The following is a 115,343-nucleotide window of genomic DNA, read 5'->3' as shown; positions in this document are numbered from 1 at the left end:
CAATATTCGGAACATTTTTTCCTGGAGCAGTTAATAATACTTTATCAGCACCTTTAGAAACTAAATGGCGAGACAATGCAACGTCATCTTTAAAAACACCTGTATTATCTATTACTAAAGCATTGTTTATACCATAAGCTGTATAATCTACATCTTCTGGTTGAGCTGCATAAATCATGTAAACAGTAACACCGTTTATAATTAAAGCATTATTCTCATGATCTGTAATTACATTACCATTAAAATCCCCGTGAACAGAATCGTGACGTAATAAAGAAGCGCGTTTCTCTAATAAAACAGCATCATTTTTATCTCTTGTAACAACTGCACGAAGTCTTAATTGTTGACCTTTACCAGTTTTAGAAGCTAATTCACGCGCTAATAAACGTCCAATTCTACCAAAACCATATAATACAACATCTTTTGGTTCAACATTTTTAGTTTCTTTACCAGTAGATAATTTGTCTTCTACGAAACTTTGTAAAGAACTATAGTTTCCTCTTTTGTATTCTGTTGCCAATTTTCCTATATCTAAACGAGAAGCTGGTAAATTAAGCTCCGAAATAATTTTCGCTATAGATAAAGTATCCGCTACAGTAATGCTTTCTCCTACAAATTCCTCTGCATATTGATGTAAATTAATAACATCGCTAACATTTTTGTCAATTAACTGGTTACGAAAAATCACTAATTCTATTGATTGTTCATACCATAAATCAGAAACGATTTTTATAAGTTCCGCAACTTTTTTATTTACCTCATTAAATGAGTTAAGTTGCTGGTCATAAGAAAGGTTGTTCATTTTAAGGAATTGTTTTTTGTTGTTGTGTTTATAATTATTAATTGCAAAAGTAATCAATTATAACGATTTCGTAACTTTTTTTTGTTAAAACTAATTATTATCATGTATTTTAGAAAATGGGCACACGAAAACAACATAAAAACTAAGTTTATAGAATAATCTTAAAATATTTTTCAACAAAAAATAGTTGATTTAAATAGTTGTATAATTGGTTTTTATGAGTTTTTGTGTTATAAGAAAGGTTTAACTATAACGTTTTCGTTAATAGAGTTGATTTTAAATTTTATTTGATAAAACAAAAAAAGCTACTATATTTGCACTCTCAATATCGAAATAGTCGGTGTTGCAGGAGAGTTGGCAGAGTGGTCGAATGCGGCAGTCTTGAAAACTGTTGAGGGTCACACCTCCGGGGGTTCGAATCCCTCACTCTCCGCTAAGAAAACCCAATAGAGTAATCTGTTGGGTTTTTTGTTTTTTTGAAACTCTTGAAATTATATTTCAAAGAGTGAAAGAAAAACAAAAAAATAGATGCGGAGCATATAGGGTTTTCTTAGAATCACTTTCCTTTAATTGGGAATATGAAATAATTCCTCACTCTCCGCTAAGAAAACCCAAGAGAGCAATCTGTTGGGTTTTTTTTGTTTTTCCTGAGGTTTTTGAAAATTCTATTTTTCAAAATAAATTTACTATGATTAGTACGCTTGTGCTTCTAGATATTTAGAAATGAATGGAAATAAAGACATTGGATTTGTAATACTAATTAAAGAGATTTTGAAGTAGTAATTAATAATATGAAACTGTTGTGTACTTTCTAAAATGGTAAGGCTGATGTTTGCTTTATATAACGCATTACAAAAGAGCTTTGTATTTTACTGATGTGTGGTATCGCTGAAAGTTTATTGGCAACAAAGTCGTTATATGCTTCAGGGTCTTTTACAACAACTTTTAAAACTACATCAAATATACCGCCTGTTACATAGGCTTCCATAACTTCATTCAAATTAGAAATTCTTTCTAAAAATTCATCTACATATTCAATACGTTGGCTGTTCAGAGAAACATTAACGATCACAGTAAATTTAAGTCCTAACTTTTTTTGGTCAATAATAGCAACATACTCTTTAATATAACCCTCGTTTTCCAATTTTTTTATTTTATCATAAACAGAAGTACGAGACATATTTAGGCGTTCTGTTAAGTCTGAAATATCAAAGCGTGAGTTTTTTTGTAATGATCTCAACAACTCAATTTCCTGTTTGTTTAGTTCTTCCATCGGATTTTTTCCGTTAAAGATAAAAAAGTAAATATAAATTTTGTATAAAAAACGATTTTTAATTCAATTAATAGGAATTTTTACATATTTATATTGTTTAATAAATACTAAATATGATAATTTATAATTTTGTATGGATAAAATAAGATTATGACTAAATATATAATTATAGTTGCATTAGGTGCTATTAGTTATGGCACATTAACATCATTTGCAAAAATTGCTTATGGACAAGGTTATACTGCTGGGGAAATTACTTTTGTACAAGCAGCTATTGGGGCAATTATTTTATGGTCAGTTGTATTGTTTAAAAGTGTGAAAAATCGTTCGTTAAAATTAGTAGGAAATTGGAAACTTATTTTAGCAGGAACTTCAATGGGTTTTTCAGCTTTCAGTTTTTATCTTTCGGTAAAATATATTCCAGTTTCATTGGCGATTGTTTTGCTAATGCAAGTTTCGTGGATTAGCAATTTAGCTGAATGGTTGGTTTTCAAAAAACGACTTTCTAAATTGCAAATTATTGCTTCTGTTATCATTGTTTTCGGAACTGTTTTAGCAGGAAATTTACTGAATGTAAACAATCTTAATTTTTCAGTCACAGGAATTTTATTAGCATTATCGTCAGCCTTTCTTTATACTATTTATGTACTCTTCATGAGTAAATTAGGTAATGAAACACCTATGTTTGAAAAAAGTGCATTGATGACAACAGGTTCAGCAATGATGATACTTTTAATCAATTTTCAATCCATTACAACGAGTGCACACCTTGATATTGGCTTGTTGAAATGGGGGATATTTTTAGCCTTTTTTGGAACCGTAATTCCGCCTATATGTTTTACAATTGGAATGCCTAAAATCGGTGCAGGTTTGAGTTCTATATTATTGACATTGGAACTGCCAGCAGTTGTTTTTTGTGCTCATATTATACTTGGGGAACATATTACTTTTTTACAAATCATCGGAATAGCAATAATGATTGGATCTATTATCTGGCTAAACCTTGTAAAAGCGAAAAAAGAAAATAAAACTGTAGAACTAATCCCTTAAAAGTAAATCTACCAAATATATTATGCAACAGAAAAACATCCATTCATTGATAGACGTAAACGGTAAACAGCTTTATGTTGAATTACAATACAATTACCCAAATAAACCAACTATTGTTTTTTTACATGATAGTTTAGGTTGTGTACAACTATGGCGTGATTTTCCACAAAAATTAGCTGAAGCCACACAAAATAATGTATTAGTTTATGATCGTTTAGGTTATGGTAAGTCAGAACCGATGCTGACACATGAAAGACCAGTTGATTATTTAGAACTAGAAGCAGATGTTTTGAATGAATTATTAACCATATTGGAAATAAACAATGTTATTTTATTTGGACACAGTGATGGTGGTTCTATTGCTTTAATTTCAGCAAGTAAATATCCCGAAAAAATGAAAGCCCTGATTTGTGAAGCAGGACACATTTTTGTAGAAGATGTTACTTTAAAAGGTATTTATAAAGCAATGGAAGCTTATAAAACATCCAATCTTCCTGAACGTTTAGCAAAGTATCACAACGATAAAGTAGAGGCTATATTCAGATCGTGGACGGAAACGTGGACACGCAGCGATTACAGAGATTGGAATATTGAATATTTTTTACCACAAATTACCTGTCCTCTTTTATTTGTGCAAGGAGAATTAGATGAATATGGAACACTAGAACAAGTTGAAAAAACCATTAGTCAAATAAATGGAAAAGCCGAAAAATACATTATCAAGAATGTAGGACACACGCCACATAAAGAAGCACCAGAATTAACTTTTAATGCGGTTAAAGAGTTTATTAAGAATATATAGTTTTTTAATGAAAATTATACTAAAAATATTTGCGTAACTATTTGTTATATTGTTTTTAGGTCGATTTTTTTGATGAGGATATTAATAATTATCTGACAGAAATACCTTTTAGTCCGCTAAGAAAACCCAATAGAGTAATCTGTTGGTTTTTTTGCTTTTTCTGAAGCTTTGGAAATCTAAATAACATAGTTTGTATCTTTGTTTAAAAGAATACTAAGATTTGGAAACATTAAAATTCAATAAAACAGAATGTGGAGTCGACTTTTTGCTAAATGTTATACATAGTATAGATTTTAGAGAAAATTATTTTACTTCAGAGTATTCCAATACAGATTTTTTTGAAGTTTTCTTCTTTAAAAAAGGAAATGGACATTTAATATTAAATCATAAGAAAAGTGAGATTTCCGATAATTCGATAGTGTTTATTTCTCCTTATCAAAAAAAGAGTTGGAATGTTAATGTTGAGAATTTAGAATTTACATTATTAGTTTTTCAAGAGGATTTTTTGAATGATTTCTTTTCAGATAAACTTTTTACTTACAGATTGCACTATTTTTATCAAACAGAATTTCCTTTAATTCTTAATGTTGATAATGAAATAATAAAGCGATATTGTGTATTCTTATCAGAAATGAAAGAGGAATTACAAAAAACGAAAGAAGATAGTGTACATATTATTCGTTCTCTTATCTATTATATTCTGCAAAAACTTAATAGAGAATATGCTGAGAAGTATAACTTATCTTATAAAAAGGATGATACCAATTATGCTTTTCTATTTAAACAATTAATGGAAACTCATATTAAAGAGAAACAAAGAATTAATGATTATATAGAGCTTTTAAATATTAGTCGTATTTCATTAAATAAAGCAGTAAAAGAGCAATTTAATATTACTGCAACAGAACTTTTAAAACAACGATTGCTTTTTGAAATAAAAGATTATCTTATTCATACAGAGTTAACTGTTGCGCAAATAGCTAACAAACTTCATTTTTCAGAACCTAATCATTTAATGAGGTTTTTTAAACGTCAAACAGGAATCACAACAAGTGAGTTTTTAGAGGATTATCAAAATGGTATCTCTTATTAATCTTTTGGTAGTATTAATGTTTTTAGCTAAAGGTATTTTTGTCTCATAAAATAGAATAGTTATGAGTAAACAAGCATTAATCGTTATTGATATTCAAAATGATTATTTTGAAAATGGCGCTTTTCCATTAGTTAATCCTGTAGAAGCAAGTATTAACGCAAGTAAAGTTCTCGAATATTTTAGAGCAAATAATCTACCAATTGCTCATATTCAACATGTAAATCCAAGTGATGCTCCATTTATGAGTGTAGGAACTAATGGTGTTGAAATTCATGAAAACGTAAAACCTCTTAAAGATGAAAAAGTTTTTCAGAAAAGTTATCCGAATAGTTTTAGAGAAACAGATTTGTTAGATTATTTAAAAGAAAATGAAGTAACAGAAGTTGTAATTACAGGAATGATGACACATATGTGTGTAGATGCAACAACTAGAGCTGCATTTGATTTTGAATATAAATGTACTGTAATTGGAGATGCTTGCGCTTCGAGAGATTTAGAAATTAATGGAAAAATAGTTAAAGCAGAAGATGTTCATCATGCATTTCTATCGGCTTTATCATTTATATATGCTGATGTAAAATGTACTGAAGAGTTCTTGAAGAACTAATGATTTAAAAATCTAAAAAGGTTTAATGGTTTATAATCATTAAACCTTTTTTTAGATTAATTCTTAGTTATTATCAATTTCATTTAGGGAACTAATATTCTAAATGAAATTGATAAGTCATCCATCAGATATCCATTTTGCAGACATTGTTTTGTTATTTTAATTTAAATATTCATCAATTTTCACATTTCTATTTTTGTTATTAGCATCTTCTATACCTTTGAAAATTGTTTTGATTTGAGCTTTGTCAATTATATATTTATTAAAAAATACATATTCAATAGTTTTTGTGTTTTTTATATCCTCTAATGGATTTTTTGAGAGCAATACTAAATCTGAATAATATCCTGTTTTTATTTTTCCAACTTTAGTTTTCATCCAATTAGCTGGAGCAACAGTAGCAGAATAAATGATCTCTGAGTTTGTCATTCCTGACTTTGATAAAGACTCTAACTCATTGTGAAGAGAAAATCCAGGAACTACAGTTGCTACATTAGCATCTGTTCCTGCCATAATTGTTACTTTATGATCTAATAATGCTTTTGTCATTATATGAACAGCTTCTGTGTAAGTCTTCCAGAATATGAGTGATAATTTTTTAGCATCAGGGTTATCTTTTCCATCGTATTCATATCCATTTGTGCCAGGTAACCATCCCATTTTATAGAGCATAGTTCCTTCTATTATTTTTGGATTAACAAATTTTAATTCAATTTTTTGAAGCTTAGATTTTAAATCGAATCTCTGATCTTCAAAACTTTCACATAACCAAACTGTTGAGGTTACACTCATGTTATTTTCTTTAATTTTTTTTGCGATTTGGGACGAGCGTATCTTCAAAAAGTCTAAGTATTCTTTTTGGTTTTTAGAAATTGGTTTTCCAAACTCATCGATGCTTTTTACCACTAATTCTTCAACATGCGCCACTTCTTTCTGTCCCGATTTATAAAAAGTTTCAAGATCAACCAAAGGAATATGTCCAATAACTGGAATATGTTTTTTATTTGCAATTTCTATGGTGGTTTTAAAAATTTCTGGATTTACAAAACCATACATTTTAATGGCATCATAACCTTGTTCGCTTATCTTTTCGATTGCTTTTTCAGCATCTTCTCTGTTTGAATAATTGATAGATTGCCTAGTCCAACTGTAATAATAACCGCCCAATCCGTTTTCACTAAATATAGGAGGAGAGGCAACAAACATTCGTGGTCCAAGACCGTTTTTTTTGATTGATTTTCTCCATTCCAAGATATGAGGTTGGCCTGCCATCTCTCTAATATAGGTTACACCATTTGCGAGATATAAAAATAAATCATTTTTACTTTCTTTTAAATGTACATGACTGTCTATGAGTCCAGGAATCAAAAATTTATCTGTTCCGTCAATAATAGTGACTGTTTCATCAAAACTTTGTCTTTGAGATATTTTGATAATTGTACCATTTTTTATTATTACATCTTGATTTTTGATGAAATGGGTACAATCTTCTGAAAGTATATTGACATTTCGTATTACACTTATTTTATTCGCTTTATGAATGGAAGAAAAATCAATAACTTCAGTAGATTTTCCATTAACTTTATTTAACTCATAGTCTGCCCATACGAAGACACAAATAAGAATACTCAATAGTATAACAAACGAATATAGAACTTTTCGGATTCCATTTTTTTTCATAAATAATTTACTTTTAATCAAAAACAAAGTAAATCTAAAAATGCTCTTAAACAGTAGCTATTCAGGGATTAGGGATGAAGTGTATCGTTTTAGGGATGGAGTTGTAAGGATAATAAATAAGGTTTGTAATTTTTGGAAACAGGAAGTTCTATTTGAGTAAGAAAAATAGTATACTGATTTTTCCAAGATTTGAAATGAGTAGGATTTATTAAGTGTGAACGATGAACCTGAACTAAAAAATCAAAATCACTCTGTACTTTTTTAAGTGTGCTTCTAAGAAGTTTTGTTTTTAATTTGTTTCCTTCTAAAAAGAAGACCTCAATATAGTTTTGTGAATTAGAAATACAGACTAAATCTTCTTTATTTATTTTTAAAATATCTAGTTTGTTATCTCCTCTAATAGTAATGATGTCATTTTTAACTGGAATTAATTTAACGATGTATATTCTCGCTAAAATTATTATTGGAGTCGAAATTAAAATCAACCTAAAAATGATTACCCAAAGAAATTCCAAAAAATTATAACCTCCGTTTAGTATGGTACTTTTATAAAAAGAATAGGTACTTACTAAAAAAAGTAATTGAAAAAAAAGTAAACTTATTATTTCAAATGTTATATTCCATTTTGAGAGTTTATTATAAACTCTTTTTTGAATTAGGGCAAGAACAATGTAGCACAAAAATGCTATTACACTAAATCCAACACTAATAATAATCCAGTTATAAAAGCTAATCGTTCCATCGTCAAATGGTCTAATTAAAAAAGCAAAAATAAAAAACCATATGCTGATAAAAGCTCCTAATATTATATGATGCTTTATCGAAGGATTTAATTTTTTCATCAATCTATCATACGTTAAATGAAAAATACAATAATATTAACTTTATTTTTTTAATTGTTCTTTTAGTTGGAAAATATCTGCTTCAAGATCATTCATTCTATCATAAATTGTTGAAGGATCAGGGATGTTGAACGATAGATATAATTTTACTTCCCAAACTTCTTTTATATCAGACGGAATGAAATTTTTTGTGCTGTAAACTCTGTTATCAGATTTTAAAAGTATATTACCATATTTATCTATACGATTTAAAGCTCTTTTAACTAATATACCTTCATAGTCATCTGTTTGTATTACAAATATATATACTCTTCCGTCTTTTATATCTTCACTCCAGTTTTCTTTCCATTCTCCAACAACATAAGACTGGTTTTGTATTGTTGGTTCCATAGAATCTCCTGCAACCTGAAACATTCTAAATGTACCATTATTTATATTGGGTAGATTATATGTTGGTAAAGACTGTATAAAAGCAGTATCACCATATCCGGAAAGATATCCTGCTGCAGCTTTGTTAGGAACTAAAACAACATTATCTCGACCTTGTTTATCAACTGTAACTACTCTTGGTGTATGAGAATAATTTTCCTGACTTTCTCTTAGAACTGTAAGGGAATTTGTATTTCTTGTATCATCAGAAATACTTACACTTTTTCTTACAGTTTCATATTGTAAGGTATTTTGTTGATTTCGTTTTAACTTCTTTTTATCTCCAGTTAATAGAAATTCTGCAGATACTTCTTCGCATTTTGCGTAAAGGAGTTCTGTGTCGAAAGTATTTCTTGAATGCCATGAAGAAAGCGTTTGCGGCTTTATTCCTAAAAATTTAGCAAAATCTGTATCTGAGTTAAAATCATATAACTCCTTTATCGTGTTTAAAATGAATTTCTTATCTAAATTTTTACTCATTTTGCGTAAATTTATTATGCGTTTTGTTGTTTTTGTACTCAGTTTGCGTATATTTGTCCCGTTGCACTCTCACAAAAATAAGATAAAATATTGATATATGAGTAGTATAGTTAAGAATGCAAGAAGTAATAATATTTGGTATCAGCTACATAAAGCAACAGGTTTTAGTTCTTCTTATTGTAAAAAGGTTGTTATGGGAGATCGTAAAAAAAGATCTAAAGGAGCTAAACAGATAATGGAAAAATTTGATGAGTTATCAAAAATATTAGAACCATGCAAGAAACAAACTTAGAAATAGTGTTAGATGCTTTTTTTAAAGTTCTGGTAAATGAGATTAATAATGAGAAATAATATTATTTAAAATAAAATCTTTAGTAAAACAAAAATGAGAATTCTGAATAATGATATAATTCTACGTAAATATAAGGAGGAAGAGAGTCTTTGGATTTCTCAACGACTTTTAATGGAAGTATGTCAGATTTCAGAAGAATATACTTGGCGTATCAGAAACATGTTCAAAAAATCAATATCAGAACAAGTATGTAAGCAAACAGATTATCTACCATATACAGGAAAGTCTTGGAGATGGGCAAAGGTAAAAGGTCAGTTTTACTATGACTATGATTGTATCCCTGATAGAAAACCTAAATTTTATAAATCTAAATTAGGAACAAAACATGAACTTCTACAGCAATATCAAATTTTAACGAGTATTAATGATATTGGTAATGAGGATTTTATTAAAAATAATATTACTAATCAAGTAATGTCTACTGTAAAAAATAATGATGTAAAGTACTATATGTACGAAGCTCATGTAACATTTACAAGAAAACAGGCAGAAGAAATGGCTACTGCGAAAGCATGGTGTGTTTGGATTTTGAAACAATTGAGTGATAATAATTTTAAACAACTTGGAATACTTAGAAAACAAGATTTTTATTCAATCTGTTCAGAGATTTTAGCACCTCTAAACCTTGAAGGGTTTAAAATTAGTTCTGCAGAATATTTAAGAAATATAGTAATATATAAATTCCCTAAAAGTGATAATAAAGCGCAGCTTGATTTTTTTATTTCAAATAAATATGGGAATCAAAATGCTCAGATAGTTGGTAAATATCCAATATTTAATGAGGATACAGGAGAAATTTTTCAATTTGATATTCATCAAGCAATGATGTTTAATTTATATATGAATCCTGGTTCTGCTACAAAGGAATTTTTACACGCGCTTTGGGAAGATAAGTATTGTAATGATATAGTAGAATTTGGAATGAAACCTATATCATACAGAACATTTTGCCATCATTTGTCGCGATTTAATAATGAAATTAAAACCGCTAGAGAAAGACATGGGATCGAACATTATAAAAAGAATATACAGACTTATGTAACAGCGGAAAGATTAAAATATTCGCATTCTTTATTCTGTGCAGATGGGTCAGGAACAATAAATTATTCCTACACAGATAAAAATGGAAAAAGAAATACAATGAAGCTGTATGTAATATTAATTACAGATGTTGCAAGTAAAAAAATTGTAGGTTGGGCACCTTCTTCTAAAGGATCTCATAAAGAAACGACGCAAATGGTTATAAATGCTATGAAAATGGCAATTGAAGAAACGGGAAATAGAACAATGTTCGAGTTTATTTCAGATAATCATGGTGCTTTTACATCTGTAGAAAGTAAATCCTTTCTTAATATGATATTCGATAAAGTGAGAACAATAGAAGTAGGTAACTCTCAGGCAAATCCGGCAGAAACTCAGTTTAGGTTGTTTAAACGTAGTTTAAAAGATATAGAATCTTTTATTTCTACAAGTTGGAATGCAGGAATAGATGGGCAGTCGAATCCAGATTACATCAATATTAACGATTTACCTACTTATGAAGAATCTTGTATTATAATGCATCATCTAATTAAACGCTGGAATGAAACAAAACAAAGAGATCAGGTTTCTCCAAACGAAAGATATGAATATAATATACATCCTAATTGTCAATCAATAGATCCTATTATTTTAAGGTATTTGTTTGCGGAGCATACAAAAGTTGATTTAAGTTATATGCGTGGTTTTGTAAATGTTAGTAAGACAAAAGGATATAATGAATCTACACAATATCAGTTTGAAATTCCTAATTATGGGGGCGAAGGTACAGAGCAAATAGCGAAAGCTGTTGGTTATTCAGCTCATGCAAAAGTAAAAGTTATTTGGGATGAAAATGCTGCTGATTTATACACATTAGAAGGGAAATATATTTTAACCTGTTTACCAGCAATAAAATCAATCCAGTCGCATGCAGAGTTGAATGATGATTTTGTAAATGGATTAAATCACCAAATGAATCGTAAGAAAATGCAGACTAAGGCTGTAGATGATTTTGAGAAAGCTTTAGTAGATGCTTTTCAAGAAATTGGTTACAGCCAATCTATGGCACTAGGAAGTAATAAAGAAATGTATAATGCTTCTAAGGGGAAAAGTGAAAGAGTAAAAATTAGTAATAAACAAACTAAAACCAAACTACGTATAGATCGAGATTTTAATAATAGTGAATGGTCTTAGCAAAATTTTATAATATGACAAATTTAACACAGAATCAACGAATTTATGATATTCCACAAGCTATGAAAGTTTTCTTAGATGATAGAGGAATAAAACAACCAGAAATAGCAAGATTATCTGGTGTAAATAAAGGAACTGTTAGTTTAATTTTTAGAGGAATTGAATATAATGGACAAACTAAAATAGCAGATAAATATTATCAAAAAATTGCTAACGCAATAGGTTATGAGTTAGAGAAAACATATTGGCAGCATTTTAATACATTCAATTTTAAGCAAGCTATTCTAACTTTTGAAAATGCTAGAAAAAATAAGGAACGTAGAGGTATTGATGGAGATACAGGTTTAGGAAAAACGTATGTAGCAACAGCTTTTAAAAAGAGATATCCAAAAATTGTAACACTTGTGAAATGCGATGAAATAGCTAATACAAAGGAGTTTGTTATTTCATTAGCAGAACAATTAGATCTTCCTACAATAGGTACAAAAAATAGAATTCTAAAAAATATTATTGATAAACTAAAATCTAAAGAGGAAGCTTTTTTAATAATTGATGAATTTGAAAATTCTAAAAAGGGTATTATACCAGTTATTAAATATTTGGCAGATGAATTAGAAAATGTAGTTCCATTGGTTGTACTTGGAATAGATGTAGAGAAAATGCTTTCCTTATCTGCAGAACGCCGTAAACAAGGGTTTATTCAGGTTAATCGTCGTTGGTCTTTTGGTTGGATATTTTTTTCATCGGATATCTCTGAAGATATTGAAAAAATATGTGAAACGGTAGGTATTGATAGAAAGACTGTAATCAATTGGTTGATTTCTAGAGTAAAAGATTTTGACTCTTTAAAGAATATTATCACAACAGTATTAATTGAAAGTGAAAAAAGTAAAGAGCCCGTAACAGTAGAAATGTTAAATGAATTATTCACAAACCATTAATAACAAATTTTAATAAACAAACATAAAAAATTATGGAAACAGCAACGAATAAGTTAATAAATGAAATGTCTGTAGAAGAATTATTTGCATTTGCAAATAAGAAAAAAGCAGAACAATTAAAAAAGAATACTGAGCGTAAACAGGCGTATTACAGTGATAAAAATAATTTTTTAGATGCAGTTGTATCAAAATATCAAGAGGTGCAAAGTGTTCTAAAAGAATTGAAAACAACAACAATTCATGAAGCAGAGAACTTTAATAAGTTGATGTACGAAATTGAAGGTAAACCAGTAAAAGAAACAAAATCTTTTAAACTAGAAAATGAAACTGTGAGGTTAATGGTAGAAGAAAAAGAGCTTTTCTCTTTTGCAGATGAAGCTATTGTTCATATTAACTCTATCAGAGATATTTTTCGTAAAAAATTCGAAGGAAGAAATAAAGCCTTTTATAATTTATTAGATGGTATTCTTATGAAAAACTCTAAAGGAGAATATGATCCAAAATTATTAACAAAAGCGCGTAGACAAGTAAGAGAGATAGGAGATGAAGAATTAATAAATGAGTTTGATAAGCTAATAGATTGTCAGAAAGTTGTAGGATCTGCAAAATATATTAGGGTATATACTAAGGATAATGATACAAAAAAATGGAATGATATAACGCTTAATTTCTCTAGCTTATGATAGTTAATATTGTTTTCGGTCTACTTGTCCTTGTTATACTTTGTATGCTTCTAATAATACTTCATTTATCGAATAATCGAGATAAATAAACTTAAAAATATCCTGATAGGCAAACACCAAGGTTCGAGTCCTTGGCAGGAACAAATTAAAATAAATATGGTTATGAATAATAATTACGAACAGCAGATAATGTTACGTAACAAGCGGAGCATTGCCTTAACAATTGCAACTAGAACAGGGATAAAAGAGGTAGATTCTTGGGAGAAATTTAATAATTGGATGTTAAAGAGGAGTGTATTAAAAAAGGAATTGTATAGGTATAATTTAGATGAATTAGACTTGTTAATAAAGCAATTTAGAGCATTAGAAAAAAATCATAATAACACAATTATACAATTAGGAATTAAAGCTTGGTTGCAAAAAAATAAGCACCTCTCCTTTAATCAAAATTAAAAGGGAATTTCAGCAGAATTACAAAAAAGAATAGGAGAAGAAATAATTTGAAAGATGGCATACAATCGTAGGAATTACTTGAATAAAGTATTAAAAGTTCAGCAAATAACACTAGAGCATCGTGCAAAAGGATTATATTTTAAAGAGATTTTTTATTTATACATAGAAAATGAATTTAATATATGTCAACGAACTTATGAGAATTATTTAGGTGTTAATGTAAAAAAGCAATTAAAAGATTTACAGGAAAAGGATAATGTAAATCAGGTAAAATTGTTTTAAGTTTTTTAAATCTTAGAATAAAAAAAGAGCAACTTGCAAATGCAAATTACTCTTAAAACAATAGTTCCCAAAATTGTTTTTAATCTATAATAGGATTATAAAATTTAGTAGAAGACAAGTATAGTTCTTCATAAGTACCCAATTCATCTTCTTGTTTCTTAATGCCTATATAACTACATTCAAATTTTAAAACATACGTGTCAACAACTGTTTTCTTTCTACTAAACTTTTCTTCAATAAATTCTAGTTTTCCAGTTGTGTCAGTTTCAAATTCATTTAATATCTCTCTTACTTTATTCACATACTTTAGGAAATTAACTTCAAAATCTCTATTTACAGGATTAGAAATATCTCGTAATTGTTTATATGGTAACCTAAAACTAATAGTAGCAATAGGATAGTCTATAGAATGATCTACTTTCCAATCTATAAATAAGAAATTGTCTTCAAATAAATCTAAATTATTAGGATCCAAATCCTGTCTCATATACATACCAATTTGTTTTGGTGGTGATATGTTATCTTCCTCAAAACTATTGAGTACTTCTTCGGACTCAAACTTTGCAATTATTTTATTATAAAAATTTATCATTTTGTTCTTTTTTTAATTCAGTTTTTCTACAAATTATGTTACAGCATTATCTGCATCAATAATAATTCTATTCAACATCTCTTTCATCCATCTTTCAACTTCATCTACAGACATTCCTGCGCCTCCAGCGTTTGTAACATTTATACCACCTTTATTAAACGCATCTATACGAATGTCAATCTTTTTAACTTGATTTGCTTGTCCTGTAACTTTATTAATATCACCTGTCGTTTTATTGTTTCCTAAACCACTAGAAACTCCTAATCCCTTACCTTTTTTGTTATCATTAACTCCATATAATGAAGTTGAACCTGTTGTGTTAAAAACTGCACCTTCCGGAGCGACTCCTGTTTTAGGTTTTTTATCCTCTGTTTTTACCTTAAGTTCTTCATTTGTTATTAATCCATTATTTTTTCTAAAATCTTTTACAGAATTCAACATTTTAGTAGAAAAATCAGTTGGATCATATTCATTAATCATTTCTAAAATTTGCTGTAAAGGTTTTATTAAAGCATCAAATAAGACTAATCGAATTCTTTTCAATCCACCAATAATACCTTCTGTTTTAAATGCTTCTATAATGCTTTCCCAATTGTTTTTTATCGACATAAAAGCATTTATAATCCATCCTATAGGACCCATAAATTGTAATAAAGCTGCTCCCCATTCATCCCATTTATATATAGCTACTGCTATAAGACCAATAAGTACACCTACAGCTAAAACTATAAGCCCTACAGGGTTTGCAAAAAGAGCAATATTTAGATAACCTTGTGCTGCAGTCCATAAAGGAATAAGTGAGGTTATGGTTTCTATCATTCCAGAAAGCGGTTCAATTGCTTCCATATATGGAACAAAAGGTCCAGTAATATCAGCTACAGCAGATTCAACACCAGAAGTAATATCTTTTAAAGCTGTTCCTGGAGCATCAACTTCTTTCATAGCATCAAAATTAGGAACACCTTTAGCTAGTCCATCTAATAGAGTTTTTCCTCTATCTTCTCCAGCACCTTTAAATAGATTATTTAATCCTTTCTGTTTTTCATCAATACTTAGTCCAGCTTTTTCCATTGCATTCAAGACTGTTTGTAAATTATCCCAAGTAGATTTTCCTTCTAAATCTTTTTGGTTCATTCCAATTTTACTTAGAACACCTTCTTGAATCTTTCCAAATTCTTGGAATTTTAATCCACCATTTTCTAAGGAACTAAAAATGGTTTCTGGTAAAATTCCGTCTTTTCCTACTTGTGCCATAATAGCCAAGTAATCTTTTACAGGCATTCCCATTTCATTCAAACTAGCAGGGGCTTCTTGTAACTTTGCAAGCATGTCGCTATTTAGGTTTGCACCTTTACTAACAGCTTGTTCAAATAAAGCAATATTCTCGTCCATACTACCACCCATTTGTTTGGTAATAGTATTTGCTACGTGAGCAATTTTATTAGGATCTTCTCCCATTCTTTTACTAAGACGATTAACGCTTGCAGCTGTTTTGTCAACATCCACAACACCCATCTGTTCAAGAGCAACTTTTGTTTTATTAATGTCATTAACGAAATCAAGTTTTTTCCCAATTTCTGAAACTGTATTTAATCCATCCTTTAATTTACTTAATGATCCTCCAGTACTATTTCCAGCTGTAGAAGCTTGATTTAATGTGTTTCGAAGATTATTACCCAGATTAGCAACAGATTTTTGAGCATTCATAATCACAACATTCACTTGCGTTAGTGAAACTTTCAAAGGATTGAAATTTGCTGTTCTACTAAAAGAGTTAAAAGATTGACTAATACCTCCAAACTTGTTACCAAGCGTAATAAGTTTACCCGTAATTTCTGTTATTTTTTTTCCAAAATGTGTGAAAACCCTAATAGTAAGACTACCTAAGCTTTCCAAAGCTTTCTTTAAAGAACCAATTCCTCTATTTATAAGCTGATTAACATTATTTAATGTATTGTTAAATAATTTTTTCGATAAGTCTAACAATACGTTCAAATTATTTGCCATATTATATTTTATTTCATTATTGTTTACGTTTATATTTTACCAATGAATCTTGTTTATTGAGATTAATAGTATATCTCAAAACTTATTATCCATTACCTCAAAACTTAGATTAAGTTCCTTTAAAATTCATTTTAAACCTGTTTTAAACAAGGTTTACTTTTATCGTAATATGTGCTTATTTACTATTAAATAAAAAGCGATAAACTTCTTACGATTCATTAAAATTTTACCACAAAAATCACATAAAAACAACTTGTAATCTAATAAAGACGAAAGCCTTGCTGATGATTTAGGATTGGAAAAATAATCAACCAATCTTTGCTTCATCAAACAACAATGGTGCGATAAAATCAAGCTTATTTGTTGTATTGAAGTTTTAAAGTCTTGATGGAGCAATCATCAATTAATTGACAAAAGAGATAGAAATAGTAAAGAGGAATTTACGATGAATTTTGATCCATCAGACTTGTTTTAAAAAAGCAAAATAGTATAACAAATAAAATGGCAGAAAGCCAATAAATATTAAACAGTATAATAATTTATAATTATATGAATAATCTTAACGGAGTTACAATTAAAAGAGGAAAAATCGGAGCAAATCGTTCTGATAACCAAAGAACTGTATCGGCATTAGTTGTCAGTTCAGTTGTTTTAGCAGGTTTAGCATTCAATACACCTGTAACAATTTACAGTACAAATGATCTTGAGCAGTATGGTTTAGATGCAGCTTTTGATAAAGAAAATAATGTAAATGTTTACAGACATGTTTCAGAGTTTTATAGAATGGCTGGTGAAGGAACAGAATTACATTTAATGCTTGTTGCGCAAACAGAAACACTTAAAACGTTAGTTCAGACTGAAGCTACAAAAACTTTATTAGCAACAGCTGATTATGAAGTTCGTCAAATTGCATTTGCATTAAATCCTACAACAGCAGCAGAGAGTACAGATGGTATTCCTACAGATGTTACGGAAGCAATTCCATTTGCGCAAGGTTTAGCAAATTGGGCATCTGAACAAAACATGCCTTGTCAAATCTTTTTAGAAGGATATCAATTAGATGGAGAATCAAGTGTTTTACCAGATTTAAGAGATATTGAAAACGTTGCAGCGACTAAAGTATCAGTTGTTATAGGGCAAGACTGGAAATATGCATCGACAAAAACTGGATTAGCACAAAAATATGCAGACGTTGGAACTGTATTAGGAGTTTGTTCTTCTGCTAGTATTGCACAAAACATTGGAGATAATGAAGCTTTTGATTTAAATGATTCTACGAAAGATGCATGGATGGTTGCAGGACTTTCTAGTCATAAAAAGAATACTGAAGTTCATTCTCAATTGCAAACATTAGAAAACAAAGGATACATCTTTGGTTTAAGCTATGCCGGATTATCAGGTATCCGTATTAATAATGATCACGTTTGTGCACCAATTGTAGTAGATCAAGAAGGGAATATTAACGAACATACGATTGCTTATGGTCGTGTAATGGATGATGTTATTAGACAATTAAGAGCTGTTTATTTACCAAAAATCAAGAAAACTTATCCTTTAGATGAGCAAGGTAAATTATTAGCAGGACCGCTTGTAGCATTAGAACAAATTGGTGATGATGTCTTTACAGATATGCAAAATGCAAGTGAAATTAGCTCAGGAAAAACAACTATTGATCCTAGTTCAGATTTATTAGTAAAGAAAGAACTTATTGTAAGTTTTGTTGTTATTCCAATGGGATCAGTGGGAGAAATTACAGGAACTATTAATATTAAAAACAATTTATAATGGCAAAAATAACACGTAACGGTAAAACATACGACAGTGTAGATGTAAAGTGTACAATCAACGGAGCACCTATAGAAGTTACTTCTTTAACTTATGGTAATGAGCAAGAAAATCAGTTAAACTGGACGCTTGGTTCTAGCGAAGCAACAAGTTGGAGTACAGGAAAAAGAACGCCTAGTGCAACAATGGGAATTATGATGCACGATGTTACTCCTTTAGAATTAGCTGCAAGTGGAAGTATTTTAGATATTAAACCATTTAACGTACAAGTTACTTTTACAAACGAAAATAATGTTCAAGTGATTGATACACTTTTGGTGAAATTTCAAAAAGAAGGAAGAGAAGTAACAGGAGAAATGGGGTTAAAGATGGAATATCCATTATTTGCTCTATCAGTAAAATTAAACACTAAATAAGACTAAAATGGCTAAAAATAAAAAAACAGTAACAGCAGAAATCGTAGAAAAAGCTGGAGGAGAAAAGAATTTACGTCGTCTAATTTTAAAAGATGAACAAGAACAGGAATTAGAGGTTATTGCACGTGTTCCTGATAGAACAACAATTGGAGAATATTTAAAGTACGCCAATGTAAACCCTAATAAAGCACAGGAGATTCTTGTTAATGGATGTTTATTAACAGATAAAGATTTAGTAAAAGCAAACGATACATTATTCTTATCTGCAGTTTCTGGAATTGCAGAGATTATTCCAATTGCAGTAGCAAAAGTGGAAAAGTATTAACCGATTGCACAGGATTAGTAGATGATGACAATTATGATCAAGTTTTTAAAATAAACGCGTTCATAAGTCATTTTCTACACGTCCCATGCCCAGAGCAATTGGATGATGATACATGGGCAATGAAGTGGGCTCAAGTAAAATGGTTAATGGATAAAGGAATTATAACACCAAAAAAGAACGAAAATGGATAATCAATACACTAAAGTATTTAATGACTCCTTTAAATTTCCTGAAAATGTGACAATAGACTTAGCTGCTAGATATGCAAGTGCTTTTGGCGTTGGATTAGTAAATAAATTAGTTAAGAAAATTCATGATAAAAAGGATTTAAAAGAGAATCTTTATAAGGATAAGATTCAAACTTATACGAATAAAAATAATGACTTCGAGACAAGTATATTTGAGTTTGTCAATAATGCTAAAATAGATACAAGTTATGATTCTAAAAGTTCTATAAAAGAGGTGTTTGATGAGTTTAAGTTTGTATTTTCTCCTATGCTTTATGTAGGGAATAAAGATGGAATAAAAGAGTTTGAAGACAAGGAAAAAAATATAAAAAAAAATATAAAACATATTTATTCACCTCCTTTAATAATGGATTTTTCTCAAGAAAAATCTTTAGTAGAAACAGAAGTAAACGATGATAATCCAATAATTGTTGAGCGCTGGGGAACAAAACCATGGAGTATAAGTATAAAAGGCTTATTAATCGATATGGAAGAGCATAATTATCCAGAAGATAAAATAAATAGTTTAAATAAGTTATGGAAGAATAATACGATTATAAAAGTAACTGGAGCTCAATTTTTAGATAAAGATATAGCAAGTATTTATTTCAAATCGATTGATTTTTCACCTCTTGTAGGGTTTCAAGACACCATTCAATTTAGTATAAATGCAACAAGTATTAAACCTGTTTCATTCACTTTAGATAAGCCAGATATGAACAGTTCAAGTTCAAATGGAAACATGAATACCTAATAGAATAAATGAAAAATGAATTACTTATACCATAATATTAATTTAAAAATAAAGATAGGAGATCGTATTAGTTTTTATCGTTGTCAATCTATACAAATTGAGAAAAGTGTTGAAACATTAATTAATACAGCAAAAATTACATTACCAAGAGAATATCGTAATGCTGTAAACGAAGAAAACACTAATAAATCGGTAAACATAGAGCAGAAATCTATTCTAGATTTTATTAAACGTAAAGATAAAGTTGAAATTTCATTTGGTTACGATGGTCATTTTTCTAAAGAATTTGTAGGATATGTAACCAAGATAAATTCAGATATTCCTTTAGTGATAGAGTGTGAAGATGAGATGTTTAACTTGAAGCATGAAAAGCGTTATTCGGGTTATTTTAAAACAGGAAATGTAAAGGAGATTCTAAAAGCTGTTATTCCATCAAAATATGAAGTTGTTTATGATGCTGATTATTTTATTGGAAAATGGAAAATAGAAGACGCAACGCCTTATGAAGTTCTACAAGAATTAAAAGAAAAAGCTTTTATGCGTGCCTGGTTTGATAATGAAGGAAAGTTAAATGTCGGAATGACAGTTGATTTTAAACCACGTATTGCACATCAACTAAATTTCTCTCAGAACATTAGAAAAGGTTCAAGTATTAAGTTTGAACAAAAAGAAAGTAAGAAATTACTTTTAACAATTGAATCTCAACAAAAAGATGGTTCCATTATTAAAAAAACTGTAGGAGAAAAAGGAGAGACAGAACAAACAATTAAAAGACCTGGGCTAAGTAAATCCGAGCTTGAAAGTTTTACAGAAAATATGTATAAATCTAAAACTTCTGATGGTTTTGAAGGTTCTATAGATACTTGGTGTTATCCGCTGGTAAAAGAAGGAGACGCAGTAGATTTATTTCGACCATATTACGAAGATGGACATCAGAATGGGCGATATTTTGTAGAAAGTGTATCAATTAATGTAAGTGGTTCAAACGGAATTAAAAGGAGTTTAAAAATTAGTTATAAACTATAAAAATGGAAATAAAAGAATTATTTGAAGCAGCGGTAAAAAGAGCGAATAAAAAAGGTATTAGAAGATTTCCATTAATGTTGGAAACAGTTACAGAAGTTAGTGAAACAACTTGTACAACATCTGATGGGATTGATGATATTCGATTAAATTCCATTGATACTGATCTAGAATCAAATATAACTGTTTATCCAAAAGTAGGTTCAAAAATAATCTATGGACGTTTGAATGATAGTGACGATTTGTTTGTCTTAAAATATTCAGAAATAGATCGAGTAATTATTAAAATGAAAGATCAAGTATTTGAAATGAAAGATGACAAATTTAGAGTAGTAAATAAAGAGACTAACCTTAAACAAATTTTTAATGATCTGTTTACAACTCTAGAAACTGCTATTATTCAAACTCCCTCTGGACCTGGAAAATTTATCGAAGCTAATACAGAGAAGTTTAAATCTTTAAATCAACAAATCAATAAATTATTATTCTAATGCCTTTAAACGACGAACTATTTATACAGGAAGTAATCAGTTTACAAGATGAAATGATTAAATCCGAAAACTATAATGAGAGTAAAAGACTATATGCTGAAAAGCTAGTAGCCTGTATTAAAAAATATTTGACATCTGCTACTGTACAAATCACTGGATCATCTAGCCAAGGACCTTTTACAGGAGTAGGAAAAATAGAATAAGAATGAAAGATTTTAAACGAACAGATGATTTAGACCTAGAGATAAAAAACGGCGATTTTGTAATTGCTGAAAGTGATCAACAACATGTAGAAGATATTTTTATAGCGCAGAAAGGAGAATTTAAAGAATATCCTCAAGTGGGATTTGGAGCAATTAATTACATCAAAACCAATACAACTTCTTATCAATTTGAGAGAGACTTAAAAATACAACTTGATTATGATAATTATTCAAATGTTGAAATTGATATATCCGATGGTATAGAGAATACAAAAATTACAATTTAATGAACGATATATTAGAAATCATTATCAACAGTTTGGCTGCAGGTGGTTTAGGAGGTTTTTTTGGATGGTTTTTTACCCGTAAAAAATTAAATGCAGAAGCCGAAGGAGAAGAAGAAAATACGAAATCTAAAATGATTGATAATGAAATTAAACTTTCTGATTATTATCAAAAAATGTTGGATGATTTAGGGACACGATACGAAGAGAAATTTCAAAATGTTGAAAAACTATACACAAATAAAGAACGTGTACTTAAAAATGAAATCAACATGTTGAAACAAAAAGTAAAGATGCTTCGAATAGAGAATGCAGAATTAAAAAGAAGAAACTTAGAACTCGAGAAAAATGCAGATAAAAGCTTTAGATAATCAAACTCTTTTAGATCTCTCTATTTACTTATTTGGGACAGCTGTAGGTGCATTAGAACTTGCAATAGAAAATAATATTGCATTAACAGATGATATAGAGGCTGGACAAGAATTAGAAATTCCCAAAAATTACGCTTTACGAGATAGTTTAGTTGCTGAATATTTTCAGAACGAACAATTGAAACCAGCAACAGGAATGAATGGATTAGAGATTATAGTACCAGAAGATTTCGGAATAGGATTAATGGTAATAGAGGAATCATTTATAATAAGATAACATGGCAAGATCAATAGAAAATATACAAACTTCAATTTTTGAAGAAAAAAATAAAAAAGTAGAGTTACAAGATTTAACATCTACAAAAAAGACCTCTATTTGGCAATTATGGGTTTATATTATGTCTTTTGCCATTTATACATTCGAGCTTATTCTGGATAAGCATTTAAAGGATGTTTCAACTAAGTTAACGGAACAAAAAGTACATACAGCTCGTTGGTATAGATCTAAGGCATTAGCATTTCAGTTTGGATTTGATTTGCTAGCAGATAGCGATAATTTTAATAATACCGATAAAACAACAGAACAAATTGATGCTTCTAAAATAATAAAATACGCTGCCGTAAGTGAAAATGATGATAATGGCAGACTGATTATTAAAGTAGCAGGTGAAAAAAATAAAGAATTAAGTAAGTTAAATGAAGAAGAAGTATTCTGTTTTAGAGAATACATGGAAGAAATTCGTGACGCCGGAGTTAAATTAACAGTTATTAATTACGATGCAGATAAACTATTTCTTGATTTAAAAATTAATTACGATCCTTTAGTTCTATCAAAAACAGGAATGCATTTGATTAATACGAATTATCCTGTTGTAGATGCTATAAAAGAATATATGAGAGAATTACCTTTTAACGGAGAGTTAGTTTTAGCACATTTAGTAGATAAATTACAAACTGTAGAAGGTGTAAGTATTCCTACAATAATTTCTGCTTCAACATCTTGGATTGATGCTAGTACAAATTCTTATGCAGAACCAATAGGTATTGATGTAAAAGCTATTCCCATATCTGGATATTTTAAAGTTGAATCTTTTGATAATATTAGTTATGTGGTATAATCTCAATTTTAACAAGTTAATTGTTCAACTTTTACCAACTTTTCTTAGGAAACAGAGAATGATAGCTTTTTTATCTCTTTTTTCTGAAGAATTATTAAAACTGCATAATCAATGGTTACAGGAAAAAAAAAATCATGAAGAGTGGTTGTTTCATAATTCTCAAGTTTGTTATTTACGCAAAGCTTTAAATGATGAATTTGATGATTTAGAAAGGGGTATTAGAATTACAGATGGTCAACTTTATGATCGTCAGTATTTATTCACTCTAGGAGAGAATAAACCAAGAAAAATAGGAAAAATATTTCTGCGACCAGCATCCGATTATGCTGATACAGGTATAGATTTTTTTGTTGTTTTTCCTAAAACAATTGATATAAATAACAATAACTATAAGCAAGAAGCTTTGGTTAATCGATATAAACTAGCAAGCAAGCGCTACAAAATAATACACAATGAATAAGGTAGAATATAATCAAACAGAAGGTTTTCCATTAGATGTTAACATTTTAGATTTTGGACAAAAAGCCAATCAAATTTCACAAGAACTAGGACATATAATAGCTCCTTTAGCTATTGTAAGTGGCTGTACGGAAAATAGTAATAATATTTCTGATGGAGTAGTTTTTATTGAGGGCGAGTTGTTACCATTTAAAGGAGGTTTAAAACAAGATAATATTAGAGTTGTTGAGGAGATAGAAAAACGAGAATTCGAAAATGGAGTTCAGAAAGATGTGTTAATTACACGTTTTGCTACTTTCGGTATTGGAGCCGTTAAGACCTATAAATGGTCAGATTTTTATCGTTCAATTACCATAAAAGAAATTGAAAAACGATTGGTTCATCCTGGTTTTATTCAAGATTATTATGGAGATATTAATAAAATTCCTGTAGGGTGGTATTTATGTGATGGACAAAACGGAACACCAGATTTAAGAGGTTTATTTACAGTCGGTTATGATGATCGTAATGCAGAATATAACCAAGTTGGAAAAACGGGAGGTGAAAAAGAAGTTTTATTAACGAGTAGACAGTCAGGGTTAAGAGAGCATAATCATACAGTTTATGATCCAGGTCATACTCACAGAGTTACATTTAAACTAGGAGATGATAGACATTCCAATGGTAGTCATCCTAATGCCCGAAATGATAGAGATACAACAGCAATCAGTGAGAGGTCATATACAGGTATTACTATTAATTCATCAATGAGTTTGAATGCTTTAGATTATCACGAAAATAGACCACCATTTTATGTTTTAGCAAAAATTATGTACAAAGGATAAACTTATGGCAAAAACAGAATTGAATATTATTAAAAACTGGTTTAAAACCGGTTTAAAACCAACCCAAGCTCAATTTTGGTCTACATGGGATAGTTTTTGGCATAAAGATGAGAAATTACCTATTTCAAATGTAGAAAACTTAGAAAATATTTTAAATAATAAGGCAGAAAATAACCATAATCATGTAGAATATGCAACGAATGATGCTAGTTCTTTAAATGAAGAAAATATCAATAATTGGCAAGCTAAACTTGGTATTGAGGATTTGGAAATGACAGATGAATCTGTAAAGATTACAGAAGATTATCCAGAATTTGGATTAGAAAATGGGAACTCTATCAAAAGTTTTAATAGTACAGTTTACAGTATGTTATCTTCAGATAACTTAGGAAGTAATTTTGCAAATACAGATTTAGAAGTAGATGAAGATAGAAAACATACTGGAGAAGCAACAGTAGATTTTGGAATGCCTCTTGTTTTTTCTAATCCTTCTCAGAAATTTAGCGGGTTGCAGGATAAGAGTGGTGATGAAAATTTTAATGCTTTTCAAGTAACAGATGAGCAAGGGAATCTTGCTAGAGCAACACAAATAGCAAACCTGTTTGAAAAAACATTACAAGGAACAACATCTGAACAAGCTTTAAGAATTGGTCAACTATTAGGAGGAGGAGCTGGAGATGCAGGTCAAATGAGTGTACATACAATATCACCTCCTGTAATTCAGAATAGATATGATGCCGTAGAATGGGTGTTATTATATGGAGCTAATTTAAAATTATCAAATGATAGGAAAATCGAAATAATAAATAAACAGACTGGTTTAGTTGTTATAGAAATTCCAAATAATCAAATAATTTCTGAAAGTTCAAATGAATTAAGCTTTTACTACAATTTTAATTCCTTTCCTGAAGGAGTTTATTTTCCAAGAATAACAAGTGGTTCTAAAGTTTATTCTGTAGATCAAGAATTAACTGTAGTTAAAGATATTGAGGATATTGATTTCTCTAAAACCACTTGGGAATGGTTTTATACAGATGACATATCACCATCAGTAAATAATTCTGCTACAGGGAATAGATTTACTATTGAAATTCCTCAGGGAGTGGGAGCTATTCCTAAAGTTAATCTAAAATCGAGTGAATTATTTGTTGAGGGTGATGATTTCTATATAGAAATGAATATCAATTTTAGTGCATTCTCTACAGGAATAGATGACAGTAACTTATCATATATAGGTATAGGTTACAGTTCTACAGCGAACTCAATTAATATTGGTAGTGAAGTATATATGAATTATATGAATTTACATGGTTTTAGCCAAGCTGTAAGATATTATAATAATGGACAATATGGTACACTGTTATATGGTTCAGGTATTCTACCTGTTAAAATAACAAAAACTGGTAATTTATTTAAAACAACTATAGGTTCTAATACTATTACTAAAACTCTTAGTAACAATAGTGGATATTCTGTATTTGCTCAGTTTGTAGGTCAAGCTGTTGGGGGCCAAATTATACAAGGTCAAATTGTTAAAGCATTTAAGTTTAATTAAAAATTAGTAACTCAATGTCAACAGATAAAAATATAATAAAAAATTGGTTTAAAACTGGTTTAAAACCAACCCAAGGACAATTCTGGTCTACCTGGGATAGTTTTTGGCATAAGGATGAAAAACTACCCATTTCTAATGTAGAAAACTTAGAAAATATTTTAAATAATAAAGCTGAAAATAACCATAATCATGCTGAATATGCAACGAATGATGCTAGTTCCTTAAGTGAAGAAAATATCATTAATTGGCAAGCTAAACTTGGTATTGAGGATTTAGAAATGACAGATGAGTCTGTAAAGATTACAGAAGATTATCCAGAATTTGGATTAGATAATGGGAACTCTATCAAAAGCTTTAATAGTACAGTTTACAGTATGTTATCTTCAGATAACTTAGGAAGTAATTTTGCAAATACAGATCTTGAGGTAAATGAAGATAGAAAACATACTGGAGAAGCAACAGTAGATTTTGGAATGCCTCTTATTTTTTCTAATCCTTCTCAGAGATTTAGTGGATTGCAAGATAAGAGCGATGATGAAAATTATAATGCTTTTCAAGTAACAGATGAGCAAGGGAATCTTGCTAGAGCAACACAAATAGCAAATTTGTTTGAAAAAACATTACAAGGAACAACATCTGAACAAGGTTTAAGAATTGGACAATTACTAGGTGGTGGTACTGGAGATGCAGGCGCAATTTCGGTGAATACAATTTCACCGTACGTTATTCAGAATAGATTTGATTCTGTTGAATATGTTCTTTTAAGAGGGGCAAATTTAAAATTATCGACAATTAGAAAAATTGAAATTTTAGATAAAATATCAACTGAAGTTGTTGCAACAATTCCTAATGATCAAGTAATTTCTGAAAGTTCTACAGAATTAATTTTTTATTTTAATTTTTATCAATTTAGTGAAGGAACTTATGTATTAAGATTGACAAGTGGAGGAAAGGTTTATACAACATCCCAAGAATTTAAAATTTTAAACCAAATAGAAAATATAAATATTAACGCTATTCAATGGGAGTGGGTTTATGCAGATGGAGTTACACCATCTATTAATGATATAGCTTCTGGTGGAGATTTCACGATCGAAACGCCACAAGGAGCTAGTCCAATTCCAAAAGTAAATTTAAAATCTTCAGAATTATTTGCTGAAGGAGAAGATTTTTATATAGAAATTCAATTAGATTTTAGTAGAAAAGCCTCTGATGCTGATTGGAATACATCTAGAATAGGACTAGGTTATTCAGATACGGAACTTTCTACTAATCAAGATTCATTAGTGTATTTCACGTATAGTTTTTTTCAGGATTCTAGAATTGTGACAAATGGTACGTTTCAGACACCATATTCAGTTAATGTAATAATTACAAAAACAGGAAATCTATTCAAAATAACTTATAATGATTATATAGAGATTAAAACTCTATCTAATAATAGTGGATATTCCATATTTACTCAAATTTTAGGAAGAGGATTTCATTTTAATGATAATCAAATAATTCAAGGTAAAATTTTAAAGGCATTTAAGTTTAATTAAAAATTAGTAAATCAATGTCAACAGATAAAAATATAATAAAAAATTGGTTTAAAACTGGTTTAAAACCAACACAAGGACAATTTTGGTCTACCTGGGATAGTTTTTGGCATAAGGATGAAAAATTACCTATTTCTAATGTAGAAAACTTAGAAAATATCTTAAATAATAAGGCCGAAAATAACCATAATCATGCTCAATATGCAACAAATGATGCGAGTTCTTTAAATGAAGAAAATATCATTAATTGGCAATCTAAACTTGGTATTGAGGATTTAGAAATGACAGATGAATCTGTAAAGATTACAGAAGATTATCCAGAATTTGGATTAGAAAATGGGAACTCTATCAAAAGTTTTAATAGTACAGTTTACAGTATATTATCTTCAGATAACTTAGGAAGTAATTTTGCAAATACAGATTTGGAAGTAGATGAAGATAGAAAGCATACAGGAGAAGCTACAGTAGATTTTGGAATGCCTCTTGTTTTTTCTAATCCTTCTCAGAGATTTAGCGGTTTAGAGGATAAGAGTGGTGATGCAACATATGATAAGATCTTGGTGTCAGACAATGAAGGGAATATAAATACATCACAACTTAATATTCCTATTAATGAGTTTGTTAAGAATGGAAATGGTTGGTCTTTAAAATATAGATTAAATAATCCGACTTTCTATGGTACATTAGGAAATAATGCTGTAGATTTTTCAAGAAATACTTCTGCTTCTGCAGAAATTAGCTTTCCATATGGAGCTAATGGAACTAGTTCATTTGTGATAGGATTGCAAAATTCTGTATTAGGTTCAGGAACATTTGTAGCAGGTTTAGGTAATAGAAGTAGTGGTCAATTAAATCATATTGTAGGAGCATATTCTACAATATTAGAAGAAAGAGGAACATCTAATACGGCTAAATATTATAATGGTATTTTTGGCGGTAGACAGCATTACATAACAAATTCGATTGAAAGTGTAATTTTAGGAGGTTACGGAAATAAAATAACTGGTGAACAAAATCCAAGACTTGGTGTACATAATTCTAGAAATGCAATAATTGGTGGATGGAATAATGAGATATTTAATAATGTAAATACAAATAGACCAGCTTATTCATCATTTATCTTAGGAGGAGAGCAAAATAAAGCTCAAGGCTATTATAATCTTGTTAGCGGATATGACAATTATGCTGTTACATCTGGAGAAACAATATTTGGTAGTCAAGCAACAATTCAAGACACAAGTCTTTCAGGGTATGATTATATAGATGAGGCTAGAATTTTTGGAATAGGGGTAGGTTATAATAATGGTAGTGGCAATACTATAAGACGAGATGGTTTAAATGTATACAGAAATGGTTTAGTAACGGCTCCTACAATAACAAATTCTTTAATAGAGAGTAACTCAAAATCTTTAATTACTAAAGAATATTTAGATCATTATAAAACAAAGGTTTTTTATCCAAGTACTTACAATCATACTTTGAATGTATCAGATATATCTAGAAATAAAACATTTATAGCTTATACTTTAGATTCTTCAGGGAATATTACTCTAGATTCATCAGGGTTTATTGAAGGTCAAGAAATAATTATAATGAATTTGACAAACGATGTTGATGTAACTGTAAGTCCTGTAAATGATGGAGGTGATTCTATATTATTACAACCTACTGTTTCTATTCATTTAGTTTATATTTCAGGAGGATGGAATTATATAAAAGAATTTGATTATTAATAAAAAATCAGCTATGAAAACGCAAAAAAAAGGCTTAGACCTTATAAAAAAATACGAAGGCTTCTATTCGAAGCCTTATCGTGACCCAATTGGTATTCCAACAATTGGTTATGGAGCAACTTACTATCCAAATAAGAAAAAAGTAACAATGCAAGATAAACCAATTACAGAAAAAGAAGCTTTTAGTTTACTTGTAGATATGCTAAGGGTTTATGAAGATCAAGTAAATAGATTAGTAAAAAAAGTTATTAATCAAAATCAGTTTGATGCTTTGGTATCATTTACATATAATTTAGGAGCTACAAATCTATCAAAATCTACATTGTTGAAAAAAATCAATCTAAATCCAAATGATCCTACTATTCAACAAGAATTTGAGAAATGGATAAATGCTGGTGGAAAAAGATTAAATGGACTTGTAAAACGTAGAAAAGATGAAGCTTTTTTATACTTTTCTTAGTTTTCTTCTTTTATTTAATTGTGCAACAAAACATAAAATAAAAGAGATTGAAAAAATAAATGCTAATACTGAATACATAATAAATAAGGATAGCATTTCTACTAACTATTCATTTAGTACAAAAATTGAAGAAATTAAAAATTTTGATGAGTTCTCAAGCCTTCTAAAGAGTTTAAATATTTCATATAATGGAGAGTTAAATGATAGTTTAAAAGTTTCTTTTAGTAATAAAAAAGAGGGGATTGATTTAAAAATAGGAGGAAAAGGGAAAATAAACTATAATGAACAATCGAATAGTAGTTCTTTAGTTAACAATAAGAATATTGTAAAAACCTTAGATTCTATTAAAGTAGATCAATCCAGTCAATCTAATCAAGGATCATTAAAAGTAGCAACAAATACTTTTCGTAAGAATACAGAAAAGTACAAGGTAGACTTTTCAATTTGGATTTATATTTTTGCTTTTTTTATTGTGTGTGTATTAATTATTCTTAATCATTTTAAGAGAAAATATCTTAAATAAACTCTTGTCAATTTTGCATTTTTCGTTTTGCGGATTATAAAGAGAAATTTACTGTATATAGATATTCGATTTGAATAAAGAGATAATTTTTAAAAAAATAGTTGAGTAAAATTTTATAAGCAATCAATTTGTGAAGTCAATACAATCAAAAAGAGGCTTTCTATTTTTAGAAAGCCTCTTTTTGAGTTTATAAATGAAATAGTATTTTAATCTTCTACTTTACTATTTTTCTTACCATAGAAAAAGTAAATAAAAATACCAATAGCAAGCCAAATTAAAAGTCTGTACCAACTTTCTAATGTAAGTGAGCTCATTAAATATAAACAAACAGCAACACCTAAAATAGGAATTAATGGAACGAAAGGAACTTTGAATTTACGTTCTATATTTGGCATTTTTTTACGCATAATTATAATTCCGATACACACTAATGTAAACGCGAATAATGTACCAATGCTTACCATGTGTCCTAAATCTTTAATAGGAACAAAACCAGCGAAAATACTTACAAATACTAAAAAGAATAAGTTTGTTTTCCATGGCGTACTGAATTTTTTATGAACATCAGAAAAGAATGAAGGTAATAAACCATCGTTACTCATACTGTAAAAAACACGACTTTGTCCTAATAACATAACTAAAATAACAGAAGTATATCCAGCTATAATAGCTAAAATTAAAACAGTTTGTAAGAATGTATATCCTGTTACAGCAAATGCAGTTGCAGCAGGTGAAGCATCTCCTTTAAATGTTGTATAAGGAACTAAACCTGTCATAACCCAAGAGAATAATACATATAATATTGTACAAATAACCAATGAACCTAATATTCCAATAGGCATACCTTTTTGTGGATTTTTCGCTTCTTGTGCAGCTGTAGAAACAGCATCAAATCCAACAAAAGCAAAGAATACAACAGCAGCACCAGCGGCAATACCAGGCATTCCTCCGAATTGTGTTCCAGGAATATTTTTAGGAATAAATGGAATATGATTTTCTGGAGTTATATGGTTCCATCCTAAAACGATAAAAACAATAACTACAGTAACTTTTAATATAACTAAAATATTGTTGATAAAAGCAGACTCTTTTGTTCCTCTAATTAATACAAGAGATAAAAGACAAACAATAAATATGGCAGGTAAATTAATAATACCTCCATCTGCTGGAGCATGTAAAAACTCCTCCGGTATAAATATGTTTAACTGTTGTAAAAACTTATCCAAATAAGCAGACCAACTCACACTAACGGTGGCAGCAGCCAATGCATATTCTAACACTAAGTCCCATCCAATAATCCAAGCAATAAATTCACCCATTGTAGCATAAGAATAAGTGTATGCACTACCAGCAACAGGTATCATAGATGCAAATTCTGCATAGCAAAGTCCTGCGAAAGCACAACCAAATGCAGCTAAAACAAAAGATAATGTAACTGCTGGTCCAGCATGGTCTGCTGCAGCAATTCCTGTTAAACTAAATAATCCAGCACCTATAATTGCTCCAATTCCCAGTGCAACTAATGCGGATGATGATAGAGACCTTTTTAATCCTCCTTCTTTTTCTTCAGAATCCTCAATTAATTTAGAAAGAGGCTTTGTTTTCCATATTGACATAAAACAAATGTGTTAATTTTTTTAATTATAAGAAGTGAAAATATATATAAATAAAGTAAATAATTAAAAAGCAATTAAAATAAATGTAGGTTTTTGAAGATATTTTTATGAAATAGCACTTTTGGTATTTAATTTTTAAATTTCAACTAAAAATGAGTTGTTTTTTTATTTATATCGTAATTTATGGTATTTATTTTTGAGAAGTATTAAAAAATAAAAAGTGTTACTATTTTTAAAAATGTATATTGTTTAAATGTTGTTTAATTAATATATTCGTTTTTTAACAATTTCCTATCGAGTAAATATTCTCCATGAAAGTAATTAAGTTTGATAAAAATGTTTTTGATGATTTTTTAGAAAGTCAATTGAATAATTTTTTAACTAAAAATGAAAATTGTTTAGTAATAGGAATTGAAGAAGGAGGTGTGCCTTTAGCAGAAATTGTGAAAGATTATTTTCTTAAAAAGAATATGAAAGTGGAGCTTATAGGAGTAAAGTGCCAACGACCTTCTACAAAAGCTAAAAAAAATAATCAAGTAATAAAAAACTTACTTCAAAAGATTTTAAAAGCCTCTCCAATATTTTTACTTAATTTCTTACGAAATATTGAACATTCCGTATTAATGAGGAAAGAGGTGAATTCTATTAGAGAAGTTACTTTACCACATAAGATAGATTTAACGAGATATAATAAAATTTTAATTGTAGATGATGCTGTAGATTCTGGTCATTCTTTGAAAAATGTGATTAATACAATAAAAGAAAAAACATCTGTAAATATTTATTCAATGTGTGTTGTGGTAACAAATAAGAATACTTGTATTTGGCCAGATTTTTATTTACATTCGGAAGTATTAATTAGATTTCCTTGGTCGTTAGATGGATAGAAAAGTAGTATTTGATTTTGACGAAACATTAATTAAAGTCAACTCTTTTAAGAGTTGGGTGGTTTTTCTTTGGCTTCATTCTATAAAGAAATTAAATATTAAGTTATTTATAAAAGTTTCTAAGCTCATAATTTCTCGTAAAATTTTAAAAATGGATTCTCATCAAGAGTTTAAAATAAAATTGATGGAATTAAAACTTCATAAGAGCTATGATATTGCTTTTGGAAAAAAATTATCTAAATATATTCATCCAATAGTTTTTAATTACTTGAAAGAATTAGAGGAAAGGAAATATAAAATTGCTATATCGTCTGCTGCTCCAAATCGTTATTTAGAAAGATTTGTTAAGGATTATATTTCAGATAAAGTCCTAGTTATAGGGGCATTTTTAGAAAATGGTAATTTAATAGAGAATTTTGAACAGAATAAAATTACAAATCTCATTCAACAAGGATTTATAAAAGAAAATGAGAAGATAGAACTCTTTTTTACAGATTCTTACCATGATTTAGAGTTAATTAAATTAGCAAAGAAAACGTATTTAATATCTCCAAGTAAAAAAAGTAAAGCTATTATTTTAAAAGATTTATCGGATAGAGTAGAGGTAATAGAATAAAAAAAAGCTGAGTCTTAATGACCAGCTTTTTCTGTATGTCCTTTTTCTTCTTTAGAAGCTTCTGTTGCAACTTTAGTAGAATCTTTTACTTCTTCATGTTTTGTTTCAGCATGTTCTTCTGTGTACTCTTCGTGCTTTGCATGTTCTTCATGTGCAGCATGTGTTTTTTCGTGCATTTCTTCTGCAGTTGCTGGTTCGTGTTCTTGTTTTAAAACACCATGATTTACACCTGCTTTAGAATTACAAGCTGTAGCGAAAGCAGCTACTGCTACTAAAAGAATTAATTTTTTCATGTTGTACAAATATTTATGTAAGGATATATTATTAAGTTTTATTTTACAAAAATAATTAAAAAATTGTTTTTCTAAAACTGATTTATTTCAATACAGCTATTTTCTGAATTCCACCTTTTGTTTTATCTCCAACTTTTACATTAATTTCTGTATTAAGAGGTAAGAAGATATCAACGCGAGAACCAAATTTTATAAAACCATATTCTTTTCCTGCAACAGCAGTATCATTCTCTTTACTGTAACAAACAATTCTACGAGCAACAGCTCCAGCAATTTGTCTAAAAAGAACTTTAGTATGATTTTCATTTTCTACAACAACTGTAGTTCTTTCATTTAATTCTGATGATTTTGGATGAAATGCAACCAAAAATTTTCCTGGATGATATTTAGAATAAACAACTTTTCCATTAATAGGATAACGCGTTACGTGAACGTTTAATGGCGTCATAAATATAGAAAGTTGAATACATTTTTGATTTAAATATTCATTTTCATAAACTTCTTCTAAAACAACCACCTTTCCATCTACTGGAGCTATGATACAATTGTCTGAAGAATCAGATTCGCGAATAGGATTACGGAAAAACCAAACGATAAATCCATATAATATCCATAAAGGTAATGCAAAGTATAATCCATATAAAGGGAAAAAATTATGCAATACACCAGTTAAGATTGCAAATATAATTAAGCAACCTATTAAAATAGCTGTTCCTTCTCTGTGAAGTTTCATAAAGTATAAATGAATAAATAATATAAATAAACAAACGGAATGACAAATATAAAACTATCTAACCGATCTAAAAAACCTCCGTGACCTGGAATTAAGTTTCCACTGTCTTTTACGTTAAAAAATCTTTTTAGTTTAGATTCTGTCAAATCTCCTATTGGTCCTAATAAAGCGACAATGATACTGATAATAATCCAGTTTCCGTGTAATGTTCCTCCATTAAATTTCTGAATTAATATTCCTGCAATAATTGTAAAAACAACCCCTCCAAAGAAACCTTCCCAAGTTTTTGCCCCAGAAATTTTAGGAGCGAATTTATGTTTACCAATTAAATTTCCTGTTAAATAAGCAAAAGAATCACTACACCAAATTAATAAGAAAATAAAAAAGACTTCGAAGTGCATTATTTTCTCACCCAAGTTGTAATCAAAACTTGGTAATGTTAAAGCCAATGCAAATGGAGCAATTATATAAGTTATACCTAATGTAGCTTTTCCAAAATTATTTAATAATTCGTTTGTTGATTTAAAAATTGTATAAATACTAATAACAAATAAAACAGGAATAATGAAATAAGAACTTTTTAAATAGAAAAAGTAATGATTAGATATTTCGAAAGCATTCAAAAATTCTTTACCATAATATCCAAAAACAACTAATGAGGCTAGTAATGTTATTAATTGATAAAGCTTATTTTGAAGATTTGTTAATTTAAAAAATTCATAAAGACAAAAAAGTCCAAAGATTATCATTAAGACAATCAAACCTTTTGGATGTATTGTTGTTCCGAAAAAAACAATAAGAGCGTAAATAAAACCAGATAAAGTTCTAGTTGCTAAATTCTTCATAGCTAATCTTCAACCAACAACAAATAAATATTCTTCGCATTCTGTAGGTTAGGAAATTTGTGCATATTCTTACCTCGAATAGAAGTTATTTTAGATGGAAGGTTTTCTTTTTTTAATATTCTTAATTTTTGCAATGCCGATCCAATATTTTCTACTAATTGCGATGGGCGTGCATAGATAATAAAATTTGACGGAAAATCATTAATATTTCTTCCATAAGTTTGATGAGCAGATAACATTATACTTCCATCAAATGCGATAAGAAACTCACAATTAAGAAAACTTAGTGTATAACGAGAATCTTGAGGGTTTTCTACATAAGGAATATTTACATTATCTAGAATAGTTTGCAAATTTGAGTCTAAACATATTAATTCTGAAACATTTTCGTATTTAACAATTTCTTTTAAATTATGTAAAGTTTCTTCTTTATTATCACAAAACAGGAAATGCCCTCCACCAGCGTTAAAGTTTGTTGCAAAAACTTCATCTATGGATAAATCTTCATCAGAATAATTAGGATGAAAAAGATCTATATTATTTTTTTCTTGTTCATCTTCTGCTGCTCTATTTGTCTTTTTAAATAGGTTTTTTATTGCTTTCCACATGAAAACTCATTGGTTTTTTTATGACATAAATTTAATCAATAGCCTAAAGGTAATAAATTTTAACAATATAAATTGAAAGTAATAAAAAAATCGTCCTTTTGGGACGATTTTCTTTTATTATTTAGTTGATTATTAAATATCATTACCTGATTGTGGTTGAATAACCTGATCTGGATCTGGAACAATAATCTCTTTTCCTTTTTCTTCGATTTGATCTAGTTCATTTACAAAAGGTCTTGGACCAAAAATTTCTTCTAAATCTTCTCTAAAAATAACTTCTTTTTCAATCAATTTCTGAGCAAGAATATCTAATTTATCTCGGTTTTGACCTAAAATAATTTTTGCTCTTTCATATTGATTTTCAATCATTTTCTTAACCTCTTTATCAATAGTTTGAGCTGTTTGCTCAGAATATGGTTTACTAAATCCGTATTCGTTTTGTCCAGAAGAATCGTAATAAGATATATTACCAACTTCTTTGTTTAAACCATATATACTAACCATTGCAGAGGCTTGTTTAGTCACTTTTTCTAAGTCACTTAATGCTCCTGTAGAAATATTGTTAAAAACAACTTCTTCTGCAGCACGTCCTCCCATTGTCATACACATCTCGTCTAACAATTGCTCTGTAGTAGTTATTTGTCTTTCTTCTGGTAAGTACCAAGCAGCACCTAAAGAACGTCCACGAGGAACAATAGTTACTTTTACTAATGGAGCAGCATGTTCAGTTAACCAACCAATTGTTGCGTGACCAGCTTCATGATAAGCAATACGCTTTTTCTCTGAAGGTTTAATAACTTTACTTTTCTTTTCTAAACCACCAATAATACGGTCAACAGCATCTAAGAAATCTTGCTTTTCAACAACATCTTTGTTTTTACGAGCAGCAACTAATGCAGCTTCATTACAAACATTAAAAATATCTGCACCAGAGAAACCTGGAGTTTGTTTAGCTAAAAATTCTACTTCAACATCTTCACCTAATTTTAATGGACGTAAGTGAACTTGGAAAATTTCTTTACGTTCGTTTAATTCTGGTAAATCAACATGTATAATTCTATCAAAACGACCTGGACGCATTAAAGCTTTATCTAATACATCGGCGCGGTTTGTTGCAGCAATTACAATTACATTAGATTCTGTTCCGAAACCATCCATCTCAGTTAATAACTGATTTAAAGTGTTTTCTCTTTCGTCATTAGAACCTGTGAAGTTTGATTTTCCACGTGCACGACCAATTGCATCAACCTCGTCAATAAATATAATAGAAGGAGATTTTTCTTTTGCATTCTTAAATAAATCACGAACACGAGAAGCACCTACACCAACAAACATTTCTACGAAATCTGAACCAGATAAAGAAAAGAAAGGTACTTTTGCTTCACCAGCAACAGCTTTTGCTAATAATGTTTTACCTGTACCTGGAGGTCCTACTAATAACGCTCCTTTAGGGATTCGTCCACCAAGTTTAGTAAATTTTTCTGGGTGTTTTAAGAATTCTACAATTTCTTCAATTTCTTCTTTTGCACCTTCTAATCCTGCAACATCTTTAAAAGTTGTTTTGATGTGATCATCACCTTCAAATAATTTTGCTTTAGATTTTCCAACAGAGAAAATTCCTCCGCCACCACCTGCAGATCCTCCAGCACCCATCCTTCTAAATAAGAAGAAATAGATTAATCCGAAGAAGATTAAAGAAATAAATAAATTAACAAATAAACCTCCAAAACCACTTGGAACTTGTGTATTTAATTTTGCAGTTTTATTTGCACTTTTTTCAACATTATCGTAGAAATCTTTTTCAAAATTTCCTGCATCAGCTACATTAAATGTAAAATTTGGATTTGGACCAACAAATGGATTTAAATTCTCGTTAGATTTTTTAAACTTTTTAAATTCCTCTGTATTTAAAGCTGCATCAGTTAAATAAACGGTAACTCTACCAGATTCTTTTTCTAAATTAGCTTCCTTAACATATCCTTTTTGTACGTATGTTAAAAATGTTGTACGGTCAATATTTTTCGTAGTACCAGACATCCCGCCAATATTATCCGAAAATAATAATACGGCAATCAGTAGTAATCCTATGATGGCATAAATCCATGTCGGATTAAAACCTGATGGTTTTAAGTTATTTTTTTTCAATTTATTTGGTTTCGTTAAATTAATATTCCATTTCGATACGTGTCTCTATGGCATCACCCCAAAGACTTTCTATATCGTAATATTCTCTAAATTCTTTTTGGAAAACATGAACAATAACATTAGTATAGTCCAACAAAATCCACTGATTATTTTGTGTTCCTTCTATATGAAAAGGTCTTTCGGACATTTCTGTTTTTACAGTTCTTTCTATAGAAGCAGCTATACCGCTAACTTGAGTATTTGAATTTCCTGTGCAGATTACAAAGTACTGGCAAAAAGCATTTTCTATTTCTCTTAAATCTAATATAGTGATTTCTTCACCTTTAACGTTTGTAATTCCTTCAACAATGCTATCTAGCAAGTCCTTTGTATATTGAGTATCTATCATCTTCTATTTTGTAATTCGCAAATTTAGTGAATCCTTATTAAAGATTAATTTTTTTTAAAATAACTTTAACCTCTTATAAAAGTAATAAAAAAAAATGAACTTAATAAGTTTTGATTCCTTATCTAATACCAACGAATATTTAATAGATTTATCCAAAAAAGGTGCCAATAGTTGGACTGTCATACATGCAAAAACCCAATTAAAAGGAAAAGGATTTGCTGGTAACGAGTGGAAAGTAACTGCTGGTGAAAATTTAACCTTTAGTTTTTTGTTAAAAACAAGTTATACATTTCAGAATTTAATTTATTTTAATGAATGGATTTCGAATGTTATTTGCTCCTATTTAATGCAATTTAGTTCAAAATCAAATGTAAAATGGCCAAATGATATTATCTTGAACGATAAAAAGGTTTGTGGAATATTGATTGAAAATTACAGATCAAATCAGGAAATGCATTCAATTGTAGGAATTGGATTAAATATTAATCAGACTGATTTTAATCACTTACCAAAAGCAAGTTCTATTCGAAATGTTACTGACAAGGAATATGACATTCAGGAAATTTTGTCAGAATTAATGCAGGAATTTCAAAATCAATATTCGATTTTAGAAGAAAAGAATTTTGATTTAATTCATGAAACGTATCTTAAACATCTTTTTAGAAAAGGTGAGGTTTCTAAATTTAAATTGAACGGAGAAATTACAAAAGGAATAATTAGAGATGTTAATAATGCAGGTAATTTGATGATAGAAATTGATAATAAATTACAAGAATTTAGACATAAAGAAATTGAACTTCTTTTTTAATCGTAGATAAAAAACTATTTTTGTTTTATGGAAGAATTTGTAGTTTTAGTTGATCAAGATGATCAAAAATTAGGATTAATGGAAAAACAACAAGCGCATGTTGCAGGTTTATTGCATCGTGCATTTTCTGTTTTTGTGTTTAATTCTGAAGGAAAGTTGATGATTCAACAACGAGCTGCAGATAAGTATCATTCGCCAACTTTATGGACAAATACTTGTTGTAGTCATCCGCGTGATAATGAATCTTACGAAGAAGCGGCACATAGACGCTTAATAGAAGAGATGGGTTTTGACTGTGATTTAGATTATAAATTTAATTTTACTTATAAAGCACACTTAGATAATAATTTAACAGAACACGAGTTAGATTATGTTTTTATAGGTCTGTTTGATGGCGAGCCAAAATTAAATCCGAAAGAGGTAATGGCTTATCGTTGGATTGATTTAGAAGATTTAAAAAGTGATATAGAAGCTAATCCACAAGATTACACAGCGTGGTTTAAAATAATTTTCGAACATTATGTTTCGTATATTGAAACTAAAATATAACGCAAATGAAAGTAACTGTAAATAGAAAAGCTCACTTTAATGCGGCACATAGATTATTTAACAAAGACTGGAGTGATGAAAAAAACTTCGAAGTTTTTGGTAAATGTTCTTATCCAAATTATCATGGACATAATTACGAGATTATTGTTGCTGTAAAAGGCGATGTAGATCCAACAACTGGTTTTGTGATGAATTTGGATTTATTGAGAAGTATAATAGAAGAAGAGGTTGAAGAATATTTAGATCATAAAAATTTAAATATCGATATTAAAGAATTTCAGTCTGTAAATCCTTCGGCAGAAAATATTGTCATTTTAATTTGGAATAAAATTAGAGCAAAATTAGCCGCAGAATTAGAATTGAAAGTTACTTTGTACGAGACACCACGAAATTTTGTAGAATACACCGGAGAATGAAAATAGGAGATCATATACCAACTTTTTCGTTGGAAGATAATAAAGGAAATTGGTTTAATTCGGATGAGTTTTTATATAAAAAACACTTTGTCTTATTCTTTTATCCGATGGATTTTACACCAACTTGTACAAAAGAAGTTTGTGAATTTAGAGATGTAAATGCAGATTTTAAAGCATTAGACGCTGTTGTAGTTGGTATTAACGGACAATCAACTTCTTCTCATGAAAGATTCTATACGAAACATCAACTTAATTTTCCATTACTTTCGGACAAAGGAGCAAAATTGTCTAAACTATTGGGTATTAAAAAGAAATTTGGCTTGCTAACACCAAGAGAAACATTTGTCTTTAACAAACAAGGAAAATTAATAGAACACATAGTTTCTAATCTTGCTAATATTCATATTGAAAAAGCGATAGAAGCAATAAAAAATGACCAAAAAGATTAATCTTCTTGGTCATTTTTTTTATGTAAATATTTTCGAATAATTATACGGTAGATAAAAAAGATGATAGCTCCAATTATCGATGTAAATAACATGGATTGTATATCACTTTTATCAAATAAATACTTTAATCCAAATAATACAAAAAAGAATAGAACAGAATATAAAATGTTTTGTTTCATGCTGTAAAAATATGTATTATTTAATAGCTTTTATGAGATTTTGTTGATTCTTCTGTTGATTGTTATCTAATATATCTTTTTGTAATTTAGTATTGCTAAGTAATAAAATTTGAAAAACAGTTATTAAAAATGGAAAAATAATTCTAAAAATTACAAATCTAAATTTTTTGAAATTTTCAGAGCCTTCAATTTTACCATTTATAGGAGCATATTTTTCAAATAGTTTCGTGAGAATAATTCCTAGAGAAAACAATAAAACAATATATATAAGAGAAAGATTTTCGAATGTTTTAAAGGTTAGATTTAAAGTTATAAATCCAATAACTAATAAAACAATAAGAATTATTTTATTCTTTGCTTTAGTTTCAATTCCTATTAATAAATTAATGGATAATATTATTAAGATGTTAATTAAAAGCATGTTTTATAAATTAAATATCATTGTATTGTTTATCACTTAATAAATCAATAACTATACTATTCATTTCAAATTCTTTTTTTATTTCTACACAACATTCACGCATTTTTTGTCTTAAACTATTAGCAGTTTTTGGAAGATTGTTTCCTGATTGATTAAAAACATCTTTATTAGGCCATTGAGCATAAGCTATAAATAAGTTATCATTCACTTTATGGAGTTTTGAACCATAACTACCTTCAAATTTGTAAATCAATTCTGTTAGCTCTTTCCAACATTGAATAAATTCGATATCTTTATTATCGAAAATTTTGAACGAATATATGATTGTAAATTTATTTTGATTGTCCATTATTAAGTAATTTTATTTATAGGTTTTTAAAATGTGTTGGTTCAACGTTTCGACAGGCTCAACGAGACAGGTGGCTTTTTATTATTGAATTCCTTGTCATTCTGAGCCTGTCGAAGAATCTTGATTGTTTTTAGATAATTCGGAAAGTTTATCCCATTGATTATTTATAATAGCTTCTTTTTTCTTTCTACTCCATCCTTTTAATTGTTTTTCAAATTGAATAGCTTGATCTACATTAATAAATTCTTTTTTAAACATTAATTCTATTGGTCTTCTTTTAAATGTATAACTATAAGGATCAATACCTTCTTGATGTTCGAAAATTCTTCTTTCAATATTATTTGTTATTCCTACATAGTAAGATTTATCTGAGCATTTTATGATATATACATAATAGTTTTTCATAATAATTCAATTAATTAGGTTTAACGTTTCGACAGGCTCAACGTGACAGTGTTCTTTTTATTATTAAATTCCTTGTCATTTTGAGCCTGTCGAAGAATTTTGCATGTTTTTCAAATTGAATAGCCTTATCTATATTAATAAATGCTTTTGTTTTCTAAAGGACATACAAATTACCTTTCTAACTCTAAAACTCCAATTTTTTCTAATTTCTCAGAAGTCGCTAACTGATTTGGATTTGTACCTGGCTCATCTTGTGGAACATCTTTACCTTTCTTTTTATAGAAATCAATCCAAAAATTATCAATAATTCCAGTTTCTTTATTTTTAAAATTCATCGGAATTAATTCAAATATTTTGTCATCTCGGAAAGCTCGTTCAATAAAGTCAGAACAATACAATTCATCATCATTCAATATATATAACCAATTATATGGTTTTCCTAACATTGTTTTAGCTTTTATAATCGCATTTGGAATACTAGGTTGAAACTCCTTTTTTAACCTGTAAATAACAATTAAATTTTTCTTTTCTGTTTGAGAAGTATAGAAATGATGAATTTCTTCGCGTTGAGATCCTCCCATTGGAGCAGCATGTAAAACAAAAATAGAATCAGCAGTTTTTTCAATTAAACCAACATGATCAAAATTTGTTTCATTTGATATTTTTGTTACTCTGCTTATTGCACCTGAAAGTTCTTCTGTTTGTGCACCAACAAAAATTAAATCTCCGTCTTGTATTTCTTTTAATTGAATTAATTTTTCTGGAATTATAAATTTTTGAAAAACTGTAGAACGATCTTTTATATTGTTAGAACAACTATTCATAATCAACGCAAATAGAATTGAAAAGATAGGAAATAAAATGAATATTTTTTTCATTCGGAATGAATTGTTACATTTAGACTACGAATTAACCAAAAAGATGGATTATAAAAAAATTTTGACCATATCAATTGTTACAATCTTAATTATAATTGGTGTTGCTATTGTTATTGGAAGTAATAAAAATAGAAGAGTTTTTTTTGTTGATGATTTTAATAAATCTATTGAAAGTACAATATCATCAAAACCAGATAAAAAATACAGTTATGAAATTGTAAAACTAAAAGGAGAAGTAAATGATACTATTCTTATTAGACCTTGTGAAGACTGTAAAACTGTAAAACTTACAGGAAAAATCAATCAGAAATTTATGAACTTTTTCGAAGGAGGAAAATCAATTATACGATTTGATCCTTATAAAGCTACAGACGGAGATTTAAAATTAACACACAAAATAAGATAAAATTTTATCTAATCATTTTTCTACAGATTAATTCCTTATTTTTGGAACAATTATAAAATTATCAAAGCAAACAAACAATGAAAATAACTGCATTAAACCAAAAGCACAAAGATTTAGGTGCGAAAATGGTTCCTTTTGCTGGATACGAAATGCCAGTACAATACGCGGGTGTTAACCAAGAACACTTTGCAGTACGTGAAAAAGTAGGAGTTTTTGATGTTTCTCACATGGGACAGTTTTTCTTAAAAGGAGAAAAAGCAACAGATTTATTACAATATTTATTAACAAATGATGTAACAAAAGTTGCCATAGAACAAGCACAATATAATGCAATGCCAAACGAAAAAGGTGGAATTGTAGATGATTTAATTATCTATAAAATTGCTGACAATGAATGGATGGCTGTTGTGAATGCTTCTAATATTGAGAAAGATTGGGAATGGATGAACAAGCACAATTCTTTTGGAGTAGAATTAATAAACAAATCAGACGAAATGTCTTTGTTAGCAATTCAAGGTCCTAAAGCAATAGAAGCGATGCAATCTTTAACAGATATTAATTTAGCAGAAATTCCTTTCTATCATTTCGAGATTGGGACTTTTGCTGGAATTGATAATGTAATTATTTCTGCAACTGGATACACAGGATCTGGTGGTTTTGAAATCTATTTTTCGAATGGAGTAGCAAACGAAATTTGGGATAAAGTAATGGAAGCTGGAAAAGATTTTGAAATTGAGCCTTGTGGTTTAGCTTCTCGTGATACTTTACGTCTAGAGAAAGGTTATTGTTTATATGGAAATGATATTAACGATGATACAACTCCATTAGAAGCTGGTTTAGGTTGGGTAACAAAATTAGATACAGGTTTTATTTCTTCTGATATTTTAAAAGCTCAAAAAGAGGCTGGAGTAGAGAAGAAGTTAGTTGGATTTAAAATGATTGAAAGAGGAATTCCTCGTCATGATTATAAAGTGGTAGATGATTACGAAAATACTTTAGGTATTGTAACATCTGGTACACAATCGCCAATTTTAAAACAAGGAATTGGTTTAGCTTATGTTCATATTGACTTTGCTAAAGTTGGAACAAAGATTAGAATTCAGATTCGTGATAAAAATATTTTAGCAGAAGTTGTTAAAATTCCTTTTGTTTAAACAAGAATTAAAATATATAGCTATATAAAAAAAGCAACTCTATTTAGAGTTGCTTTTTTTATGAGATATGAAAATGAATTATTTTTATTTTTCATCTAAATTATTTGAAAAATCTCTTTTTTTTTGAATTTTTAGTGTCAATCTAATAAAAACGTTAAGAATTATTTAAAAAATACTTAAAAATTTTTGCTTCGGAAAATATAATATTCTATTTTTGATTCATTAAATATTACAGCCTAGTAATATTGCAATTAACACTAATTATGATTTATATAAAGACTTCTGCAAAGAAGTCTTTTATATTTTATAGAAATTGAAAATATAAAATTTAGTTTCTAAATTCTAAATATCATCTGTATACAGATCAATTATTGGACGAGGTTTTCTACGTTTTATCTTCGTTAGCCAATAAGCAAAAATACCTAATACATTACCAAAAATAATTGTGATAATCCATATCAAACGCTCATCAGTTTTTATTAATTGAGGATTTTTTAAGGCATGTACTATAAAATATACAAATGAGATAATACCTGTAAAGAAACTCGTTAAAACCAATAAGATAAAGATGAATAAATTTCCTAGAAATGCAGTAATTAATGATTTTGAACTCCCAACATGTCCTAATTGAGAATCTATTGTGCTAAACATAGAATAAAAAATTCCGAAATAGCTTAACATACCAAGTACAAATAATGTAATTGGTACAATTGCTAAGATAGCTTGTAACTTTGGATTGTTTAAAAGAGAAGTTAAATCTCTATCAATTAGTAGATTTTTTATCATTTGAAAAATAATCTTTTATTTTTTTTGCTTTAGACTTTCCTATAACGTCAGTTAACTCTAACAAAGATGCGTTTTTTATTCGTTCTACTGACTTAAAATTTGTTAATAATTCTTTAATTGTTTGTGGACCAATACCATCTATTTCTTCTAAAACCGAATTATAGGCATTTTTACTTCTACGGTTACGATGTCGAGTAATCCCAAATCTATGAGATTCATCTCGAACATGTTGTAAAACTTTTAATGTTTCAGAATTTTTATCTAAATATAATGGATAAGGATCTTCAGGATAATAAATTTCTTCCAAACGCTTTGCAATTCCAATTACAGATACTTTTCCTCTTAATCCTAATTTATCAATAGATTTTAGTGCAGAGCTTAACTGTCCTTTTCCACCATCAATTAATATTAATTGTGGCAAAGATTCTCCTTCTGCTAAAACACGAGTATACCTTCTTTCTATAACCTCTTCCATTGTCGCAAAATCATTTGGACCTTCGACAGTTTTTACATTAAAAATTCGATAATCTTTTTTACTTGGTTTTCCATTTTTAAAAACTACACAAGCAGAAACTGGATTTGTACCTTGAATATTAGAGTTATCAAAACCTTCTATATGTCTTGGTTCTTCTGGTAAACGTAAATCAATCTTCATCTGATTCATGATACGATTTGTATGACGATCAGGATCAACAATTTTTGTTTGTTTAAGTTGTTCTAAACGGTATATTTTAGTGTTTTTTATAGATAAATCTACAATCTGCTTTTTATCTCCAATTTTAGGAACAACAATTTTTCTGAACGGAATCTCTAAACTTAATTCAAATGGAACATAAATTTCTTTAGAAGTTAAATTAAATCGTTCCGAAAAATCAATAATCGCACGTTCTAATAAATCCTCATCTGTTTCATCTAATTTCTTTTTCCATTCTTCTGTATAAGACTGTATAATTGCACCATGATAAATCTTCATGAAATTAACATATGCATATTCTTCGTCCGACGTAATAGAGAAAACATCAACATTTGTAATCGTTGGTGAAACAATTGTAGAACGAGCCTGATAATTTTGTAAAGCCTCAATCTTTTCCTTAACCATTTGTGCCTTTTCAAATTTTAAATCTGAGGCATATGTTGTCATTTGGTCAACTAGATATTGCTTTGCTTCGTTAAATTCTCCTTTTATGATACTGCGAATTGCAGCAATTTGTTTGTTATATTCTTCTTCGGTTTGATAACCTTCACAAGGACCTTGACAGTTCCCAATATGATATTCTAAACAAACTTTATATTTATTATTCTCTATATTTTTTTCATTTAAATCGTAAGAACACGTTCTAATTTGGTACAATTCCTTAATTAATCCCAATAAAACTTTCATTGTTTTTACATTGGAATAAGGACCAAAATATTCAGAACCATCTTTTATAATATTTCGAGTATAAAAAATACGAGGAAAATGCTCTTTTTTAATACAAATCCAAGGATAAGTTTTATCGTCTTTTAGAAGAATATTGTAACGAGGCTGATGCTCTTTTATTAAATTGTTTTCCAATAATAAGGCATCGTATTCAGAGTTTACGTTAATGGTTTCAATATTATCTATATTGCTTACCAAAACTCGCAAACGTTTAGAATCGTGCTGTTTATTGAAATATGAATTTACTCGACGTTTCAAGTTTTTTGCTTTACCAATGTATAACAAATCTCCTTTTTTGTTATAATACTGATAAACACCTGGTGTTTCGGGTAAACTAGCTAATTTTAATTTAATATTATCATCCATCAATTAATCTCTACAACATTTATTTTTTGCTTTTGATCGTCAATATAAATTAACATTTTTGATTGAATATGATAGCCTAATTTTTCGAAAAATTCGGCATATCTATTTACCTGAAAATGTTGCTCTAAATCTGGTTGTCCAGTTTTATAATCAATAATAGAACAATTATTATCTGAATCGATTACAACACGATCGGCTCTAAAAATCTGACCATGCTCATCTATAAAATCACGTTCATTTAAAACCGTTAATCCATCAGCAAAATATGGAACTAATTTAGGGTCTTGTAATAGATTTTGCAAAGTTTTTTGCAAATGATCGGTATTCTCATAAGAAAGTGTTCCCCGTTGTTTTTCACTTTCAATGATTTTGGGTAAATTATCTGCTGTAATAATTTGTTGTAAAATATTGTGAACAGTATTCCCAAATTCGGTAAATTTTAGTTTTTCTTGTGCTTTCTCAGAATTGGTATTAATTACCAAACGCGTATTCCAGTCAGAAGAATAAATTTTAAGTTCTGCAGATGCATTTTCTTTTATTTTTGGTTGAGAAACTCTGTTCTGTGAACCTTTTAAAATAACTTCATCATCAGAAAAACCTTGTTGCCAAACAAACTCTTGTAAATAATTAGCAATAGAACTAGAAGTTGATTTCTCTTTTGGTTTTAAAGCCATCATGTACAATTGTTCTTTAGCGCGAGTTGTGGCTACATAAAGTGTATTAATTTCATCTAATTGTACAAGACTTTCTTCCTCGTTAATTTTGGTTTTAATTTCTTCGTTTTTAATTGATTTCAATTCACTATTAATTCCAACATAAAATGTCTCGAATGGATTTTCTTCATTTTTTTGTAATGGAATCCAGATTTTAGAATTTTTCTTTTGCCAATCTAAAAATGGTAAAATAACAACAGGAAATTCTAATCCTTTCGATTTATGAATGGTCATAATCTGAATAGCATCAACTCCTTTTGGTGTTTTTATACTTGCTTTATCTTTTTTAGTTTCCCAGAATTCTAGAAACGAATTTAAATCAGATTCGTTTTTAGATGAATATTCTAAAATAACATCTAAGAAATTTAAAATATAAGCAGGAGAACGATCTTGTAAATTAAGCGAACGAATAGTTTTCTCAGTAAAATCATACAACGATAAATTCTGATCTAGAATAAAACTTAATTCAATTCCGATAGATTTTGCAAGCTCTATAAATTTAGTTAAACCACCTTTTAAAGCATTTTCTACTGTAATAGTTAAATCATCTGTTGTAAAAAGATTCAATTCATAAGCAACCATTAAGAAACGAATTTTTGCTTGTTCGTCCATTGGATTAGACGTTATTTTGAATAGATATTCTATTAACTGAATTTCGAACGAATTCTTTAGTAATAATGCTTCGTTAGAAATAACGACTAAATTATTTTCTGTTAAATGTTTCGCTAACAAAATACCTTGTGCATTACTACGAACTAGAATAGCAATATCGCTTAAAGCAAATCCGTTTTCTAAACATTCATGTATCGTTTTAAGAACCAACTCTAGGTTTTGTTCTTTGTATAAATCTTTAGATCGACCTTCTTGCTCAATAAAATTAATTTTTACAAAACCATCTTTTTGGTGATTGGTCAATTGTTTATTTCCAATTTCATATAAATACTGAAAACTTGGTAAATTAAGCTGAGGTGCTATAAATGAATATAATTCGTTATTGAATTGAATAATTTTTTCGTGACTACGCCAATTTTTTTCAAGTTCTTCAACCTTTATATTTTCTTCTCCTTTTCTATCAATCAAATCAATCATTTGCGCAGGATTTCCTCCACGCCAACGATATATAGATTGTTTTGCATCACCAACCAACATAATCGTATCCGATTGTGCGCGTGCATTTTCTACCAAAGGATCTAAATTATTCCATTGTAGCGTAGAAGTATCTTGAAACTCATCAATAAAATAATGATTGTAACGAGAACCAATTCTCTCGTAAATAAAATTAGCAGGTTGCTCTTGTAAATTTTTACTAATAATGGTATTAAACTCATTAATTAATAAAACATTCGATTCTTTTTTTATAGCATCTAATGATTTCTCAACTTCGTTAATTAAAGAAATAGATGAAATATTTTTTTGGATTGATGATAATAAAAGTAAATGATCGTTAATGCTAGCTGCTTTATCAAATAAATCTTTTAATTGAGGAAAAATGGTTTCTGCAGTTGCATCTTTTACTTTTGATAAGTAGCCACCATCTAACATATCTTTAGAATTAGCATCTGTTGGTAAAATTAAACCTGACCCATCATAATTTTTTAATTTAATAAAAAATGCAGCTATTCCACGAGATTTTCCTGGTAATTCGTTGACAGAAATACCATTATTTGAAAGCAAATCATGAAATTCATTTCCGATTAATATTAAACCCTCTTTTAAAATTTTTACATCACGATAAATGACATTACGATAGCGAACAAACTCATCTAAAGAAATATTTTTTAGTTTTTCTAAATCTTGTAAATGACGATCGTTAGAAATATCATTTGTATCGGCAGATAAAGACTTTCTGATATCCCATGATTTGTTATCGTCCATGTTATCTAGCGCAATTTTTATCATGGTTTGCGTTAGTTTTTCATCTTCACCAATTTTAGAATACAATAAATCTACAGATTCAGATATAATCTCGTTGGTGTTCATTTCTACATCAAAATTCATGGATAAACCTAAATCTTGAGCAAAAGATTTCATTAAACGTAAATTGAATTTATCGATTGTTGAAATAGAGAATTTAGAATAATTATGTAGAATGGCAATTAAAATATGATGCGCCTTCGTTTTTATAATTTCAGGTTTCATGTTTAGCTCTGTAGCTAATTCCATTATATAACGATCTTCTTTCGGATTTGTACTTTTAGCAATTTCTTCTAAAGTTTCGATAATTCGTTCTTTCATTTCACCAGCCGCTTTGTTGGTAAACGTTATAGCTAAAATATGCTCAAAATGATAATCGCTTTCATGTGTTAACAACAACGAAAGAAATTCTTTTACCAATGTGTACGTTTTACCTGCACCGGCAGATGCATTGTAAATCTTGAAATCGCCTGCTTGTAACAAATCAATAATTTTTAGGAAAGTTAAACAATCTTCTTAAAAGTAGAAAATGTATAAACCAAAACCTAGGGCAATAAAAAACTCTCTTCGTTTATTGAAGAGAGTTTTTTATATTTATTTTGATAGTTTTCTATTATTTGAAAGAGTAACCTAAACCAATAGAGAAAACAGAGTTTTTAATTTTTCCACCAACATCAGAAATATTAGCTAATCCAAAATTATATCTTGCTCCAAAATTAATTCCATTTCTTAATTCATAACCTAAACCTAAATTTAGTCCGAAATCAACTGATTTAAATAATTCGTCTATATCTCCTGTATCATTAACCTTTTGACCATCTACGTTTGCTTTAGCATGTCCTTTAGCACTAACTAGAAAACCAACTTGTGGACCAGCTTCTATGTTTAAACCTTCTGTTGCATAATATTTAAACATTAATGGAATATTAACATAATCTAAGTTAAATTTTAAATCAGATGTTACAGGACCATACTCAGGTACAACAGCTTGAATTGAATTAAATTTTGTTCCTTGAGCTGAATATAAAACCTCAGGTTGGAAAGCGAATTTATCATCGATTTTGATTGTCGCATATCCACCAGCGTAAAATCCAATTTTAGATTTATTATTTTGAAGATCTCCCGTAAGATTAGAAACGTTCATACCTCCTTTTACACCGAATTTTGTCTGTGCATTTGTGTTAATAGCTAATACTAATAACGGTAACAATAATAAAATTTTTTTCATATAATATTAATTTGAGCCGCAAACATAGATAAAACTATTTTATTAGCCTAATATGTATTATTGAAAAAAAAGTTATTTTTTGTCTTTTTGCTCTTTTTTCAGTTTCTCTAAAGATTTAATTTGTTTTTTGGTATTAAGTTCTTTTTGTTTAAGATCTTTTATTTGTTCATCGATAGATTTATTATCATTAGAAGTATAAGTGTAGGTATAAGTATTAGATGTTCCAACATTTTTACCATTTACAACGACATTATCATTACCAGATTTATTAGAGATGTAAATTTTGTTAATCTTAGTATTATTCACTTTATGTTCTACACCTTTATCATCAATATAAATTGAAAATCCATCTTTTACAATAACATTTTTAGGGTCAATTGATATATTAAAATTCTTCTTAAGATTATCTTTTTCATTTTTTAGAAATGAAATATCACCTTTCTTTAAAGCTGTCAATTTTTTATCGTCAAGATTATAATTATACGTAATAGAATCATTCATTGTAATAATCATTTTCTTGTCATTTTTAATCACATTTATAGCTTTGATATCTTTTACATTTAAGTCCTCTAAACTTTTTTTAACATCACTAGTAATCACATCATTTATTTTGAGATCTTTTATAATGATAGGTTTATTGCTATTTTGTGAAAATGTTGAAACAGACTTGTATATGGTATCATTGTTATTTTTTACAATAATTACTTGGTTGTTTTTTTTGTTAACATCAATCGATTTTATATCACTTGCTTTTGAAGAATCACTGTTTGCAATTGTATTAAAACTTCCGCTTTTTTTAATTGTATCTTTTATAGCTAAATTATTTTTAGAACCAAAAATATCATCTGCTTGGGATTTTACTGTTTTGTCTAATGTCTCTTCTACTTTTTGTGCATTCTTTTCTACTTCTTGCGCAAAAGATTTTTGACTAAACAATACAAAAGCACTTAAAATAAATGGGAGAGAAGCGAACGATAAAAATTTTATTTTTCGCTGAGATGTATTTTTTGTCATCATAATTAATCGTTTTTTAGTTAAAATAAAATTGAAATTACTTGCCATTATAGATGGAGATTGTGTTGCAATACAATCTAAAATTTGATGTTGATAGGTTTTTATATCAGTTTCTTTTTGCAAAACATATTCATCAGCTAAAAACTCGTGATTAAGCTTAATGGATTTTTTGTAGAAGTAAACAAATGGGTTAAACCAAAAGATAATCTGAAAAATTTCAATAAATAAAATATCAAAGCTATGTTTTTGTATACAATGTGCTTTTTCGTGATCTATCAGATTTTGATGCAATTGATTAAGCTGTTTTTCTGGAATAAAAATATACTTCCAAAAACTGTAAGGTTGCTCAGATTCTAAATCAAGAACGTAGGTGATTTCCTTATCTTTAATTTTTTCATCTGTGTTTATTTTAAATAAAAGCTCAAATAAGTTATAAATAAATTTTACAAGAAGAATTACACAAATAATTCCAACTATAAAACCTAAAATAGAACCTAAACTAATACCTTCTTCTTGCTGAAATAATTCAGGATTTTGCATAATGAAAGCTAATAATTCCGGAGAAATATTGGTTTCACTTGTAGAAATAGGTAAATCTATTTTATACAAAGGTGCTGTAAGAGAAAATAATAAAGCAAAAATTAAATAAAATCTATTGATTTTATACATGCTTTCTCGCTCCAATAAAAGCTTATAAAATGAATATAAAAAACCAGAGCAGAGAATAAATTTTATTAGATAAGCAATCATAAACTATTTCTTTTTTCGATCTATTTCATTGTCAATTAAATCACGTAAATTTTCTAATTCTTCTACAGACATGTTGTTTGATTTTGCAAAGAATGATGCAAATTGAGTTGCCGAATTATTAAAGAAATTAGAAATTATACCTTTCACTTCTTTAGAGAAATAATCTTCTTTTTTAACCAATGCATAATATCTGCGAGAATTTCCCATTTGTTCAAAATCAATGTACCCTTTATCGTACATACGCTTAAGTAAAGTAGAAATTGTTGTATTGGCTGGTTTCGGATCATCATAAGAATCGATAATATCTTTTGCGTAAACATTTTTTCCGCTCCAAATAACTTCCATTACTTCTTCTTCTCTTCTTGATAATTTTACTTTCATATCTACGTTTGTAATTTTATTACTACAAATATAGAACTAAAATTAAATGAATTATTTTTTTATAAATTATTTAACACATGTAAAATAGTTAATACTTAAATGAAATAGACTTGTAATTTTGAATTAAATATTTCAAATTAGCTAAACAATAAGTAGAATATTATACAATGAAATTATTTGATGCACATTTCCATATCATAGATGATAGATTTCCTTTAGTAGAAAACAACGGTTATTTACCTCCAGTTTTTGATACTAAATCTTACACAAAAAGTGTAGAAAATTATGGACTAATTGGCGGAGCAATCGTATCGGGATCTTTTCAGAAATTTGATCAAACTTATCTTATAGATGCTTTAGAAACATTGGGAGATGACTTTGTTGGAGTCGCAAATATTTCCAAAGATATGGATGTAGATTTATTAAATAAGCTGAATGATGTTGGCGTTGTAGCTGTCCGCTTTAATGTGAAACGCGGAGGTTCTGAAAAAATTGAAGAATTAGAAAAATTATCTAATCAACTTTTTGAACAATTTGGATGGCATACAGAATTGTATATAGACAGTAAAGATTTAAAGGATTTAGATAACGTTTTAAAATTAATTCCAACATTTTCTATCGATCATTTAGGTCTTTCAGCTGAAGGCTTAAAAGATTTATATTATTATGTAGAAAAAGGAATAAAAGTAAAAGCAACAGGATTTGGACGAATTGATTTCGACCCAATTCCAGTTATGAAAACCATTCATAGTATTAATCCAGAAGCATTATTATTTGGTACAGATTTACCATCTACAAGAGCAAATGTACCTTTTTCTGTGAAAGATATAGAGCTTGTTCAACAACATTTTTCTGAAAAAGACCAAGAGGCAATATTCTATAAAAATGCCTTAAAATGGTATGGAAGAGAGAAGTAATGTTACAGTTAAAAACTCAGAATAATACCACATTTTCCAATCAAAAATATTTCAATAAAAAGACCAGCTTTGTTGGTCTTTTTGTTTTTAAAATATATAAAGTGTAAAAGTTAATTTATTTATATTTTATACAATTGGCTCAAAGCTTGCATGATAATCGATTATAATTAACTAATTATTACTAACTATAAAAAAATATTATTATGGCTAAATTAACAAGAAATGATTACAAACTAAACTATGTAGATTATGGAGATAAACATGCTCAACCAGTAATTTTAATACATGGTTGGCCATTAAGTTTACAATCTTGGGAATATCAAATTCCAAAAATAGTAGAAGCAGGTTTTAGATGTATTGCTTATGATAGAAAAGGTTTTGGGAAATCTTGTGCAACATGGGAAAAATACGATTACAATGCTTTAGCAGAGGATTTACATGCTTTAATTGATGAATTACAATTAAATAATGTTATTCTAGTTGGATTTTCGATGGGTGGAGGAGAAGTTGTTCGTTACATATCGAATTATGGAAACCAAAATATTTCGAAAATAGCCTTAATTAGTTCGATTATTCCATTAGTTAAAAAAACGGATGATAATGAGCATGGCGTACCACAAGAAGATTTAGATGGAATTGTTCATCAACTTGAAACAAATAGATTAGAGTTTTTAGAAGATTTCCACAAAGGATTCTATAGTTATAGTACGCTTAAGAAAACAGTTAGTAAACAGCAATTAGAGTTTGATTTTTCTGTTGCCTCACATGCTTCACCGATTGCAACTTTAAAAGCCGCTCTTTCTTGGATGGACGCAGATTTTAGAACGGAATGTAGAATGATAGAAGTACCAACTTTAATTATTCATGGTAAGGACGATCAAACAGTTCCAATCGAAACAGCAGGAGACCAGGCAGCAAAGTTAATTTCTAATGCGAAATATATTATTTATGATGATGCACCACATGGACTAAATATTACGCACAAAGATCAATTGAACATGGATTTACTTGAGTTCCTTTTAGATGTAAAAAGCTAAAGAAATTAGAACATGAAAAGTTTAAACAAAAAAATAATTTCAGGTTTAGCAATAGCAGGTATTGGAGGACTTTATTATGCTTGGCTAAGTAATCGAAAATTGCAAATACCATCTTATGTAGATGTGGTAAGTAATTTTGATACACAACAGTACATGGGAAAGTGGTATGAAATTGCTCGATTAGATTTTAAATATGAAAAGAATTTAAGCGATGTTTCTGCAACTTATTTTTTAAATAAAAATGGAACAATAGAAGTTTATAACAGAGGATTTGATCTGATAGAGGAGAAGTGGACAGAAGTTAAAGGGAAAGCGACTTTTAATGGAGAAGAAGGAATGGGCGCATTAAAAGTTTCTTTTTTTGGACCTTTTTACTCTGGTTACAATGTTGTAATGATGGAACCTGATTACGAAACCGCTTTAGTTTTTGGTGAAAGCCACGATTATATGTGGATTTTATCGAGAGAGAACACAATCTCCGAAGAAGTAAAACAAAAATATCTTCTTTATGCACAAGAAAAAGGATATGATGTAAATAAACTAACTTGGACAAAACAAGATTAATTTATAATCTGAATAAGTAAAGGTTGGCAATTGCCAACCTTTACTTATTCAGATTTTTTAATGTATAATTTATCTTAAAAAGAAAACAACTGCAAGGACAATTGTATGTAAGCTTTATTATCTACAGGGTTCCACATTGCCCAAAATCCTAACGGAATAGTAAAATTACCAATAGCATATTTTTTAGAGATAATAAGACTTACTTCGTTTATTCCATTATTACTAGAAAAGAAATTAGCTTTTTCGTTATAAGAATTTATGGCATCTGCATAACCAACACGTCCTCTTACTTCTAAATCGTCTTTTCTTATTAATGGATATTCTAAACTTGTAAAATAAGAATATTTATTGCCCGAATTTTCTATATTTCGGTCACGACCAAACATCACAAAATTCCAACTTACTTGTAATGGAAATTTTTCACTTATTGTATAATATGTTCTGAAATCCCAAAAACGTCCAGTAGTTGCTGCCGAATAATTAAAATATTCTTTATTGTTATAAGTCGCATCAGGAGAAAAATTGTAGATATCCCATAACTCAATTTTAATTCGATCATTTTTAGTTTTGTATCCTATGTAGTGATCAAACTCTTTATAAGAACCAGAAGTATTTCCTCCAACCCAAAAACCACCATAAAAGTTTTCACCTTCAAGTTGTAAATGACCAGTATAAACTAATCCAGACGTTACTTCCATTCCTCTCCATAAATGATTGTTACTTAAATTAAATTTCGAATGAAACTCTTGTCCGTTAACAAAATGAAAAATCATTAAAAAGAAAGATATAAGACATAATTTATCATACGCTTTTTTACAAAAGCGCATGATATAAAAATTGGTAGTATTCATTTGTATTAAGGTAAGATGTCTTTTTTTCGTTGAGTAGAACCAAATAAAGCGTAAGAAAGTATTAACAACTCACATATAACTGATAATATCCAAGTCCATCTCCATGAACCCATATAATCTGCTAAACCTCCTTGTACTAAAGTGAAAACTGCACCACCAAATACAGCAGAAACAAAAACACCAGATGCTTTAGATGTATATTGTTTAAGCCCATTAATAGATAATGAATAGATACAGCTCCACATAGAAGAATGTAATAATCCTATGGCAACAAGAAACCAAATATTTTCTGTTGTCATTGCAATTATTACCAATATCGCTGCAAGAGATGAGGTTGTTATAAGTTGTTGACGAGCAGATACATTTTTAAGAAAACTAGATATAACACGACCAACTAAGAAACCTCCCCAGTAAAGAGTAGATAAAAATGCGTGTATTCCTAAATCTTTTCCTCCAATAATAAGATCGGTGTGTCCAAAGTATTTAATTGTACGACCAGTTTGCATAAGCTCAAAAGCATACAAATTAATATTTGCACCAATGGCAACTTCTGTTCCTACATAAAAGAAAATAGCAAGTACACCCAAAACAAAATGTCTAAAAGACCAAATGCTTCTTTCGAGAGGTTCTTCTTCAGAAGCTCTTGTGTTTGCTATATCTGGAATAGATAATTTAGAAGTTAAAAAAGTAACAATTAAAATAATAAGAATTAATACAGCAAGTGGAATTAGCAATTGTTGTATTTGCACATTTTCTATAGAAGTACCACTAAACATAATAAGTGTAACAAAAAAAGGAGCAGCTGTTGTACCGATAGAATTAATACCAGTTGTAATATTTAAACGTTGTACAGATGTAGTTCCTTTTAAGTTATATGAAGCAACATACGGATTAACTACAACTTGTATAATGGCTGCAGAAGTACCCATTAAAAATGAACCAAAAATAAAGAATAGAAAACCATAAGGAATAGTTGCGCTAGAAAAATGTAAAGCACTATCTGGAAAAGTATAACCTACCCAAGTAGATGTTAAATACATAGAAAGACCAGCAATAATGAATAATAATCCTCGAATAATCGTTTTTTGATAACCGTAGATGTTAACCCATTTACTTCCTAAAGTACTGTTTAATAAGTAACCAAGAAAAAAGAAAAAGGTAATAGAGGTTGTAAGTGTATTTTTATAATTTCCTGCTTCTGATAGAAAAGTAACTTTTAATGGCGCTTGTAATTGTTCATTTACAGTAGTTAAGAAACCTACAATAAAGTAAATGAAAGTTACAATAGCAAAGGGCCATATATAATGTTTGTTTGTTTTCATGAGGTTTTGATTTTATATTTATACAATTGTTTTTAAGACAGATAATGTATCTTGATCATTAATTTCCTTAACAAAATTTAAATACAATTGCATAAAATTCTGAGACGAAGCTAAAGGACATCCTTTAAAAGGTTTAAAATTTAAAAACTCTTCTGGATTTTCATTTTCTACAAATGCGTATTCTTCATTAGTTAACCAAGGTTCACCAATTTCATAAGCCGCTCCATTGTCGTCAATTTTATTTTTTAAATACGCTCTATAACTTGCTACAAGAAATGCTACTCGTGTTAAGTCTTTATTGTCAGCAATCATTTTTGTAAGATTAGGAACGATATAAACAGGGAATTTTGAAATTCCATCAAAACAAAGTCTACTTACTTGATCGCTTACAGCAGGATTTGCAAATCTTTCTAATAAAGTCGCTTTATATATTTCTAAGTCTGTATTTTTAGGAGCAGGAACATATGGCGTAATGTCAATATCCATAAAATCTTTTAGAAGCTTTAGGATTAATTCATTCTTCATAGCCTCATCAACTTTTCTAAAACCAGCTAAAAAAGAAGGATATGAAAGAAGTGTATGCGAGGCGTTAAGTAAACTAAGTTTCATGTTTTCATAAGTAGAAACATCGTCTGTAAACTCTACACCAACATCTTCCCATTGTGGTCGACCAGCAATAAAATTATCTTCTATAACCCATTGTATAAAATCTTCACAATAAACAGGAATTTCATCGTTGGTATTGTTTTGTTTATTTAGCCAAATAACATCTTCTGGTTTTGTAGCAGGAGTAATTCTATCTACCATACTATTAGGAAATGAAACATTATTTGAAGCCCATTCTTTTAATTGACTGTCTTGTTTTTCTAGGAAAGCTGTAAAAGCATATTTTGCTGTATCTCCATTATGTTGTAAATTATCACAAGAAAGTATAGTAATTCCCTCTTGTCCAGCATTCATTCTTTTTCTTAATCCAGCAGCGATAAATCCGAAAACTGTTTTTGGGTTTTCTGGATTTTGGATATCATGTAGAATAGAAGGTTCTTCTAACATGAATTTTTTACTTGTATTATCAATATTATATCCACCTTCTGTAATTGTTAGTGTTATAATTTTAGTAGTATGGCTTGCGATTTTATCTATTACAGCATTCGGATTTTCAACACCCCAAATTAATTCGATAAGCGATCCAATTGTGTATATTTTATTCTCAGAGTTACCTCCACAAACTGTAAGTGTATATTCACCATTTTGTTTTTCAAGCGACTTTATTAATTTTTCGTCACTAGGTAATAATGCTACACCACAAATACCCCAATTATGTTGAGTAGGGTTTTCTAATAATTGATTTGTATAAAATTGTTGGTGTGCTCTATGAAAATTACCTATTCCGATATGTACAATTCCAGATGTACAATTTGCTCTATCATATTTATAATTTATGATGCTATTTTTTTCGGATTCTATATTAATTTTAGTCATATAGTATAATTAGTTAATGTATATATTTTAGCTAAAGTAGCTATTATAACGTTGTAGTTAAGTGACATATAACCTGCAAACGTTCCCAAAATCTGCAAACGTTTGCAGGTTGTTTACCTAAATAGTTTATATTTGAGTTAAAGAACTTTCTACATGAAATCAGTAACACTTAAAGATTTATCAAAATATCTTCTATTGTCTACTTCAACAGTATCTAGAGCTTTATCTGGAGATAAAAATATTCGCAAAGAGACAAGGGATGTTGTATTAGATGCTGCTCAAAAATTAGGATATAAACCAAATCTTATTGCTAAAAACCTAAAACTAGGGCGTTCATTTAGTATTGGTGTTATTGTTCCAGAAATGGTAACTCCTTTTGCAGCAAAAGTAATAGAAGGTATACAGCAAACAGCTGTTCTTAAAGGTTATCGTGTTATGGTAGCACAGTCTAGTGAAGATCCAGAAATTGAAAGGAAAAGTTTACTGATGATGAAAGAATTTCACGTAGATGGTATCATTATGAGTATGTGTCACAAAACTCATAATATAGATTTGTGTGTAGAATTTCAGGAAAGTGGAATACCAATAGTTTTGTATGACCGTATTGCTCCATCATTAAAAGTACCAAAAGTAATTGTAAATGATTACGAAGGAGCAAAAGCAATTGTAGAACATCTTATAAAAAGTGGTAGAAAGAATATTGTTTATTTACAAGCTCCAGATTACATTTATAACGCTACTGAACGATTAAGAGGCTATCAAGATGCATTGTATCAGTTCGATTTAAAATTTGATTCAAAATTATTAGTAAAAACTAAACTAACTTTCGATGGAGGAATGAAAGCTGCAAAAAAGCTTTTAAAAAGAAACATTGAATTTGATGCTATTTTTGCTTTTACAGATACGATGGCAATTGGTGCTATGAATTATTTAAGAGAGCAGGATATAAGTGTTCCAAAAGACGTTGCAATCGCTGGCTTTTCTGGGACAGAATTATCTACAATTGTTTATCCTAAATTAACGACGGTAGAGCAACCTTTACACGATATGGGGGTAGAAGCTGCTAATTTGATTATTCAACAATTAGAAAAGAATCTAAAAACAGAAAAAATAGTTGTCTTTGATACGAAACTGAAAATTCGTGATTCGACTTGTTAGTTAGAAATCTGATAAGTATATAATAAAAAAAGGTTGGCACATTGCCAACCTTTATATTTTGATCGTTAAACAACGATTAATTTACTTTACTTAAAGTACGTACTCTAATTTCTTGTAAAATATCTTCAACAGTTTTTCCAATATATGCTCCTTCTTCAACGATAGGATATAATTGATCGTAAGACATAATACGTGTATTATCTATACGTAAATTTACGTGTGATCTGTTAAAATCACGATGAGATTTTACACCAGTCGCAGAAATTAATTCTGATAAAATATGCATTGTTTTCTTGTGGAAGTTATACATACGAACAGATTTATCTTGGATATCTAAACCTTTCATTAACTCACGGTCTTGTGTTGCTACTCCAACAGGACATGTATTTGTATTACATTGTAAAGCTTGAATACAACCTACAGCCATCATCATAGCACGAGCAGAGTAAACTAAATCCGCTCCAATTGCCATTGCACGAGCAATATGGAAAGATGAAATAATTTTACCTGATGCCACAATACGGATATCTTTTTTAAGATTGTAACCACGTAAAGTATCAACTGCAAAAGCTAAACCGTCTAATAAAGGCATTCCTAAAGAGTTTGAAAACTCTACAGGCGCAGCTCCAGTTCCACCTTCACCACCATCAATAGCAATATAATCTGGTTTAATACCAGTTTTGATCATTGCTTCACAAATTTCAATAAACTCACGTTTGATACCAATACATAATTTAAAACCAACTGGTTTTCCTCCAGATAAATCTCTTAATTGCTTAATGAAATGTAACATTCCTTCTGCATCCGAAAAAGCAGAGTGAGAAGGAGGTGAATCTACAGTTGTATATGGTTCTACTGCACGAATGGCAGCAATTTCTGGTGTATTCTTATTTGATGGTAAAATTCCTCCGTGACCAGGTTTTGCTCCCTGAGAAATTTTTAATTCGATCATTTTTACATTTGGTAAAGTTGCTCTCTCAATATATTTATTAGGATCGAAACCACCATCAGCAGCACGACAACCAAAATATCCAGTACCAATTTGCCAAATTAAATCTCCACCTGGCTCTAAATGATATGGAGAAATACCTCCTTCACCAGTATTGTGAGCAAAATTTCCCATTTTAGCACCTTTATTCATTGCTAAAACAGCATTCTCACTTAAAGATCCAAAAGACATTGCAGAGATATTTAACAAACTTGCTAAATATGGTTGTTTACATTCGCTACCACCAACTTTTACACGAGGATCATCAGCATGTTTAATTTTACCTGCATACATAGAATGGTTTAACCATTCGTATCCTGGTTGATAAACATCTAATTGAGTTCCAAATGGAACGGTATCAATTACATTTTTTGCACGACGATAAACCATGCTACGCATTAAACGATCAATTGGTTTACCTTCTGTATCTGTTTCTACAAAATATTGCATAATTTCTGGACGAATGCTTTCTAATAAATAACGTCCATGTCCAACTACAGGGAAATTCCTTCTAATTGCATGCTTTGTTTGCATAATATCAGAGATTCCTAATCCAATAAGAGGAATAACGATAATTAATGACCATAGAATTCCTGGCCAAAGTAGAGATGCAGCGACAATTGCAACTAAAATAACGATAGATCCTACTACGAAAAGTTGTCTTACTTTCATAAGTAAAAAATTAAATGATTTTGATTATAAATTTAGCGTCAAATATATCTAAAAAAACTCGGTTTAGAGCGTTTATTTACAAATAAATTTTGTGTCAAAATATATACCAAAAAAGTAATTTTTAATTAATTAATATTTTTCCTGAGTGATAAAATAATATTGAATTTTAGGACATTTTTTTTAGAAAATACTCAAACTTTATCCCTAAATCTTAACGAACCATTCTTTTAATAATTCTTTTGAAACCTGCTATTTTTAAAGATTCTAGATAAAAAAAATGCTACTTTTTATTCAGAAATAATATTTATTCATTATTTGTTCGATAAAAAAAAACGGTAAACTGATTGGAGTTTACCGTTTTGTGAAACTTGAAAAACTATATGTGATGATTTGATTACTTTTTAGGCTCTATTTTATAATCTCTTTTAGAAGTATAAGTTCTACCAAACATATCCGTTACTTTTACTTCTATTGTATGATTTCCAACTCCAAGATTATTTGGTGCTTTTGTTTGCCAAAGATGATTACTTATTTCTGGGTTAGAAGGTCTTCTTCCTGTCAATAACTCTTTAGATAAATCCCATTTCTGTACCATAGCATTATAAGTGGGATCATGTGCTTCTATTTTTTTCATCTGTTTCCAAGAAGCATTATCTATTCTATATTCTACTTTGTCTTTTTCAGTACCCATAAAAACATTTGCAACAATCATAGAAGAATTCCATCCTTTATCAGCAATAACATTTGGAGCATAAATTTCTACTTTATATTCTTCTGGTTTTCCAGCAACTTTATAATCTAATTGATATTGATTTCCTTTAATTTTTAAGAATGCATAACCTCTAGGCGTCCCATCACGCATTGTAGAAACAGGTACACCATCTTCGTTTAATTCGCCAGAATACCAATCACCAGAAGTTGTTCCTACATTATATTCATGTAAAGGTTTACTTCCTTTCCAACCATGTTTTTCACCATAGAATTGGTTACTTTGAGTATGCATATGTGCCGATAAAATTAGCAGATTAGGAAAATCTTTAATAATATCCATAAATGCTTGACGACTTTTTGGTTCGAAATGACTTTCATCGCCAACAAATAAAGGAATATGAAATGATATAACTACCAATTTATTTTTATCAACAAATTGTAATTCATTTTTTAGAAAATCTATTTGATCTTGACGAAAACCTCCCCAATATCCTTTTCCATCTCTTGGATCAGGATATAAAATATTATCTAAAACAACGAAGTGAGTATTTCCATAATTGAAAGCATAATTAGCTGGTCCAAAATTTCTCTCAAATGTTTCGTCTGAATATAAATCGTCTTTTGCATCTAAATTCATATCATGGTTACCAATTACATTGTACCAAGGTAACCCCATGTCTTTCATTACCTCTTTATAAGGTGTATGTAGGGAAAGATCATCACCAACTAAATCTCCTAAACTTATTCCGAAAACTTTTCCTTTATTTTTTGTTTTTGCTTCATCAACAATTGCTTTTCTAAAGTAATTCACCTCTTCCATTGTGTAAGTTTGTGGATCTCCAAAAATGAATGAAGTAAAGTCTTCCGATTCTTGACTAGGAATTAATGCAAAGTTTAATTCTTTAGGTAATTTTTCTGTAGGAGAAACACCTTCGTATTTTAAATTCGCAGGAGAACCTTTTGGTTTATGTGTTACATAATATTTAGGAAGATTGTATTGGTCTAATGCAATAGCGTAATTTGAAGGTTTAATAACAAATATCTGATTATCATCTGAAAGATTCAAATCATATTTTCCATTTTTGTCAGTAATAACAACATCGCTACCATTTGAGACAGCAACATTAGGAACTCCTTTTTCTGATCTATCTTTTTTCCCGTTTTTATTACTATCAGCGAATACGTATCCTTGTATTGATTGTTGTGCAAAAGCCTGAAATGATACAAAACAGCTTATGCTTAAAATTAATTTCTTCATTTTATTTATGTGTTTATTTTTCCCACCAAACTTTTGTGTTAATATCGTCTGGTCCCATGATTTCTAATGCTTTTAGATAATTGTTATAGTTATGTGTTTGTACAGAAGTTGGATACAATAATCTAGAAGGCATGATGTTATTATTTCTTCCAGCTTGTATTTGTGGTAACTTAGGGAATCCAGTCCTTCTATACTCGTACCATTGTTGGTAATCTACAAAATATAAAGACAGATATTTTTGAGTGATAATTTGTTCTAGAGTCGAATTGTATTTATTATTTACATTATCAAAATAATTACTAGGAATTGGCTGTTGTGTTAAGTATTCAATAGCAGCAGTAACTCCATTCACATAATGAGTTTCGGCATTGTTATATAATCCTTTTTGAGCCATTTCAGCTTTTATAAATTCAACTTCCGAGTAAGTCATGATTACAATTTTCATAGGTGCTTCTGCTTGTAATCTTACTAATCCAGAAGGCGCATAATCAAAAATTTCAGAGCCATTGTACCCAGCAGGAATTCCCTTAAAACCAATTTCCTGATTATTAAAATCTCTTGCCTTAGTAGCAATAAAGTTTATTCTTGGATCTTCTCTTTCTACCAATTTGTCTACAAAGAAACTTCCCATAGCTCTACCATTATTGTAATCTTGTGGTCTTGGCCAAGGAGAAAGATTTGGTGAAATACCTGTTACTTGTAATACTGCATTGTCTGCATTACTAGCAAAAATTGGGTATTTCTGAACATCAGAAAGAATAGTAATAATTTTTTGACTCGAATTAAAATCACTCTTATTAGAAGTTCTTAATAATAATCTTAAATGAAGCGAATTTGTAAATTTTTGCCATGCAGTAAGATTATTATTGTATAATAAATCTGCTGTATATGGTAAAGGAATTGCTTTATTGTATAAACTATTTGCTCTTTCTAAATCGGCTAAAAGAATTTCATAGATATCTTTTTGTGTGTCAAATTTTGGCTGACTTATTCCTTCTTCTGCTCTTAGAGCTTCAGACATCGGAATGTCTCCAAACATATCTGTAAGGTTAGAAAATCCCCATGCTCGTAAAGTAAGTGCAATAGCTTCGTAATTAGGAAGATTTAGTTCTTTACTTCTCTTCAACATTTCGTTTACGTTTGCTAACCAATTGTATCCAGAAGACCATGTAGAACTTCCTGTTCCTTGCGTAATATCAAATCGATGAACTCCACCAGCAGTTACATCTGGATAAGGAACATGTACTTGCATAAGCGCACTTGTTATGTCATAGTTTTTTAAAGCATTGTTACTAGATAAACCATAAATAACAGGATTTATTAAAGAACCAGGAGTTACAGAAGTTGTAAGATTAGGATCGATATTCGTTTCATCAAATTCGCTTGTACACGCTGTAAAACTTGAAAAGACAAACAAAGTAAATACTATTTTTAATATATTTTTTTTCATTTTATTAGAATTAAAGTGATGCTTTTAGAGTAAAACCAACAGATGCAGTAGAAGGCATTTGTCCCATTTCTACACCTGGAATAAGAGAAGAGCCTTCTATAGAAGCTGTTTCTGGGTCATATAAAGGGAAATCTGACCACACAGCTAAATCTCGACCATAAATAGAGAAGCTTAAATTTTCTAAACCTGTCTTATTTATAAATTTTTTAGGCAAATTATAGGTTAAGCTAATTTCTCTTAGTTTGATATAAGAAGCATCAAAAGAGTTAGATTCTACATTGGCTCTTCTGTAATATTTTGCGTAATAATCTGTCACTAAAACTTGTTCTGTATTTGGAGAATAACTACCATCTGTATTTTTCACAACTCCTTGCCCTACAATATATCCTGTTTCTCTACCAGGTAATGTATCTTTTAATTTACCTTGTTCCATCATTTTATGATAAGATTGAGAGTAAACGATACCTCCATATTGACCATCAAACGTTACAGATAAGCTTAGGTTTTTATATCTAAAATTATTTGTTAAACCAGCTCTCCATTTTGGTGTAGCATCACCAATATATTCTATTTCGCTTGGGTAAGCAGGAATACCATTTTCGTAGATAATATTTCCTTGCGGATCGCGTAAAAAACCATAACCATAAATAGCTGTAGTAGAACCTCCAATTTTACCAATTACACTTACTGTACCAGATGTTGCCAATACTTTTTCGTCTACACCATCTGTAAGAGATAAAATTTCATTTTCATTTTTATACCAATTCGCAATCATTTCCCACTGGAAATCTTCTGTTTTAATTGGTTTTACATTCATCATAATCTCAATACCTCTATTACGAACTTCACCACCGTTTACAACAGCTCTCGTATAACCACTTGTAGGATCTGTAGGCACAACAATAATTTGGTTTTCTGTATTGGTTTGATAAACTGTAAAATCTAATCCAAAACGTTTTTTGAACATTAATAATTCAAATCCTGTTTCCCAGCTTCGTGTTATTTCAGGTTTTAAATCTATATTATGTAATTGCGTTGGAGTAGTAGATGAACCAGGGAAGTCATTACTAGCATAATATTTACTTGTTCTGTAAGGATCTGTGTCATTACCAACCATTGCATAGGCTAATCTATATTTTAAATAGTTAATAGGTTTTGCCATTTTAAATATATCCGATAAAATAAAACTAGATGATACAGAAGGGTAGAAGTAAGATCTATTTTCTTTTGGTAATGTACTAGACCAATCATTACGAGAAGTAATATCTATAAAGATTTGATCTCTGAAACCAAACGATAACATTCCGTAAATACTATTTACTTTTTTAAATCGATCAAAGGTTTTTACAATAGGACTATTTGTACCATTACTTATTTTATAAACTCCAGGTGTTACCAATGCATCTACTTGTGTATCTACGCGATAATATTCATAATTCATTCTATTACCACCAAGGTTTGCAGTAATCGTAAAATCGTCTCCAATTTTATCATTATACGTGAATAAGAAATCACTATTCATTTCTTTTTTCTGAATATCTTGGCGTTTGTAGTGTCCATTTAGCCAACGATTCATGTCATGTGGTCTTCTTTGTTCTCTTAATTGATTGAACATATTTAAACCAGAACGAACCATTAAGCTAAGTTTAGAATTTAATCTAATATCAGCTTGTAAGTTTCCTGTAATTTGATTGCTTTTAAAAGGGTTTGTAGCCTCATTTGCAATAATAAATGGATTATCGATATAAGAACTATATGGCTGAATTTGACTTGTTAATTCTTCTCCTTTTCGCCATCCAGGTTTATACCAATCAAGATCTACATTTGGATTTTGAAAAATCATAAAGTAACCAATAGACCCATTGTTGTAACCTGTTCCAGGTAGATTGTCACTTGTTTTGTTGACATAATTAACAACAGAAGTTAATTTTATAGCATCTGAAATCTGATAACGGCTATTAATGGAAGCTGTATTACTGTTAAAACCAGTATTTGGCATTATCCAAGAATTGTTTACATTTCCAATAGATGCTCTAATAGAACCTTTATCATTTCCTCCAGAAACTGTAACATTATTTGTGTAAGTTACACCAGTATCCCAAAATGCTTTGCGGTTATCTTTATATGGTCTCCATAAAGTTTTTTCTGCTCCTCTTCCTTGTACAGTTGGATCGTATTGATAGTAATATTGACCATCGAACTTAGGACCAAATGCACTACTCGTAGCACTAGTAGAGTTTCCATCTGTTGTTGTCCCATAAGAATAATAGAAATCTCCATTCTTATTCTTTTGTAAAGATCCTTGTCCATATTCATATTGATAATCTGGCCATCTGTTGATATAATCTACTGATACAGAAGAACGAAAATCAACACCAACTTTTTGAGATTTTTTACCAGATTTAGTTGTAATCATTAATGCACCTCCACTTGCTCGAGAACCATATAAAGCCGCAGCCGCAGGTCCTTTTAAAACAGAAACACTTTCTATATCATTTGGATTAAGATCTGATAAAGCATTACCAAAATCGATAGGAGAATCAGCTCCCATATAAGAAGAATCATTACCAGAAGAAGTAAACTCTGGGTTCATAGGAATACCATCAATTACAATTAAAGCATAGTTTTTTTCCATTTCGGTAGAACTATTCCCTCTTAAAATAATATTCTGAGAATTGATTGGTCCAGATCCTGCAGAAACAATATTAAGTCCTGCTACTTTACCTTTTAAACCAGAAGACCAGTTATTATTTTCTGTTGTATTCAATGATTCAGAATCGATTGTTTGTTGAGCATAACCTAATTTCTTTTCTTCTCTTTTTATTCCTAAAGCAGTAACAACAACACCTTCTAAATCTATATTAGAATCTAGTTTAACTAGAATAGAGTTGTTATCTCCAGAGTTTATACTGTAAGCATCAAGGAAATATGATTTATAATTAAGATGTTCAATCTCTATATCATAAGTCTGATTTGAAAATAAACCTTCTACAACAAAGGTTCCGTCTGCATTTGTTTGAGTAGAGTAAGATGTTTTTCCGTTGGTTTCTGCAATAACAAGAACTTGTGCTCCTGCTACAGCTTTTCCATCTTCATCTTGTACAATTCCTTTAATTTTAGATTTCTCTTGTGCCATCAATTGTAATGAGGCAAAACATAAGGAAAGTAATGTTAAATAGCGTTTCATGTTTTGTTAATATTTTTTGTTTTTGGGCAAAAGGGTAACTGTAAGTAATGTTAATTACTTATGTATCAATGTTTGTTATGTTGTTTTTATGATTTTATTTACTAATAATAAACTGTTTTTGTTGTTGCGTTAATTTCAGTTCATTTAATTGACAAATAATTTTTAGATGTTGATCAATATCTATATTTCCATCTAGATGACCAGTAAAGGTTAATCCAGCAGAAGAGTCCTTGTATAAAATTTCTACATTATATAGTGTAGCTAACTTTTTAAATACTTCGTTAAGTGGTGTTTTATCAAACACTATAGCTTCTTCAGTAGTAGTATTTTCTTTAATAGTTTCTTTTTGTGTAGTTGTTTTAGCAATTAACTGTTCTTGTTCTCGTAACTTCACTTTGCTAATTTTTTCTATCTTCTCTTTTCTTACATCAGTTATATAAGTTAAAGTATCTAGTGTAAAGCTTTGTTTTGGAGTTAGATAAATTGGTTTAAAAGTTTTACTATTCACTTTTAAAGGTTTTATAACTACTTTACCTTCTAATAATTCTACACTAGATTGATTTTTAGCATAATGCTCATTCACAATAAAAATAGTTCCTAGAGCAGTTGTGCTAAACAATTTAGTATTAACTATAAATGGTAGATTTTTATTTTTAGCGACATTAAATTTTGCTTTTCCAGATAAGTAAATGGTTCTATTTTTCTTGTTATAATTTTTATGATAAGAAATTTTAGAACCACTATAAAGGATGATGGTAGAGTTATCAGATAGCTTTATATTTTTTGAATGTGTGTTATCATAATTGTGAACTGTCATTAAATCACTTTCAGAAAAATTCGATTGGGTATTCGTCGTATAAAATTTAGTTACGCCAATCGCCATGAATAAAAGAATAATTACAGCCGCAGAAATTTTTAGTAGAAAACGAGGAGAATAGCTCTTTCTTTCTACAACTTTATTTTTATTGATATAGATGTGTATATTTTTTAAAGTTTCTTCTGCTTTTTCTGGAGACAAAGAAACCGTAGAGTCTTCTTTTAAATGCTCAGCTACTTCAGATTCATGCTCTAATAACTTAAGAAGTGATTCCTTTTCTTTAGTTGTACTAAAACCTAACCAATATTTTTTTAATAATCTTTCTATCATAACTACTTTAAAAACGCAGTAGGGATAAAAAGGGGATGGTTTTTTAGGTTAACAAAACGTAAAAGAATTATTAATTAAAAAATTTAAGAAAACACCCTAATAAAAATAGATTTGTAATAGAAGGAGATTTTTTATGTACGTATTCTCTTATAAAAGCATTTGCTTGTTTTAAGTAGTCGCCAACAGATTCCTTGGAAATCATTAATTTTTCTGCAACTTCTTCTTTAGATAAACCTTCGTAGCGATAAAGTTTAAAAACTTCTTTTTTTCGAGGAGAAAGAGATTGAATAGCCTCTTCTAATAATTCTAATTTTAAAGCATATTGATTCTCAAATTCCAATGATTCATCAAAATTTGATTTCAAATTAGCTATTTTACTTTCTTCAAGTAATTCTTCTGTTATTTTTCGACGAAGAAAATCAATAGATTTATTATAGCTAACAGTAAATAACCAACCACTAACATTTTTATCGAATAATTTATGCTCTCTATTATTCCAAAGCGTAATGAATACCTCCTGCAAAATATCAAGCGCTAAATCATCATCATAAATTAGTTTTTTTATGTTTCTGAAGATGGTTTGATGATATTGAGAATATATTTTATTAAATTCTGTCTCATGTAGAGATTTAGAAACCAATAAAGCCATTATATCTTATTCCAATAAAATTTGAGATAAAATTATAAAGGATTATTATGGATGAGGTTTTTGATGTATTAAGAATTTATTAAATATTTTTTATCGGTTATTTTATTGTTAGTTTTTATAAACTCTTGTTAAGTCTAACAATTTAATTGGTCCCATAGAAAAATTCTTTACTCGCTTATTTAAAAACAAAGTTGTTTGATCGTAAAAAAGAGGAAGAATAGGTGCATTTTGCATCATTAATTCATCCATTTCTTGATAAATTTTAGCACGTTCATCAGTATTGTTTATCAAGAACGATTGTTCATATAACTTATCAAAAGAAGTGTTTTTATAATGAGAATAGTTTGGTCCTTCTGGAGCGAAATTTTTTGAATAATACAAAGACAAGAAATTTTCTGCATCTGGATAATCTGCTCCCCAATTGGCGCGGAATAAAGTAAATTTACCAGTCGATTTTCCATCTCTCATCGTTGGTCCAGGAACAACATTTACTTTTATAGGTAAACCTAATTTTGCCATTTCAGCAGCAATATATTCGCAAACATCTACATATTCTTGTACAGTTGTTAATTCTATTGGTGTAATAGCTCCTTTTTCTTTCTTATAACTATTAATCAACTCTCTTGCTTTCGTAGGATCATATTTGTAGCCACTTTGTGCAGAATAACCAGGTAAACCTTTTGGTATAAAACCACCATCTGCAACAAAAGCTTGACCTTTCATCATGTACTTAATGATTTTCTCTTTGTTGGTTCCGTAATTTAACGCCTGACGAAGTTTTAAATCAACAGCATTTTCGGCATCTAAATAAAAACACAAATAAACAGTACTTAAGTAAGGAACTTTCTGAATTAATAATCTATCGTTATATTTTGGATTTAAGTTTCCAATTGGATCAAGAATCTCGTCTTTATACGATGGATCTAAATCTGCCATCATATCAATATTACCTTTTATTAATTCTAAAAACTCAGAATTTTTTTCAGGTAAAAAAGAAAAATTAACAGCTTCTAAATATGGCAAGCGTTGTCCTTTTTCATCAAATTCAAAATAAAGAGGATTTTTTCTAAAAACCATTTTTACATTATCCTCCCAAATTTTAAATTGAAAAGGACCTGTACCAATCGGATGTTTCAAAAAGTCTTTATTTCCATTTTTAAATAATTCTCTTGGAACAACAGAAGCATATTTCATAGAGATAAGTCCAAGAAAAGCAGGTGAAGCTTCTTTTAATTTTATTTCAAAAATAGTATCGTTTACAGCTTTATACGAATCAATATTATTCATTATCCAACCACCAGAACCACCAGCTTTAGGATCATTTAATCTATCAAAACTAAAAACAAAATCTGTTGCATTTACGGTTCTTGTAGAATCTTTTCCAAAAGCTTCGTGCTTATGAAAATATAAATCACGCTTTAATGTAAAAGAATATGTTTTTCCATCTTCGGAAATAACCCAAGATTTCGCAACATCTGGTTGTATTTCTAGCTTATTATCAATCTTTACTAAACTATTATAAATTAAGTTACAAGCCCAGTTATTTGCTTGTGTACGTGCATTTATTGGATCTAGTGAAGAAATATTATCATATCTATTTAATTTAAATACTTTGTCACCATCAATTTCGATCTTCTTTGAACATGAAAATACGGAAACGAATAACATTATGTATATAAAGTATTTAGTAATCATAAAAAGGTTATTTTTTTATGTTTCAAAACTATGGATAATTTCTTAAATTTGCAGCTATGAATAATCAAACTAAAACAGTTGCATTTCATACATTGGGATGTAAGCTTAATTTTTCAGAAACTTCTACTATTGCAAGAAACTTGAAAGATAGTGGTTATGAGAAGGTTGAGTTTACAGACGCAGCGAATGTGTATGTAATAAATACATGTTCTGTAACAGCAAATGCAGATAAGGAATGTAGAACAATTGTAAAAAATGCAATGAAAGCTAATCCAAACGGATTTGTTGTTATTGTTGGTTGTTATGCACAATTGAAACCGCAAGAAATTGCGGAAATGGAAGGTGTTGATTTAGTTTTAGGAGCTGCAGAAAAATTTAATATTGCTGAATATTTAGACGATATCAATAAAAATAATGAAACAATTGTACACTCTTGCGAAATAGAAGAAGCTGATTTTTATGTTGGTTCTTATTCTATTGGCGATCGCACACGTGCATTTTTAAAAGTGCAAGATGGGTGCGATTACAAATGTACATATTGTACAATTCCATTAGCACGTGGAATTTCTCGTTCTGATACGGTTGAAAACGTAATTAAAAATGCAAACGAAATTGCAGAAAAAGGAATTAGAGAAATTGTATTAACGGGAGTTAATATTGGCGATTATGGAAAAGGTGAATTTGGAAACAAAAAACACGAACATACATTTTTAGAGTTAGTAAAAGAATTGGATCAAGTAAATGCTATTGAAAGAATTAGAATTTCTTCTATAGAACCAAATCTTTTAAAAGACGAAACAATTGAATTTGTTTCTACAAGTAATCGTTTTGTTCCTCATTTTCATATTCCATTACAATCTGGTAGCGACGAGATTTTAAAGAAAATGAAACGTCGTTATTTATCTAATTTATACCTTAATCGTGTAACAAAAATTAGAGAAGTAATGCCAAATGCTTGTATTGGTGTTGATGTAATTGTTGGTTTCCCTGGAGAAACAGAAGAGTTATTTATGGAAACGTATAACTTCTTAAACGAATTGCCAATTAGTTATTTACACGTTTTCACATATTCTGAAAGAGATAATACAGAAGCAATAGAATATGATGGAGTTGTAAACCAAGGAGAGCGTAAGAATAGAAACAAAATGTTACGTATTTTATCAGAGAAAAAACGTCAAGCATTTTACCAATCTCAACTAGGTACAACACAAAAAGTATTGTGGGAACATGAGAATAAAAATGAGAAAATGTTTGGGTTTACTGAAAATTATGTAAAAGTACAGACAGATTATCATCCAGAATTGGTTAATCAAACACAATTAGTTGACTTAGTTCGTATTAACCACAATGGTATTGTCGAAGTTAAAGTACATGAATTAGAATTAGTTAATTAACATTGTAAAATATTAGTTAAAAAGAAGTTTAAAATTAATTTAAGCTTCTTTTTTTGTATTAACTTTACCATAACGAATAAATATTGTAGATTCAATTAAAAATTAAAGTCATGAAAATTATACATTTTACTTTTATAGTTTTATTGTCTTTGTTTGTAACAAGCTGTGGAACGGTGCAGGTGAATACAGATTATGACAGATCAGCTAATTTTGCAACTTATAAAACTTATTCACTTCATCAAAAGGGATTGGATAAATTAAAAGTGAATGATTTAGATAAAAATAGATTAATCAAAGCTATTGACGCACAAATGGCAACAAAAGGTTTTACGAAAGTAACTTCTGATGCAGACTTAATCGTTAATATCCTAACAAGTTCTAAAGAACAAGTTTCTGTTCGCAACGATAACTGGGGTTACGGATGGGGAGGATATTATGGTGGATTCTATGGAGGCGGATATTACGGTGGTAATAATGTTTCTTCTTACCAATCTGGAACTATAATTATTGATATTATAGATGACAAGAAAAATGTTTTGGTTTGGCAAGGTGTAGGAGCAGACTTTAATCTGAGTAATGTAAGTGCAAAAGCAGAAAGAATACCAAAAGCTATTCAGGAAATTTTAGCTAAATTTCCACCACAAGATAAAAAGTAATTTGAATAAGAAAAATAGTTAAGCTCTTCATATTGAAGAGCTTTTTTTATGGGATGAAGTTTTTTATTAAAAAATATTTTTTATTTTTGGTAAAGAACAACCAAACTATGAAAAATATAAAAATTAAATTCATAGGCCTATTTCTACTAGGTCTATCTTCATTATCGTATGCCCAAATTGAGTTCGGAGCAAAAGGAGGTATAGGATTAAGTAATACTACAATAGTTCATGGCGTATCTAATGGACGTATTGGATTTCTTGGAGGAGCAGTAGCAAAATATCAATTAGGTAGAGATGATGTACATTATCTGCAAGCCGAAGTTCTCTACAGCAATCAAGGAGAGTATTCTTTGTTTCAAGAAGGAGGAAAAAAATACAAAGCTTTTATAGATTACATTAACATTCCGATTATGTATAAATATTATTTTGATAATCAAGGAAGTGATTTTTTTATAGAAGGTGGACCTCAATTGGGATTTAAAGTCTCAGAAAAATTTGACGAAGGTGAGCCTGAAAGAAGCAATAATGTTCCAAAATCATTTGACTTAGCATTTAATATTGGTTTAGGTTATTCTATTAATCGTAAAAGTGAGATAAACCTTAGATATCAATATGGATTAATTGATACTTATGATTTTGTAAGCTATGATAATGGTATAAATAGAACTTCTTTACTTAATTTAAGTTTTATTTATTTCTTTAAATAATTTAAAAATCGCTCTAAAAGAGCGATTTTTTTTGGTATATTGTTTTTAAATTACTTTAAATGAATTTAAAACAAATTTTTCTATCACTTTTTCTGTTTTCACAGATTGTTTTTTCTCAAAATATAATAAAAGGGAAAGTAATTGATGAAAACTCTAAACCAATTAGTGGAGCATCTATTTATGTTGATAATTCTACGATAAATACAAAGACAAATAGTAATGGAGAGTTTGAATTGGATTTACCTAATGGGCAGTATAACTTAATTGCTAAAGCAAATTTATTCGAAAACTTTATACTCGGCATTAATGCAACCGATAAAAAAAATCATACCATAACATTAGAACCAGAGGTTATTTCTTTACAAGAAACTGTTGTACAAGCAATGTCTAAGGAAGATTGGTTGTATTATTATAAAGTTTTTCTAAAACTATTTTTAGGAGAGAATGAAGCAGCTTCTAAATCGAAAATAGAAAACTCAAAAGATTTACGATTTAAATACGATAAACAAACAAAGGAGTTAACAGCTTCTTCTAGAAAACCATTGCTTATCACAAATAAATATTTAGGGTATAAGATAGAATATGATTTAATTGATTTTAATGTAAATTATAAAACAAATTATGCTTTAACATTAGGAACGGCATTATTTACAGAATTAAAAGCAAGCGCATCTCAACAAAAAAAATGGAAAAAAAATAGACTAAAATCTTACTTAGGAAGTGTAAATCATTTCATGAAATCAATCTATTATAATAGACTAGATGAAGATGGTTATGATGTAAAACGTTTAATAAGAAAAGATAATCCAGATTATATAAAATATAAAGAAAATCTTGCCTTTGGTGGAATAACAAACGAGAAAGTTCCACCAAAAATTATTACTTATTTAATTAACCAGAAAGTGCCTTATGATAGTTTGAAAATTGTAAAAAATAATCAACAATATTTAAATTTTAAAGGACTCTATTCTATTGAATATAAGAAAGAAAAAGAAGATCTTGAATATGCGAAACAAAATGGTTCATCTTTAATTGGAAATCAACTTTCTATTTTTGCTTTAAAAGATGAAGAGTTTCTTAAAATTGAAGAAAATGGTACGTATTATCATCCTGGAAATTTAATTGTAGAAGGTTATTTTAGTTATGAAAAAATAGCAAACATGGTTCCGATGGATTATAAAATAGAAGCAGATTAAGCTATTAAAAATACTCTTTTATCTCTTTTCGATAAGTTTCTCCAATTGGTATATTTTTCTGTCCTAAATAAACAGAATTACCATCTATAGAAGTCAAATAATCAATATTAATGATAAAGGAACGATGTATTCTTTTAAAATTATTCGGTAGCTTACTTTCAAAAGATTTCATGGTTTCTAAAACAATTATTTTTTCTGTTTTAGTATGAATCCTGATATAGTCTTTTAAACTTTCTATATAAATTAATTCGCTAAAGTTTACTTTTACTTGTTTTCCGTCTGTTTTTACAAATAAAAAAGTAGATTGATTGGCTTGTTGTTGAGAAAAGAAATCTAAGTATTTTTTCACTGATAAATCGAATCTTTCTTTCGTAATAGGTTTTAATAAGTAATCTATTACATTAAAATTAAAACTTTCTAACGCATAAGTAGAATAGGCCGTTGTAACAATAAATTTCTGTTGATCGTTAATGATTTTCATCAACTGAATACCCGTTAATTCAGGCATTTGGATATCTGTGAATATTAAATCTATTTTCTCTTTTTTTAGGAAATCGATTACTTCGAAAACTTCAGTTGTTGCTAAACAAACGTTGAGGTTTTCATTCTCTGAAGCATGTTTATTTAATAATTTAACAGCAAGTGGTTCATCATCAAGGATAATACAATTAATTTTCGGCATTCAAAGGAAATTTTAAATAAATAGTAAATGTTATATAATCATTCTGTATTTCGAACTGATATTGATTTTCAAAGTAATGATTTAATCGCTGTTTTAAATTCATTAAACCAATTCCCTTTTCTTGATCTTTTTGATGTTGATTTATTTTATTCTTCACACTAATTTCAAGAAAATCTTTAGTTGTATTTAAATCAATAACAATAGGATTTTCACTTTCTCTTACACTTCCGTGTTTTATAGCATTTTCTACTAATGGAGAAAGAATGTAAGGAGGAATTAAGGTATTATAATTTTGAATATCAAAGGCTGTTTTTACGAAAAATTTTTCTCCAAATCTAATTTGCTCCAATGCCAAGTATTGTTTTATATAATTTATTTCTTGTTCAATTTCTATACTTTCTTTATGTGTTTCATAAGTTGTGAAGCGCATAATTGCACTTAAATTTTCTATTGCTTTTAACGATTGATCAGAATTAATACTTACTAAACTGTATATATTATTTAATGTATTAAAAAGAAAATGGGGATTAATCTGAGCTTTAAGAAATTTTATTTCGGCTTCTTTTTTTTCTTTTTCTATAGAATTAGTTTTCTGAAGTGTTTTTATTAAATGAACTGCCATCCAAATAAAAAGAGAAGAAAAAACAATGAAAGTCCCATAATGTAGATTATCGTAAATATAGAATGATAATGGAGTGCCTTCAAAGTAATTTATTTTATCAAACAAAATATCTGTTAACACTTGTTCTATTACATATCTTATAAAAATAAATGTCGCAAATGAGAGTATTAAACTTATAGCTATTGTTTTCCAATTTATCTTTTTTAGAAATTTTGGAGCTACAATAGTATAGATAATAAAAATTGTGAAAATTTGAACAAAGTACATTGTTATACTAAACAGATCTGGCAGATGAAAAAATGTTTTTCCTTGAACGCTACGAATTAATCCGTTTCCTGTATAATCAAAAAATGTATAAATCAACCAAAATATTGAAATAACTAACCATTCGCTTTTCTTTGATAGTAGTAATGTTTTATCATTAATCTTCATCTAACTTTTATTTTTTGTAAAAATAGAGGCTTTTGTTTAGAGGTTTTTAACCGTTCGTCGATTATTCTCTTTGGTTGGTCGATTAAATAAATACGATATGCGTTAAATCGTACAAATTTGAATAAAAATAAAACAAATTAATATGAAAAATTTATTACTTACTATTGCTACAGTTATTTCTTCTATAAGTGTAAATGCACAAACATATCAAATTAAAACAAAGTTTGATAATGCTATACCTGTACTTAATGTAGGAACTTTCCACATGGGATATACGCCTGATGCTAATAAAATGGATTTTGATGAACACAATAAAGAAAACATTCGTCAAATTCATGAAATAGCTAAACAAATAGCAGAATTCAAACCAACAATTATTTTAGTAGAGAAAAATGCATCACAAAATAAAAGTATGAATACTGCTTTTCAAGAATATATAAAAAATCCTAAAATGAAATTCGAAAAACCAGACGAAGTAGAATTATTAGCTTATGAGGTTGGACGATTAAGTAATACAAAAAAAATATACGGAATAAATTATCAAGAAGATTATTTCTATATGTTAGGAGATTTACTAAAAAAACAAGATGACTCTATATCTTATAATGAATATATAAAATTGTACAGAGATAATGAACTGAAAAATAATATTTCTGGAGATAATGTTAAAATAAAAGACATCTTATTATATTATAATCAACCAGAAGTTTTAGATGCTAACATAGCTTTTAATGCAGATTTATTAACAACAGTTACGTATCGTAAATATGCAATTGGCGCAGAACAAGCTGCAAAATATTATCACAGAAATTTAGCAATGTTTTCTAATATGAATAATATTCCTGTTACTAAAGATGATCGTATTTTTATTTTAATGGGAACAACACACACAGCTTTTTTCAAAGACTTTTTACGCAGATCTCCAAAGTTTAAAGAAGTAAACACATTTGATTATATCAAGTAATAATATTAATAGACCTTAAAGAGACTTACAAACTGTAAGTCTTTTTTTGTTTGAGATTTTTAACGATTCGTCGATTATTCTCTTTGGTTGGTCGATTAAATAAATACGATTTGCATTAAAACATACAAATTTGAATAAAAAATAAAACAAATTAATATGAAAAATTTATTTATCACAATCGTAGTAATTCTTTCTTGTACATCTCTTAAAGCACAAAAAGCTTATCAATTTCAAACAAAGTTTGATGATGTAGTCCCTGTTTTAAACGTAGGAACTTTCCATATGGGATATACTTCCGATGCAAACAAAGTTAATTTTGATGAAAATAATAAAGAAAATGTCCGTCAAGTTCATGAAATAGCAAAAAAAATAGCTGCATTTAAACCAACTATTATTTTAGTAGAAATGGAACCTTATCGAAATAAAAAACTTGCTGCTTCCTATCAAAGTTATTTAGACAATCCTAAAATGAAATTTGACAATCCAGATGAAATAGAATTACTAGCTTATGAAGTAGGTAGATTGAGTGGTACAAAACAAATTTATGGGATTGATTATCAACAAGGTTATTATTATGCAATACATTATGCTTTGAAAGATCAACAAGATGTAACAACATATAAAAAATATGAAGAATTGATGACTAAAAATGAAAAACTTAATCAGATAGATGAAGATAACATGAACGTTAAAGATTTATTATGGCTAAATAATCAACCAGAATATTTAGACTATTTAATTAATGTAAATGCAGATTTAATGACAACAGTATCTGTAAATGGTTATTCGTTGGGAACAGAACAAGCATCAAAATTCTATAATAGAAACCTAATGATGTTTGCAAATATGAATAATATTCCTATTACAAAAGGTGATAGAATATTTATTTTAATGGGCGCTACGCATACAGCATTTTTCAAGGATTTCTTACGCAGATCTCCAAAATTTAAAGAAGTAAATACATTGGATTATTTAAAGTAAATAATGAGAAAATATAGGCATAAAAAAAACCTCGCAATTTGCGAGGTTTTTTGTTATATAGAATAATTGATTATTCTTCTGTAGATGGAGTTTCTTCTGTAGTAACTTCTTCAGATACTTCCTCTTTTTTCGCTTTCTTATCGTTAGCGTAAATAGGGTTATCAAAGTTAAAGAAAGAACCTTCTTCTGTGTTAGCTTTAGCAGCTTTTTCAGCGTCTAATTTAGCTAATTCTGCTCTAGTTTTAGCAGCTTCTTCAGCAGCTTTAATAGATGCAGCATCAGGAATAATTTCAAATCCGTAATCTACTTCAACTTCTCTATGGAAACGAACTTTAGCTTCGTATTTTCCTAAACGTTTGATAGTATTTCCAGGGATTTTGATATTTTTCTTTTCAATCTCAACACCAGCTTTTACTAAAGCTTCAGCTAAATCACCATTGTTAACAGATCCAAATAATTTGTCTCCAGTACCAACTTTAGCTTCAATTTTAACAACTAAACCTTCTAATTTAGCTGCTTTTTCTTTAGCTGCAGAGATTAAAGAAGCTTCTTCAGCTTTACGAGCTTCTAAAACTTCGTTTAATGCTTTTACATTATTTGGTGTAGCAACTGTAGCTAATCCACGAGGGATTAAAAAGTTACGTGCGTATCCAGGTTTTACTGAAACAACTTCAAATTCAAAACCTAAACCTTCTACATCTTGTCTTAAAATTACGTTCATGATATTTCTAATTTTAGGTAATTATTATTTTAATTGATCACCAATAAATGGCATTAATGCTAAGTGACGAGCTCTTTTAATCGCTTTAGAAACTTTTCTTTGGTATTTTAAAGAAGTTCCTGTGTAACGACGAGGTAAAATTTTACCTTGCTCATTCACGAATTGTAATAAGAAATCAGCATCTTTATAATCTACATACTTGATTCCAAATTTTTTGAAACGACAATATTTTGAATTTGATTGTGTTTCGATATCTAAAGGAGATAAATAACGGATTTCTGATTCGCTACCTCCAGCTGCTTTTTTTGCTAAATCGTCGATTGCCATAGCTTTGCTTATTTGTTAGAGTTAGACTTTATTTTTGTTCTACGTTTTTCTGCCCAATCAATACCGTGTTTGTCTAATTTCACAGTTAAGAAACGGATCACACGCTCATCACGTTTGTAACCTACTTCTAATTGAGATACTAATTCGTTGTTCTCTGTTTTGAATTCTACTAAGTGGTAGAATCCATTTCTTTTGTTTTGAATTGGGTAAGCTAATTTTTTTAAGCCCCAGTTCTCTTTTGTAACGATTTCTCCTCCGTTAGCTGTAACAAAATCATTGAATTTATTAACTGCTTCCTCTACCTGAGAATCAGATAGAACGGGAGTCAAAATGAAAACAGTTTCGTAATGTGTCATTTTTAACTACTTTTAAAGTTATTATTAATACTAAAAATTCGAGGTGCAAATATAGGAAGAATAATTTTAATAAAACAATAAGTATCTGTGAAGTTGTTTAAACTTTTTTAATGGACATACTTTATAATTAATTCTGCACGTCCTTCTGAGACTTTCGAAATATAATTTATATAATTCACCTAGTTTGTGAAGCTTTGTGATACTGAGTTTAGGATGATATACCAGACTTAAACTAAATTTATCATTACACAATGTTTATTTTGCCATAGAAATCAACATGACAGATTGTATTAAAAACAAGATTATAAAGTATAAAGTATAAAGTATAAAGTATAAAGTATAAAGTATAAAGTATAAAGTATAAAAATTAGTTTAAACAACTTCATTGATTAAATAAACTAGAATAGTATAAGAATCTACTTTTACAAAGATCGGAACAAACGTTGCTTTAAAGAAAGATTTATTGCACATATTTATAATACATGGTGTACATAGAACAGTAGTTTGTAAAATAACTTTAGATGGTATTCATTTAAAACTAATACCTACTTATTTAAATATTTTTTTAGAAATTTAAATTTTGATAAAGTAGAGTAGAGAAATTTACTTTCTAAAATGAAATCGTTATAGTAATATAGGATGAATAGTGTAATCGATTTCTGTTTACACAAAGGAAAGTGAAAAAAAAACGTTTATTTTTAAAATTACAAACGCTTATAATACAGTTTATTAATGTTTAATGAAAAATTTTTTAATAAAATTATGCAAAATTTTACACCAAAAATTTGCTAATTAAAAAAAGTATCATACATTTGTAAACATAAAAGGCTAATGGCTTTTTCATAGGTTTAGGTTGGTTAAGGTTAAAACTCTCGTTTATACGAGGGTTTTCCTTTTTTATATAAAAACTACTTCTTAAATTTGGTCATAAATATTTAATGTATACTTATGACATCAAAATACAATCAGATTCCAAATTCCCTATTTATTAAAAATAGATCAAAGTTTGCAAAAGCGATGAAACCTCGTTCTTTAGCAATTTTTAACTCAAACGATATTTATCCAATATCTGCTGATTCTACATTACCATTTGCTCAGCACAGAGATATATTTTATTTATCAGGTGTAGATCAAGAAGAATCTGTTTTATTACTTTTTCCAGATGCTTATAATGAGAAGCACAGAGAGATTTTATTTGTTCGTGAAACAAATGATCACATTGCTGTTTGGGAAGGAGAGAAGCTATCTAAAGAGCAAGCTACAGAAGTTTCTGGAGTTAAAACAGTTCTTTGGTTACAAGATTTACCAGCTGTTCTTCATAAACTAATGGTAGAAGCAGAAAATGTTTATATCAATAAAAATGAACATTATCGTGTGTCAGAAGCGCCACAAGTAGAAACGCGCGAGGATAGATTTGTAAAACAATTAAAGGAAAACTATCCAGGACATACTTATTTACGTTCTAATCCAATTTTACAGCGTTTACGTTCAGTAAAAGAACAAGAGGAAATCGATTTAATTCAGGAAGCTTGTAATATTACAGAAAAAGGTTTTCGTAGAATTTTAGATTTTGTAAGACCTGGTGTATGGGAATTCGAGATAGAAGCAGAGTTTGTACATGAATTTATTCGTAACAGATCAAAAGGGTTTGCTTACACACCTATTATTGCTTCTGGAAACAATGCGAATGTACTCCATTACATTCAGAATAATCAACAATGTAAAGATGGAGATTTAATTTTGTTTGATGTTGCCGCAGAATATGCAAACTATTCATCTGATATGTCTCGTACAATTCCAGTAAATGGAAAGTTTACAAAACGTCAACGCGAAGTTTACGATGCTATTTTACGTTGTAAAAAAGAAGCAGAAAATTTATTAGTTACAGGAAATAATTGGTATAAATACCACGAAGAATTAGGAAAAGTCTATACTTCTGAGTTATTAGGTTTAGGCTTATTAGATAAAGCAGATGTACAAAACGAGGATCCTAATTGGCCAGCTTATAAAAAATATATGATGCATGGAACATCTCACCACATGGGATTAGATACGCACGATTATGGTTTATTAACGGACGATTTTACTGCTGGTATGGTATTTACTAACGAACCAGGATTTTATATTCCAGCAGAAGGTTTTGGTATTCGCTTGGAAGATGATTATGTAATTCAGAAAGAAGGAAAACCTTTTAATTTGATGCAGAATATTCCATTAGAGGCTGAGGAAATAGAAAACTTAATGAATAAATAAAATTTCATTACAGAATAAAATATAAAAAAGGAGCTTTTAAGCTCCTTTTTTATGTTTTATTCATCTTGACTTGGGATTTCCTCTAATCCTAGCATTTCTTTCGCTAAAGCTATCATACGATGTGTACCAGTGTGTTTATTCTTTTCATCGGAAAGTTTTACAACACCTGTCCAAGGAATATCAATAGAAGAAATTTCTGTCAATTTCATTACGATATTCATAGGTTTTAAATCTGTATCATTGGTTAAATCGGTTCCAATACCAAAAGATAACCCAATTCTTCCTTTAAATGCTTTAGTTATAATTTCTACTTTTTCTGAGTTTAATCCGTCCGAAAAAATAATTGTTTTAAACAAAGGATTAATTCCCATTTTTTCATAATGAGCAATTACTTTTTCACCAAATTCTAAAGGATCTCCAGAATCATGACGAACACCATCAAATAACTTTGATAGTTTCTTGTCAAACTGACCAAAAAATACATCAGAAGTGTATGTATCAGTTAATGCGATTCCTAAATCGCCATAATATACTTTTACCCATCTGTCTAAACTAATCGAATTAGCGACTTTAAAACCATATCTTGCACCATGAAACATAAACCATTCGTGAGCATGCGTTCCGATAGGTTTTATTCCATATTTATGAGCAAAATGAACATTAGAAGTTCCAACAAAGCTTTTTCCTTTGTGGTTTGTTAATTCTTTTACAACAACATCTTGTACCTCATAACTATGGCGTCGGCGAGTACCAAATTCCGCAACAGTTACATCAAGACGGTTATATAAATCTACTTTATCACTCGTACGTGCTGTAATTTCATCATTAGAAATACGTTGAGCATTAGTTAGTTTATAATATAATTCGCTAATTAAACATAAAATAGGAACTTCCCATAAAATAGTACGGTACCAGTAACCTTCTACGGAAACCTCTACATCTGTACCATTCTGAACAATTTTTACTTCGGAAGGATCATAACGATATCCTTGTAAAAAATCGAGATAAGCTGGGCTTAAATATGGGCATTTAGTTGTAAAAAAATCTTTTTCAGATTTTGTTAAAGCTAAATTTATCATGGCATCAACTTCATTTTGTAAAGCTTCTGCAAAACCTTCGGGAAATTTATGTTCGCCACGGTTTATAAATTTGTAACGTGCAGTAACATCTGGGTATAATTTGGTTACACCAAATTGCATGGTAAACTTATAAAAGTCGTTGTCTATGATAGATTTTATGATACTCATTTTTACAAAAAAGTTTTATATTGATAATAAAGATAAAAAAAACCATCAATTACTGATGGCTTTTTAAAATTATATTGTGTTGTATTTATTCTTTTGGACGATCTTCTACATCTACAAGTTCAAAATTGAAAATGAAAGAAGCATCTCTATAAGCAGTACGATCAGATAATGCAGTTCCCGTAAAATATCTATTACGAGCAAAAGCTAAACGAGATGGTAAAATAATTACACCTTGAAAGCTATAAATATCCTGTTTAGAACGTTCAGTTGAAATAAAATGTTTTAATCCTTCAGCAAAATATTTTAATTCTAAATGTTCTCTTTTTACACCATTTTTTTCTTCAGTAGCACTAGGTATATAACGGTAAAAAATAGGGTCATTTACAGCTGAACCATCTCCAATATTATAAGTTGGATTCATGTATGTATTTATTGTACCATACGGTTTCTGTGAAGGATTATCTTCTAATTTTGTTTTATTAGTAGCTAAGAAATATTGTGCACTGTAAGAAATAGTAATCTTAGATTCGTCGATAGATTTTATTGTTTTACCAGTAGCACTTCCTTTTTGATAAGGATTTTCTGCATACCAAAAACCAGCAGCATCTTGTTTAGCTAAAGATTTTAAAGAAGGGTATTTATCATCTGCATTACCTTTTATAGTATCAAATTTAGTTAAAACACCAGATTTTATAACTTTACCATTTACTGTATCGCCAGGAGAAAAATAATAATCTTCTAAATATTGATTGATTGCTTTATCGTCTAATGCATTTCTTTCTGCGATTGGAATTTTTGTTTCTGCGTCAATTCTAATATTATTATTGTCATCATTATTACAACTTACTAAAAAAGCTGCTGATGCAATAAATGTCACAAAGAATTTCTTTATCATGTTATTTCGATTTATATTGCGAATTTAGAAAAAATATTAGTTTATTCTATTAAATATTGATTTTTTAAGATGAGATTAGATAAATTCCTATGGAGTGTTCGTTATTACAAAACTAGAAGCATAGCTTCTGACGCTTGTAAGAAGAACCGAATAAAGGTAAATGGAGATGTAGCAAAAGCATCAAAAGAAATTATTGCAGGCGATAATATAGAGGTAAAAAAAGATCAAATTAATTTGTCTTTTAAAGTAATACAAGTGCCTAAGAATAGAATAGGAGCTAAGTTGTTAACTTTACATATTATAGATACAACACCAAAAGAAGAATACGAAGTGTTAGAACTAAGAAAACTTTCTCAGGATTACTACAGAGAAAGAGGAGAGGGAAGACCTACGAAAAAAGATCGACGAGATTTGGACGATTATTTAGACGACGGATCAGAAGAAAAATTAATAATTGGAGAAGATTTGGATTAAATTCAAATCTTCTCCTGTTTTAGATGATTCATAATCTCATCTAAAACTTGTAGAGTACTTTGCTCTGATATGCTAATTGTGTATTTTGCTTTTTCGTAAAACTGATTTCTTTCAAATAAATGTTTCGCAACAAATTCCATCATTTCTTCATTTGTAAGATGAGCAATTAGTGGACGAGTTTCTTTTTTTCCGTCTAAGCGTTTTACTAATTGTGGTAGTTGTACTCGTAAAAAAAACGAAATAGAATTTTTCGTTATTTCTTCCATATTATTATAATAAACTGGAGTACCACCGCCTAAAGAAAGTACAAGATTTGTACTTGTTAATAATTCTAACAAAGCAGCACGCTCTTTTTTTCTGAAACCTAATTCGCCTTCTTTTTCAAAAATTTCACTAATCTTTAATTGAAATTTATCTTCAATATAATGATCCAAATCGATAAATTCATAGCCAATTGCTTTGGCTAAATCTTTTCCTGCTGTCGATTTACCGCTACCCATGTAGCCAACTAAAGTGATAATCATTTCTAAAAAAATTAATCGACTGGTAAGTCTTCAGAATAAAAAATTGTTAACCTTGCAAAACCATCAAATGTATCAATTTGATAAGAATATGTTTTCTCTAAACGTTTTGCATCATAACGTTCTACATTATAAGTTACATCAAACTCTTCGTTTGTAACTGTAGCATTCGAATGATGATATTTAGATTTTGGAGCACTTTTCTTAATTTCTGATCTGTATTGATTAAGAAATTTAATAGGGAAAGAATACGTTAATTTGTAAACAATCTGTTGAGAAATCTGGATAGCTGTAACTTTATTCAGAAACATAGTTCCTTGATTGTTCTTTTTAATTTTTAAAGAATCCAATCGATCTGTATTTTGAATATATAGATTTCTACCAAGTTTTGAGATTTTGAAACAACGGTCATTCAATTTTTGATGAATAATTTGTGGTTGTTCTTTTATTAAATCTTTTAATTCTTTTAAAGTAAAATTAGATAAGTGTGTATCTTTTGTTTGTTGATTACAAGTGTTTGCATATTCAGAGTCAGGAACATTAGCTTCAGGATCATCTGATTTCTTACAAGAAACAACTAAGAATAAGGTAATAACTAGATAAAATAACTTCTTTTTCATTATAAATTTTAGTCAAAATTAACGACTACGCATCGGCAATGATTATTATTAGAAATCCGATACCATTGTTAGCAAATATACTATTTATTATGATTTAGCCTCAATATTTATCATATTTATAACATATTTAGAGGCGTTAAACCCTAATTGATATTTTTTATTTTATTGATAATTAAATAGAAATAAAATAAAAAATGGAAAACAATATTTTCAATTTATATTGTTTTCCATTTTTGAAATTTTATGTAAAATTTGAGTAGAAATTAAGCTTGTTTCTTTACAAACTTTGTCAAAATAACAATTAATTGTCCATCAACTTTTCCCTCAATCTGATCTGTATTATCATGTACCAAACGAATGTTACGAACAGCAGTTCCTATTTTAGCATTAATTGTAGAACCTTTTACATCTAAATCTTTAATTAATGTAACTGTATCACCGTTTATTAAAATATTCCCGTTGCTGTCTTTATGTAAATCTACAGAACCATCTCCTTCATGATCTCCGCTTGCTTTTGCCCATTCTAGGTTATCATCATCTAAATACATCATATCTAAAGCATCAGCTGCCCAAGACTCATTACGAAAACGGTTTAACATTCGCCAAGAAAGAACTTGTATAGCAGGAACTTCACTCCACATAGAAGAAAGTAAAAACGATTCCCAAAAAGCAGCATCTAACTCTTCTCTTTTCTCAATTTGATTAATACATTTTGCTGTAATGTATACATTTCTATCTGGATTGCTACTTGCTTCTGGATTAACTTCATAAATTTCCAAATCTGTTGTAACACCAGTTAATTCGCACTGATTTCCGCTTCTTTCTTGTAAAAATGTTTCTAATTTCATTTCGGATGATTTCAATTTTTGCAAAGATAACTTTTATTTAGAATAGATTGTTTAAAGGTTATTTTATTAAAATTATTTATATTCGTTTAGAATAACAACCTAAATTATGCGAGTTAAGAAAAATTCTGGAGAACTTATTACGTTTGATCCTAAAGCATTAAAAAGATCGTTAACAAAATCTGGCGCAAAGAAAGAAGAAGTAGAAGAAGTTTTTACTTGCGTTTCTAATGATTTGTACGATGGTATCCCGACTAAGGATTTATACAAAATTGCTTTTGATTATCTAAAAAAATATAGAAATTCTTACGCTGCACGTTACAGTTTAAAAAGAGCCTTAAGAGATTTAGGTCCAGAAGGATATTTCTTTGAAAGATGGATTGGTCGTGTGATGCAATCTTTTGGTTACGAATCTTTAAATTCTCAAATTGTACAAGGAAATGCAGTTAAGCACGAAATAGATATTGTTGCAGTAAAAGACAATCGATTGATTTTTTGCGAATGCAAATTTAGAAACGATGAAGATGCAAAAATATCTGTTACAACACCCATGTACTTTTTATCTCGTGTAAAAGACGTACAAGAAAATACGTATCGTTTTTTTGGACGAGAATTAAAATTGAGTAAAGGATTTTTAGTTACGAATGCTTATTTAACAACAGACTCTATAAATTTTGCCAACTATTATGGTGTAGGATTAATTTCTTGGAATTACCCAGAAAACTATAATATTAAAGATTTAGTTGATAATGCAGCTTTATATCCTATAACTTGTCTTACAACATTAACCAAAGAACAAGAGAAAAAACTATTAGAAAAAGACTGTATTCTAGTAAAAGATTTAATTAAAAATCCTAGTATATTAAATGATTTAAATATTTCTAGTGATTTAGTAAACAGTGTTTTGGAAGAAGCTAACGAATTAATGCAAGTAGATAAAATTACTGAACCTTTTTTTGAATAGATTCTAAAATTTAGAAGCTACTTTTTGAGCGTATTATTTTTTCGATTTGTAATTGTCGTGGAATCCAATACCCTCAAAAATTTGTTGCTTATATTTTTCTATACGATTTATTCTTGTCTGTGGATTTTTAGATTGAGAAAAATAAATAATATAACCACGTTGTCGTCCTAGAGTTAAATTAAAAAATGCTTTTTTGAATGTAGGATCTTTCTCAAAAAATGCTGTTAATTCTTCAGGAATAGGTTCAGGGTTTTTATTCATTTCAACCTTTTTCCCTTTCTCCTCAATTGTTATTGCTTCTGAAATATAAGAAGATAAGATATCCTTCAACTTCTCTATCTCTTTTACGTTTGTAAATTTTATAATTCGTCCGGATTGTATATTTCCTTGTTGTGTAAGAATTTTTTCTTCATCTTTTAATAAAACTCCTTTAAAGAAACTAAGATTAGCAGATTCTTTAAAAGCAGAAATAGAAACAATGTTTTTGTTATGAAGCGTATAAACAGGAATTCCCCATTTTATTTCTTCTTTTAATCCAGATTCCAACACTATTTGTCGTAATGTTTCCAGCTCTTTTCTCCAAGTATTTACTTTACATTCTAACGTTGCACCATATTTACAGCGCATACAACCATCTATCATGTATTTGTCTACTAATGGATTTAGCTCTAATTTCATTTATCAATGTATTAAGTACAGATATAGAGAATTAACCTTTTACAAAGGTTACAAAAAAATAGTTGATAAAATGTATACGACTGATTTTTAGAACGTTTATAAAGATTTTATTTCGAAATAAAAACCCCTGAAAACAGCCAGTGTATATCGCATAAAAGTAGAATACCTTTGATGAAATTATTTTTGAAGATAAAAAATGAGAAAAATAACTTTAGCAATTCTTTTTTCGTTTGTCAGCCTTATAGCTTTTGCACAATCCTTAAAAGTTGTTATTAAACAAGATGGAAAAATAATACAGCCAGTAAATAATATTTACGAATTGAAAAAATCTACGTTCGTATTTGAAATTACATCTACTGGTTTAGAAGGTTTTTTAATTGGTGCAACAACAGACGAAAGTATTTATAATGCTGCTTTAGGCGATTATAATCCAGATGTTTGGTGGTTTCAGAATACAGGTATGGCAGAAGAATTATACAATGCAGATAAAGAATTATTTCTGATGGATATGGCACCATCATATTGGTATTACATAGATTCTAAAGATCATAGATTTGATAAAAATCCTAAAGGAAATTTAAATCAATGGAAGGGAACACGTACGATTTCAAAATTCTATGATATTATTGCTGTTGAAGAAATTGCTTTGAAAAATTTTGAAGGAAGTGTTTATATGCTAATGTACAACCCAATCTATAATGATGAATATGATTTGGTTGGAAAGGAAAACCTCTTCAATGCTACATTAAAATTTAAAGACTAATTTATTACACCCTAACTATTTTTATATATCGAAGTCCTGTTATTCTATTATGAAAACAGGACTTTATTTATTGTATAATTAAACCATATTCTATTGCTAATTTTATAGCTGAACTAAGATTAGAAGTTTGAAATTTTTCGATTAAATTTTTTCGATGACTTTCTACGGTATGTGGACTAATAAAAAGCTTTTCTGCCATCTGATTTGTTGTAAGACCTTTTGCAGCTTCGGCTAAAATTTCCTTTTCTCTTCTTGTTAATTTAGGAACTTTATTTAATCCATTTGGAGATTTTTTTTCTAAAACAGATTTAGTTTGTGAACATAAAAATTGCTTTCCTTTGTATACGGTATTAATGCCTTCTAAAATTTCGAAAACAGATGCATTTTTCTGGATATAACCTAAAGCTCCTTCTGCCAATGTGCTATTAATTACAGGAAATTCATTATGAACGCTAAGCATAATTATTTGAAGGTTTTTGTATTTCTTCTTCAAAGGTTTTATAAGTTCTATACTATTAATATCAACTAAATTAATATCTAACAATAAAATATCAACTACTTGTTTTGATAAGCCAGCATTCATTTCAGAAACATTTTTAAAACAATCTACGACATCTATTGTATCACTATTTCCTAATATATTTTTTAATCCTTCTAATAAAAGAGGATGATCATCTGTTATAGCTACTTTTATCATGTTTATTGAATAGGAATTTGAAGTTCTATACTTGTACCAATATTTAATTCGGAAATAATATTCATTGTTCCTTTTAAAAATTGTACTCTTGATTCTATGTTATGAAAACCAGCAGTTTTCCTTACATCTAAATTTTCTTGATTAAAACCTTTACCATTATCTTCTATAATTAGGTTTAAGGTATTTTCTTCTTCACTTATCTGGATAATAATTTCGGAAGCTTGTGCGTGTTTTATCGTATTATTAACCAATTCTTGAATAATTCTATACAAAAGCAATTGCTTTTCTTTTGATATAGAATTACTATAATTAATAAACTCCGTGTGTATATCGAGTGCATTATTAGACATACGAGAAGCAAATTCTTGGATGGCTACTTCTAAACTATATTTCAGTAATAAATCGGGCATTAAATTATGTGCAACACGTCTTAACTCTTCTACAGCTCCGTCTATTTGGTTGATAGATTTTGAAATACCTTCTTGTATATTTTCTGAATTAGTTGGATTTAAATAAGACAACTGCAATTTAGTTCCCGAAAGTAATCCTCCTAAACCATCATGAAGATCACGTGCCAAGCGACCACGTTCTTGCTCTTGCCCTTCGAGTAATGCTGTAAGTGTCGATATTTTTGAGTTTTGTTTTTCTTTCTCAATTGCTAATGCGTGTAACTCATCTCTTTGTCTCATAGAGTTTGCACGTTGTTTATACGCATATAGTAATAAAATGATAAGAGCAATAGAGAAAACAATAAAAGCAATATAGTATTTACTTATTTTTTCTTTGTAGGCTAATAACTTTTTATAGTTATCAATATCATTATTCTTTTGTAGAGTTTCTAACTTAGCTAAACGAAGTTGTTGTTCTTTTTTCTCTGAGTTAAGTTCGGAGAATTTTAGTCGCTCTCGTTGATTTTCTTCAACTAATTTCAGATTATTATAAACCTGTTCACGTTGTGTTCTAAGTATATTTATTAACTTAATTTGTTGTGCTTTTTTATCACTTTCTAATTGCAGTTTTATATATTTTTGTTCTTGTCTTTCTTTTTCAAATTGAGACTCTAATCGTTTGGTAATATCTAACTTTTCCTGATCATAGAGGCTTTTATATTTGTCAACATAACTCTTGTAGTAAGCTAATGCTTCTTTATAATTACCTTGTTCTTCGCTAATTTGAGATAAAGATTCAAGAATTGATAATTCTATATTATGATCTCTTACGGGACTTTTTTCTATCTCCATTGCAGCTTTTAGAAAGTAAGATTTAGCTAAATCATATTCTTTATTTTGTATTGCCAAGTCAGCTAAAATTCCAAAAGAGGAAGCGATATGAATAGCTTCGCCAGTTTCTAAACTAATATTATTTGCTAAGAGCGCATATTTCATCGCTTTATCCCTATCAAAATCACTGTATAAATTAGCTAGATTAATGGCTGCATAGGATAAACTACTTTTGCTAAGCATAGCAGTTTCATTTCTATTAAAAGTAGTAATAGCTTGTAAATAGTAATTTTCTACTTTGTTTCTTAGATTGATCTTAGATGGATTTTGAACATATTTTTGTTCATACATATAACCCATTCTCATATAAGAATCAAAAATAAGGTTTGGATCATTTTGTTTAGAAGCTAATAACAGAAATTGTTTACTATATTTTTCTTCTAAATCATATTCATTTAAGTTAGAATAAATGGTAGATAATTCTTTAACGGTATTTGCAAATCGACCATATAGAGTAGAAGTCGTAGGAGAATTTTCATAATATCTAATAGCTTTTAAATAAGAAGCAACAGCATCTGCTGTTTTATTATTTCGTATTAAAATCCAACCATTTGCATATTCAAAATATCCTTTTGCTTCATTGTTTTTTGTTTTTGAACTATAGGTTTTTGCCATGTTCAAGCTTTTTAAAGCTTCGGTTTCTTTATTATCAAGACGATAATTCATCGCTTGTACAGCATATAAAATAGTGGCGTATTTTCCGTCTGTTTCTTTTGTCGCTATAGAAATATTGGTTGCTAATATTTGATAGGATTTTGATTTTAAATTATTAAAATAAAGTGCTTTTGCGTATTTAGGAGCTATGTTTAACTGCTCTGTTACTTTGTTGGAGTTATTATAATATTCCTTTTCTAATTTGCTTAAAACATCTTGTGCTTTAACAAAAACAGAACAAATGAGTAAAGTAAATATAAATAATAACCTGTGTAGCAAAACTTTATTTTTAATGTATTAAAGAAAGTAAATATAATTAAATAGTTAATTAATTGATGACAGAACTATGTGCGCAATAAAGCTATTTTTTTGTTAGCTTTAATTGTGTTTTTTCTTTTGATAAATTAAAAGTTATCACCTTAGATGGCTTAAAAATTTGAGTAGGTGACATGCATGTACCAGATGATGTAATGCTATCAACCTTTAATTGGATTTGATTAGATTTGGTAAAATAATACGTACCAAATATTGCTGTAAAACAATCGTTCCCACATTCCCAACTATCGTAACTTTTAAAGTTTTTATCATCTAAAAAATCGATTGCATGAAAATTATAAATGAATGCAGTCTTATCTCTTTTAGATAGATAATAAGTTTTTTCTCCATCTGGAGTAATAAGTCCTCCCATATCAATAATCCATTGCGTATTTTTTAAATTATTTGGAAACTTTGTTTTTTCACAATTTAAAATTATCAGCAATATTAGTATCAATGATGAAAGCACAAAAAATTGTTTCATATTTTCTTGTTCAACTTTTTATTCAAATCCCTATTTAATCTCTTTTGTAAACAATCAATTTCAACTTTTTTATGGTCTAAATTGATAACTCTCATTTAAATTATTAAACCCTATTTCTTTTTCTAAAAGACTATCCAATTCATTAAAAGTTAATAAACCTTCTCCTTCTTCTTTAGAACCATTTGGTAAATCGTAAGAATATTTAAAAATATCTTTGGAGTATATTTCTTTTAAAATACCTATCCAATGAGGTTTTAAATATGATTCGTGGGTTTTTAATTGCGCAATTAAATTAGCTTTTAACTGCTTTTCATCCTGATTATAAAACGTAGAATACTCATCTATTTCTGTTAAAGATTCTAGCAATTGTCTAAAAGTAAAGTCTTGTAAATTTTTTGCCAAAATCTCTGCGCTATCTTCATCATGTGGAAGAAATACGATAGGAATATCATTATTTATTTCTAAATCGATTTGAAAAACATATAAATCACCACCAGCAGTTTTTCCAAAAGGAATATATTTATAATCAAGTTTTATCTCTCCATTTTCTGCATCTGTTTTAAGTTCTTTAATTGATTCCAGAATATCTTTTGGATTTATTAACTCAAAATCATAGCTGTATAGTAAAAAAGGAGGATTCTCTTGTAGCTTAGGAAATGTTTTACCAATCCAGTTAAGAGATGTTTCTCCCCAATCTAACATTTTATGATGATACAATTGTTTATAAATTTCTGGATAAACAAAACCAAATTCTTCTTCTAAATCTTGTAATATGTTCATTTTCGTGTGATTTTTAAATAATTTTTTAAATATTCTTAGATTTTTCAAAATTTATTTTTTGTTTAATTTCATCTTTTAAATCTATTTCTATCAGTTAATTTTCTTTGTATTCCTTTCCAGAATATATATCAATATAATAATAAATATCCTCTCCTGAATTGAGTTTCACATTTACTAATCCTTCAGAATTAATAGATTTATAAGATTTTGATCCTATATTTTTTTTATTTTTATTATCATAAAGTGTGTATAAGCTATTTTCTTCTTTCTGCAGAGCATAGATTTCTTTTTCTGCATCTAAGACAGTAATAGCATAATATTCGGGTTTTATTTCCCAAGTATTTTTTTCCTTGTTCCATAAACCTTTCATTCTTAATTTTTTTGAAACATCTTCAACACGAATAATATATAAATTATTCATGCCTTCGTAGGAATTTATTTTTCCAACTTTCCAATTTTTCTCAATATATTGATGAGGTATAATCATTTTAGCATCTGGCCATACTAAATAGCCAATCTGATCTAAAACTTTAAAATTATATGTATCAATATTGTCTACAACATTTCCTTTAGTATCAATATATAACCAATCAAAAGCCCAAACATCATCATCGTAATCAAAAACGCCCAATAAAAAATAGGGTGAATTAGTGATAGAATAAATCAAAGAAGTTTTTTTAATGAAATCAATTTGAGAAGATGTTGCTTTCCTAATCTGTTTAGGAAATACCTTTTCATATTGAGGAAAAGCGTAGATGTTATTCGTTTTATTGTCTATTAATAATTTTGGAACTTCTGGTTCATAACGCTCCTTATTAATAGCATTTAGTGTAATGGTTTCTTTACCGAATTGAATTGAAAGTGTTTCAATCCCATTTAATCCGTTATGAATTGCTTTTTTATTATTCAGTTCGTATATAGAGTAGGTTTTATTTGATTCTTTAATAAAACGACTATTCTCTAATAACTCTACAATATCATTATCAATTTTATTTAAACGGGATTTTTTAATTTCATAAAGCGTTCCATTCCAATAAACATGATTTTCATTTACAGATATAAAGTTTAGATAAAAATAATCATCTAAATAAGGGATATCTTCATTTAGTAAAATTTGTTTACTTTCTAAAACTCCAATTTCTACTTTATGATAGGTTTGTTCTTTTTCGATATCACCTCCTAAAATATTCCAATCCCATTTCCAAATTGGCATTTTCTTTTCATATTCTATTTCTTTTTTATAAAATGTGAGTCCATTTACAACATCTAAACTAATTGTTTGAGGAGAAAAATCTAAAACTATTTTTCCGTTTTCATCTATAATTGCATATTCATTTTTTTCATTCTCAACAGTTGCAAAACCAGTAGGAGTGAATGTTGATGCATTAATAAACTTTTGAGAAGTCAAAGGTTTTAAACTCGTTTTATCAACATAGATAAAATCCTTTTGTTTTGTTAGAAAAGGAATACTATTTACCATTTTGTTTTTTGAAGAAACTAATGTGGAGTTATCTTTCTTTTCTTGCGTACAACCTGTGATTGAAGTTAACACAAAAAAGAAACTAAATATTATTATTTTCATGCCCCGAATTCTTATTCATCATATCACTCAATATTAAAAAGAGTTGAAGAATAAAACAATCCCCGCTATCAGCTATATTTTATTGGGAATGAAAGAAACTATTGTAAATAAAAAACCAGCAACAAATAATTTTGCTGCTGGTTTTTATTATATAGAATAAAATCTAAAACGATTTTAATTATCCCATTGTTTTTTCGTAACGTTTACGGTCATTCTCTTTTAAGTGAATTTTACGTAGACGGATGAAGTTAGGAGTAACCTCAATACACTCATCACCTTGGATATATTCCATACATTCTTCCAAAGTCATTTCTGTTTTTGGAGCAATAGAAGATGAATCATCTTTACCAGCTGCACGAATGTTATTTAATTTTTTAGCCTCAACTACGTTTACAACTAAATCATTATTACGAGAGTGCTCTCCGATAATCATACCTTCGTAAACCTCTTCACCAGGAGCGATAAAGAATTTTCCACGATCTTGTAATTTATCAATAGAGTAAGGAGTCGATGTACCTTGATCTTTAGAAATGATAACACCAGCAGAACGTCCAGCAATAGCACCTTTAAATGGTTTGTATGCTAAGAAGTTATGAGCCATTACAGCTTCACCTGCAGTAGAAGTTAACATTAAAGAACGTAAACCGATTAATCCACGAGATGGAATTTCGAATTCTAAATGTTGCATTCCTTCTTTAGCTTCCATTACTAATAAATCACCTTTACGTTGAGTTACTAAATCGATCGCTTTAGAAGAATAATCATCAGGAACATCAATTACTAATGTTTCGTATGGTTCACATTTTTCACCGTCAATTTCTTTAAAGATAACTTGTGGTTGCCCAACAGTTAACTCATATCCTTCACGACGCATAGTTTCAATTAATACAGATAAGTGCATAATACCACGTCCGTAAACTAATTGTGTATTAGAATCTTCTGTTGGTTCTACACGTAAAGCTAAGTTACGCTCTAACTCGTCTGTTAAACGATCTACTAAGTGACGAGAAGTAACAAATTTACCATCTTTACCAAAGAATGGAGAGTTGTTAATTCCGAAAGACATGTTCATTGTAGGTTCGTCAATATGCATTACAGGTAACGCTTCTGGGTTTTCTGCATCTGCAATAGTATCTCCAATTTGGAAACCGTCAATACCAACAACAGCACAAATATCTCCAGCTTTTACTTCTGTAGCTTTTACTTTTCCTAAACCTGTGAATGTATATAATTCTTTTACTTTATGTTTTTTGAAAGAACCGTCTGGTTTTGCTAAAGCAATCCAATCACCTTCTTTAATTTCTCCACGAGTAACTTTACCTACAGCAATACGTCCTAAGAATTTAGAATAATCTAAAGAAGTAATTTGCATTTGTAAATCACCTTCTTTTGCTTCTGGAGCAGGAACGTGCTCTAAAATACCATCCATTAAAGGTAAGATATTTTCTGTAGGAACATTTTCTGTATTAAACCATCCTTGTTTAGAAGAACCGTAGAATGCAGGGAAATCTAATTGCTCTTCTGTAGCATCTAAGTTGAAGAATAATTCGAATACTTTATCGTAAACTTCGTCAGGACGACAGTTTTCTTTATCAACTTTGTTAATTACTACTAATGGTTTTAAACCTAATTCTAATGCTTTTCCTAATACGAAACGAGTTTGAGGCATTGGTCCCTCAAAAGCATCTACTAATAAGATAACACCATCAGCCATTTTCAACACACGCTCAACTTCACCACCAAAATCGGCGTGGCCAGGAGTGTCGATAACATTGATTTTTACACCTTTGTACTCTACCGAAGCATTTTTAGAGAAGATAGTAATCCCTCTTTCACGTTCGATATCATTGTTATCCATGATTAATTCACCTGACTCTTGGTTTTCTCTGAAAACGTTTGTTGAGTGAAGAATTTTATCAACCAACGTCGTTTTTCCGTGGTCAACGTGTGCGATAATCGCAATATTTCTAATGTTTTGCATCCTTGAAATTTATGGGTGCGAATTTACGATAAATTATTTTTAATTACTATAGATTTTATTTAATTTAATGAAATCGCAACAAACGCTGATTATTTATCGTTTTTTATTACCAAAAGGGTTGTATGAGATACCGAAATTAAAATAGAAAGACGATTTTGGTTTTGCTTCATATAAATAATCATTAAAAGATTCACCTTTTTCAAAAATTCTTGCTGTGGGAATACTACGTAATCCTGTTTTTACAGTTCCAATGAAAGCGCCAATTCGATGCTCATACATTGCGCCACTATTAATTTCGGTTTGTCTATATTCAAATGTTTTATTTGAGCGATTAAAGTAAAAAGAAGTCACATCCATTTCACTACCAAGAGAAATTCTTCCGTTATTAAAAATATCTTTCTTCATCATAACTCTTTTAGGAAGTATAATATCTGCTATCCAACCATTTCTAAATTTATGTTCATAAGAAATAAGTGGAACGGCTGGTATTTGTGCGCTTGGATCTACAATAACAGCTAATCCTACAAGTAATTTAGTTCTCTCATTTGCTTTTAACATTATACTACCAGTTAGTAAACTTCGAAATCTTTCAAAACTATTCTCATTTCCATCCACAGAAACTGTAGCTGTATAAATGGCCATTTTATTCCATAATTTAGAAATATGACTAGCAGTTATAGCTTCGGAATGATAATGAAAGTTTTGTTTTATATCTTGAAAAGATGAATTTACTGTTTCTATGTTTGCAGTCGTAAATTTATAATTAAGCGCTGTAGATATAGTCCATTTATCTTTTTTAAAGAAATACAAGTTGGCATTTGCCTTTATTTGTTGAAAATCTTTCACCTTACCTTCTGGTAAATTATAATCGTTATTTTCTAATTTTTGAGAAAAGTTATAAGGTGTTAGTCCTGTATATTCTACATTTAATACGCGTGTTGAAGGAAATTTATCAGCAATAAAAGCAACAGCTTTTTTCTGAACACTATCTTTCTTTTGCGCGAATGATTGCGTAAATAGTAAAAGCAATAGAAATGGAATTGCTTTGTATTTGTTATGATGCATTACTTTTTATTTGATTTCGTAAATACTTGATTGGAAAAAATTAAATACGAATACCTTGTCGTAATTTTTATTGATCTGATGATCTTCAATAGTTTTTATAATTGATTTTAATGCCGCATCTAATTTATCATTAACCAAAACAAACCACGACTCTTTGTTTTTATTTCTTGATTTTTCGATTGTATTATTAACATTAGAAATGTCTGTTAGTATAACTTCTTTTTCAAGATTATTCTTTCCGATAATACAAAAATCGTAATTGATACAATCTATAATTTCCAATGACGGATCATAACATTCAATAAAACGATTAAGATCTGTTATTTGAATAATTTTATTTTCTTTCTCTACCGATGAAAAATCGAGAAGGTTTAATTTTGTTACCCAATCATTAAAATTTTTTAAACTCATAGCGGTTTACCTTTATATATAATATGCTAAGAAAAGTATTATAAAGCTGTTCTAACTTTTTTTTATACCAACGGTATATTTTTTTATACGAAATGGTAAAAATGGATATGTATAATAAAAATGAGGATTGGTATAATCTTTAAATATGTATTGTCTTAATCAATTATCTTTGTTTTATTACATAGATTATAAGGAAAATGAATTCGTTATTGCAGTCAAAAAATCAAAAAATCATCAATTTTCTTGTCGATAAGAAATTTAGATTTTTACGACATATATTATTTTTATTCGGTTTTTTATTGATTGTCTATAATTCTACTTTCTCTTTAAGTTATGATGGAGTATATAGATATTATGCGATTTTTCTATTATTCGTCATATTTGTTGCAAAAGTTTATATAAATATTTATTTTTTAGTTCCTCAATTTTTCTTCAAAGGATATTATATTTTGTATTTATTATTATTAACGATTCTAGTTTTTTTAGGAATAAACATTATAGGTGAAACATTAAAACATTTTTTTGAGAGTCATAGAATTGTACATGCTGAACAAATAAGAGATAAAATTAGAGGATATTATGAAGCTTTTCTTGTTGTTGCACCTATTATTATGATGACAACAACATTAAAGTTATTTCAGAAATGGGTGGAGGATAATCGACAAATTTCAGAATTAAAGAATTTGACATTTTTAATGGAGATAAATGAATTGAAAAATCAAATCAATCCTCATTTTTTGTTTAATATGCTAAATAATGTAAAAGCGTTAATTAGAAAAGATCCTGAGATAGCAACTGTTGTTATTATGAAACTTTCAGAATTTTTACGTTATCAGTTATATGAAAACAACGAAGAAAAAACTTCTGTGTCATCTGAAATTAAATTTCTATCTAACTTTTTAGACTTAGAAAAAATTCGCCAAGAAAACTTAAATGTAAGTATTGATAGTGGAGTAGATTCAAGGATTCTGAATTCTACTTATATTCCTCCAAATTTATTTACAACATTTGTGGAAAATGCAATAAAACATAGTGTAAATGTGCAAGGGGATCCAACTTTTGTGCATGTAGATATTTCGATAAAAGAAAAGCAATTGTATTTTATTTGTCGTAATTCTGTAGATCCTAATTATATTGTTTCTGACAAGAAATTTGCAGGTTTAGGACTTCCTAACATAAAAAGAAGGTTAGAATTGTTGTACGGTAAAATGTGTACACTAGATATTAACTTTACAAATACCGAATATACTGTTAGTTTAATAATACCAATATGAATTGTATTATAATAGATGATGAGCCTTTGGCGAGAGAAGAAATGATTTCTTTAATAAAGGAAGTTTCCGATTTAGAAATTCTAGGAACATTTGCAAATGCAACTTTAGCTCTCCAGTTTTTAGAGACAACAGAACCAAATATTATTTTTTTGGATATAGAAATGCCTTTAATTAATGGATTAGAATTTGCGCAAAGTGTATCTAAAAATAGTTTAATAATTTTCACAACAGCTTATTCACAATATGCGATACATAGTTATGAATTAGATGCAATCGACTATTTATTAAAACCAATTGATAAAAAACGGTTAGAAAAAGCAATAAATAAAGCTGTATTTTATAATGGATTACTTTCTAATAAAATAGAGAAGAGTATTGTTGAAGAAAACGATGAAGATTTTTTATTGATAAAAGCTGACAGAAAATTTTATAAAATAAGTTTCTCAGAAATTTTATTCATCGAAGGTTTAAAGGATTATGTAGTAATCTATACAACTACAAAGAAGTTGATTACAGCAATGAATTTAAAAACAATTCACCAAAAGATTATTTCTGATGATTTTTTAAGAGTTAGTAAATCTTATATCATCAATTCAAAGTTTGTAAACTCTTTTGATAATCATACTATTTATATTAATGAATTCGAAATTCCTATGGGTGAAGTTTATCGTACAGAATTTATTTCAAAATATTCGAAAGGCTTATTCGGGTAAAACGAATAAATGTTATAACATAAAAAAAGCCAAACATTTCTGTTTGGCTTCTTGTGACCTGGCTGGGGCTCGAACCCAGGACCCCAACATTAAAAGTGTTGTGCTCTACCAACTGAGCTACCAGGTCTCCGTTTATGGAGTGTTATCGTTTTTATACTTCTCAATAACTTGAAGTTTGTGACCTGGCTGGGGCTCGAACCCAGGACCCCAACATTAAAAGTGTTGTGCTCTACCAACTGAGCTACCAGGTCTCCGTTTATGGAGTGTTATTTTTTTTATACTTCTTAATAACTTGAAGTTTGTGACCTGGCTGGGGCTCGAACCCAGGACCCCAACATTAAAAGTGTTGTGCTCTACCAACTGAGCTACCAGGTCTCCGTTTTTTCGGACTGCAAATATACGATTATATCTGAGTTTACAAAACGAAAGACGTTTTTATTTTTTTTCTATAAAAAAGAACGTTTTGACTAAGTGACCTGGCTGGGGCTCGAACCCAGGACCCCAACATTAAAAGTGTTGTGCTCTACCAACTGAGCTACCAGGTCAGTTCCTTAAATCGAGTGCAAATATAGGTTCTTTAATACTAAATTAACAAACCTTTTTGTAAGTTTTTTGTATATTTTTAATTAAATCTTTAGATTTTAATAACTTAAAATTCATTCTTTTTTAAAGTAGGATACGGTATTTTTGTATAATTTGTAAAATTTAATATTTTAATGATGATTCTTTTTTGAACTTTATGGAGAAAATATTTAAATAATAATTCGTCTATTGAATTAGTGGGCTTTTATATAAAATACGACTTTCTTTTAGAATAGTTCAATTGTTTAATGAATCATTTTTCTTATAGATTTGTAGCAAGCAGAAGTTATGGATATTATAGAGTTTTTTGGTTTTGTAGGTGCTTTTTTCATCGGACTCATTATGGGAGTTCTTGGTGGAGGAGGTTCTATATTAGCAGTTCCTATTCTTGCTTATATCTTTCACTTCGATGAAAAAATAGCAACAGCTTATTCTCTTTGTATCGTAGGAAGTACTGGTCTTATAGGAGGAATAAGACAAGCTTTACAAAAAATGGTAGATTGGAAAGTTGTTTTTCAATTTGGTTTTCCTGCAGTTATCGGAATTACTATGGTAAGAGCATTTCTAATTCCCGCTCTACCTAGTGAGTTATTTTCTATAGGTGATTTCTTTGTTACTAGACGAATGGCAATGTTTGGTTTATTTGCTTTCTTAATGGTATTTGCAGCAATATCTATGTTAAAAGGGAAGAAGGAAGTAGAAATTGAACACAATAGTTCAAAATTTAACCCCGTATTACTAATTCAAGGGTTTTTAATTGGCGGACTTACTGGAATGGTAGGAGCAGGTGGAGGTTTTTTAATTGTCCCTGCTTTAATGATGGTTGCAAAATTAAATATGAGAGAGGCTTCTGCAACTTCGCTTGTTATTATTGCCATAAACTCTTTAATCGGATTTTTTATAGGAGATGCTTTACATATTAAAATAGACTGGGCATTTTTAAGTATTTTCATAGGAATATCTATGTTAGGAATTTTAGTAGGAACTTACATTAATAAATTTCTACCTATAAAATTCTTAAAAAGAACTTTTGCTATTTTTATTATTTTAATGGCTATATTTATGTTTATAGAAGAATTTATTATTCAATAAATATGAAATTAGACGAAGCCTTTTGGAACGATAGATATATTAATAATGAGACAGGTTGGGATTTGAAATCACCTTCAACACCTCTTAAAGAATATGTTGATCAACTCGAAAATAAAACAATCAAAATTCTAATCCCAGGTTGCGGTAATGCTTACGAAGCAGAATACCTCTTAGCAAATGGATTTACAAATGTCACATTAATTGATATTTCAGAAATTGTCGTAAATAATATCAAGAATAAATTTCAAAATAATCCTAATATACAGGTTATACACCAAGATTTTTTTAAACTAGAAGGAGAATTTGATTTAATTCTAGAACAAACCTTTTTTTGCGCATTAGATCCAAAATTGAGAAATAATTACAGCGAAAAAATAAACGAATTACTTTCTGATGACGGTAAGTTAGTTGGCGTTTTATTTAATCGAGATTTTGAAAACCAATCTCCTCCATTTGGAGGAAGTAAAACAGAATATGATACCTATTTTAAAGATTATTTTGATTATAAAACAATAGAAGAATGTTACAATTCTATCCCGCCAAGAGCAGGAAATGAACTATTTATAAATTTAAAAAAGAAAAGCAAATAATCTATGATTTTATTCATAAATTAAACTGTAATTATCAATATTATTTGACTTTAAATAGAAGAAAAATATCAGTTTAATTCTTTTACAGAAAAATCTAAATTTTATTATTTGTACTTTTACAACCTAAATTCATTTTTATGAAAATTGAACAAATTTACACCGGATGCTTAGCGCAAGGTGCTTATTATATAGAAAACAACGGAGAAGTAGCAATTATAGATCCATTAAGAGAAACACAATCTTACATTGATCAAGCAGAAAAAGATAATGCTAAAATCAAATATATTTTTGAAACACATTTTCATGCAGATTTCGTTTCTGGTCATGTAGATTTGGCAAAGAAAACTGGTGCAACAATTGTGTATGGACCAACGGCAGAACCTAATTTCGATGCACACATTGCAACAGATAATGAGGTTTTTAAGTTAGGAAATATTACAATTACTGCTTTACATACGCCAGGACATACAATGGAAAGTACAACTTATCTTTTAAAAGATGAAAATGGTAAAGATTATGCTATTTTCTCTGGAGATACTTTGTTTATTGGAGATGTTGGGCGTCCAGATTTAGCACAAAAATTAAATTCAGATTTAACTCAAGAAAAATTAGCAGGATTTTTATACGATTCTTTACACTCAAAAATAATGCCTTTAGCAGATGATGTTATTGTGTATCCAGCTCATGGAGCAGGTTCTGCATGTGGAAAGAATATGAGTAAAGAAACTTTTGATACATTAGGACATCAAAAAGAGGTAAATTATGCTCTTAATCCTAAAATGACAAAAGAGGAATTTATTACAGAATTAACTTCAGGATTATTACCTCCACCATTTTATTTTCCAGAAAATGTAATGATGAATAAAATGGGAGTAGAATCATTAGACGTTATAAAAGAACGTGCTAATCATGCATTATCACCAGATGAATTTATACAAGTAGTAGAAGAAACAAGCGCTTTAATATTAGATGTAAGGGATCCTCAAACTTTTGCTGCAGGATTTATTCCTGGTTCTATTAACATAGGAATTAAAGGAAATTTTGCGCCATGGGTAGGAACTTTAATTACAGATATTAAACAACCAATTTTATTAATTGCTGATGCTGGTTCAGAAGATGAAGCAGTAACACGTTTAGCTCGAGTAGGGTATGATAACGTAATTGGTTATTTAGCAAATGGATTCCAATCTTGGATAGATGCAGAAAAAGATTTTGATGAAATAGTTTCTATTTCACCAGAAGAGTTTGTTGAATTAGTAGATGAAACAGAACTAAAAGTACTTGATGTACGTAAACCAGGAGAATTTTCATCTGCACACGTAGTTGGAGCAACTTCTGCACCTTTAGATTTTATTAATGAATCTATGAAATTAATCGATCCAGAAGAAACATATCTTGTACATTGTGCTGGTGGATACCGTTCTATGATATTTACATCTATTTTACGTGCACGCGGTTACGAGAATTTAATTGAAGTAGCTGGAGGTTTTGGTAAAATAAAAGAAGTTGAAGGGGTAAAGATAGAAGAAGGTGTTTCTGCTTGTCAATCAGAACAGCCAAATTCTTGTTCAACTAACTAACAATTTTAATCAATAAATAACGTTATAGCCTTGAGAAATCGAGGCTTTTTTTATCGCCAATAAACAATTAGTTCATGAAAAAAATAATATTCATCTTTTGTGTTTTAATGTATTCAGCTGTTTTTGCTCAACATAAAGTATATGGTGCAGAGGCTTTTGGAGTAACATTGCCACAAAATTTTGAACGCACAATAGGTCTTAATGATTACGCTACTTTACAATTTGAGAGTAAATCGCCAAAACCAAACGCTTACGGTTTTTTAATTTTTGAGCATAAAGATGAATTAAAACTAGCTCAAGCTAATTTAGATATAATCGACTATACATTAAATTCTATTGAGCCTTACACAGCAAGAGAAGGTTTTAAGTATATCAAAAAACCCTATATAGCTTACGAAAGAGGTTTTAATTATGCGTATACAGAATTTGAAACAAGTGATGAAGAATTAGGTCATATTTACTTTTTACAAACCGTAATAGAAACAAAAGATTATATTTATCAAATTATTCAATATTGTGGCTTTAACGAAAAAGAAATCATGAAAAACGATTTTGTAAATATAGTTAACAGCTTTAAAGTTGATGAATAAGAATTGTATAATAAATTAACACATTTAAAATGAAATTCAAGTTTTTAGTAATTATTGCTTTTGTATTAGTAGCTATTACAAATGCTCAATCTTCTTTAATTGGAGCAGAATCTTTCTCTGTAAATTTGCCAGCAGGTTATAGTCGTGCCGTTGGAACAAATGATTATGCTACTGTACAATGGCAGAATGAAGAAATGCATTCTTATGGATTTGTTATTATAGAAAATCTTGACGAATTAAAGATATCAAATGTGTCAAGTGATTTACAATCGTATATGGATATATGTATAGCGAATTATTCAGGATTTCCACAATTTAAATCTTTTGCTCCAAAATTGTTTAAGAATAAAAAAGGACAAGAGAATTTCCAAAAACAAATTAGTTATTACAACGAAGAGTTAGAATCAACAGTATATTTACAGTTTAATGTATTTAAATCTAAAAACTTCATTTATCAAGTTGTGAATTTCGGAAATGAAGACTTTCTTAAAGTTTCAAAAGAAAATACAGATTATATCATCAATAACATTGTCATACCGCAGTAACAACTAAGTTATTTAATTACCTCAATTACTTTTCATCTATCTTTTTCTTTTTAAATATTACGTGCAAGTTTTACGTGTAATGTATATAATGTGTTTTGTGTATATTGTATGTAATATGTGAATTTTATATATTTGTAATATAAAGCATTATGAAATGAGAAAAAATATAGATATAGATGAAAAGCTTCTAACAAAACTAAAATTAATATCTGCTTTTGAAGAAATAAGTGTAAAATCTGTTATGGAAAAAGCCGTATCTTTTTATGTTGAACATAAAGAAAAAGAACGTTTGAAGTCTTTATCTGATGACGAAAAAGAAGATTTAGGATTATTACTTCTTATGCAGCAGTCTGATAGAGACGATGTCGTTAGTCGTGAAGAAATAATGAATGCTTTAGATTGATGGAAGTAATTTTTTTACGAAGTTTTCTAACCGATATAAAAAAAATCAACGATAAAAAATTGAAAATAAAAATCAAGGAATTTATCGAAGAAATTGAAAAATCGGAAAATATAGATGAGATTCCTAACCTTAAGAAATTAAAAGGATATTCTACTGCTTATAGATTTAGAATAGGAGATTATAGAATAGGAATGTATAAAGATGATAATACGATTGAATTAGCACGATTTGTAAAAAGGAATGATATTTATAAAGTATTTCCTTAAAATATAGGTTCAACTAATCTTATTCTTTTGTTCTATCCAAAGTGACATGTATTTTGTACTTTGATTTGTATGATGTTGCAAAATTTGACCAATAAAGTTATGGTTTCGATGAGGTATTAAATTTTGTTCCAAATCATTAATTTTTTCTAGAAATTTATCTTCAAATAAATGTCTATTATAATGACTGTTCAAAATTTCAATCCCATTATTTTGAGCATCTTCCCATTGTTTTTCATTTTCATATAATAAACACGCTTTTTCTATAAAATCTTCTGTGTCATTTGCAATGTAACCATTCCAATTTAAATTTTCTTGCATTGCTTCTGCACCAATTTTTGTCGTAATATTTGGTGTTCCTGTTTGCATAGCGTCTACGAATTTTCCTTTTACACCAGCACCAAATTGAATAGGAGCTAATAAAACTTTATATAAGCTCATGGTTTCTTGCGCATTTTCAGCTCTTCCTTTTACAAAAAAACGTTCTGTAGGATTATTTAATTGCAAAACTTTTTGAGTGGGATATGCCCCGTAAATATGTAATTCGGCTTTGGGTAATTTTTTACGAAGAATAGGCCATATTTCACTTTTTAAAACCTGTACACAATTATAGTTAGGCTCGTGAATAAAATTTCCGATAAACATAAAATGTTTTCTTTCTTCAAATTTTTTCCAAGATTTTACTTTTTCTTCAGAAATGTTTTCCTCTAAAAATGGAAGATAATATAATAAGCTTTCGTCTATTTTAAATTCCTTCTCAAGTATTTCTATTTCTTTTTTAGAGATAATTAAAGATAAATCAGAACGTAGAATAGATGCAATTTCACGCTTTGCTAAATCGGAAAATAATAATTCGTTTGTAAAATCAATTCCTTTTTTAGAAGCAGACTGTCGCGCATTTCTCAAAAAATGTAGATCCTCCGTATCCAATATTTTCAAAGCATTTGGACATTCTTGGTTAACACGCCAACTGTATTGTTCTTCTATCATAAAACGATCAAATAGAACAATTGCTGGATTTAAGTCTTTTATAAACTGATTAAAACTTTCATCGTTTAGTTTAATTTCTACTTCACTAACATTTTTTGATTTTAAATCAAAACTAAAATCAGATTTAGATGCAGCACAAGCAAATGTAATTTCAAATTCAGTTTTTTTGAAACAATCAATTAACTGAATCATTCTTGTACCTGCAGCAGATGAAGTTGGTTCTGGCCAAACTTGTCCGATGATTAATAGTTTTTTCATCTTGCAAAATTAATAGTTTTTAAAGTTAATTCTAATACATTATAAGAATAGCAAGAAAATAATTCAACTTCATTAAACAAATTATAATTCGTAAATTTACACTTTAGAATTTTTGAGAAATGTTAGGATTAAAATTATTAACAGACCCACGTTGGGCAGATATTGCTGAAAGAAATTTAGAAGAAATTTTAACGGATCATGCTTGGTGCGAGCAAAAAGCTGCAACCAATGCAATTACAATGATTGCTTATAATTCTGAACATGATGCTTTTATTCAGGAAATGTCTGATATAGCGATTGAGGAAATGCAACATTTTAAAATGGTTGTTGAAATTATTCAGCAGCGTGGTTATACTTTGGGGCGCGAACGTAAAGATGATTATGTTGGTCAATTAATGAAATTCTGTCGTAAAGATGGTTCTCGTAATATGGCTTTTGTAGATCGTTTACTATTTGCAGCTATGATAGAAGCAAGAAGTTGTGAACGTTTTAGAGTTTTATCTCAGAATATTAACGATGAGGAATTATCAAAATTCTATTATGATTTAATGGTTTCTGAAGCGAATCATTATACTACTTTTTTAAATTTCGCACGTCAACTTTCTACAGATGTTGATGTTGATAAACGCTGGAAAGAATGGTTAGATTTTGAAGGAAATTTAATTCAATCTTACGGAAATAAAGAAGCAATTCACGGATAAAAATAATTAATATTTTTATTGATCGATATAGGAAACCATCAAATGAAATTTTTCGTTTGATGGTTTCTTTTTTTTCATATCCTATGTTAATATTTTTATAGATAATTAGCTCTAATTTTGAATTAAATCTTTTACAGTATGGAATTAGGAATAGGAATGTTTGGAGATGTTCACATCAACGAAAAAACAGGATATGTACAAACTCCTCAGCAACGAATGGCTGAGATTATAGAAGAAGTAAAATTAATGGACGAAATAGGTCTAGATTTCTTTGGAATAGGAGAACACCATCGTCCAGATTATGCCGTTTCTTCTCCAGAAATTATTTTAGCTGCTTTATCTACAGTAACAAAAAATATAAAATTAGGAAGTGCAGTTTCTGTTATCAGTTCTGCAGATCCAGTAAAATTGTTTCAAGATTTTTCTTCTGTTGATAATCTTTCAAATGGTCGTGCAGAAATTATGGCGGGTAGAGGTTCTTTTATTGAGTCTTTTCCACTTTTTGGGTATGATTTAAGTGAATATGATGCGTTGTTTGATGAAAAGCTTCGCTTATTATTAACATTAAATAATGATGAGGTTGTAAACTGGAAAGGTAATTTTAAAATGCCATTAATCAATCAAACTGTTTATCCAAGACCAGTTCAAGATAAACTTCCTATTTGGGTAGCAGTTGGCGGAACAACTTCTTCTGTTATTCGTGCAGGAAAATTAGGTTTACCTATTATTTTTGCGATTATAGGTGGAGATCCAGCTAATTTTATTCCATTATTCGAAGTTTATAAACAAGCTTATGTAGATAATGGGCATGATGAAAGTAAAATGCAAATAGGTGTACACATGCATTCATTTTTTGGTGATGATAATGAGAAAGTAGCCGATGATTATTTCCCAATTTATGGTGCACAAATGAATAGAATAGGAGCGAGTAGAGGATGGCCTAAATATTCTCGTCCACAATTTGATTTTGGTCGTTCAACAAATGGTCACTTAGTAGTTGGTGATAAAGAATTGGCAATAGAAAAGATTTTAAAATACAAAGAATTATTTGGATTAACACGCTTTTCTGCTCACATGGATGTTGGTGCGCCAAGCCATTTAGATATGATGAAATCTATCGAGATTTTTGGAAAAGATATTGCGCCTAAAGTAAGATAGTATTATAAGTATATAGAAACAAATAGGGAATAAATATTTAATTTATTCCCTATTTTATTTTTCAGTTTTAACCAGCTCCGGCAGGAACAAGTTCTGTTGTTATACCAATAAATTTTAATAAATCTTTATTATCAAAAATTAATGTTGTGTAATACTTTCCATTTTTGAAAATTAATTTTGAACCTCCAGAAAAAGAAGTATCCTCTCCTAATTTTTCGTGCTCAGCATTGTATTTTTTAAATTTAGTTTTACTCTCTTGTAAAGTAGTTTTATTTAATGCAAGATTGTAAGGTAATCCTTCGATTATTGAAACTTTATCATCTGCTACATCAAAAAATATCTCATTAACTACATCATCATTTCCTATACTACAGTATACTTCTAATCCAGATTTAGGAAGCCATTTTGCATATTTTTCATCATTTGCATCTTCATAATAAACAGTTTTAGTGTTTAAAGCTTTAGAGATTTTGCTTGCTGTTTGTGGAAAAACAAATTCATTATTTTTATCCAATAAAGAGTTTAATTCAGCTTTTTTCTGAGAGAATGCAGTTAAACTCATCATCTGAAAAAATAGAATAAGAATTACATTTAAGTTTTTAGTTATCATTGTCAATAATTTATATAATTAATAAATGTTTAAATCAAAGATATTAAATTGTATTGTAGAAACATAATAAGGTTTTTAAACTATTTTTTAATAAAAGTTAACTAAGAAAATTTGAAAGAACAGAATTAAAAATTGCTTATCAATCAATTGAATAATATTTATATCTTTAATAAAAACAAAATATAAGAAGATGAGTTTTTTAGATTTAGCCCAAAGCAGATACGCAACAAAGAATTACGATTCAACAAAAAAAATTAGCCAAGACAAAATAGAAGAATTAAGAGAAATTATACGATTAAGTCCTTCGTCTATTAATAGTCAACCTTGGAAATTTCTTTTTATAGAAGATGAAGAAATTAAAAGTAAACTAGCTGAAATTTCTTTTCATAATACTCAAAAAATAAAAGATGCAAGTTTGTTGGTTGTTTTTACAAGAATAGACGATATCAAAATATTTGAGAAGCAATTACATGAAAACTTATCGCAAGGACATATAGATTATTACAATCAAAAAATTAAGGATAAAGACGAAGCTGAAATTAAAGCTTGGTTCGAAAATCAAATTTACATTGCATTAGGATTTTTTATTTCTGCTTGTTCTAGTTTAGATTTAGATAGTACTCCGATGGAAGGTTTAGAAAAAGAGAATTACGACAAATCTTTAAACTTAGAAGGATATAAAACAGTCGTAGCTGTTGCAGTAGGATATAAAGATAAAGACGATTTTAATCAACCAAGTTTAAATCCAAAATTACGTTTATCAAAAGAAGAAATAACAAAGCTTATATAAAATATAGGTTTACACATAAAACAAAAAACTCTCAATTTGCATTGAGAGTTTTTATTTCTGGGTGAATGATGGGTTTCGAACCCACGACCTCCGGAACCACAATCCGGCGCTCTAACCAACTGAGCTACAATCACCATTTGGAATGAATTTTCTTTTAAAACTAAATTCTAAAGTTTTTAGGGTGAATGATGGGTCTCGAACCCACGACCTCCGGAACCACAATCCGGCGCTCTAACCAACTGAGCTACAATCACCATTTGAAGTGAATTTTCTTTTAAAACTAAATTCTAAAGTTTTAGGGGTGAATGATGGGTCTCGAACCCACGACCTCCGGAACCACAATCCGGCGCTCTAACCAACTGAGCTACAATCACCATTTTTAGAGATAAATTAAATATCTCTCAATTGGATTGCAAATATAGCCTATTAATCGGTACTTGCAAATAAATTTAATAAAAAAATAAAGGTTTTTTCAACCTTTATTTCTAAATTAAAGAATCTAAATTGTTTACGCCGATGTAACTTCTAGAGATAAAACCTTCTCCGGCTTCAGTTCCAATTAATCTTCCTAAATCATATGCTCTATATTGAATAGAATCTGTGAAGTTTTTAGATGAAATTGGTGTTTGAGGCTCACTTGAATTTGGATCGAAGAATTGCGTTTTATACGCCATACAAGCTTCAACCTTTACATCAAGAAAACCAGAAATGTCAACAACAAAGTGCGGTTCTAATGGTAACCATTGTATATAATGGAAATGTTTTTTTGGTCGCCAAGCTGGTAAACCGTTTTCTATTTTTGGTAATCCAGATAAGAAAATAGCATTATTTACCAAATCAGAAGCTTTTCCGTGATCAGGATGACGATCATGCGGAGCATTACTCAAAATAACATCTGGTTGATACTTACGTATAACCTCAATTATTTTTAATTGATTTTCTTTATCATTTAAGAAAAAACTATCAGGAATACCAAGATTTTCTCTTACAGCAACACCTAAAATATTTTTTGCCTCATCGGCTTCAAGTCGTCGTGTTTCGTCTGTTCCACGAGTACCTAATTCACCTTTTGTTAAATCGAGAATACCAATAGTTTTCCCATTCTTTATTTCTTTTGCAAGTGTACCAGAACATCCTAATTCTACATCATCAGGATGTGCACCAATTGCAAGAATATCTAATTTCATTCTTATTATTTATTTAACCAATCTATAATTTCTTTTGAATCGGGTGTTACTTTTGAAGGATAAGAAGCTTCTAATGTTCCATCTTCATTAATTAAGAATTTTGTGAAATTCCATTTTACATCATTGTCCGATTTTCCGTTAATGGCTTTCTTTGTTAAAAACTTAAATACTTCATTCTGATTATTTCCAATAACATCACTTTTCGACATTAGTGGGAAAGTTACACCATAATTTAATTTACAGAAAGTTGCAATTTCTTCGTTATTGTCAAATTCCTGACCTCCAAAATTATCAGAAGGAAAACCAATAATAACAAAGTTTTGATCTTTGTATTCTTGATAAAGTTTTTCTAACGCATCATATTGTGGTGTATATCCACATTTAGAAGCCGTATTTAGAATTAAGATTTTTTTACCTTTAAGATCTGCGAAGCTAAAATCTTCATCGTTAATATCTTTAAAAGTATAATTATAAATAGTTTTCATTTTTTGCGGTGTTTTAGTTTGTTGTGTTGTTTGTTTTTTAGAAACAGTCTTTTTTGTTTCTTGACCATTACAAGCCATAAACAAACCTAAAAATCCAATTATTAAGTATTTCATTGTGCTTTATTTTAAACAAATTTAAACAATCTGATTCAATATTTTCATTAAAGAATTTAAAAATATCAAGTAAATTAAATCAATAAAAAATGATGTTTAATTTTAAATATTTATAAAAATGGTTTCTATTAATTTATTAAAAAATAAATTTTACAACGAAATAATACTTAATTGTGCAATAAAGAAGTATATAAATTTTATATTTATGCCATAATTCAATAAAGTCCTTTATTGTATGAGGATGGATAATAAGAAGTACGGATAAATGACAAGCAAAATTATAGGAGTTGGAAATTACATTCCTTCAGAAACAATTACCAATGTATTCTTTGAAGAACATCATTTTCTTGATGAAAGAGGAGTTACATTAAAACAGAATAATGAAACAATTGCTGTAAAATTAAAAGAAATTACAGGAATTGAAGAAAGACGTTATGCGAATAAAAACCAAACAGCATCTGATTTGGCTTTTATTGCTGCACAAAGAGCGATTGAGAATGCTGGAATTGATCCTGAAACATTAGACTACATTATTTTTGCGCATAACTTTGGAGACGTAAAGCACGATACTATTCAATCGGATATGGTGCCAAGTCTTGCTTCTAGAGTAAAACATTTATTACAAATAAAGAATAATTTCTGCGTTGCTTATGATTTATTATTCGGATGTCCTGGTTGGGTTGAAGGAGTAATACAAGCCAATGCATTTATAAAAGCTGGAATAGCAAAACGCTGTTTAGTTATTGGTGCAGAAACTTTATCACGTGTTGTAGACATGCATGATAGAGATACCATGATTTATGCAGATGGAGCAGGAGCGGCAATTTTAGAAATACATAATGGTGAGGAAGGACTTAAGTCGCATTTATCTGCATCTTATACATTAACTGAAAAAGATTATCTTTTCTTTGGAAAATCATACAATACTGAAAGTTGTCCAGATGTGAAGTACATTAAAATGATAGGAAGAAAAATTTACGAATTTGCCCTTTCTAATGTACCAACAGCAATGAAAAAATGTTTTGATGAGAGTGGATATGATATTAAAGATTTGAGTAAAATTATTATTCATCAAGCAAACGAGAAAATGGACGAAGCAATTGTAAAACGCTTTTTCGATTTATATAATGTTCCAATGCCAAAGGATATTATGCCAATGGTAATTGAGAAATTAGGAAACAGTAGTGTGGCAACAATACCTTCTTTATTAGCAATGATTATGAATAACGAGTTATGCGATCATGAAATTAAGAAAGGTGACGTTGTATTATTTGCTTCTGTTGGTGCAGGAATGAATATTAATGCAATTGTTTACCAATTTTAATCAGAACTTAAGAATTAAGAATTAAGAACTTAAGAATTAAGAATTAAGAACTTAAGAATTAAGAACTT

Annotated in this window: 118 protein-coding genes, 8 tRNA genes and 1 pseudogene (1 of these 127 running past the window's edge); 64 read left to right on the top strand and 63 right to left on the bottom strand. The window is 29.0% G+C overall.

All coding sequences use genetic code 11. The annotated features are described in order from the left end of the window. A protein-coding gene (locus BUA86_RS05370) for a glyceraldehyde-3-phosphate dehydrogenase (RefSeq protein ID WP_072930880.1) crosses the window boundary here: on the bottom strand, positions 1-802 show its 5' portion. Its footprint begins 638 nt before the window's first position; only the first 802 of its 1,440 coding nucleotides appear in the window; it begins with the start codon at positions 800-802; its stop codon lies beyond the left edge, outside the window. A 348-nt stretch (positions 803-1,150) separates the two neighbouring features. Between BUA86_RS05370 and BUA86_RS05365 the strand changes: the two genes are divergently transcribed. Continuing rightward, a tRNA-Ser gene (locus tag BUA86_RS05365) sits at positions 1,151-1,235 on the top strand. A gap of 378 nt (positions 1,236-1,613) precedes the next feature. On the opposite strand, the gene BUA86_RS05355 is transcribed toward BUA86_RS05365, so the two are convergent. Continuing rightward, on the bottom strand, positions 1,614-2,075 hold the full coding sequence (locus tag BUA86_RS05355) for an Lrp/AsnC family transcriptional regulator (protein ID WP_072930587.1): 462 nt from the start codon (positions 2,073-2,075) through the stop codon (positions 1,614-1,616). Positions 2,076-2,225: 150 nt separating this feature from the next. Between BUA86_RS05355 and BUA86_RS05350 the strand changes: the two genes are divergently transcribed. The 4 genes from BUA86_RS05350 to BUA86_RS05335 all read left to right on the top strand — a co-directional run bounded on the left by BUA86_RS05350 (position 2,226) and on the right by BUA86_RS05335 (position 5,627). Further along, on the top strand, positions 2,226-3,125 hold the full coding sequence (locus BUA86_RS05350; RefSeq protein WP_072930578.1) for an EamA family transporter: 900 nt from the start codon (positions 2,226-2,228) through the stop codon (positions 3,123-3,125). 22 nt (positions 3,126-3,147) lie between these two features. After that, positions 3,148-3,927: an alpha/beta fold hydrolase gene (locus BUA86_RS05345; protein WP_072930577.1), complete on the top strand. Its 780-nt coding sequence runs from the start codon at positions 3,148-3,150 to the stop codon at positions 3,925-3,927. A gap of 220 nt (positions 3,928-4,147) precedes the next feature. Further along, entirely contained in the window at positions 4,148-5,020 is an 873-nt protein-coding gene (locus BUA86_RS05340; RefSeq protein WP_072930575.1) for an AraC family transcriptional regulator, read from the top strand. Positions 5,021-5,081: 61 nt separating this feature from the next. Beyond that, positions 5,082-5,627, top strand: coding sequence for a cysteine hydrolase family protein (locus tag BUA86_RS05335; RefSeq protein WP_072930573.1), 546 nt, complete (start codon positions 5,082-5,084; stop codon positions 5,625-5,627). A gap of 159 nt (positions 5,628-5,786) precedes the next feature. Here the strand turns inward: BUA86_RS05335 and BUA86_RS05330 are convergent, their stop codons facing one another. From BUA86_RS05330 to BUA86_RS05320, 3 genes are all read right to left on the bottom strand, one after another. After that, the gene (locus tag BUA86_RS05330; protein WP_072930571.1) at positions 5,787-7,307 is read right to left on the bottom strand and encodes an amidohydrolase family protein; all 1,521 of its coding nucleotides are present in this window, start codon (positions 7,305-7,307) and stop codon (positions 5,787-5,789) included. An 89-nt stretch (positions 7,308-7,396) separates the two neighbouring features. Then, on the bottom strand, positions 7,397-8,149 hold the full coding sequence (locus BUA86_RS05325; protein WP_072930569.1) for a LytTR family DNA-binding domain-containing protein: 753 nt from the start codon (positions 8,147-8,149) through the stop codon (positions 7,397-7,399). Positions 8,150-8,191: 42 nt separating this feature from the next. Beyond that, positions 8,192-9,058, bottom strand: a complete 867-nt coding sequence (locus tag BUA86_RS05320) for a LexA family transcriptional regulator (protein ID WP_072930567.1) — start codon at positions 9,056-9,058, stop codon at positions 8,192-8,194. Between the two features lie 97 nt (positions 9,059-9,155). On the opposite strand from BUA86_RS05320, the gene BUA86_RS05315 reads away from it, so the two are divergent. From BUA86_RS05315 to BUA86_RS05290, 6 genes are all read left to right on the top strand, one after another. Further along, positions 9,156-9,350, top strand: a complete 195-nt coding sequence (locus BUA86_RS05315; protein ID WP_072930565.1) for a hypothetical protein — start codon at positions 9,156-9,158, stop codon at positions 9,348-9,350. Between the two features lie 93 nt (positions 9,351-9,443). Further along, positions 9,444-11,624 carry a DDE-type integrase/transposase/recombinase gene (locus BUA86_RS05310; RefSeq protein WP_083580309.1) on the top strand — a complete coding sequence of 727 codons (2,181 nt, stop codon included), beginning with the start codon at positions 9,444-9,446 and terminating at the stop codon, positions 11,622-11,624. 14 nt (positions 11,625-11,638) lie between these two features. Next, positions 11,639-12,565 carry an AAA family ATPase gene (locus BUA86_RS05305; protein WP_072930561.1) on the top strand — a complete coding sequence of 309 codons (927 nt, stop codon included), beginning with the start codon at positions 11,639-11,641 and terminating at the stop codon, positions 12,563-12,565. A gap of 32 nt (positions 12,566-12,597) precedes the next feature. Beyond that, a complete protein-coding gene (locus BUA86_RS05300) occupies positions 12,598-13,248 on the top strand; it encodes a DUF3164 family protein (RefSeq protein ID WP_072930559.1) in 651 nt (216 codons plus the stop codon). Positions 13,249-13,410: 162 nt separating this feature from the next. Further along, positions 13,411-13,701: a hypothetical protein gene (locus BUA86_RS05295; protein ID WP_143147247.1), complete on the top strand. Its 291-nt coding sequence runs from the start codon at positions 13,411-13,413 to the stop codon at positions 13,699-13,701. Between the two features lie 54 nt (positions 13,702-13,755). After that, positions 13,756-13,983 carry a hypothetical protein gene (locus tag BUA86_RS05290; protein ID WP_072930555.1) on the top strand — a complete coding sequence of 76 codons (228 nt, stop codon included), beginning with the start codon at positions 13,756-13,758 and terminating at the stop codon, positions 13,981-13,983. A gap of 79 nt (positions 13,984-14,062) precedes the next feature. Here BUA86_RS05290 and BUA86_RS05285 read toward each other — a convergent pair whose 3' ends face one another. Next, entirely contained in the window at positions 14,063-14,575 is a 513-nt protein-coding gene (locus BUA86_RS05285) for a hypothetical protein (RefSeq protein WP_072930553.1), read from the bottom strand. A 33-nt stretch (positions 14,576-14,608) separates the two neighbouring features. After that, positions 14,609-16,582, bottom strand: a complete 1,974-nt coding sequence (locus BUA86_RS05280; RefSeq protein ID WP_143147246.1) for a phage tail tape measure protein — start codon at positions 16,580-16,582, stop codon at positions 14,609-14,611. A 549-nt stretch (positions 16,583-17,131) separates the two neighbouring features. On the opposite strand from BUA86_RS05280, the gene BUA86_RS05275 reads away from it, so the two are divergent. The 18 genes from BUA86_RS05275 (at position 17,132) to BUA86_RS05190 (ending at position 30,674) form a co-directional block, all read left to right on the top strand. Further along, the gene (locus BUA86_RS05275; RefSeq protein ID WP_072930550.1) at positions 17,132-18,367 is read left to right on the top strand and encodes a DUF2586 family protein; all 1,236 of its coding nucleotides are present in this window, start codon (positions 17,132-17,134) and stop codon (positions 18,365-18,367) included. Next, the gene (locus tag BUA86_RS05270) at positions 18,367-18,783 is read left to right on the top strand and encodes a hypothetical protein (RefSeq protein ID WP_072930548.1); all 417 of its coding nucleotides are present in this window, start codon (positions 18,367-18,369) and stop codon (positions 18,781-18,783) included. The genes BUA86_RS05275 and BUA86_RS05270 overlap by 1 nt, the downstream gene beginning before the upstream one ends. 7 nt (positions 18,784-18,790) lie before the next feature. After that, complete coding sequence (locus tag BUA86_RS05265; RefSeq protein ID WP_072930546.1) at positions 18,791-19,108, top strand: hypothetical protein; 318 nt, start codon at positions 18,791-18,793, stop codon at positions 19,106-19,108. Between the two features lie 183 nt (positions 19,109-19,291). Then, positions 19,292-20,089, top strand: coding sequence for a DUF6046 domain-containing protein (locus tag BUA86_RS05260; RefSeq protein ID WP_072930544.1), 798 nt, complete (start codon positions 19,292-19,294; stop codon positions 20,087-20,089). A gap of 15 nt (positions 20,090-20,104) precedes the next feature. Beyond that, on the top strand, positions 20,105-21,115 hold the full coding sequence (locus BUA86_RS05255) for a hypothetical protein (RefSeq protein ID WP_072930542.1): 1,011 nt from the start codon (positions 20,105-20,107) through the stop codon (positions 21,113-21,115). Between the two features lie 2 nt (positions 21,116-21,117). Continuing rightward, positions 21,118-21,603 (top strand): hypothetical protein, encoded by a 486-nt coding sequence (locus tag BUA86_RS05250; RefSeq protein WP_072930540.1) that lies wholly within the window; start codon positions 21,118-21,120, stop codon positions 21,601-21,603. Further along, positions 21,603-21,806 carry a hypothetical protein gene (locus tag BUA86_RS05245; protein ID WP_072930538.1) on the top strand — a complete coding sequence of 68 codons (204 nt, stop codon included), beginning with the start codon at positions 21,603-21,605 and terminating at the stop codon, positions 21,804-21,806. Before BUA86_RS05250 ends, BUA86_RS05245 begins: the two co-directional genes overlap by 1 nt. A 2-nt stretch (positions 21,807-21,808) precedes the next feature. Beyond that, positions 21,809-22,093, top strand: coding sequence for a hypothetical protein (locus BUA86_RS05240; protein WP_072930537.1), 285 nt, complete (start codon positions 21,809-21,811; stop codon positions 22,091-22,093). After that, entirely contained in the window at positions 22,093-22,461 is a 369-nt protein-coding gene (locus BUA86_RS05235) for a hypothetical protein (protein WP_072930535.1), read from the top strand. Before BUA86_RS05240 ends, BUA86_RS05235 begins: the two co-directional genes overlap by 1 nt. Continuing rightward, positions 22,439-22,738: a hypothetical protein gene (locus BUA86_RS05230; protein WP_072930534.1), complete on the top strand. Its 300-nt coding sequence runs from the start codon at positions 22,439-22,441 to the stop codon at positions 22,736-22,738. Before BUA86_RS05235 ends, BUA86_RS05230 begins: the two co-directional genes overlap by 23 nt. Before the next feature lies 1 nt (position 22,739). After that, a complete protein-coding gene (locus tag BUA86_RS05225; RefSeq protein WP_072930532.1) occupies positions 22,740-23,579 on the top strand; it encodes a nucleotidyltransferase in 840 nt (279 codons plus the stop codon). Between the two features lie 58 nt (positions 23,580-23,637). Then, on the top strand, positions 23,638-24,039 hold the full coding sequence (locus BUA86_RS05220) for a hypothetical protein (RefSeq protein WP_229731740.1): 402 nt from the start codon (positions 23,638-23,640) through the stop codon (positions 24,037-24,039). Beyond that, complete coding sequence (locus BUA86_RS05215) at positions 24,032-24,862, top strand: hypothetical protein (RefSeq protein WP_072930528.1); 831 nt, start codon at positions 24,032-24,034, stop codon at positions 24,860-24,862. The genes BUA86_RS05220 and BUA86_RS05215 overlap by 8 nt, the downstream gene beginning before the upstream one ends. Before the next feature lie 4 nt (positions 24,863-24,866). Beyond that, complete coding sequence (locus BUA86_RS05210; RefSeq protein ID WP_072930526.1) at positions 24,867-26,417, top strand: hypothetical protein; 1,551 nt, start codon at positions 24,867-24,869, stop codon at positions 26,415-26,417. Between the two features lie 14 nt (positions 26,418-26,431). Continuing rightward, entirely contained in the window at positions 26,432-27,961 is a 1,530-nt protein-coding gene (locus tag BUA86_RS05205) for a hypothetical protein (protein ID WP_072930524.1), read from the top strand. A 14-nt stretch (positions 27,962-27,975) separates the two neighbouring features. Further along, entirely contained in the window at positions 27,976-29,691 is a 1,716-nt protein-coding gene (locus BUA86_RS05200; RefSeq protein WP_072930523.1) for a hypothetical protein, read from the top strand. Between the two features lie 13 nt (positions 29,692-29,704). After that, the gene (locus BUA86_RS05195) at positions 29,705-30,151 is read left to right on the top strand and encodes a lysozyme (protein ID WP_072930878.1); all 447 of its coding nucleotides are present in this window, start codon (positions 29,705-29,707) and stop codon (positions 30,149-30,151) included. Beyond that, positions 30,126-30,674: a hypothetical protein gene (locus BUA86_RS05190; protein WP_072930520.1), complete on the top strand. Its 549-nt coding sequence runs from the start codon at positions 30,126-30,128 to the stop codon at positions 30,672-30,674. The genes BUA86_RS05195 and BUA86_RS05190 overlap by 26 nt, the downstream gene beginning before the upstream one ends. Before the next feature lie 206 nt (positions 30,675-30,880). Here the strand turns inward: BUA86_RS05190 and BUA86_RS05185 are convergent, their stop codons facing one another. After that, positions 30,881-32,290: an amino acid permease gene (locus tag BUA86_RS05185; RefSeq protein ID WP_072930518.1), complete on the bottom strand. Its 1,410-nt coding sequence runs from the start codon at positions 32,288-32,290 to the stop codon at positions 30,881-30,883. A 311-nt stretch (positions 32,291-32,601) separates the two neighbouring features. Between BUA86_RS05185 and BUA86_RS05180 the strand changes: the two genes are divergently transcribed. Continuing rightward, positions 32,602-33,177, top strand: coding sequence for a phosphoribosyltransferase family protein (locus tag BUA86_RS05180; RefSeq protein WP_072930517.1), 576 nt, complete (start codon positions 32,602-32,604; stop codon positions 33,175-33,177). Continuing rightward, positions 33,170-33,793: an HAD family hydrolase gene (locus tag BUA86_RS05175; RefSeq protein WP_072930515.1), complete on the top strand. Its 624-nt coding sequence runs from the start codon at positions 33,170-33,172 to the stop codon at positions 33,791-33,793. The genes BUA86_RS05180 and BUA86_RS05175 overlap by 8 nt, the downstream gene beginning before the upstream one ends. A 14-nt stretch (positions 33,794-33,807) precedes the next feature. Here the strand turns inward: BUA86_RS05175 and BUA86_RS05170 are convergent, their stop codons facing one another. The 6 genes from BUA86_RS05170 to rsfS form a co-directional block, all read right to left on the bottom strand. Next, positions 33,808-34,086 (bottom strand): hypothetical protein, encoded by a 279-nt coding sequence (locus BUA86_RS05170; RefSeq protein WP_072930513.1) that lies wholly within the window; start codon positions 34,084-34,086, stop codon positions 33,808-33,810. 82 nt (positions 34,087-34,168) lie between these two features. Beyond that, positions 34,169-34,819 (bottom strand): phosphatidylserine decarboxylase family protein, encoded by a 651-nt coding sequence (locus BUA86_RS05165; RefSeq protein ID WP_072930511.1) that lies wholly within the window; start codon positions 34,817-34,819, stop codon positions 34,169-34,171. Next, positions 34,816-35,664: a phosphatidate cytidylyltransferase gene (locus BUA86_RS05160; RefSeq protein ID WP_072930509.1), complete on the bottom strand. Its 849-nt coding sequence runs from the start codon at positions 35,662-35,664 to the stop codon at positions 34,816-34,818. Before BUA86_RS05160 ends, BUA86_RS05165 begins: the two co-directional genes overlap by 4 nt. A 2-nt stretch (positions 35,665-35,666) precedes the next feature. After that, positions 35,667-36,272 carry a hypothetical protein gene (locus tag BUA86_RS05155; RefSeq protein ID WP_072930507.1) on the bottom strand — a complete coding sequence of 202 codons (606 nt, stop codon included), beginning with the start codon at positions 36,270-36,272 and terminating at the stop codon, positions 35,667-35,669. Positions 36,273-36,404: 132 nt separating this feature from the next. Continuing rightward, positions 36,405-38,417, bottom strand: a complete 2,013-nt coding sequence (gene ftsH / locus BUA86_RS05150) for an ATP-dependent zinc metalloprotease FtsH (RefSeq protein ID WP_072930505.1) — start codon at positions 38,415-38,417, stop codon at positions 36,405-36,407. A gap of 19 nt (positions 38,418-38,436) precedes the next feature. Further along, positions 38,437-38,805 (bottom strand): ribosome silencing factor, encoded by a 369-nt coding sequence (gene rsfS / locus BUA86_RS05145; RefSeq protein ID WP_072930503.1) that lies wholly within the window; start codon positions 38,803-38,805, stop codon positions 38,437-38,439. 94 nt (positions 38,806-38,899) lie between these two features. On the opposite strand from rsfS, the gene BUA86_RS05140 reads away from it, so the two are divergent. From BUA86_RS05140 to BUA86_RS05125, 4 genes are read left to right on the top strand one after another with little or no spacing between them, the layout of a single operon-like run. Beyond that, complete coding sequence (locus BUA86_RS05140; RefSeq protein WP_072930501.1) at positions 38,900-39,613, top strand: biotin--[acetyl-CoA-carboxylase] ligase; 714 nt, start codon at positions 38,900-38,902, stop codon at positions 39,611-39,613. A 27-nt stretch (positions 39,614-39,640) separates the two neighbouring features. Then, the gene (gene idi, locus BUA86_RS05135; protein WP_072930499.1) at positions 39,641-40,162 is read left to right on the top strand and encodes an isopentenyl-diphosphate Delta-isomerase; all 522 of its coding nucleotides are present in this window, start codon (positions 39,641-39,643) and stop codon (positions 40,160-40,162) included. 5 nt (positions 40,163-40,167) lie between these two features. Further along, positions 40,168-40,578: a 6-pyruvoyl trahydropterin synthase family protein gene (locus BUA86_RS05130; RefSeq protein WP_072930497.1), complete on the top strand. Its 411-nt coding sequence runs from the start codon at positions 40,168-40,170 to the stop codon at positions 40,576-40,578. Then, positions 40,575-41,027, top strand: a complete 453-nt coding sequence (locus BUA86_RS05125; RefSeq protein ID WP_072930495.1) for a peroxiredoxin — start codon at positions 40,575-40,577, stop codon at positions 41,025-41,027. Before BUA86_RS05130 ends, BUA86_RS05125 begins: the two co-directional genes overlap by 4 nt. Before the next feature lie 610 nt (positions 41,028-41,637). Here BUA86_RS05125 and BUA86_RS05110 read toward each other — a convergent pair. The 3 genes from BUA86_RS05110 to BUA86_RS05100 all read right to left on the bottom strand — a co-directional run bounded on the left by BUA86_RS05110 (position 41,638) and on the right by BUA86_RS05100 (position 43,259). Next, complete coding sequence (locus tag BUA86_RS05110; RefSeq protein WP_072930490.1) at positions 41,638-41,976, bottom strand: hypothetical protein; 339 nt, start codon at positions 41,974-41,976, stop codon at positions 41,638-41,640. Between the two features lie 96 nt (positions 41,977-42,072). Further along, positions 42,073-42,381, bottom strand: a complete 309-nt coding sequence (locus BUA86_RS05105) for a GIY-YIG nuclease family protein (RefSeq protein ID WP_072930489.1) — start codon at positions 42,379-42,381, stop codon at positions 42,073-42,075. Between the two features lie 170 nt (positions 42,382-42,551). Beyond that, positions 42,552-43,259, bottom strand: a complete 708-nt coding sequence (locus tag BUA86_RS05100) for a YiiX/YebB-like N1pC/P60 family cysteine hydrolase (RefSeq protein WP_083580307.1) — start codon at positions 43,257-43,259, stop codon at positions 42,552-42,554. A gap of 43 nt (positions 43,260-43,302) precedes the next feature. Between BUA86_RS05100 and BUA86_RS05095 the strand changes: the two genes are divergently transcribed. Beyond that, complete coding sequence (locus tag BUA86_RS05095) at positions 43,303-43,665, top strand: hypothetical protein (RefSeq protein ID WP_143147245.1); 363 nt, start codon at positions 43,303-43,305, stop codon at positions 43,663-43,665. A 77-nt stretch (positions 43,666-43,742) separates the two neighbouring features. After that, the gene (gene gcvT / locus BUA86_RS05090; protein WP_072930483.1) at positions 43,743-44,819 is read left to right on the top strand and encodes a glycine cleavage system aminomethyltransferase GcvT; all 1,077 of its coding nucleotides are present in this window, start codon (positions 43,743-43,745) and stop codon (positions 44,817-44,819) included. A 342-nt stretch (positions 44,820-45,161) separates the two neighbouring features. Here gcvT and BUA86_RS05085 read toward each other — a convergent pair whose 3' ends face one another. The 6 genes from BUA86_RS05085 to BUA86_RS05060 form a co-directional block, all read right to left on the bottom strand. Further along, entirely contained in the window at positions 45,162-45,605 is a 444-nt protein-coding gene (locus BUA86_RS05085) for an MFS transporter (protein WP_072930481.1), read from the bottom strand. Further along, complete coding sequence (gene uvrC / locus BUA86_RS05080) at positions 45,583-47,391, bottom strand: excinuclease ABC subunit UvrC (RefSeq protein WP_072930479.1); 1,809 nt, start codon at positions 47,389-47,391, stop codon at positions 45,583-45,585. The genes BUA86_RS05085 and uvrC overlap by 23 nt, the downstream gene beginning before the upstream one ends. Next, entirely contained in the window at positions 47,391-50,501 is a 3,111-nt protein-coding gene (locus BUA86_RS05075) for a UvrD-helicase domain-containing protein (RefSeq protein ID WP_072930477.1), read from the bottom strand. Before BUA86_RS05075 ends, uvrC begins: the two co-directional genes overlap by 1 nt. Before the next feature lie 130 nt (positions 50,502-50,631). Further along, positions 50,632-51,246 (bottom strand): porin family protein, encoded by a 615-nt coding sequence (locus BUA86_RS05070; protein ID WP_072930475.1) that lies wholly within the window; start codon positions 51,244-51,246, stop codon positions 50,632-50,634. Between the two features lie 72 nt (positions 51,247-51,318). Next, positions 51,319-52,929 carry a M56 family metallopeptidase gene (locus BUA86_RS05065; RefSeq protein WP_072930473.1) on the bottom strand — a complete coding sequence of 537 codons (1,611 nt, stop codon included), beginning with the start codon at positions 52,927-52,929 and terminating at the stop codon, positions 51,319-51,321. Positions 52,930-53,013: 84 nt separating this feature from the next. Continuing rightward, entirely contained in the window at positions 53,014-53,391 is a 378-nt protein-coding gene (locus BUA86_RS05060; RefSeq protein WP_083580304.1) for a BlaI/MecI/CopY family transcriptional regulator, read from the bottom strand. A gap of 167 nt (positions 53,392-53,558) precedes the next feature. Between BUA86_RS05060 and BUA86_RS05055 the strand changes: the two genes are divergently transcribed. The 3 genes from BUA86_RS05055 to BUA86_RS05045 all read left to right on the top strand — a co-directional run bounded on the left by BUA86_RS05055 (position 53,559) and on the right by BUA86_RS05045 (position 55,909). Further along, positions 53,559-54,308 (top strand): amidohydrolase family protein, encoded by a 750-nt coding sequence (locus BUA86_RS05055; RefSeq protein ID WP_072930469.1) that lies wholly within the window; start codon positions 53,559-53,561, stop codon positions 54,306-54,308. 203 nt (positions 54,309-54,511) lie between these two features. Continuing rightward, a complete protein-coding gene (locus BUA86_RS05050; RefSeq protein WP_072930467.1) occupies positions 54,512-55,345 on the top strand; it encodes an alpha/beta fold hydrolase in 834 nt (277 codons plus the stop codon). 12 nt (positions 55,346-55,357) lie between these two features. Then, positions 55,358-55,909 carry a lipocalin family protein gene (locus tag BUA86_RS05045; protein WP_072930465.1) on the top strand — a complete coding sequence of 184 codons (552 nt, stop codon included), beginning with the start codon at positions 55,358-55,360 and terminating at the stop codon, positions 55,907-55,909. Positions 55,910-55,983: 74 nt separating this feature from the next. Here BUA86_RS05045 and BUA86_RS05040 read toward each other — a convergent pair whose 3' ends face one another. The 3 genes from BUA86_RS05040 to BUA86_RS05030 all read right to left on the bottom strand — a co-directional run bounded on the left by BUA86_RS05040 (position 55,984) and on the right by BUA86_RS05030 (position 59,564). Then, complete coding sequence (locus BUA86_RS05040; protein ID WP_072930463.1) at positions 55,984-56,682, bottom strand: hypothetical protein; 699 nt, start codon at positions 56,680-56,682, stop codon at positions 55,984-55,986. Between the two features lie 83 nt (positions 56,683-56,765). Continuing rightward, a complete protein-coding gene (locus BUA86_RS05035; protein ID WP_072930462.1) occupies positions 56,766-58,082 on the bottom strand; it encodes an MFS transporter in 1,317 nt (438 codons plus the stop codon). A gap of 18 nt (positions 58,083-58,100) precedes the next feature. After that, positions 58,101-59,564 carry a mannitol dehydrogenase family protein gene (locus BUA86_RS05030; RefSeq protein ID WP_072930460.1) on the bottom strand — a complete coding sequence of 488 codons (1,464 nt, stop codon included), beginning with the start codon at positions 59,562-59,564 and terminating at the stop codon, positions 58,101-58,103. A gap of 153 nt (positions 59,565-59,717) precedes the next feature. Here BUA86_RS05030 and BUA86_RS05025 point away from each other — a divergent pair, with 153 nt between their 5' ends. Further along, entirely contained in the window at positions 59,718-60,722 is a 1,005-nt protein-coding gene (locus BUA86_RS05025) for a LacI family DNA-binding transcriptional regulator (protein ID WP_072930458.1), read from the top strand. A gap of 76 nt (positions 60,723-60,798) precedes the next feature. On the opposite strand, the gene BUA86_RS05020 is transcribed toward BUA86_RS05025, so the two are convergent. The 7 genes from BUA86_RS05020 to BUA86_RS04990 all read right to left on the bottom strand — a co-directional run bounded on the left by BUA86_RS05020 (position 60,799) and on the right by BUA86_RS04990 (position 72,479). Then, the gene (locus BUA86_RS05020; protein WP_072930456.1) at positions 60,799-62,382 is read right to left on the bottom strand and encodes an FMN-binding glutamate synthase family protein; all 1,584 of its coding nucleotides are present in this window, start codon (positions 62,380-62,382) and stop codon (positions 60,799-60,801) included. A 394-nt stretch (positions 62,383-62,776) separates the two neighbouring features. Next, positions 62,777-64,351 carry a calcineurin-like phosphoesterase C-terminal domain-containing protein gene (locus tag BUA86_RS05015; RefSeq protein ID WP_072930454.1) on the bottom strand — a complete coding sequence of 525 codons (1,575 nt, stop codon included), beginning with the start codon at positions 64,349-64,351 and terminating at the stop codon, positions 62,777-62,779. A 13-nt stretch (positions 64,352-64,364) separates the two neighbouring features. Beyond that, positions 64,365-65,801, bottom strand: a complete 1,437-nt coding sequence (locus BUA86_RS05010) for a SusD/RagB family nutrient-binding outer membrane lipoprotein (RefSeq protein WP_072930452.1) — start codon at positions 65,799-65,801, stop codon at positions 64,365-64,367. 10 nt (positions 65,802-65,811) lie between these two features. Further along, positions 65,812-68,988 carry a SusC/RagA family TonB-linked outer membrane protein gene (locus BUA86_RS05005; RefSeq protein ID WP_072930451.1) on the bottom strand — a complete coding sequence of 1,059 codons (3,177 nt, stop codon included), beginning with the start codon at positions 68,986-68,988 and terminating at the stop codon, positions 65,812-65,814. A gap of 94 nt (positions 68,989-69,082) precedes the next feature. Next, the gene (locus BUA86_RS05000) at positions 69,083-70,135 is read right to left on the bottom strand and encodes a FecR family protein (protein WP_072930449.1); all 1,053 of its coding nucleotides are present in this window, start codon (positions 70,133-70,135) and stop codon (positions 69,083-69,085) included. Between the two features lie 70 nt (positions 70,136-70,205). Then, positions 70,206-70,784 (bottom strand): RNA polymerase sigma factor, encoded by a 579-nt coding sequence (locus BUA86_RS04995; RefSeq protein WP_072930447.1) that lies wholly within the window; start codon positions 70,782-70,784, stop codon positions 70,206-70,208. Positions 70,785-70,892: 108 nt separating this feature from the next. Further along, the gene (locus tag BUA86_RS04990; RefSeq protein WP_229731741.1) at positions 70,893-72,479 is read right to left on the bottom strand and encodes an ABC transporter substrate-binding protein; all 1,587 of its coding nucleotides are present in this window, start codon (positions 72,477-72,479) and stop codon (positions 70,893-70,895) included. A 56-nt stretch (positions 72,480-72,535) separates the two neighbouring features. On the opposite strand from BUA86_RS04990, the gene mtaB reads away from it, so the two are divergent. From mtaB to BUA86_RS04970, 4 genes are all read left to right on the top strand, one after another. Beyond that, positions 72,536-73,873 (top strand): tRNA (N(6)-L-threonylcarbamoyladenosine(37)-C(2))-methylthiotransferase MtaB, encoded by a 1,338-nt coding sequence (mtaB, locus tag BUA86_RS04985; protein WP_072930443.1) that lies wholly within the window; start codon positions 72,536-72,538, stop codon positions 73,871-73,873. A 110-nt stretch (positions 73,874-73,983) separates the two neighbouring features. Continuing rightward, entirely contained in the window at positions 73,984-74,529 is a 546-nt protein-coding gene (locus tag BUA86_RS04980; RefSeq protein WP_072930441.1) for a DUF4136 domain-containing protein, read from the top strand. Positions 74,530-74,636: 107 nt separating this feature from the next. Next, on the top strand, positions 74,637-75,236 hold the full coding sequence (locus BUA86_RS04975) for a porin family protein (protein ID WP_072930439.1): 600 nt from the start codon (positions 74,637-74,639) through the stop codon (positions 75,234-75,236). A 59-nt stretch (positions 75,237-75,295) separates the two neighbouring features. Then, positions 75,296-76,432, top strand: a complete 1,137-nt coding sequence (locus BUA86_RS04970) for a carboxypeptidase-like regulatory domain-containing protein (RefSeq protein ID WP_072930437.1) — start codon at positions 75,296-75,298, stop codon at positions 76,430-76,432. A gap of 4 nt (positions 76,433-76,436) precedes the next feature. Here BUA86_RS04970 and BUA86_RS04965 read toward each other — a convergent pair whose 3' ends face one another. Further along, positions 76,437-77,114 (bottom strand): LytR/AlgR family response regulator transcription factor, encoded by a 678-nt coding sequence (locus BUA86_RS04965; RefSeq protein WP_072930435.1) that lies wholly within the window; start codon positions 77,112-77,114, stop codon positions 76,437-76,439. Then, on the bottom strand, positions 77,101-78,168 hold the full coding sequence (locus tag BUA86_RS04960; RefSeq protein ID WP_072930433.1) for a sensor histidine kinase: 1,068 nt from the start codon (positions 78,166-78,168) through the stop codon (positions 77,101-77,103). The genes BUA86_RS04965 and BUA86_RS04960 overlap by 14 nt, the downstream gene beginning before the upstream one ends. Before the next feature lie 142 nt (positions 78,169-78,310). Here BUA86_RS04960 and BUA86_RS04955 point away from each other — a divergent pair, with 142 nt between their 5' ends. Then, positions 78,311-79,132 (top strand): DUF5694 domain-containing protein, encoded by an 822-nt coding sequence (locus BUA86_RS04955; RefSeq protein WP_072930432.1) that lies wholly within the window; start codon positions 78,311-78,313, stop codon positions 79,130-79,132. 156 nt (positions 79,133-79,288) lie between these two features. Continuing rightward, a complete protein-coding gene (locus BUA86_RS04950; protein ID WP_072930430.1) occupies positions 79,289-80,113 on the top strand; it encodes a DUF5694 domain-containing protein in 825 nt (274 codons plus the stop codon). A 223-nt stretch (positions 80,114-80,336) separates the two neighbouring features. On the opposite strand, the pseudogene rplI reads toward BUA86_RS04950, so the two are convergent. From rplI to rpsF, 3 genes and pseudogenes are all read right to left on the bottom strand, one after another. After that, positions 80,337-80,834 (bottom strand): annotated as a pseudogene (gene rplI / locus BUA86_RS04945) (50S ribosomal protein L9); the annotation flags it as partial. A gap of 24 nt (positions 80,835-80,858) precedes the next feature. After that, a complete protein-coding gene (rpsR, locus tag BUA86_RS04940) occupies positions 80,859-81,161 on the bottom strand; it encodes a 30S ribosomal protein S18 (protein ID WP_072930426.1) in 303 nt (100 codons plus the stop codon). An 8-nt stretch (positions 81,162-81,169) separates the two neighbouring features. After that, entirely contained in the window at positions 81,170-81,517 is a 348-nt protein-coding gene (gene rpsF / locus BUA86_RS04935) for a 30S ribosomal protein S6 (protein ID WP_072930425.1), read from the bottom strand. Between the two features lie 948 nt (positions 81,518-82,465). Between rpsF and BUA86_RS04930 the strand changes: the two genes are divergently transcribed. Continuing rightward, the gene (locus tag BUA86_RS04930; RefSeq protein WP_072930423.1) at positions 82,466-83,770 is read left to right on the top strand and encodes an aminopeptidase P family protein; all 1,305 of its coding nucleotides are present in this window, start codon (positions 82,466-82,468) and stop codon (positions 83,768-83,770) included. A gap of 56 nt (positions 83,771-83,826) precedes the next feature. Here BUA86_RS04930 and pncB read toward each other — a convergent pair whose 3' ends face one another. Then, complete coding sequence (gene pncB, locus BUA86_RS04925; protein ID WP_072930422.1) at positions 83,827-85,017, bottom strand: nicotinate phosphoribosyltransferase; 1,191 nt, start codon at positions 85,015-85,017, stop codon at positions 83,827-83,829. Positions 85,018-85,102: 85 nt separating this feature from the next. Then, positions 85,103-85,912, bottom strand: coding sequence for a hypothetical protein (locus tag BUA86_RS04920; RefSeq protein WP_072930420.1), 810 nt, complete (start codon positions 85,910-85,912; stop codon positions 85,103-85,105). A 69-nt stretch (positions 85,913-85,981) separates the two neighbouring features. Between BUA86_RS04920 and BUA86_RS04915 the strand changes: the two genes are divergently transcribed. Next, complete coding sequence (locus BUA86_RS04915) at positions 85,982-86,386, top strand: RNA-binding S4 domain-containing protein (RefSeq protein WP_072930418.1); 405 nt, start codon at positions 85,982-85,984, stop codon at positions 86,384-86,386. Positions 86,387-86,388: 2 nt separating this feature from the next. Here BUA86_RS04915 and BUA86_RS04910 read toward each other — a convergent pair whose 3' ends face one another. From BUA86_RS04910 to BUA86_RS04900, 3 genes are all read right to left on the bottom strand, one after another. Then, positions 86,389-86,910 carry a shikimate kinase gene (locus BUA86_RS04910; protein ID WP_072930416.1) on the bottom strand — a complete coding sequence of 174 codons (522 nt, stop codon included), beginning with the start codon at positions 86,908-86,910 and terminating at the stop codon, positions 86,389-86,391. A gap of 11 nt (positions 86,911-86,921) precedes the next feature. Next, positions 86,922-87,527: a hypothetical protein gene (locus BUA86_RS04905; protein WP_072930414.1), complete on the bottom strand. Its 606-nt coding sequence runs from the start codon at positions 87,525-87,527 to the stop codon at positions 86,922-86,924. A gap of 263 nt (positions 87,528-87,790) precedes the next feature. Then, complete coding sequence (locus BUA86_RS04900) at positions 87,791-88,375, bottom strand: PhnA domain-containing protein (protein ID WP_072930412.1); 585 nt, start codon at positions 88,373-88,375, stop codon at positions 87,791-87,793. Between the two features lie 106 nt (positions 88,376-88,481). Here BUA86_RS04900 and BUA86_RS04895 point away from each other — a divergent pair, with 106 nt between their 5' ends. Further along, the gene (locus BUA86_RS04895; protein ID WP_072930411.1) at positions 88,482-89,336 is read left to right on the top strand and encodes an ATP cone domain-containing protein; all 855 of its coding nucleotides are present in this window, start codon (positions 88,482-88,484) and stop codon (positions 89,334-89,336) included. 33 nt (positions 89,337-89,369) lie between these two features. Here BUA86_RS04895 and BUA86_RS04890 read toward each other — a convergent pair whose 3' ends face one another. Further along, positions 89,370-90,014, bottom strand: a complete 645-nt coding sequence (locus tag BUA86_RS04890) for a YdeI/OmpD-associated family protein (protein WP_072930409.1) — start codon at positions 90,012-90,014, stop codon at positions 89,370-89,372. 196 nt (positions 90,015-90,210) lie between these two features. Between BUA86_RS04890 and BUA86_RS04885 the strand changes: the two genes are divergently transcribed. Next, a complete protein-coding gene (locus tag BUA86_RS04885; RefSeq protein WP_072930407.1) occupies positions 90,211-90,777 on the top strand; it encodes a hypothetical protein in 567 nt (188 codons plus the stop codon). 67 nt (positions 90,778-90,844) lie between these two features. Here the strand turns inward: BUA86_RS04885 and BUA86_RS04880 are convergent, their stop codons facing one another. The 8 genes from BUA86_RS04880 to BUA86_RS04845 all read right to left on the bottom strand — a co-directional run bounded on the left by BUA86_RS04880 (position 90,845) and on the right by BUA86_RS04845 (position 100,026). Next, positions 90,845-91,474 (bottom strand): response regulator transcription factor, encoded by a 630-nt coding sequence (locus tag BUA86_RS04880; protein ID WP_072930404.1) that lies wholly within the window; start codon positions 91,472-91,474, stop codon positions 90,845-90,847. A gap of 2 nt (positions 91,475-91,476) precedes the next feature. Beyond that, positions 91,477-93,687: a histidine kinase gene (locus tag BUA86_RS04875; RefSeq protein WP_083580303.1), complete on the bottom strand. Its 2,211-nt coding sequence runs from the start codon at positions 93,685-93,687 to the stop codon at positions 91,477-91,479. Between the two features lie 82 nt (positions 93,688-93,769). Further along, positions 93,770-94,096: a hypothetical protein gene (locus BUA86_RS04870; RefSeq protein ID WP_229731742.1), complete on the bottom strand. Its 327-nt coding sequence runs from the start codon at positions 94,094-94,096 to the stop codon at positions 93,770-93,772. A 180-nt stretch (positions 94,097-94,276) separates the two neighbouring features. After that, a complete protein-coding gene (locus BUA86_RS04865) occupies positions 94,277-94,987 on the bottom strand; it encodes an SMI1/KNR4 family protein (RefSeq protein WP_072930400.1) in 711 nt (236 codons plus the stop codon). Positions 94,988-95,081: 94 nt separating this feature from the next. After that, positions 95,082-96,569: a hypothetical protein gene (locus BUA86_RS04860; RefSeq protein ID WP_072930399.1), complete on the bottom strand. Its 1,488-nt coding sequence runs from the start codon at positions 96,567-96,569 to the stop codon at positions 95,082-95,084. A gap of 178 nt (positions 96,570-96,747) precedes the next feature. Then, positions 96,748-98,550 (bottom strand): translational GTPase TypA, encoded by a 1,803-nt coding sequence (gene typA, locus BUA86_RS04855; RefSeq protein WP_072930398.1) that lies wholly within the window; start codon positions 98,548-98,550, stop codon positions 96,748-96,750. Between the two features lie 93 nt (positions 98,551-98,643). Next, positions 98,644-99,615, bottom strand: a complete 972-nt coding sequence (locus BUA86_RS04850) for a hypothetical protein (protein ID WP_072930397.1) — start codon at positions 99,613-99,615, stop codon at positions 98,644-98,646. A 6-nt stretch (positions 99,616-99,621) separates the two neighbouring features. Next, the gene (locus BUA86_RS04845) at positions 99,622-100,026 is read right to left on the bottom strand and encodes a hypothetical protein (RefSeq protein WP_072930396.1); all 405 of its coding nucleotides are present in this window, start codon (positions 100,024-100,026) and stop codon (positions 99,622-99,624) included. A 197-nt stretch (positions 100,027-100,223) separates the two neighbouring features. Here BUA86_RS04845 and BUA86_RS04840 point away from each other — a divergent pair, with 197 nt between their 5' ends. Together BUA86_RS04840 and BUA86_RS04835 are read left to right on the top strand one after the other, a co-directional pair. Next, positions 100,224-101,300: a sensor histidine kinase gene (locus BUA86_RS04840; RefSeq protein WP_072930395.1), complete on the top strand. Its 1,077-nt coding sequence runs from the start codon at positions 100,224-100,226 to the stop codon at positions 101,298-101,300. Then, a complete protein-coding gene (locus BUA86_RS04835) occupies positions 101,297-102,013 on the top strand; it encodes a LytR/AlgR family response regulator transcription factor (RefSeq protein WP_072930394.1) in 717 nt (238 codons plus the stop codon). Before BUA86_RS04840 ends, BUA86_RS04835 begins: the two co-directional genes overlap by 4 nt. Positions 102,014-102,067: 54 nt before the next feature. On the opposite strand, the gene BUA86_RS04830 is transcribed toward BUA86_RS04835, so the two are convergent. From BUA86_RS04830 to BUA86_RS04815, 4 genes are all read right to left on the bottom strand, one after another. Next, positions 102,068-102,140: transfer RNA gene (locus tag BUA86_RS04830), tRNA-Lys, on the bottom strand. Positions 102,141-102,191: 51 nt separating this feature from the next. Continuing rightward, positions 102,192-102,264: transfer RNA gene (locus tag BUA86_RS04825), tRNA-Lys, on the bottom strand. A 51-nt stretch (positions 102,265-102,315) separates the two neighbouring features. Beyond that, positions 102,316-102,388 (bottom strand) — tRNA-Lys (locus tag BUA86_RS04820). A gap of 97 nt (positions 102,389-102,485) precedes the next feature. Then, positions 102,486-102,558, bottom strand: a tRNA-Lys gene (locus BUA86_RS04815). A gap of 325 nt (positions 102,559-102,883) precedes the next feature. Between BUA86_RS04815 and BUA86_RS04810 the strand changes: the two genes are divergently transcribed. The 7 genes from BUA86_RS04810 (at position 102,884) to BUA86_RS04780 (ending at position 107,661) form a co-directional block, all read left to right on the top strand. Continuing rightward, positions 102,884-103,687, top strand: a complete 804-nt coding sequence (locus BUA86_RS04810) for a sulfite exporter TauE/SafE family protein (RefSeq protein WP_072930393.1) — start codon at positions 102,884-102,886, stop codon at positions 103,685-103,687. A 2-nt stretch (positions 103,688-103,689) separates the two neighbouring features. Continuing rightward, on the top strand, positions 103,690-104,277 hold the full coding sequence (locus BUA86_RS04805) for a methyltransferase domain-containing protein (protein ID WP_072930392.1): 588 nt from the start codon (positions 103,690-103,692) through the stop codon (positions 104,275-104,277). Positions 104,278-104,414: 137 nt separating this feature from the next. Further along, on the top strand, positions 104,415-105,857 hold the full coding sequence (locus BUA86_RS04800; RefSeq protein WP_072930391.1) for an MBL fold metallo-hydrolase: 1,443 nt from the start codon (positions 104,415-104,417) through the stop codon (positions 105,855-105,857). A 74-nt stretch (positions 105,858-105,931) separates the two neighbouring features. Further along, a complete protein-coding gene (locus BUA86_RS04795; RefSeq protein ID WP_143147244.1) occupies positions 105,932-106,447 on the top strand; it encodes a hypothetical protein in 516 nt (171 codons plus the stop codon). A gap of 29 nt (positions 106,448-106,476) precedes the next feature. Next, positions 106,477-106,992 (top strand): hypothetical protein, encoded by a 516-nt coding sequence (locus BUA86_RS04790; protein ID WP_072930388.1) that lies wholly within the window; start codon positions 106,477-106,479, stop codon positions 106,990-106,992. 154 nt (positions 106,993-107,146) lie between these two features. Then, positions 107,147-107,395, top strand: a complete 249-nt coding sequence (locus tag BUA86_RS04785) for a hypothetical protein (RefSeq protein WP_072930386.1) — start codon at positions 107,147-107,149, stop codon at positions 107,393-107,395. Next, positions 107,395-107,661 carry a type II toxin-antitoxin system RelE family toxin gene (locus BUA86_RS04780; protein ID WP_072930385.1) on the top strand — a complete coding sequence of 89 codons (267 nt, stop codon included), beginning with the start codon at positions 107,395-107,397 and terminating at the stop codon, positions 107,659-107,661. Before BUA86_RS04785 ends, BUA86_RS04780 begins: the two co-directional genes overlap by 1 nt. A gap of 9 nt (positions 107,662-107,670) precedes the next feature. Here the strand turns inward: BUA86_RS04780 and BUA86_RS04775 are convergent, their stop codons facing one another. Beyond that, on the bottom strand, positions 107,671-108,906 hold the full coding sequence (locus BUA86_RS04775) for a glycosyltransferase (RefSeq protein ID WP_072930384.1): 1,236 nt from the start codon (positions 108,904-108,906) through the stop codon (positions 107,671-107,673). A gap of 119 nt (positions 108,907-109,025) precedes the next feature. On the opposite strand from BUA86_RS04775, the gene BUA86_RS04770 reads away from it, so the two are divergent. Beyond that, positions 109,026-109,607 carry a MiaE family protein gene (locus BUA86_RS04770; protein WP_072930383.1) on the top strand — a complete coding sequence of 194 codons (582 nt, stop codon included), beginning with the start codon at positions 109,026-109,028 and terminating at the stop codon, positions 109,605-109,607. Between the two features lie 138 nt (positions 109,608-109,745). Beyond that, positions 109,746-110,765, top strand: a complete 1,020-nt coding sequence (locus BUA86_RS04765; RefSeq protein WP_072930382.1) for an LLM class flavin-dependent oxidoreductase — start codon at positions 109,746-109,748, stop codon at positions 110,763-110,765. 67 nt (positions 110,766-110,832) lie between these two features. Here BUA86_RS04765 and BUA86_RS04760 read toward each other — a convergent pair whose 3' ends face one another. After that, on the bottom strand, positions 110,833-111,375 hold the full coding sequence (locus BUA86_RS04760) for a hypothetical protein (protein WP_072930381.1): 543 nt from the start codon (positions 111,373-111,375) through the stop codon (positions 110,833-110,835). 190 nt (positions 111,376-111,565) lie between these two features. On the opposite strand from BUA86_RS04760, the gene BUA86_RS04755 reads away from it, so the two are divergent. Next, positions 111,566-112,165, top strand: a complete 600-nt coding sequence (locus BUA86_RS04755) for a nitroreductase family protein (protein ID WP_072930380.1) — start codon at positions 111,566-111,568, stop codon at positions 112,163-112,165. Between the two features lie 59 nt (positions 112,166-112,224). Here BUA86_RS04755 and BUA86_RS04750 read toward each other — a convergent pair. From BUA86_RS04750 to BUA86_RS04730, 5 genes are all read right to left on the bottom strand, one after another. Continuing rightward, positions 112,225-112,300, bottom strand: a tRNA-His gene (locus tag BUA86_RS04750). A gap of 44 nt (positions 112,301-112,344) precedes the next feature. Next, positions 112,345-112,420, bottom strand: a tRNA-His gene (locus BUA86_RS04745). 44 nt (positions 112,421-112,464) lie between these two features. Further along, positions 112,465-112,540 (bottom strand) — tRNA-His (locus BUA86_RS04740). 110 nt (positions 112,541-112,650) lie between these two features. Beyond that, positions 112,651-113,352 carry a bacillithiol biosynthesis deacetylase BshB1 gene (gene bshB1 / locus BUA86_RS04735; protein WP_072930379.1) on the bottom strand — a complete coding sequence of 234 codons (702 nt, stop codon included), beginning with the start codon at positions 113,350-113,352 and terminating at the stop codon, positions 112,651-112,653. A gap of 5 nt (positions 113,353-113,357) precedes the next feature. Further along, positions 113,358-113,951: a glutathione peroxidase gene (locus BUA86_RS04730; RefSeq protein WP_072930378.1), complete on the bottom strand. Its 594-nt coding sequence runs from the start codon at positions 113,949-113,951 to the stop codon at positions 113,358-113,360. Between the two features lie 265 nt (positions 113,952-114,216). Here BUA86_RS04730 and BUA86_RS04725 point away from each other — a divergent pair, with 265 nt between their 5' ends. Beyond that, positions 114,217-115,275 (top strand): 3-oxoacyl-ACP synthase III family protein, encoded by a 1,059-nt coding sequence (locus BUA86_RS04725; RefSeq protein WP_072930377.1) that lies wholly within the window; start codon positions 114,217-114,219, stop codon positions 115,273-115,275. Positions 115,276-115,343: the final 68 nt, after the last annotated feature.

The organism is Chishuiella changwenlii, from assembly GCF_900142565.1.
GTDB lineage: Bacteria > Bacteroidota > Bacteroidia > Flavobacteriales > Weeksellaceae > Empedobacter > Empedobacter changwenlii.
Note: the sequence above shows the minus strand (reverse complement) of the source record. Positions and strands in the feature narration are given on the sequence as shown.

Coding starts and splice junctions, on each gene's coding strand:
- BUA86_RS04755 (WP_072930380.1), top strand. CDS start 111,566: ATGAGTTTTTTAGATTTAGCCCAAAGCAGATACGCAACAAAGAATTAC.
- bshB1 (WP_072930379.1), bottom strand. CDS start 113,352: ATGAAATTAGATATTCTTGCAATTGGTGCACATCCTGATGATGTAGAA.
- BUA86_RS05325 (WP_072930569.1), bottom strand. CDS start 8,149: ATGAAAAAATTAAATCCTTCGATAAAGCATCATATAATATTAGGAGCT.
- BUA86_RS05270 (WP_072930548.1), top strand. CDS start 18,367: ATGGCAAAAATAACACGTAACGGTAAAACATACGACAGTGTAGATGTA.
- typA (WP_072930398.1), bottom strand. CDS start 98,550: ATGCAAAACATTAGAAATATTGCGATTATCGCACACGTTGACCACGGA.
- BUA86_RS04990 (WP_229731741.1), bottom strand. CDS start 72,479: ATGATTACTAAATACTTTATATACATAATGTTATTCGTTTCCGTATTT.
- BUA86_RS04880 (WP_072930404.1), bottom strand. CDS start 91,474: ATGATAAAAGTAGCTATAACAGATGATCATCCTCTTTTATTAGAAGGA.
- BUA86_RS04790 (WP_072930388.1), top strand. CDS start 106,477: ATGAAATTCAAGTTTTTAGTAATTATTGCTTTTGTATTAGTAGCTATT.
- BUA86_RS04885 (WP_072930407.1), top strand. CDS start 90,211: ATGAGAAAAATAACTTTAGCAATTCTTTTTTCGTTTGTCAGCCTTATA.
- BUA86_RS05260 (WP_072930544.1), top strand. CDS start 19,292: ATGGATAATCAATACACTAAAGTATTTAATGACTCCTTTAAATTTCCT.
- BUA86_RS04995 (WP_072930447.1), bottom strand. CDS start 70,784: ATGGCTTTATTGGTTTCTAAATCTCTACATGAGACAGAATTTAATAAA.
- BUA86_RS04860 (WP_072930399.1), bottom strand. CDS start 96,569: ATGAAAATAATAATATTTAGTTTCTTTTTTGTGTTAACTTCAATCACA.
- BUA86_RS05000 (WP_072930449.1), bottom strand. CDS start 70,135: ATGATAGAAAGATTATTAAAAAAATATTGGTTAGGTTTTAGTACAACT.
- idi (WP_072930499.1), top strand. CDS start 39,641: ATGGAAGAATTTGTAGTTTTAGTTGATCAAGATGATCAAAAATTAGGA.
- BUA86_RS05125 (WP_072930495.1), top strand. CDS start 40,575: ATGAAAATAGGAGATCATATACCAACTTTTTCGTTGGAAGATAATAAA.
- BUA86_RS05165 (WP_072930511.1), bottom strand. CDS start 34,819: ATGAAACTTCACAGAGAAGGAACAGCTATTTTAATAGGTTGCTTAATT.
- BUA86_RS04765 (WP_072930382.1), top strand. CDS start 109,746: ATGGAATTAGGAATAGGAATGTTTGGAGATGTTCACATCAACGAAAAA.
- BUA86_RS05010 (WP_072930452.1), bottom strand. CDS start 65,801: ATGAAAAAAAATATATTAAAAATAGTATTTACTTTGTTTGTCTTTTCA.
- BUA86_RS05355 (WP_072930587.1), bottom strand. CDS start 2,075: ATGGAAGAACTAAACAAACAGGAAATTGAGTTGTTGAGATCATTACAA.
- BUA86_RS04980 (WP_072930441.1), top strand. CDS start 73,984: ATGAAAATTATACATTTTACTTTTATAGTTTTATTGTCTTTGTTTGTA.
- BUA86_RS04780 (WP_072930385.1), top strand. CDS start 107,395: ATGGAAGTAATTTTTTTACGAAGTTTTCTAACCGATATAAAAAAAATC.
- BUA86_RS05195 (WP_072930878.1), top strand. CDS start 29,705: ATGAAAACGCAAAAAAAAGGCTTAGACCTTATAAAAAAATACGAAGGC.
- BUA86_RS05205 (WP_072930524.1), top strand. CDS start 26,432: ATGTCAACAGATAAAAATATAATAAAAAATTGGTTTAAAACTGGTTTA.
- BUA86_RS05020 (WP_072930456.1), bottom strand. CDS start 62,382: ATGAAAGTAAGACAACTTTTCGTAGTAGGATCTATCGTTATTTTAGTT.
- gcvT (WP_072930483.1), top strand. CDS start 43,743: ATGAAAATAACTGCATTAAACCAAAAGCACAAAGATTTAGGTGCGAAA.
- BUA86_RS05235 (WP_072930535.1), top strand. CDS start 22,093: ATGAACGATATATTAGAAATCATTATCAACAGTTTGGCTGCAGGTGGT.
- BUA86_RS04835 (WP_072930394.1), top strand. CDS start 101,297: ATGAATTGTATTATAATAGATGATGAGCCTTTGGCGAGAGAAGAAATG.
- BUA86_RS05025 (WP_072930458.1), top strand. CDS start 59,718: ATGAAATCAGTAACACTTAAAGATTTATCAAAATATCTTCTATTGTCT.
- BUA86_RS05330 (WP_072930571.1), bottom strand. CDS start 7,307: ATGAAAAAAAATGGAATCCGAAAAGTTCTATATTCGTTTGTTATACTA.
- BUA86_RS04760 (WP_072930381.1), bottom strand. CDS start 111,375: ATGATAACTAAAAACTTAAATGTAATTCTTATTCTATTTTTTCAGATG.
- BUA86_RS05315 (WP_072930565.1), top strand. CDS start 9,156: ATGAGTAGTATAGTTAAGAATGCAAGAAGTAATAATATTTGGTATCAG.
- BUA86_RS04810 (WP_072930393.1), top strand. CDS start 102,884: ATGGATATTATAGAGTTTTTTGGTTTTGTAGGTGCTTTTTTCATCGGA.
- BUA86_RS05185 (WP_072930518.1), bottom strand. CDS start 32,290: ATGTCAATATGGAAAACAAAGCCTCTTTCTAAATTAATTGAGGATTCT.
- BUA86_RS05055 (WP_072930469.1), top strand. CDS start 53,559: ATGAAATTATTTGATGCACATTTCCATATCATAGATGATAGATTTCCT.
- BUA86_RS05180 (WP_072930517.1), top strand. CDS start 32,602: ATGAAAGTAATTAAGTTTGATAAAAATGTTTTTGATGATTTTTTAGAA.
- BUA86_RS05040 (WP_072930463.1), bottom strand. CDS start 56,682: ATGATTTTTCATTTTGTTAACGGACAAGAGTTTCATTCGAAATTTAAT.
- BUA86_RS05140 (WP_072930501.1), top strand. CDS start 38,900: ATGAACTTAATAAGTTTTGATTCCTTATCTAATACCAACGAATATTTA.
- BUA86_RS05210 (WP_072930526.1), top strand. CDS start 24,867: ATGGCAAAAACAGAATTGAATATTATTAAAAACTGGTTTAAAACCGGT.
- BUA86_RS05300 (WP_072930559.1), top strand. CDS start 12,598: ATGGAAACAGCAACGAATAAGTTAATAAATGAAATGTCTGTAGAAGAA.
- BUA86_RS05160 (WP_072930509.1), bottom strand. CDS start 35,664: ATGAAGAATTTAGCAACTAGAACTTTATCTGGTTTTATTTACGCTCTT.
- BUA86_RS05265 (WP_072930546.1), top strand. CDS start 18,791: ATGGCTAAAAATAAAAAAACAGTAACAGCAGAAATCGTAGAAAAAGCT.
- BUA86_RS05030 (WP_072930460.1), bottom strand. CDS start 59,564: ATGACTAAAATTAATATAGAATCCGAAAAAAATAGCATCATAAATTAT.
- BUA86_RS04730 (WP_072930378.1), bottom strand. CDS start 113,951: ATGAAATACTTAATAATTGGATTTTTAGGTTTGTTTATGGCTTGTAAT.
- BUA86_RS05130 (WP_072930497.1), top strand. CDS start 40,168: ATGAAAGTAACTGTAAATAGAAAAGCTCACTTTAATGCGGCACATAGA.
- BUA86_RS05065 (WP_072930473.1), bottom strand. CDS start 52,929: ATGTATAAAATCAATAGATTTTATTTAATTTTTGCTTTATTATTTTCT.
- BUA86_RS04920 (WP_072930420.1), bottom strand. CDS start 85,912: ATGATAAAGAAATTCTTTGTGACATTTATTGCATCAGCAGCTTTTTTA.
- BUA86_RS05215 (WP_072930528.1), top strand. CDS start 24,032: ATGAATAAGGTAGAATATAATCAAACAGAAGGTTTTCCATTAGATGTT.
- BUA86_RS04850 (WP_072930397.1), bottom strand. CDS start 99,615: ATGCATCATAACAAATACAAAGCAATTCCATTTCTATTGCTTTTACTA.
- BUA86_RS04890 (WP_072930409.1), bottom strand. CDS start 90,014: ATGAAATTAGAGCTAAATCCATTAGTAGACAAATACATGATAGATGGT.
- mtaB (WP_072930443.1), top strand. CDS start 72,536: ATGAATAATCAAACTAAAACAGTTGCATTTCATACATTGGGATGTAAG.
- BUA86_RS04840 (WP_072930395.1), top strand. CDS start 100,224: ATGAATTCGTTATTGCAGTCAAAAAATCAAAAAATCATCAATTTTCTT.
- BUA86_RS04950 (WP_072930430.1), top strand. CDS start 79,289: ATGAAAAATTTATTTATCACAATCGTAGTAATTCTTTCTTGTACATCT.
- BUA86_RS05255 (WP_072930542.1), top strand. CDS start 20,105: ATGAATTACTTATACCATAATATTAATTTAAAAATAAAGATAGGAGAT.
- BUA86_RS05305 (WP_072930561.1), top strand. CDS start 11,639: ATGACAAATTTAACACAGAATCAACGAATTTATGATATTCCACAAGCT.
- BUA86_RS04800 (WP_072930391.1), top strand. CDS start 104,415: ATGAAAATTGAACAAATTTACACCGGATGCTTAGCGCAAGGTGCTTAT.
- BUA86_RS04725 (WP_072930377.1), top strand. CDS start 114,217: ATGACAAGCAAAATTATAGGAGTTGGAAATTACATTCCTTCAGAAACA.
- BUA86_RS04955 (WP_072930432.1), top strand. CDS start 78,311: ATGAAAAATTTATTACTTACTATTGCTACAGTTATTTCTTCTATAAGT.
- BUA86_RS05245 (WP_072930538.1), top strand. CDS start 21,603: ATGCCTTTAAACGACGAACTATTTATACAGGAAGTAATCAGTTTACAA.
- BUA86_RS05350 (WP_072930578.1), top strand. CDS start 2,226: ATGACTAAATATATAATTATAGTTGCATTAGGTGCTATTAGTTATGGC.
- BUA86_RS04870 (WP_229731742.1), bottom strand. CDS start 94,096: ATGGGAGGACTTATTACTCCAGATGGAGAAAAAACTTATTATCTATCT.
- BUA86_RS04905 (WP_072930414.1), bottom strand. CDS start 87,527: ATGAAAAAGAAGTTATTTTATCTAGTTATTACCTTATTCTTAGTTGTT.
- BUA86_RS04845 (WP_072930396.1), bottom strand. CDS start 100,026: ATGAGTTTAAAAAATTTTAATGATTGGGTAACAAAATTAAACCTTCTC.
- BUA86_RS04785 (WP_072930386.1), top strand. CDS start 107,147: ATGAGAAAAAATATAGATATAGATGAAAAGCTTCTAACAAAACTAAAA.
- BUA86_RS04910 (WP_072930416.1), bottom strand. CDS start 86,910: ATGATTATCACTTTAGTTGGCTACATGGGTAGCGGTAAATCGACAGCA.
- uvrC (WP_072930479.1), bottom strand. CDS start 47,391: ATGGATGATAATATTAAATTAAAATTAGCTAGTTTACCCGAAACACCA.
- BUA86_RS05005 (WP_072930451.1), bottom strand. CDS start 68,988: ATGAAACGCTATTTAACATTACTTTCCTTATGTTTTGCCTCATTACAA.
- BUA86_RS05285 (WP_072930553.1), bottom strand. CDS start 14,575: ATGATAAATTTTTATAATAAAATAATTGCAAAGTTTGAGTCCGAAGAA.
- BUA86_RS05095 (WP_143147245.1), top strand. CDS start 43,303: ATGGATTATAAAAAAATTTTGACCATATCAATTGTTACAATCTTAATT.
- BUA86_RS04960 (WP_072930433.1), bottom strand. CDS start 78,168: ATGAAGATTAATGATAAAACATTACTACTATCAAAGAAAAGCGAATGG.
- BUA86_RS04900 (WP_072930412.1), bottom strand. CDS start 88,375: ATGAAATTAGAAACATTTTTACAAGAAAGAAGCGGAAATCAGTGCGAA.
- BUA86_RS05240 (WP_072930537.1), top strand. CDS start 21,809: ATGAAAGATTTTAAACGAACAGATGATTTAGACCTAGAGATAAAAAAC.
- BUA86_RS05295 (WP_143147247.1), top strand. CDS start 13,411: ATGAATAATAATTACGAACAGCAGATAATGTTACGTAACAAGCGGAGC.
- BUA86_RS05280 (WP_143147246.1), bottom strand. CDS start 16,582: ATGGCAAATAATTTGAACGTATTGTTAGACTTATCGAAAAAATTATTT.
- BUA86_RS05310 (WP_083580309.1), top strand. CDS start 9,444: ATGAGAATTCTGAATAATGATATAATTCTACGTAAATATAAGGAGGAA.
- BUA86_RS05250 (WP_072930540.1), top strand. CDS start 21,118: ATGGAAATAAAAGAATTATTTGAAGCAGCGGTAAAAAGAGCGAATAAA.
- BUA86_RS05230 (WP_072930534.1), top strand. CDS start 22,439: ATGCAGATAAAAGCTTTAGATAATCAAACTCTTTTAGATCTCTCTATT.
- BUA86_RS04975 (WP_072930439.1), top strand. CDS start 74,637: ATGAAAAATATAAAAATTAAATTCATAGGCCTATTTCTACTAGGTCTA.
- BUA86_RS05220 (WP_229731740.1), top strand. CDS start 23,638: ATGATAGCTTTTTTATCTCTTTTTTCTGAAGAATTATTAAAACTGCAT.
- pncB (WP_072930422.1), bottom strand. CDS start 85,017: ATGAGTATCATAAAATCTATCATAGACAACGACTTTTATAAGTTTACC.
- BUA86_RS05085 (WP_072930481.1), bottom strand. CDS start 45,605: ATGATAAAAAATCTACTAATTGATAGAGATTTAACTTCTCTTTTAAAC.
- rpsR (WP_072930426.1), bottom strand. CDS start 81,161: ATGGCAATCGACGATTTAGCAAAAAAAGCAGCTGGAGGTAGCGAATCA.
- BUA86_RS04805 (WP_072930392.1), top strand. CDS start 103,690: ATGAAATTAGACGAAGCCTTTTGGAACGATAGATATATTAATAATGAG.
- BUA86_RS05155 (WP_072930507.1), bottom strand. CDS start 36,272: ATGTGGAAAGCAATAAAAAACCTATTTAAAAAGACAAATAGAGCAGCA.
- BUA86_RS05175 (WP_072930515.1), top strand. CDS start 33,170: ATGGATAGAAAAGTAGTATTTGATTTTGACGAAACATTAATTAAAGTC.
- BUA86_RS05015 (WP_072930454.1), bottom strand. CDS start 64,351: ATGAAGAAATTAATTTTAAGCATAAGCTGTTTTGTATCATTTCAGGCT.
- BUA86_RS05290 (WP_072930555.1), top strand. CDS start 13,756: ATGGCATACAATCGTAGGAATTACTTGAATAAAGTATTAAAAGTTCAG.
- BUA86_RS04775 (WP_072930384.1), bottom strand. CDS start 108,906: ATGAAAAAACTATTAATCATCGGACAAGTTTGGCCAGAACCAACTTCA.
- BUA86_RS05170 (WP_072930513.1), bottom strand. CDS start 34,086: ATGAAAAAATTAATTCTTTTAGTAGCAGTAGCTGCTTTCGCTACAGCT.
- BUA86_RS05070 (WP_072930475.1), bottom strand. CDS start 51,246: ATGAAAAAAATTTTATTATTGTTACCGTTATTAGTATTAGCTATTAAC.
- BUA86_RS05100 (WP_083580307.1), bottom strand. CDS start 43,259: ATGAAAAAAATATTCATTTTATTTCCTATCTTTTCAATTCTATTTGCG.
- BUA86_RS05335 (WP_072930573.1), top strand. CDS start 5,082: ATGAGTAAACAAGCATTAATCGTTATTGATATTCAAAATGATTATTTT.
- BUA86_RS05060 (WP_083580304.1), bottom strand. CDS start 53,391: ATGAAAGTAAAATTATCAAGAAGAGAAGAAGAAGTAATGGAAGTTATT.
- BUA86_RS04965 (WP_072930435.1), bottom strand. CDS start 77,114: ATGCCGAAAATTAATTGTATTATCCTTGATGATGAACCACTTGCTGTT.
- rsfS (WP_072930503.1), bottom strand. CDS start 38,805: ATGATAGATACTCAATATACAAAGGACTTGCTAGATAGCATTGTTGAA.
- BUA86_RS05200 (WP_072930523.1), top strand. CDS start 27,976: ATGTCAACAGATAAAAATATAATAAAAAATTGGTTTAAAACTGGTTTA.
- rpsF (WP_072930425.1), bottom strand. CDS start 81,517: ATGACACATTACGAAACTGTTTTCATTTTGACTCCCGTTCTATCTGAT.
- BUA86_RS04770 (WP_072930383.1), top strand. CDS start 109,026: ATGTTAGGATTAAAATTATTAACAGACCCACGTTGGGCAGATATTGCT.
- BUA86_RS05345 (WP_072930577.1), top strand. CDS start 3,148: ATGCAACAGAAAAACATCCATTCATTGATAGACGTAAACGGTAAACAG.
- BUA86_RS04795 (WP_143147244.1), top strand. CDS start 105,932: ATGAAAAAAATAATATTCATCTTTTGTGTTTTAATGTATTCAGCTGTT.
- BUA86_RS05225 (WP_072930532.1), top strand. CDS start 22,740: ATGGCAAGATCAATAGAAAATATACAAACTTCAATTTTTGAAGAAAAA.
- BUA86_RS04970 (WP_072930437.1), top strand. CDS start 75,296: ATGAATTTAAAACAAATTTTTCTATCACTTTTTCTGTTTTCACAGATT.
- BUA86_RS05035 (WP_072930462.1), bottom strand. CDS start 58,082: ATGAAAACAAACAAACATTATATATGGCCCTTTGCTATTGTAACTTTC.
- BUA86_RS04895 (WP_072930411.1), top strand. CDS start 88,482: ATGCGAGTTAAGAAAAATTCTGGAGAACTTATTACGTTTGATCCTAAA.
- BUA86_RS05190 (WP_072930520.1), top strand. CDS start 30,126: ATGAAGCTTTTTTATACTTTTCTTAGTTTTCTTCTTTTATTTAATTGT.
- BUA86_RS05110 (WP_072930490.1), bottom strand. CDS start 41,976: ATGGACAATCAAAATAAATTTACAATCATATATTCGTTCAAAATTTTC.
- BUA86_RS05050 (WP_072930467.1), top strand. CDS start 54,512: ATGGCTAAATTAACAAGAAATGATTACAAACTAAACTATGTAGATTAT.
- BUA86_RS05105 (WP_072930489.1), bottom strand. CDS start 42,381: ATGAAAAACTATTATGTATATATCATAAAATGCTCAGATAAATCTTAC.
- BUA86_RS05320 (WP_072930567.1), bottom strand. CDS start 9,058: ATGAGTAAAAATTTAGATAAGAAATTCATTTTAAACACGATAAAGGAG.
- BUA86_RS04865 (WP_072930400.1), bottom strand. CDS start 94,987: ATGAACATATTACAAGATTTAGAAGAAGAATTTGGTTTTGTTTATCCA.
- BUA86_RS05275 (WP_072930550.1), top strand. CDS start 17,132: ATGAATAATCTTAACGGAGTTACAATTAAAAGAGGAAAAATCGGAGCA.
- BUA86_RS04930 (WP_072930423.1), top strand. CDS start 82,466: ATGACATCAAAATACAATCAGATTCCAAATTCCCTATTTATTAAAAAT.
- BUA86_RS05045 (WP_072930465.1), top strand. CDS start 55,358: ATGAAAAGTTTAAACAAAAAAATAATTTCAGGTTTAGCAATAGCAGGT.
- BUA86_RS04915 (WP_072930418.1), top strand. CDS start 85,982: ATGAGATTAGATAAATTCCTATGGAGTGTTCGTTATTACAAAACTAGA.